Source organism: Nocardia sp. NPDC049935, from assembly GCF_055586645.1.
This window is the reverse complement of record NZ_JBVJHV010000007.1, coordinates 1-114003: the sequence shown is the minus strand read 5'-3', so window position 1 is coordinate 114003 and position 114003 is coordinate 1. Positions and strand designations below refer to the sequence as shown.

Below are 114003 nucleotides of genomic sequence, written 5' to 3'. Positions count from 1 at the left end.
CCAGCCCGATCCGGTGGGCACGGCGATCACCAGATGCGATCGCCCGAACCCACCGGCCCGGTCCAGTTCGCGCACCGCGAGCGCGGCGCGGGCGGCCGGATCCGGCGCCGAATCCAGTCCCACATACACCTGGACCGCACCCGGTGGGCCGGAGGTGACGAACCGCTGCCCCTCCCGTCCCAGCGAGGCCCAGTTCACCAGCGAGCCGGCGCTACCCGAACGGGTCGTCGCGGCGGGCCGGACCAGGCCCGATTCGCCGGTACCGCCCGGACCGGCCACGGCGGGGATACCGAGCAGCGTCGCGGGCAGCGCCGCGACCACCGCCGTCACCAGAACCCGCGACCAGCCCACCCGGTGCAGCACCCAGCGGGTCCCGGTGACCGCCGTCGCCGGACCGGCGAGGAGTACGAACGCGCCGACCGCCCAGACCGGCCAGTACCACGGTGGTACCGGGGTGCCGTCCATGGCGGTACGCAGCGAGTTCTGCCAGGTGTTCGCGTACACGAGCGCCGCGAGCACGGCGGATACGGTGACGATCGTGGTCAGCGGCCGGGAGAGGCCCGGCCGCGGCGGGCCCGGCGAGAGGCGGCGCGTCACCCGTCGCAGCCCGTACGCGAGACCGAGCGCGAGGGCGACCAGCAGGGCCGTGAGCACCGCCTGGACCGCCGCGGGCCGGGGGAGCAGTCCGGGGGCGAGGGACACCACGGTGCCCGCGCCCACCGCGAGGGTCGCCCGGGCCGGTGGCCATGCGCGCGGCATCCGTGGCCGGGTCGCGCGGGCCGGGGAGTCGATCCGGTGCGGCCCGGGGGCCCGGTCGACGGTGAGCACACTCATCGGATATCGCCTCTCGTCGCCGTGGGTTCCGCGACGGCCGGTCCCACGGTGGTCGCCGCGGCGGGTCGGAGCGGGAGCGGTCCGGTCCGGCGGGTCAGCAGGGCGGCGGCCAGTGCCGCGACGAGCAGCCCGGCCGGCTGCGGTGCCCGGTCCCGGGCGTCGGTGAACGAGAACCGCTCCACCACCGGGACTCCGTAGCTCTGCCGCATCGAGTTGAGCCCCACCGCCGCCGTCGCGACTTCGGCCATGCCCTCGCACCGCATCCGGGCCATCGCCTCCACCCGGCCGGCGCACGCCGCGCGCATCCGGGCGGCCAGGGTGCGATCGAGGTCGCGGCGGGCCCACGGACCCAGCGGGTCGCCGGTGCGGTCGGCGTAGCGCAGCAGGTCGTAGCCGAGATCGTGGGCCTTGCAGGCCGTCTCGAATTCCCTCGGCAGCGGTACCGGCGATGAACACGAACCATGCGGCGCGACGAGCAGCCCGTCCAGCGTTTCGGGCCGGTAGCCGGCGACGGCCGGGAAATCGGCGGGCAGCACCGGCGAGTCATCCGACGAGGTCAGCCCCTGCACCGCCGCCGCGGCGGGGGATACGGCGGGCGACGGCCCGGCGGCGGTGGCCGCCGGCATCGGCGACAGCGCGACCGCCGCGGCGATCCCGGCACCGGCGATCCCGGCGCGCCGGAGGAGCCGGGAGCGGGGCACGGGGCGCCGGGCGGCGTTGTTCGAGACAGGCATGGTCGAGGACGTTATGAACGGCGGGCGGTCCCCGGCGTCCCGCTCGGGAGTGGTTCGCGGCGCGGTCCCGCAGGCCAGAGCGGCCCCGCGCTCACTCCGATGTACGGGCCCGAATTCACCCCACGGTATGAGGCGCGGCGGGGCCGGGGTTCCTAGTGTCGGGGGAATGAACGAGACGAGCGTCGTGAAACCGGCCCCGGGCCGCAGTGGTCTGTGGGGTTTCGTCACCCGGGTCGGGTGGCGCGGCTGGCTGGACGCCGGTGCCGTGTTCACGACGATCGTCCTGTACGCGGTGGCCTGGCCCACCCTGTTCCTGACCCATGACGTGCCGCCGGCCCTGGCGCCGCTGATCTCGGCGTTCGCGGCCTTGCCGGTTCTGCTGATCCGGCGCAACGCGCTGCTGGGCTGGGCCGTCTCCGCCGGTTCGGCACTGCTCATCGCACTGGCGGTGCCGAACCTCACGGGGGAGGAGATGCCGTTCCAGGTGGTCCATATCGTGGCCCTGTACTTCCTGGTCTTCGCGGTGGCGACGCAGTCGACGATCCAGCTGACCGCGGTGGTGTGGGGCGCGACCTCGCTGCTGCTGGGCGCCGGCCTGTCGGCGGAGGGCCTGGACGCGGACCCGTGGGCGTGGCCGGTATCGCTGGGCGGGCTGGTGTTCGTGGCGCTGCTGGTGCGGTCGCTGGTCCGCTCCCGCTCCGAACTCAACCGGCAGACCGAGCTCAGTGATCTGGAACGGGCGCGGCGCACGATCCTCGAGGAGAAGGCCCGGATCGCCCGCGATCTGCACGATGTGGTGGCGCACCATATGTCGCTGGTGGTGGTGCAGGCGCAGACCGCCCCCTACCGGGTGGAGGGCGTGAACGACGCGGCGCGCGCGGAGTTCGAATCCATCGGCGCCACCGCGCGGGAGGCGCTCAACGAGATCCGCAGCCTGCTCGGGGTGTTGCGCAGCGACGGTCAGCTGGCCGAGAACGTGCCACAGCCCACCGCCCTGGATCTGGAAGCCCTCTTCTTCGGCGCCACCCGGGCCGGCGTGGATCTCACCTGGTCGGTGGAGGGAACCCTGGCCGCGATACCGGACACGGTGGGGTCGGCGCTGTACCGGATCGTGCAGGAATCGCTGGCCAACGCGGGCCGGCACGCGCCGGGCGCGCCGGTGCGGATCACCCTGGACTGCGTGGGGGCCGTCGATCTGACGGTGCTGAACGGCCCGGCGCCGGGACCCGTCACGGTGGGGGCGAGCGGGCACGGCATACAGGGAATGCAGGCGCGGGCGGTCGCGGTCGGTGGGCAGTTGAGCGCCGAGCCTACGGCGGACGGCGGGTTCCGGGTCACGGCGCGGATCCCGCTGCCCGGGGCCGTGGATTTCGCCACCGCGGTGCTGCCCCGCACCGGGACAGCGGTCTGAGCGCGCCGCGGGGCGCCGCGTCGGCCCCGCGACCCGCGACAGCGCCGCCCCCGGGAATCGGCGGCGCACACCGGACCGGTTCGGGAATTAAGCTGAGCCCGTGGCAATAACCGTGTTGATCGCCGACGACCAGGCCATGGTGCGGCAGGGTTTCGGGGCGTTGCTCGCGGCGCAGCCGGATATCAGCGTCGTCGGCGACGCCCCCGACGGGAAGGTGGCGGTCGCCGAAACGGCGCGGTTGCGGCCCGATGTGGTGCTGATGGATGTGCGGATGCCGGAGATGAACGGGCTCGACGCGGCCCGTTCCATTCTGGCCTCGGGGTTCGATCCGCCGGTGCGGGTTCTGATGCTCACCACCTTCGATATCGACGACTACGTCTACGAGGCGCTGGGCCTGGGCGCCAGTGGGTTCCTGCTCAAGGACGCGCCGGCCGAGGAACTGGTGCGTGCGGTGCGCGTGGTGGCCGCGGGGGAGGCGCTGCTCGCCCCGACCGTGACCCGCCGGTTGATCGCCGAGGTGACCACCCGCCGGGCGGCGCGGCGCACCCCCTCTCCGGCGCTCGGCGCGCTGACCCCGCGCGAACGCGAGATCCTGGAACTGGTGGCGCGGGGTATGTCGAACACCGAGATCGCCGAGGCCCTGTTCATCGCCGAGCAGACGGTGAAAACGCATGTGTCGAAGGTCTTCACGAAACTCGACCTGCGGGATCGCGCGCAGGCGGTGGTGCTGGCCTACGAATCGGGTCTGGTCACCCCGGGCTGACCGGAATGTCAGGATTCTCATGAAGTGCCCCGATTCCCGTCGTCGAAGCGTTTCCGGCGCGCTCGCCCCGGTAGGCTCACGAGTCTGTCGGTCACCCGAAGGGGGTCGTGTTGCTCAACAGCGGTGACGTGTTCGCCGGGTTCACCGTCGAGCGGCTGCTCGGAGAAGGGGGAATGGGCGCGGTCTATCTGGCCCGCCATCCACGGCTGGGGAAACAGACTGCGCTGAAACTGCTCAAACCGGAACTGTTCGCCGACGCCGCGATCCGCACCAGGTTCGAGCGGGAGGCCGATCTCGCCGCCCAGCTCGACCATCCGAGTATCGTCACGGTCTACGACCGCGGGGTCGAGGGCGAGCACCTGTGGATGTGCATGCAGTACATCGACGGCGCCGACGCGGGCACCGTCAACCCGCTCACCCTGCCGCCGGACAAGGCGGTACAGATCATCGACGGGGTCGCCGACGCCCTGGACTACGCCCACGGTATGGGCGTGCTGCACCGCGATGTGAAACCCTCCAACATCCTGCTCGCGCGTGCCAATACCGGGCAGGGCGAACGGGTTTTCCTCACCGATTTCGGGCTGGCCCGACTACGGGCGGAAACGGTACGGCTCACCCAGACCGGAATGTTCACCGCGACCCTGGCCTTCGCCTCGCCCGAACAGATGACCGGCGGCGAGATGGACGGCCGCTCGGATCAGTACTCGCTGGCCTGCGCCCTGTATTGGCTGCTCACGGGTATGGCGCCCTTCGACTCCCCCAATCCCGCCGATATCATCCACGGCAATCTCCAGCTCGCCCCGCCGCCGCTGGCGGTCAAACGCCGCGGACTGCCGCCCGCACTGGATGCCGTCCTGGCCAAGGCCATGGCCAAACATCCGGGGCACCGGTACCGCACCTGCGTGGAATTCTCGGCCGCCGCCAAACAGGCGCTGACGGCCCCGGCCGCCACCCAGACCTATTCGGCCACAACCGAACTCAGCGGCCCGGGCGGCGTGTATCCGGGCACCGCGACCGGCTATCCCGCCGCACCACCCGCCGGTTACCCCGGGACCGACGGCCGGTACCCGCCCGCCGCGCCGGGAGCGTCTCCCCGGCCCGGGCACCCGGCGCCTCCCTCGGTGGAACAGACCGGCGGTATGCCCGCCGTACCCGCACCTCCGGCGCTCGGAGGGGGGACCGCGTCGCCGGTCCCCGGGGCGGTGCCCGCACAACCGGCGGCGACTCCGGCTCCGGGCCATCCCGGCGCCGCGCCCGCACATCCCGGTCCGGTGGGCTCCGGCGACGTCGAGCGCACGGGTGCGCAACCGGCCGTCGCGATGGCACCGCCGGTCGCGGGCCGCGCCCCGGGAGTGGAGCAGACCGGGGGCTCGTCCGCACCTCCGCCGGGGCAGTATCCCGGCTACCGCCCGGGACATCCGTCGCGCGGCGGCAATCGCGCGGCCCTGATCGCCCTGGCCGTCCTGATTCCGCTCATCATCGTGGCATTGATCGTGGCGGCGCTGCTGGTGGTCGTGGGCGGCGACGATTCAGAAGGGGCAGCGGTCGCGCCCGCGCCCTCCACCATGGAGCGTGAACCCACCGGCACCAGCGGGCCGGGCACCACCGGCGAGGACCGTTCACCGGGTGCGGCGCCCGGCGACCGCACCCGCCGGCTGTTCCCGGCGCTGCTCCCGCAGGGGGCGGGTTTCGAGGGCATCGGTTACCAGGACACGGTCTGCGGCCGGTACGAGCCCGACGACCAGATCCCGATCCTCGGGGATGTGGCGGTTTTCCGAGAAATGCTGGAATCGCAACCCTGGGAGGCGATCTGGGACTGCCGCCAGCCCACGCTGAGCGAAACCCGGATGGACTACACGGTCCTCACCTACCCGGACGCCGAATCCGCCCGCGATGTGGTCGACTCGCTGCCGCCCAACGACGCGATACCGGCCACCAAACAGGGCGAACCGTATACCGCGCATTTCTGGGACGATCCCGCCGACCGCGGCCGGTTCGCCACGAATATGGTGGTCGAGTTCGGGACCGGCGTCGATTCGCCGCGCGGCAATTCGCTGCTCTTCGTGCGGTATTGGGGATCGGCGCCACGTTCGGACGTCGAGACGTGGTGGGCCCGCGCGCCGCTGTGAGCGCGCGGGGCGGGGCTAGGCCCTGACCGCGCCGGCCCGGGTCCGTTCGTCCGAGCCGATCCGGCCGTCACCGAGGGTGACCACCCGGTCGCAGTAGTCCACCGCGCCCCGGTCGTGGGTCACCATCACCACCGAATTCCCCGAACCCGCCACCGCCGCCAGTAATTCCAGGATGGCGGCGCCGGTCTTGGAGTCCAGATTCCCGGTGGGTTCGTCGGCGAGGATGAGCGGCGGGTCCATGATCAGCGCGCGGGCCACCGCCACCCGCTGCATCTGCCCGCCGGACAATTCGGCGGGCCGGTGTTCGGCACGGGCGCCGAGCCCGACCTGTTCGAGCAGTTCCAGCGCCCGCGGTTTGGCCTTGCGCAGCCCCGTACCGTCCAGCAGTTTCGGCACCGCCACGTTCTCCCAGGCCGACAGAGTGGGCAGCAGGTTGAAGAACTGGAAAACGAACCCCACCCGGTGCCGCCGGAACTCCGACTGGCGTTCCTCGCTCAGATCGCCGATCTCGGTGCCCCGGAACCGGATCGACCCCGAATCGGGGCGGTCCAGCGCGCCGAGCATATGCAGCAGGGTGCTCTTACCGGAGCCGGACGGCCCGATCACCGAGGTGAACTCCCCGGCCTCGAGGCGCAGGTCGATCCCGTCGAGCGCGCGGACCGGTTCCTCTCCGACGCGGTACTCCTTCACGACCTCGGTCAGTTCCAGCATCGCCGGCTGCGTCATCGCCACCCCGTCTTCCAGGTTGTTCGTCCGGCCCGCGCGGGTGCCTCACCCGACCGGAACGGGCGACACCGTGCGCGCGTCGAGTACCGCGCGCAGCACAGGCTGCTCCGACGCCAGCTCGAGATAGGCCTCCCGCAGCGTCCGGCCGTGGGCCGCCCCGGCCTCCAGCTTGGCGTCGAGATGAATCTTCCACCGATACCGCAGCGCCGCAAGTACTCCCTGCGGGCCACCGAACAACCGTTCGAGCTGCGGAATGGCGTCGAAGAGATCTTCGCGTCCGGGATCGGCGGCGGCCCGGTCCAGGACGGTGTGCAGGATCTCGGTGCGTAGATGCTGATCTTCCCAGGACATGGCTCTGGTCCTTTCGGTCGGGACCTTCCTCGCCCACCCGTCCGGTGCGGCGATCTCGTGTTCCACGCTACGAATCCGGGCCCGGGAAATCGTCGTGCCCCGGACGTGAATCGGTCTCCTACCGTGGGTGGAGCGCGGACCCCGCCGCGGGATGATGCCCCGGCGTTGTGCCGGTGATTACCCTGGACATGTGCCCGAGAGCCACCTCACACTCCCCGGGGCCGAAGCCGAGCCGCTGCGGTCGCGGCCGGAGTCCGCCGCGGATGATCCGGCCGTGCGCCGGGCGCCGGGCGGCGGCCGGGTGCGGCGGGCGCTGCGTACGGCCGGGGCGAAGGTGACCCACGGCGGTCCGCGGATCGGCTGGCATCCGCTGCGGGATCTGCCGTTCGACTATCCGCCGAAGGTCGTACTGTTCGCCGACCTGGCGTTCCTCGTCGTGGGCCTGGTCGCGTGCCTGCAGCGCCACGAATACTTCCCGACCGCGCTTCCGCTCATCGCGCTGTTCCTGCTGTTCGTCTCCGTCCCGATGTACATCTTCTTCGGGATCGTGCCCCGCCCGGTGGTCCTCGCCGCGGCGACGATGATCGCCGCGGCCCTGTTCTTCGCGCAGCCGGTGGAGGCCGATTTCGCACCGTTCGTCCTGATGGTCGCGATCGGAGAGATCGCCGCGATCGCGCCGAAACGGGTGAGCATCCCGATGGCGCTGGCCGCCTCCGCCGAACTGGTCGGGTTCGCGGTGCTGGGGGAGTCGCTGTGGAACGACGAATCATTGCGGACCGGGGTGCCGATGTATGTCCTCGGGATCATGTTCGGCTGGCTGGTCGGAGTGATGCTGCAGTATCAGCGGCTCTACCTGTACCAGGAACGCGAGAACCAGGCCGCGCGGGCGGCGCAGGCCGCCGTTGCCGAACGCAACCGGATCGCCCGCGAAGTGCACGATGTGATCGCCCATTCGCTCACCGTCACGCTGCTGCACGTGACCGCGGCCCGGCATGCCCTCACCACCGACCGCGATGTCGACGAGGCCGTCGACGCGCTGGCCGACGCCGAACGGCTCGGCCGTCAGGCCATGGCCGATATCCGGCGCACGGTGGGTCTGCTCGATTCGGGTCCGTCGGCGACCGGGGCGGAACCGGGCGCCGAGGACATCCCCGCCCTCATCGACGACTTCGCCAACGCCGGCCTGCCGGTCACGCGCCGTCTCACCGGTGATCTCCGTGCGCTGTCGCCGGCAGTGGGGCTGGCGCTGTATCGCATCTGCCAGGAATCCCTCGCCAACAGTGCCAAACACGCACCGGGCGCGGCGGTCGAACTGGATGTGGAGGTCGGTGTGCGCTCGGTGGCGGTCCGGGTGCACAACGCGGTGCCACCGAACTCGCAGTCCGGGCCCGCGGGCCGGTCCCGTACGGGTAACGGTGTGGCCGGTATGCGCCAACGCGCCGAGGGCCTGGGCGGTCGCATCCAGGCCGGTCCGGGCCCGGACGGGTGGACCGTGCGCGCGGAGTTCCCGCTCGACCGCCACGCCGCGCCCGAGACCGCCGAAGCGTCCGCGACCGGCGGTCGCTGTGTGCTGTCGAATCTGATGGTCACCACGGATCCGCAGCCCGCCACTCCGCCCCCGGTGTACCGCCCGTCGCCGCGTCCGGCGTCGTGACCGGCCGGCCGGACCCGCGCCGGATCGGCGATCGGGGCGGACGGGCAGGTGTGTTCACGAGCAGCAGGAGGTGCGATGACCAGGGGCGATTCCGATCCCGAGGCGCTGGAGGTACTGATCGTCGACGATCAGGAACTCGTGCGGGGTGGGCTGCGGCGGATACTGCGGCGCCGCGACGGCTTCCACATCAGCGAATGCGCCGACGGTGACGAGGCCCTCGCGGCCGTTGCGGCGCGTACCCCCGATGTGGTGCTCATGGATCTGCGGATGAAGCGGGTCGGCGGGATCGAGGCCACCCGGATGTTGCGGGCCCGCGGCGCCGAACCGCCGGTTCTCGTCCTGACCACCTTCGACGACGACCAACTGCTGTCCGGCGCCCTGCGGGCCGGCGCGGCGGGCTTCCTGCTCAAGGATTCCCCGGCCGAGGATCTGATCCGCGCGGTCCGCACGGTCGCCGCCGGCGGCTCCTGGCTCGACCCGGCGGTCACCGGGCGCGTTCTCACCACCTACCGCACCACCGCGCCGGCCGTGGCCGCGCCGGTCGCCGCCGGTGAACTGACCGGCCGGGAATACGAAGTACTGGCCCTGATCGGCCGCGGCCGCGCCAACAGTGAGATAGCCCACGCGCTCGGGATTTCGGAGGTCACCGTGAAATCCCATGTGGGCCATATCTTCGGGAAGCTCGGCCTGCGGGACCGGGCGGCGGCGATCGTCTACGCGTTTGACCACGGTGTGGTTTCCCCGGGACAATCCACAGTTTGACGGGCAGCCCGGGCGCGACAGGTGCCCGGGGCAGACGGCGCCCGCGAATGGAGAGGATGGACGGGTGCAGGCGCCTGGCTCCGAGGTCGGTAGACGGTTCGGTCCCTACGAGCTGCGCTCACTGCTGGGCAAAGGCGGTATGGGCGAGGTCTACGAGGCCTACGACACCGTCAAGGACCGGGTGGTCGCCCTGAAACTGCTGGCCGACGAACTCGCCGGGGACCCCGAGTACCAGATCCGGTTCCGCCGCGAATCGCAGGCCGCGGCCCGGCTGGCCGAACCGCACATCATTCCCATCCACGACTGGGGCGTGATCGGTGGCCGGCTGTTCATCGATATGCGGCTGGTCGCCGGAACCGATCTGCGCGCGATCCTGCAGGCGGAGGGGCCGCTGAGCCCGCAGCGCGCGGTCGCGGTGCTCGAGCAGATCGCGGCCGCGCTGGACGCCGCCCATGAGAACGGCCTGGTCCACCGCGATGTGAAACCCGCGAACATCCTGGTCACCCCCGCCGATTTCGCCTATCTCGCCGATTTCGGCATCGCCCATCACGAGGGTGACACCGCGGTGACCCAGGCCGGTGTGGCGATCGGCTCCTACACCTATATGGCGCCGGAGCGTTTCGACCACGGCGCGATCACGCCCCGCGCCGATATCTACGCGCTGACCTGCGTACTCCACGAATGCCTGACCGGCGCCACCCCGTTCCCGGCCACGAGCATGGGCGTGCTGATCCGCTCGCATCTGGCCGACCCCCCGCCGCGGGCGAGTGTCCAGCGAACCGGACTGCCGGCCGGGCTCGACGATGTGATCGCCTGCGGTATGGCCAAGGATCCCCACGAGCGATTCGCCACGGCGGGTGATCTCGCGGTCGCGGCCCGGTCCGCGCTGAACACCCCGGCCCGGCCGCCGCAGTACGGTCACGGCGGTCCCGTCGGCGAACCCGCCGCGACCCCCGAGGTCCCGGAGCCGTCGTCACCGCCCACCGGCGGGATCCCGACCCTGGTGGTCCGGATGCCGCGCCGCGACGACGACGGCGCACCGGACCCGACCACCACCCTGCCCGCGATCATCCCGGGCGACCCCACGTCGATCCGTCCGGCGGACTCCGAGTTCACCCCACTCACCCAGGACGAACCGCCCGCCGAAGCCGCGCAGTCCCCGGGTATCCGCCCGTTCCCCGACGCCCATCTGTTCCAGAACGAACAGCTGCATCCGGCCGCGGATCCGGACCAGCACACCGACCGGGCTCCCGCCACCGGCGGTATGCCGGTCGCCGACTTCTACCCGCCCGACCAGGCGACCCGCATCTACGGCGAGGCCGCGCACCACCCGCCCGCGGCCGAGGAGACCACCCGGATGCTGCCGTCCGCGGGTACGCCCGCGGCCCCGGACCCCTACGCCCCCGCGGCCCCGGATCCCTACGCCGAGGACACCACCCGCGCCTACCGGGCGGCCGAACCCTACCGGGACCCGCAGGCCTGGTCCGGTTACGACGCCCCGGCCGATCCCGGCGCCACCGAGGTGTTCGGGTACCGCGGCGACGACCCCGGCCACCATTCCCCGCTCGGCCCGGCGGACCCCGGCCCCGGCGGCCTGTTCGGCTACCGCGCCGACGACCCCGCACCCGCCCCGCAGCCCGATCCCTACGCCGCGGCCTACGAGGCCGGATACCGGGACAGCTACGCCGCGAATGCCGCCCGGCCGCCCGAGTCCTCCCGCGAGCCCACCCGTTCGCCGGTCGTGCCGATCCTGACCGGCATCATCGTGTTCGCGGCCGTGGTGATCGTGGCCGTACTCGGTATCCGCTTCCTCGGCTCCGGCGACTCCGAACCGAGCGCCGCGGACGGCGCGGGCGCCGCCGCCACCACCTCCGCCGCTGCCCGCAGCACGACCGCGAGCGAGACCACCACTCGCGGCCGCACCACCACCTCGGCCCCGGCGACCAGCACCACCACGCCGGCCGATCTGCCCGCCGGGGCGCAACCCTGTTCGGGATCCGCTTCCGGCGGTGGCTCCCGCTACGGTTCGGCCGCCACCGGTAGCTCGGTCACCAGCTGCGAATTCGCCGAGGCGGTGCGTCAGGCGTACCTGGATCCCACGGTGGTCTCGGCCGAAGGTGAATCGGTCCCGGTGGAGGCCACCAGCCCCGTGACCGGACAGTCCTACACGCTGGAGTGTGTGGCACAGGACGGGCTGGTCACCTGCCGGGGCGGCAACAACGCGGTCATCTACCTGTACTGAGTGGTACCCGGATCCGGATCCGGTCGCGGCGGTCCATCTTTCGCGGGCCGATCCGGACGAGGCTAGGGTCGCCGATGGAGTACGGTTTGCCGACCGGGTACGAATCATCGGGACTGTGGGAGAGCACAACAGCCATGCGGAGCGACGTGTCGACCGAGAAGAAACGGGAACTCTCACAGGTTCGGCGCCTACTCGCCCTCGTCTGCGCCCTCACCGCGACCGTCCTGCTCGCCGGGTGCGGGTCCGACACCGAACCGCGCCGCCCGGTCTCCACCTCGGTGACCCAGGCGGCGGCGGCCGATACGCCCGAAGTGCTGGTCACCATTCCCGGCACCCTGGCCGCCGATTTCGTCGAGATGGAGAAGTCCGCGAAGGGCGTCCTGGGGCTGGCGATCATGCCGGTCGGCGGTGAGAACCTGGTCGGGCTGGGGGAGTGGACCACCGGCCCGGCGTGGTCGACGATGAAGGTGCCGCTGGTCGTGGCCTCGGAGCGCAAGAACCCCGGTGAGCAGAACTACGCGACCTCGGCGGCCATCACCTCCTCGGACAACTCCTCGGCCGACGCCCTGTGGTCGGCCCTGGGCACGCCACGGGAGGCCGCCCAGGCCGTGCAGGAGGTGCTGCGCGAGGGCGGTGACGACACCACGGTCGTCCAGGAGAAGCGCAACCGGTCGGAATACTCGTCCTTCGGTCAGTCCGAGTGGTCGCTGGCCGATCAGGTGCGCTTCGGTTCCCGGCTGCCCTGCCTGCCCGGTTCGGAGCGGGCCGTGGAGCTGATGGGATCGGTGACGGCCGATCAGCAGTGGGGTCTGGGTTCGGTGTTCGGTACCGCCGAATTCAAGGGCGGCTGGGGTCCGGATACCGACGGCTCCTATCTGGTGCGCCAGTTCGGGCTGGTTCCGGCCGGCGGCGGTGTGCTGGCCATCGCCCTTGCCGCGCAACCGGATTCGGGCACCTTCGCCGACGGTATGACGCTGCTCGACGAGATGTCCGAACTGATCCAGCAGCATCTCGGTGAATTCACCGGCGGTTCCTGCCCGCTCTGACACGGTCCGGCCACGGAGTTTCCCGGCGTTACCGGACATTCACGGGCCCGAAGCGGCGAGAAGCGCCCGCAACGGGCAAGATGGGCGCCATGCGCATCGGAATCCTGACCGGAGGTGGGGACTGCCCGGGACTGAACGCGGTGATCCGCGCCGTCGTTCGCACCGCGAACGGCCGGTACGGTGACGCGATCGTGGGTTTCGAGGACGGCTGGCGCGGGTTACTCGAGGATCGCAAGATCAGGATCCACAACGACGACCGCACCGACCGGCTGCTCGCCAAGGGCGGCACCATGCTGGGTACGGCCCGTACCAACCCCGATGTCCTGCGCGCCGGGCTCGGGCAGATCCGCCGGACCCTCGACGACAACGGGATCGAAGCGCTCATCCCGATCGGCGGCGAGGGGACGCTGACCGCCGCCAGCTGGCTGTCCGAGGAGGGCGTGCCCGTGGTCGGGGTGCCCAAGACCATCGACAACGATATCGACTGCACCGACGTCACCTTCGGTCACGACACCGCCCTGTCCATCGCGACCGAGGCCATCGACCGGCTGCACACCACCGCGGAATCCCATCAGCGCGTCATGCTCATCGAGGTCATGGGCCGGCATGCCGGCTGGATCGCGGTCCACGCCGGGATGGCCGCGGGCGCGCATCTCACGCTGGTCCCGGAACAGCCCTTCGATGTCACCGAGGTGTGCGCGCTGATCAAACGCCGCTTCCAGCGCGGCGATAAACATTTCATCTGCGTGGTCGCCGAAGGCGCCCATCCCGCGCCCGATTCCGGTTTCGCGCTGCGCGAGGGCGGGGTGGACGAATTCGGCCACGAACGGTTCACCGGTGTCGCCCAGCAGCTGGGGTCGGAGATCGAGCGCCGGATAGGTAAAGAGGTCCGCACCACCGTGCTCGGCCACGTCCAGCGCGGCGGCAGCCCGTCGCCCTACGACCGGGTCCTGGCGACCCGATTCGGCCTGCACGCCGCCGAGGCGGTGCACGCCGGGCATTTCGGGCAGATGGTGGCGCTGCGCGGCACCGAGATCGGGCTGGTGCCGTTGCACGAGGCCACCAAACAGCTCAAACGGGTTCCGGTGGACCGCTACGAGGAGGCCGAGGCCTTCTTCGGCTGAGCCGCGCACGCCGCCGGGCCCGGTGCGCCGCATCCGGATCCGGCCACCGGATCCGGATTCCGCCGTTGTACTGCGGCGCTGCGCCGCGGTCACGGGCGGGCCGGGGGCTACAGTCGCAGCATGCGCCATCGCAGGGGAGCGTTGCTGGTTGCGGTCGTATCGGTTCTCGTACCTCTGCTCGTCGGCGTCGTCGCGGTGGCCGCCTGCACCGGTGACGCGGACGAGCGGGTGCGCGGACAGTGGCACGGCGCCGTCGCGGTACCCGGCGCGCCGGTGGTGGTCGCGGTCGATTTCACCGGACCTCGCAGCGGCGTGATCGATATCCCCGCGCAGCGCACCGGCCGCCATCCGCTGCGTGATGTGGTGGCCGAACCGGGGGAGGTGCGCTTCGACGTTCCCGATGTGCCCGGCGATGCCAGGTTCGACGGCAGGCTCGACGAATCCGCCGGCGCGATCGTGGGCGATTTCAGTCAGGCCGGACGGACCTTCGGGCTCACCCTGAATCGGGAACCGGTTCCGCCGCCGACCCGCCCGCAGCAACCGGTTCCTCCGTATCCCTATGTAGCCGAGGATATTTCGTATCCGAGCGGCCCGGTCACCGTGGCGGGCACCGTCACCCGCCCGGCCGGGGAGGGGCCGTTCCCCGCGGTCGTACTCATCTCCGGGAGCGGCCCGCAGGACCGTGACGAGGAGATCGCCGGGCACCGGCCGTTCCTGGTGCTCGCCGATGCGCTGACCCGGGCCGGGTACGCCGTCCTGCGCACCGACGATCGCGGTGTGGGCGCGACCGGCGGCAACCTGAACCAGTCCGGCTACGCCGACCTGGCCGGCGATGTCGTGGCCGGGATGGACTACCTGCGGAGCCGGCCCGATATCGACCCGGACCGCATCGGCCTGCTCGGGCACAGCGAGGGCGGGTATCTGGCGCCGGTGGTCGCCGCGCGCCCCGAGGCCGGGGTCGCGTTCGTGATCCTCATGGCCGCCCCGGCCGTCCCCGGTACCGATATCGTCCTCGAGCAAGGGCGTCGCGCGTTCACCGAGGCCGGCGCCACCCCGGATCAGGTGGACGCGCACCGGGCGTTCCTGCTCGACTGGACGGCGGCGCTGCGCGCCGGTGCGCTCACCCGGGCGGCCCGGCTCTCGGAAACCTACAACCGGACCCTGCCGTCGGATCTGCGCGCGATCGCCGAACCGTTGAACAGCGAGAACACCCCGTATATGGCGGCGCTGGTCGCCCACGATCCGACGCCCGCGCTCACCGCGCTGCGAGTGCCGGTCCTCGCCTTCTTCGGTTCCCGCGATGTCCAGGTCACCCCCGCGCAGAACGAGGCGCCGATGCGGCAGGCGCTGACCGCGCACCCGGACGCCACCGTCTCGGTCTTCGAGGGGCTCAACCATCTGATGCAGCCCGCCTACACCGGCCTGCCCACCGAGTACGAATCCATCGAGACCACCGTCGACCCGCTGGTCCTCGATACCGTCACCGGCTGGCTGGGCGAGCGGGTTCCGGCGGGCTGACCGCCCACCGACCGGCGGTACGCGCGCGCATAGACTGTGGGCCATGAGCGCACCCACCGTCGAACTCATGGATTACGCCGATGTCGTGACCCGGTACGAGCCGGTGCTGGGCATGGAGGTCCATGTCGAGCTGAACACCGCGACCAAGATGTTCTGCGGTTGCCCCACCACCTTCGGCGCCGAGCCCAATACCCAGGTCTGCCCGGTGTGCCTCGGCCTGCCCGGATCGCTGCCGGTGGTGAACCGGAAGGCGGTGGAGTCGGCGGTGCGGATCGGGCTGGCGCTCAACTGTTCCATCACCCCGTGGGGCCGGTTCGCGCGGAAGAACTACTTCTACCCGGATCAGCCGAAGAACTATCAGATCAGCCAGTACGACGAGCCGATCGCTACCGAGGGCTACCTCGACGTCCCGCTCGACGACGGCACCACCTTCCGGGTGCAGATCGAACGCGCCCATATGGAGGAGGACACCGGTAAGTCCGTGCACGTCGGTGGCGCCACCGGCCGTATCCACGGCGCCAGCCACTCCCTGCTCGACTACAACCGCGCCGGGGTGCCGCTCATCGAGATCGTCACCAAACCCATCACCGGCGCGGGCGACCGGGCGCCCGAGGTGGCGCGCGCCTATGTCACCGCCCTGCGTGATCTGCTGAAATCCCTGGATGTCTCCGATGTCCGGATGGAGCACGGTTCGCTGCGCTGCGATGCCAACGTCTCGCTGATGCCGGTCGGCGCCGAGGTGTTCGGCACCCGCACCGAGACCAAGAATGTCAACTCGCTCAAGAGCGTCGAGGTCGCGGTCCGGTACGAGATGCGCCGGCAGGCCGCGATTCTCGCGACCGGCGGCGAGATCATCCAGGAGACCCGGCATTTCCACGAGGCCGACGGTTCCACCTCCCCGGGCCGCCGCAAGGAGACCGCCGAGGACTACCGCTACTTCCCCGAACCCGATCTGGAGCCGGTCGCGCCGGATACGGAGTGGGTCGACAGCCTGCGCGGCACCATTCCGGAGTACCCGTGGCTGCGCCGCGGGCGCATCCAGGCGGAGTGGGGGGTGTCCGACGAGGTCATGCGCGATCTGGTGAACGCGGGCGCGCTGGATCTCATCATCGCGACCGTCGACGCCGGGGCGCCCGCCAAGGAAGCGCGCTCGTGGTGGGTGGCCTATCTGACGGAGAAGGCCAACGAACGCGGCGTCACCCTCGAGGAACTGCCCATCACCCCGGCCCAGGTCGCCGAGGTGATCGGCCTGGTCGAGGCCAAAACGGTGAACAACAAGGTCGCCAAACAGGTCGTGGATCTGGTGCTGGACGGGGCGGGCGACCCGGCCGCCGTCGTCGAGAGCAAGGGCCTGGGCATGGTCAGCGACGACAGCGCGCTGCAGTCCGAGGTCGACAAGGCGCTGGCCGCCAACCCCGATATCGCCGACAAGATCCGGTCGGGCAAGGTGCAGGCCGCCGGCAAGATCGTGGGCGATGTCATGAAGGCCACCCGCGGCCAGGCCGATGCCGCCCGCGTCCGCGAACTCGTCCTCGCCGCCTGCGGAGCGTGACCGGCGACGCCGCGCCCGGCAAGGCCGATTTCAAGAAGGAGATCGCGGCCTACCGGGCGCGCTCGGGCCGGTTCGAGGTCCTCGACGTGCCCGACCTGCGCTACCTCATGATCGACGGACACGGCGACCCCAATACCGATCCGGCCTTCGCCGAGGCGACCGCGGCGCTCTACCCCTTGGCCTACCGGCTCAAATTCGCCAGTAAGCGCGAACTCGGACGCGACTACGTGGTCATGCCCCTCGAGGGGCTGTGGTGGGCCGACGATATGGACGCCTTCACCGCCGCCCGCGACAAATCCCGCTGGGACTGGACGCTGATGATCATGGTCCCGGACTGGACCGACGGAGAGATGTTCGCCGCCGCGGTGGCCGGGGTCACGGGCAAAGGCGCCCCGGCCCGCCTGCACGACGTTCGCCTGGAGACCCTGTCCGAGGGCCGCTGCGCCCAGACCCTGCATATCGGTTCCTACGACGACGAGGCCGCGGTGCTGGACCGGATGCACCGGGAGTTCATCCCCGGCAGCGGATTACGAATGACCGGCCGCCACCACGAGATCTACCTCAGCGACGCCCGCAGGGTCGCCCCGGACAAGCTCCGGACCATCCTCCGTCAACCGGTGGTCGCGGCGCACTCCTGATACAGGTCCCGGGTATCCCACCGGGGTGGTCGTCCAGTCCGGGCCGACCACCCCGATTCGGCCACCGGGGCCCGGCACGGACTCGGCCGAGAACGGATCCGGCCGCCCGCGGCGTCTGTTCGACATCGGCGGGCGGCCGGTGCGGAGTCCTCCGCGGTTAACTCGTCCTACAGCACGGCGAACGCGATACCCGTGGACGTCACGGCGGCCAGACCGGCCGCGCCCAGTGCCAGGGGCAACTGGGTTTTCACGTGGTCCATGACATCGCCGCCGCAGGCGAGAGCGGACATGATCGTCGTATCGGAGATCGGGGAGCACTGATCGCCGAACACCGCGCCGCCGACCACGGCCCCGAAGCACAGGTGCATGAAGGTCGGGCTGGGGTCGATGGCGTAGGCCAGCGGCATCGCGATCGGGAAGACGACCGCGAAGGTGCCCCACGACGATCCGATCGAGAACGCCACCGCCATGCAGATGGCCATGAGGATCGCGGGCAGCAGCGGGTCCACCACGAGGTCCGAGGTGGTCTCGACGATGTAGTTCGCGGTGCCCAGTTCCTTGGACACGAATCCCAGTGTCACCGCCAGGGCCAGGACCAGCGCACCGACGGTCACGCCCTTGCAGCCGTCGACGAAACCGTCGATGGCCTCGTTGAGCGAGAGTCCCTTGACGAGCGCCAGCACGATCGCGACGATCACGGCCAGTCCGAAGCCCTGCGCGATCAGCACGTCACCGGTCAGGATGTAGGAGCCGATCACCACCGCCAGCAGGACGCCCATGGGCAGGGCGAAATCGATCACGCCGGGCTTGTAGTCCTGCGGCAGCTTCAGGGTGACCAGCTCGTCGGAGGTGATCGGCTTCGCGGTCGGCGCGTTCAGCTGTCCCGTGGTGCGCGCCCGGTGCATCGCCTTGCGCATCGCACTGCCGACCCAGGGCAGTTTTCCCCAGGCGAACAGCAGTGTCGCCAGCAGCGCGAAGATGGCGTAGAAGTTGAACGGGATCGAGCTGATGAAGAACGCGACCCCGTCGTCCTCGTTGACGAACAGCGGCGTGGTGCCCACGACCAGCCCGGCGACGTACAGCGGCCAGGCATTGAACGGCAGCACCGTCGCGACCGGGGACGCGGTGGAGTCGACGATGTAGGTCAGTTCTTCCTTCGACACCTTGTGCTTATCGGTGAGCGGCCGCACGGTGGTGCCGGCGAGAATCGTCGAGATCGTGCCGCCCTGATGGAACAGCACGCCCACCAGCCATCCGAAGACCCGGGCGCTGACCGGTCCGCGTACCAGCGTGCGACCGGCGAGTTCGGCGAATGCCTGGGCGCCGCCGGTGCGGGTCCACAGGCCGATCAACCCGCCCAGCGCCCACAGGTAGACGATCAGGATCGTCGCGAATGAGACGGTGCCCAGTGCCGGGAGCATGAAACCGTCGACGACGTTGTACTCGGCGCTGACGACACCACCGGTGATGACGCCCAGGAACAGTGCGGCCACCACGTTCTTGGTGGCGAAAACCACGACCAGGGTGACCAGTGCCGGCAGCAGGCTGAAGAAGCCGATATGGCCGCCTTCTCCGGGAAGCTCACCGGGAGAAAGGAATCCGAGCGCGATCAGGACGATCGCCAGCGCCACCACTCCGAGGATGGTGCCGGTATTGCCCAGACGGGAGGTGTCGATCAGCCGCTTCAGGCCGGTGGGGGCGGCCGCGGTGCCGGTCTCGGTTGTGGGTGGACCGGAATCTTGTCCGGGGCTTTCGGTTTCGGGTGTTGGGCTTGTACTGATGGTGGACATTGGCGACCTTCCGATGCGACACCGCCCCTGCGGCGTGACGGAGTCCTGATGGTGTGACGCGTTGGTTCCGTTCGATAATGCGCCGTTGGATAGCGGTACATTAAAACGGCCGTCAAGAAGTCGTCAAAATCTGTGTTCCCGAGCGTGGGAATCATTGGCGCACAGCAGGTTAAGCCCTCTTGCGCAGGGAGAAGCATGTCGGGTGCGCCGCGCCGAAATGCTTCGCCTCGATAATGAGCCGCTAGATGACGGCACATTGAAGCTGAAAGCGGTTGGTGGCGGCGTTCCGGGATGCTGTCGGCGAATGACAAAAAGGGCGAGCCCGGCTCCGGCCGGGCTCGCCCACCGGGATAGGACCCCGGGCGGGAGTGTCGCTAGTCCGGCCCGCCACCGCCGGCCGAAGGCGGCGGGATCCGCACCACTCGATCGTCGTTGGGAGTGGGCTGACCGCCCTCCGACTTGTTCGCCGTCGATACCCAGATCGTGCCGTCCATGGCCGGCGCGGCGCCCAGCAGGCGGCCGTATTTGTTGGCGACGAAAACGCTCGGCGGCGCGGTGACCGCGAAGGTGGCCGGGTCCGGGGTCGCCATCGCCAGCGCCTTCGCGTCGGTCAACGAGATCGCGATACCTTCCGGCGTGACCGCGCACCCGGCGACCCCCGGGCGATCCGGCCAGGTCCAGGCGGTGGTGACGGCGCCGTCGGGGCCGATCCGCTGCAGCCGGTCCAGGGCGGGGGTGCGGTCGGTGATCCAGATCTGGTCGCCGCCCAGGCAGATATCCCCGGCCGAGCCGATACCGGAGACGGCGACCTCGGTGGGGGCGTTGCCGTTGGTCGTCGGGTTCTTCACGCGCAGGAGTTTGCCGGAGAGGCTGCCCGGGTCGGTCGCGCTCGCCGGGTCGCCGGCATCGCCGGTGAGGACCAGCATCTGATCCGCCGAGGTCCATTCGATGGCGCCGCGATTACCGTTGGCGCCCTTGGGGATTCCGGTCAGGACCGGTTTCGGAGGACCGCCTTCGGCGATACGCACCACCCGGTTGTCGCTACCGGTGGTGACGTAGGCGTAGATCAGGCCGTCCTCGGGGTAGGTGGGGGAGATCGCGATATCGCTGAGGCCGCCGTCCCCGGCCGGATCCACATCGACCCGGGCGATCTCGACCGGCTGCTGCTCCGGCGCCACCTGCAGAATGCGTCCGGTCCGGCGCTCCGCGACCAGCGCGTATCCACCCATCTCCACCAGCCCGCCGGTGGTGTCCAGGCAGCTCACCACCACGGCCGGGTCAGGATCGATACACGGGCCGCTGGGCCGGGTGGTGGAACTCTCGTTCTGCTGGGGTTTCTTGGGCTCGAGTTGCGCGCCGTCCAGCGTCGGTTCCGGCGTGAACGGACTGGACGCCGAATCGTCGAATCGGGCGCAGCCGCCCAGTAACAACGCCCCGAGTACCAGCCCCACCGTCACGCGCCGCGCGCCAACCGACCTCATAGCCTCCCAACGTAGTGGAAATCTCCCCGGCCGCGCCTCGACGCCCCTACCCGGGCCGGGGGCGCCGCCACGACCGGCGGGTTTTCTGTGCGGCGGCCACCGCCCGCCGCCGGGGCGCGCGGCGACCGGCCGGGAGGGATGCGACAGCGCCGGGCAGCGGGTATGGCGCGGACACGCCGCCGTTTCAGCGGGGTGGACGGCACCCGGTCGGCTTAGGGTTGAGGGGTGAGTGCCAAGGCGAGAAACGGGTCCGCGTCCTCCGAGGCCGCGGGGCCCGGGAATCTGTCTACCGGAGAGCAGCGCGCGGTATCGACCACCGCGGGCGGGGTCGGGAGTCCCTATGACTCCCCGACCGGCCAGTTCCCGAAAGTGGCCATGACCAAGGAGTTGCCCGTGAATGCCTCGACCGCCACCGGAGACACCCCGGGTGAGGTCCCCGGAACCGATAACCCCGGCAGTCACGACAGCACCTACACCTACGCCAGCATCCCGCCCGCCGGAACCCAGCCCACCGGTGGCCTGCGCCGCCGCAACGGCGACGCCCGCCGCGGCACCCTCGATTTCGGGCTGTTCATCCTCCGGCTGGTCGTCGGCGCCACCTTCCTCTACCACGGTCTGCAGAAGCTGACCGGCTGGTTCCACGGACCCGGCCTGGACGGCACCAAGGCCATGATGGAGAGCGGCGGCTGGAAACATCCGTCGGTGGCCGCGGCACTGGTCACCGCGGGCGAGGTGGGCGGCGGCGCGCTGCTGATCCTCGGTCTGGCCACACCGCTGGCCGCCGGTGCGGTGCTCGCGGTGATCCTGGACGCCTGGATGTGGAAACAGGGTATGTACCCGGGTTTCCAGTACAAGGAGGGCCCGGGCGCGGTCGAGATGGACAGTATCCTCGTCGGCGCCGCGACCGCCCTCATCTTCACCGGACCGGGCCGCTGGTCACTCGACCGCGGCCGCAGCTGGGCGACCCGGCCGGGTGCCGGGTCCTGGGTGGTCTTCGTACTCGCGGTAGCCGCCGCGATCTTCACCTACTGGTACCTGCAGGACGGCAACCCATTGACCGGAATCGGCCCGTTCGACTAGAAGAACGCAGTCGGATTCTGCGGCCGACTCTGCCGTGCGGTCTCATACGACGGCGTCCCACTCGAATCGAGTGGGACGCCGTCGTCTGTGCGGGGAGCCGCGGTGGATCAGGGCACGTGCCGGACGGCGCCCTTGTCGGCCGAGGTCGCCATGGCGGCGTAGGCGCGCAACGCGGTGGTGACCGTCCGTTCCCGGTTCACCGGCTGCCACGGCCGTTCCCGGGCCTCCATCTTGGCCCGCCGCTCGGCCAGCACCGCATCGTCGACCAGCACCTCGAGGGTGCGGGTGGCGACATCGATGCGGACCTGGTCGCCGTTCTCCACCAGGCCGATCACACCGCCGCTGGCGGCTTCGGGCGAGATGTGCCCGATGGACAGACCGGAGGTGCCGCCGGAGAACCGGCCGTCGGTGATGAGAGCGCACTGTTTGCCCAGGCCCGCGCCCTTGAGGAACGCGGTCGGATGCAGCATCTCCTGCATACCGGGACCACCCGCGGGTCCCTCGTAGCGCACCACGAGCACATCACCGGGCTTGATCTGCTTGCCCAGGATCACCGAGACGGCCTCCTCCTGGGATTCCACGACCACGGCCGGGCCCTGGAAGGAGAACAGTTCCTCGTCGATACCGGCGGTTTTGAGGACCGCGCCGTCGAGGGCGAGGTTGCCGCGCAGCACCACCAGGCCGCCTTCGACGGTGTAGGCGTGTTCGAGATCGCGGATGCAGCCGCCGGCGGCGTCGGTGTCCAGCGACGACCAGCGGTTCTCGGTGGAGAACGCCTCGGTGGTGCGCACCCCGCCCGGCGCGGCGTGGAACAGTTCGAGGGCTTCCTCCGACGCCTTGCCGGAGCGGATGTCCCAGGTGTCCAGCCACTCGTCGAAGTCGCGCGTGTGGACCGTGCTCACCTCGGTTTCCAGCAGTCCGGCGCGGCGCAGCTCACCGAGGATGGCGGGGATTCCGCCGGCCCGATGCACGTCCTCCATGTGATAGTCGGAGTTCGGCGACACCTTCGAGAGGGTGGGCACCTTGCGGCTGATCTCCTCGATGGTGTGCAGGTCGAAATCGACCTCGCCCTCCTGCGCGGCGGCCAGCGTATGCAGCACGGTGTTGGTGGAACCACCCATCGCCACGTCCAGGGCCATCGCGTTGCGGAACGCCTTCTCGTTCGCCACGTTCCGCGGCAGCACCGAAGCGTCGTCGTCGCGGTACCAGCGGGTCGCGATATCGACGATCACCCGGCCCGCCCGCTCGAACAGCGCCCGGCGGGCCGCATGGGTGGCCAGCGTCGAGCCGTTACCGGGCAGGGCCAGGCCCAGCGCCTCGGTGAGGCAGTTCATCGAATTGGCGGTGAACATGCCCGAGCAGGAACCGCAGGTCGGGCACGCGCTGCGTTCGACCTCGGAGAGCCCGTCGTCGGTGACCGCGGCATTCGCGCTCGCGGAGATGGCGGTGATCAGGTCGGTGGGCGCCTGGGCGACGCCGCCCACGACCACCGCCTTACCGGCCTCCATCGGACCGCCGGAGACGAACACCGCGGGGATGTTCAGCCGCATGGCCGCGTTCAGCATGCCCGGGGTGATCTTGTCGCAGTTGGAGATGCACACCAGCGCGTCGGCGGTGTGCGCGTTGGCCATGTACTCCACCGAATCGGCGATGATCTCGCGGCTGGGCAGCGAGTAGAGCATGCCGCCGTGTCCCATGGCGATTCCGTCGTCGACGGCGATGGTGTGGAATTCGCGCGGTACGCCGCCCGCCTCCCGGACCGCCTCGGCCACGATCTCCCCGACATCCTTGAGATGGACGTGCCCGGGCACGAACTGGGTGTAGGAGTTGGCGATCGCGACGATCGGCTTACCGAAATCGGAGTCGGTCATACCGGTGGCCCGCCACAGGGCGCGGGCGCCGGCGGCATTGCGGCCGATGGTGGTCGTGCGGGAACGAAGCGGTGGCATGGATGTCCTCGGTCTGGTCGCGGGGGCTGAAAGTTGCGACGGCGCCGTACCACCCGGCGGCAGGTGACCGCGGTTCCGGGCGATCGGCGATTCTCCAGGCTACTCCCGTTCGGAAGTCGACTCGGGGTCGGTATCGGCCGTGGTGCGGCCGGTGTCCGCGGCGGCGGAGTCGCCTTTCGCGGGGGCCGCGCCGGACTCGTCGCCGGGCGCGGTGTCGTCGGCCGCGGCGGAATCGGAGGTCGTCTCCGGGTCGGGGATCGCGAAGGGGTCGGGGATTCGCCCGCCCGACGCGTCGACCAGATCGCGCAGCCGGTCGTAGCTTACCGCCGGCAGCGGTACCTCGCTGTCGTCGTCGAGATGGGCCCGCACATACCCGCGCTTGGGGATGCTGACGCCCTTCAAGCGCTCCCAGTCGATATGCCGCGAGGAGAACGTCGACCGCAGATCCAGGCCGCCCGGCGACACCGTGGTCTGGGTCCGCAGGATGTAGACGAGGACGGCGAGGGGGATGAGTGCCAGCCAGAACAGGCCGGCGGGCCAGCCGACGATCGGGAAGAACACGCACATCGCCAGGATGAACACGCCCAGGAACGACAGCCGTGTCATGCGGATCACACGGGTCGGTCCCGGCGGCGCCGTATCGCCACCCGTTACCTCCGCGGCCGCGGGGTTGTGGGACGATTCAGGTGGTGGCACGGACTGATGCGGTGATGACACACCACCATCCTCGCATCATGGTGGACGGGCGTGAGCACCCGCTACCTTCTCACATAATGGGAAGTCAGCGGTCAGCTGTTTGACTCTGCACCACACGCACACATACCGTCATGCGCGTGAATCGAAACGAGTTGCTCGTAATCGGCCGGCGCGTCCAGCGCTGAGCCCGACGATCCGGAGACGAATACGTCAGCTCGCACTGCGACGCGCCACCCTCGAACAGCCGCCGGCTGTCGGGGGCTTTTTTATGTCGGGACCAGTGAACGACAAGCAGTAAGGAACCAAGACGGTGAGCGCACCAACTACTCGGCCCGGGCCCTCGGCCCGCAGGCCCGCGCCTTCGAACCCGCCGGCCCCGGCCGGCGCACCGACCACCCAGGCGAACCGCCGCCAGCTCCCGCCCGAGCGGGTCACCGGCGCGCAGTCCGTCGTCCGCTCCCTCGAGGAGCTCGGCGTCGACACCGTATTCGGCATTCCCGGCGGCGCCGTCCTTCCTGTTTACGACCCGCTCTTCGACTCCACCAAGGTCCGCCACGTCCTCGTCCGTCACGAGCAGGGCGCGGGTCACGCGGCCACCGGATACGCCCAGGCCACCGGCAAGGTGGGCGTCTGTATGGCCACCTCCGGCCCCGGCGCCACCAACCTGGTGACCCCCATCGCGGACGCCCAGATGGACTCGGTGCCGATGGTCGCGATCACCGGTCAGGTCGGCCGCAGCCTCATCGGCACCGACGCCTTCCAGGAAGCCGATATCTCCGGCATCACCATGCCCATCACCAAGCACAACTTCCTCATCAAAGAGGGCCTGGACATCCCGCGGATCCTCGCCGAGGCCTTCTACCTGGCCTCCAGCGGCCGCCCCGGGGTGGTGCTGGTGGATATCCCCAAGGACGTGCTGCAGGAGCAGACCACCTTCAGCTGGCCGCCGGAAATGCGGCTGCCCGGCTACCGTCCGGTCACCAAACCGCACGGTAAGCAGGTCCGCGAGGCCGCGCGGTTGATCGCCGAATCCAGGCAGCCCGTGCTCTACGTGGGTGGCGGCGTGATCAAGTCCGAGGCGTCGGCCGAACTGCTGGAGCTCGCCGAACTCACCGGTATCCCGGTGGTCACCACCCTGATGGCGCGCGGCGCGTTCCCCGACAGCCACGAACTCAATATGGGGATGCCGGGAATGCACGGCACCGTGGCCGCGGTGGCCGCGCTGCAGAAATCCGATCTGCTGGTCACCCTCGGCGCCCGCTTCGACGACCGGGTCACCGGGCAGCTGGACTCCTTCGCGCCCGCCGCCAAGGTCATCCACGCCGATATCGACCCCGCCGAGATCGGGAAGAACCGGCACGCCGATGTGCCCATCGTCGGCGATTGCCGTGAGGTGCTCACCGAGCTGATCGAAACCCTGCGCGCCGACCCGGCCGGTTTCGAACTCGACCTGACCGCCTGGCGCGCCTACCTCGACGGGATCCGCGAGTCCTACCCGCTGGGCTGGACCGCGCCCTCCGACGGCGCGCTCTCGCCGGAGTACGTCATCGAGACGCTGGGCCGCCTGGCCGGACCCGATGCGATCTATTGCGCGGGCGTCGGCCAGCATCAGATGTGGGCCGCCCAGTTCATCAAATACGAGAAGCCCCGGACCTGGCTGAACTCCGGTGGCGCCGGGACCATGGGGTACGCGGTGCCCGCCGCCATGGGCGCCAAGATGGGCGCCCCCGACCGCGAGGTGTGGGCGGTCGACGGTGACGGCTGCTTCCAGATGACCAATCAGGAACTCGCCACCTGCGCGGTGGAGGGTGTGCCGATCAAGGTCGCGCTGATCAACAACGGCAACCTGGGCATGGTCCGCCAGTGGCAGACCCTGTTCTACGACCAGCGCTACTCCAATACCGACCTCAAGACCCACGGCCTGCGCATCCCGGATTTCGTGAAGCTCGCCGAGGCGCTGGGCTGCCACGGTATCCGGGTGGAGAAGGAAGAGGATGTCGAGGCCGCGATCCGCGAGGCGCAGTCGATCGACGACCGCCCCGTGGTGATCGATTTCATCGTCGGCAAGGACGCCCAGGTGTGGCCGATGGTCGCCGCCGGCACCAGTAACGACGAGATCATGGCCGCGCGCGGGATCCGCCCGCTGTTCGACGAGGACGAGCAGGCCGCCGAGCCGGCCGTCATCCACGAGGCCATGAACCGCGAGCAGGCCGAGACCGAGACCGAGGGGAACCCGTCATGAGCACCACCCACACCCTCAGTGTTCTGGTCGAGGACAAACCCGGCGTGCTCGCCCGGGTGGCCAGCCTGTTCTCGCGGCGCGGATTCAATATCGAATCCCTGGCCGTCGGCGCCACCGAGGTCAAGGAGATCTCCCGGATGACCATCGTGGTCACCGTGGACGATCTGCCGCTGGAACAGGTCACCAAACAGCTCAACAAGCTGGTGAACGTGATCAAGATCGTGGAGCAGGATCCGGAGACCTCGGTCGCCCGCGAACTGATCCTGGTGAAGGTCCGGGCCGATGCCAGTGTGCGCACCCAGGTCATCGAATCGGTGAACCTGTTCCGCGCCAAGGTCATCGATGTGTCGCCCGACGCCCTCACCGTCGAGGCGACCGGCACCCGTTCCAAGCTCGACGCGCTGCTGCGCATGCTCGAGCCGTACGGGATCCGGGAGATCGTGCAGTCCGGGGTGGTGGCCGTCGGCCGTGGACCCAAGTCCATCACCGCCACCCGCTAACCCGTGGCCGGGCGCACCCCGCGCCCGGCCGCCTCATATGCCTCGTTTACCGTTTCCCGCGTTTCGCGGGTTCGAATAAGTCAGAAGGGATACCACCAAGTGGCAGTCGAGATGTTCTACGACGACGATGCCGACCTGTCGATCATCCAGGGCCGCAAGGTCGCGGTGATCGGCTACGGCAGCCAGGGTCACGCGCATTCGCTGAGCCTGCGCGATTCGGGCGTCGAGGTCCGCATCGGCCTCAAGGAAGGCTCCAAGTCGCGGGCCAAGGCCGAAGAAGCCGGTCTGACCGTCGGCACCCCCGCCGAGGTTTCGGAGTGGGCCGACGTCATCATGCTGCTGGCCCCCGACACCGCGCAGGCGTCGATCTTCACCAATGACATCGAGCCCAACCTGAAGGACGGCGACGCGCTGTTCTTCGGCCACGGCCTCAACATCCACTTCGGCCTGATCAAGCCGGCCGCCGAGATCACCATCGGCATGGTCGCCCCCAAGGGCCCCGGCCACCTGGTGCGCCGCCAGTTCGTCGACGGCAAGGGCGTGCCCGCCCTGATTGCCATCGAGCAGGACCCCAAGGGCGAGGGCCAGGCCCTGGCGCTGTCCTACGCCAAGGGCATCGGCGGCACCCGCGCCGGCGTCATCAAGACCACCTTCAAGGAAGAGACCGAAACCGACCTCTTCGGTGAGCAGGCCGTGCTGTGCGGCGGCACCGAGGAACTGGTCAAGACCGGTTTCGAGGTCATGGTCGAGGCCGGCTACGCCCCCGAGATGGCCTACTTCGAGGTGCTGCACGAGCTGAAGCTCATCGTCGACCTGATGTACGAGGGCGGGATCGCCCGCATGAACTACTCGGTCTCCGATACCGCCGAATTCGGCGGCTACCTGTCGGGCCCGCGGGTTATCGACGCCGACACCAAGAAGCGGATGCAGGACATCCTCAAGGACATCCAGGACGGCACCTTCGTCAAGCGCCTGGTCGCCAATGTCGAGGGTGGCAACAAGGAGCTCGAGGGCCTGCGCAAGCAGAACGCCGAGCACCCGATCGAGGTCACCGGTAAGAAGCTGCGCGACCTGATGAGCTGGGTGGACCGGCCGATCACCGAAACCGCCTGAGTTCCGGCTCGACAGCGATAAGGGACTCTCCGCAGCCGCGGAGGGTCCCTTCGTCGATCGTGTCACCGGTCGCACGGCGGGGCCGGCGGGCTCAGGGCGCGAAGCCGAAGACTCCCGCGGCATTGCCGACGGCCCGGCGGTGCAGGCTCACGGAATCAGGTCCTCCGCTTCCGAGCCGAGCGCGTCGGCCTCCGTGTTCCGTTCCAGATGTCGTAGCCGGTCGGCCTGTTTCATGAGGGCTTCCGCGAGTTCCCACGTCGCTTCCCGGAACCGTCCCGGATCGTCGGCGCCTCCGGCCAGGGCCGCGACATAGCGGCGGCGCTTCGCCACTTCCTCATCGCCGACGACCGCCGCCTCGTCGAAACGCCGGGACCAGGTCGAGCAGTCGGCCTCGTAGGCCAGGGCCTGAGCCAGGTAGCGGATATGGTGTGCGAATCCCGACTGCTCGGTGATGCGACGGCGTAATGCGGACGCTTCGCGGCAATGGCGGAGTGCTTCCTCCACGATCTGTTCGATCGATACGCCCGGACCATCGGATTCCATGTACTCGGCGGCGATCTGGAGATGGAATTCGGCGATATCGTGGTAGACCGCGTTGAAGATCGACCTGCTCCGCGGCGCCCGGACGGGCGGTAATGGCAGGCCGAAGAGTTGCCGGGCGCGATCCCGGCCCGGTTTCGGGGAGAACATCGTCCGACCGCCAGGACTGCCGAACGGCAGCCAGTTGACGCTGTGTGGTGGGTGCAGGGGCCGGTAGTCGTGGAGATACCTGTGGACCCAGGCTATGGCGCATACCCGGCACACCGCCAGATAGGTGATGGCCCCGCCGAGGAGACCGGCGAACTCCGCGAGGGCCCACAGCCACGGTAGCTCGCCCTCCACATGAATCAGAACCAGCGCGGTACCCACCGACGCACCCAGCACGGTGAAGATCCCCGCGAACAGAATCACCACTCGAGGTGGCGGACGCACCAGAGTCGCCCACGCCAGATCCCGGGTGAGCGGCCGCCATCCCACCAGCGGAAGAATCACCGCGATCAGAGGCCAGTGCGTGCCGGTCCAGAATACGATCGGCAGGCAGACCGCGAGCACCACCGCGATGCCGATGATCCGTCCGCCGAAAACCCCCGAATTCGCCCGCACAGAACAAGATTCCCACAGCGCCACGGATCGGGTGCCGATTCTCGGCGGGTTGCCGGCGGGCCGGGCCCGGGTATCCGCGCAGCGCGTGGCGGTAGATCCGTACCGCGATCACCACCACCGGTCGGTGCGGCAGACGGCAGCTCGGCGCCCTGCGCCGCGTTGCGGTGCCGGTGTACGCACTGCTGACACACCTCGGATTCGGCTCTAGGATTCAGGTTTCATGAGTCGGACTTTGCCGCATCCGGAGTCGGTGACCGTGAGTGTCGAGGTCAGCGAATCGCGATCCGGTAACTGATCGTCGGGCGGGCGCGTCAGGTATGTCCACTTCATCCCCGCGTACGCGGACCCTCCGTGAGCAGCAGCGGTTGCCAACACCACCATGCCTGAGGTCCTCATGCGCTCTCCGGATGTGCCCGAAATATGGTCTGGAGAGCGAAGCGCCCTGATGTGGGTTCTATGTGAGCAAACTCCGCCGGTTCGGCCGCGCATGGGTGCTCGCTGGAGGTCGCAAGGTGGTGAAATACACTGCCGGGCAGTTCAATTCGTTACTGTTCTGGAACAGTAAGTGTACGATGCTGGTTGCGCAGCACCGCTATTCGCGTAGGGCTGGGGTGGCAAGATCATTGGAGCTGCGGCAGGGCGGCTCCTTCCATCAACGAGGGGATCGATATGACCGATCGGAGTAGTACTCAACTCTCTGTCAGAAGTGAGAGTATTCAGAGCCTATATGCCAAGTATCTTTCGAATCGTTTTGGTGTTAACAGGCGGTATCAACGAAAACTCGTCTGGAGTGTCGAAGAAAAAGAAAAACTCGCGGATTCAGTTCTAAAAAATCTTCCACTTCCGCTATTTCTTGTTGCTGAAACTAATTCTGGACGAGATGAGATATTCGAGATAATCGACGGAATGCAACGCCTCAACGCCATATTTGCGTTCCTGGAAAATGAGTTCCCGGTGGATGGTCGATTCTTCGACCTGGATGCCTTGGCCGACACTAAGTCGAGAAAAGATTCGGGAAAACTGGTTCAGCGGGAACCGCGTGTCCCGAGAGATATGGCCGTCCAGATGGCTAACTATTGTATTGCGCTCTCGGTTTTCAAAGCTACTAACGACTCGGCCATCGATGAGGTATTCAGAAGAATAAATTCCGGTGGCAGGCGTCTGTCTTCTCAGGAACTCCGCCAAGCGGGAACGGTTTCTGAGCTCGCAGATCTGGTTAGAAAAATTTCTTCGCGTGTCCGTGGTGATACCAGCCCTTCCGATTTAGTGCCATTGAGCAAGATGCCGATGCTGAGCATTACGAATCGCGACTTGACATATGGTGTCCCGGTTGATGATATTTTCTGGGTTAGACACGGTATTCTTCGGAGAGAAGATGTCAGGACTTCGATTGATGAGCAGCTGGTCCTGGATCTAATTATTGACAGCGTTTCGGACCCCATTCCTACGATTGGGAAAGAGACGCGAGACGAATTCTATGGATTCAACCCCGATTCTGACGGAATTCGGGAGTCTCATCTACTATCCATGATATCCAGCTACGGACGCGATAGTCTCGAGCGGGATCTCCTGCGGGTATTTGATGTCATAAAAGAATGGCTGGATAGTCGGAAGCTAAGATTTGCCACCTTGATCGGTGTGCCACGAGGAGGTAATTCAACACGATATTACACAATCCTCTTCGATGCCGTATTCGAGATGATGTTTCGTGATCGAATGGTTCCTGAAAAGGATGAGCTAATAGTAGAGCGTCTGAAGGGTACTGCCGCTACTGCCCTTCGAATTCAGGGGGGAGCCAATTGGACGGGCGATGCGAAGCGAGCTTCGGTGGATTCGATCAAGGGGCTACTCAGGGACTGTTTTATCGAGTCGGGTGATAACGAAGACTATTCTAAGTTTGGTTGGGCTTCTGAGCTTGAGAAGCTCCTGGGAAATGCGGTCGTTGAGCAGCAGCTTCTGGACGCTAAGCAGGGGCTTTGCAATCTCTGGGGAGATCGCAATTTTTCGGCTTCCGGGCTCGACAAAATTTGCCGAACTCTGAGTGCCATGGCGAACATTGGTCCAAACTCGATTGGGCACGTAGTGCTCGGCATAGCCGATAATCAGAAGGACTGTCAACGTATCCAATCTGTCGATTCGATTGAACCCTCTTTGTATCGCGGATTCTTTGTGGTGGGGATAGAGCGGGAATGCTCTCGGGTGAATATGACGTTGTCCGATTATTGGAAATGGATTCTGCAAAAAATTCGATCGAACAAGGATCTGGACCCTCGTCTTGCATCTCGAGTTGCTTCCGATTCTCGGCTGGTGCAGTACCGCGGAAAATCAATTGTACTGTTGCGAGTGAGCCCCTTGGCGGAGCCTAACTTTTACGGCAGCGAATTGTTGACACGCCATGGCTCGGAGACAGTGAAAGTCTCCCAAGGGGACTACGCCCGCCTTTTTGGATCCTTTAGTCGATGATGATTTGACCACCGTGCATAGAGGCTGTCTGATTGTGATAATTTAAGTGTAGTCGCTACTTATAAATCCGCGTAAGCGGTTTGCTGAACGGCGCCAGGTTAGGTTTCCTCCTGGAATTTGCGGTCGGACACCTTGGAGCCCTGAAGTCCCGACATCAGCTACGCTTCCTTTCTGATCCGGGTATGTTCAGGGTGCGAAGCCGAAGATTCCCGGGGCGTTGTCCGGTGCACGCGGACGGGTGACCAGTACCGCTCCGGGAACGGCAGAACGGCCGGGGCACCGCAGTTCCCGGCAGCAGTGAACGGCTGCATCGTGATCGGTGTGGTGGCGCTGCGCGGCAGGATGCGGAGCGTGAGAGTTTCGCCCATCCTGTGGAGTTCGGCCAGTTCGGCCGTCAGCAAAACCGCCGTTGCTTCGGATTGCCGACCGGCGGAATACACATCGGCGGGTCAATCCACTCGGGGATAGGTCGACCCCCCGATGCCGCGTCGAGCAGTATCTCCCCGTCGTACACCTCGGCGCTGTGCGGATCCGCCGCGATCGGGCCCAGGTCGATTCTGGTGAGTTCGGAGGCGGCGGCGAGGTCGGCGGTAGTACCCGCGATCAGCCTGCCCGGCTGATCGCCCAACCACTCCACGACCACATCGAGGTGCATGGTGGTCTATCGCAACGCACCCGATTCGATACCTTGCGCGATATCCCGGGTCCCCGCCACCTGTCCGCGAATCCAGTGCGACCACCCGGACGGTATTCGTCTCTCCAGGGCAACCGGCCACCACGAAACGGCACTGCTGGTCGCGGCCACCGGAGTGAGGCCACGGACGCATCCGGGTAGAATCGGTTCGGTCGATCACAGCAGTTCATCGGTCCGGGCGTCGTAGCGCGCCACGGCGCCATCTCTTTCGAACAGAACCAGGTTGGCTCGATATTCGCTACCCGAGGACACTCGGTTCCTCCGGTTGTGGTCGGGTCCGTCGAATTCGGCGTCGTCCCGCAGCAGTTCGCCGGTGACAGCGTTGAATGCCTTCCACCCCCACAGCCCCCACGCGGCGGCCACGACCGTTCCGCCGTCCAACGATCGCAGCGAGTCCGATGCCCAGCGGACGGCCGACGTCGACATTCTTGCGCCGGTAGTGCCTGCGTTGTTCCCCGGTGGCACCGTCGTACACGGTCAGACCACTGCCGGAAGCGAGGACGAAACCGATACCGGCGATCACCAAATCGGCGGGCCGGCCGTCGGCGGTGAGGTCGGCGGTGGTCAGTGCGTACCGTTGTGTGCCCAGTGGCGCGGGTGTCGCCGGGCTATCGGCCGGTGCGGCGGTGTGATGCTCGATATTCGGTGCGTCGTCACCGACATGGGCTGATGTGGTCGCGGCGAGGCGGTCGTCAGTAATCCGGCCGTGAGCGCGAGGACGAGGCTTCGTCGCGAGAGCAACCGCAGCGAGCCCGGTGCCGCGGCGAGAGCCGTGACCAGCAGAATTCCGGTGGTAACCAAGCCCGTGCGCTGCCAGGATGAGAAGCCACTGCGAGTAGTGCCGGTAGGCGTGCCGGAGGTAGGTGTGGATGCCCGGCAGGTGATGCCTCATCGGACCGGCCACCAGCTTACCGAACGGTGCGAATACCAGCACCACGACCAACTCGGCAATGCCGTGATAGGAATCCCGCTGCCGACGGCCGACGAACCACGCCGCGATCAGGGCAGCCAGAGCCACGAATCCCGCGATCATTGCGGTATCCGCAAAATACGCGGATTCGTCCCCGACCCGGACGCCCGAGAATCTGCTGAAAAGGTCCTCGCCCCTTGTCGGTGGGCTAACGCCGAGTCGGAGAGTCTCCGGGCAGCCGCGGCCCCATCGCCCGCGCGATTCTTGCAACCACCAAACCACCCACGATCAGGACGATCCCGGTCACTCCCGTCGCCGCGATTCCACGTGCAAATCTGACCTCGCCGCTGCCGACGTTCACGGCATCCCCCTCCGGATTCCCTCACGGCCCGGCAGGACGAGAACTGCCACTGACCCGAACCGCAGCCGAAGGAACGATACCGCAGTCCTGTCACTGTGCCTGCCGATAGTGATACCACTCGACTCGACGTCAGGTATGGCCGCTTCCCGGCCTCGGTACCCGCTCTACTGACAGGCACCCGGATTCGGCTCTAGGATTCAGGTTTCATGAGTCGGACTTTGCCGCATCCGGAGTCGGTGACCGTGAGTGTCGAGGTCAGCGAATCGCGCGCCGCCGCCCTTCCCGGGGGTTTGCCGATGCTGGTCGAGTTCGCGCCCGAACACCGCTTCGTGCTGAAGACGGGCCGCAACGACCTCGCGCTCCCACCCGGCCGGTACCGGGCCCGGTTGTGGTCGCAGTACGCGTTCTGGCGGGTGGGGAAGGCGTTCCTCGATATCGACACCACCGCCGGGCCGGTCGTCGTCCACTACGCCGTCCCCTACACCCTCTACCACCGGGGTGCGGCCGGTTTCGAGCCGCAGGAGCGGCTCGGGAAAACCGCCGATACGGTGGTGCGGGTCGTGGGAGTCGTGGGTGGCACGCTGACGGTCGTCATGGTTCTGCTGGCGATAGTTCTGACGGTCCTGCAATGAATACCGGTGCACGGTCCGACGACGAATCGCAGATACGTGCCCTGATCTACGAGTTCTGGGTGGCGTTGGAGCGGGAGATGCCCCACGAGATGGCGGCCCTCATGTGCGCCGAGGAAGCCGAACAGTTCCTGGACAACCTCTCCGAATCCGCCTACGACAGTCCACCTGTCGAACCGGTCGGGGAGCCGTCGTACGAGATCTCGGGTGTCCGGGTGTTCGGGGACGTGGCGCTGGCCCGGATCACCCATGCCCCGGACAATATCGCCACTCTGTTCTTCCGGTACGAGGCCGGTAGATGGACACTGTGCGCGGACGCCGACGACGAGCTGTCGCTGGATCAGCTCGAGAACGCCGACCTCGCGCCGCTGTCACGAGGCGCGACCCGGCTGATGCGGACCGTGCACCGCCTGCGGAGCACACCGGTCGGCGAGTTGACGGTCGAGGATTATCGATGCTTGATCTCACAGGGCCAGGGCGTCGACGTCCTGCTGCCGAGGGTGGTCGTCCTGCTGCAGTGGGATCCACTCGCGGCGGGCGATTTCTATCGGGGCGACCTGCTCGTGGCGACGCTGCGCCTGGCCGACCGGCACTGGGTGCGCGATCCGGTGGCCCTGGTCCGTATCCGGGCCGCCATCGACACCGTGTTCGATCTGGGTGACCTGACCGAACACGGTGCACCACACGAGGAGATCCGCAAACATATCGCCGAATTCCTGGCCCGCTCACCCGACGAGTAGGACGCGACCGGCGATCGCCGGTATCGGCCGGCCGAACGCTGTGCCCGGGCCTGTCGGACAACCGCCCCGGCCCGAAGGCGGGGGCGGCTGTCGACCGGAGTTATTCGCAGGCCACGCCGTCGCCGTCGCGATCCAGTTTGCGGCTGTACCCGGGTTCGCCCGCGTACAGCGGCGCGGCACCGGCAGCGCGCGCTTCCGAGCAGTTCCCGTAGGTGACGCCGGACGGCGCGGGTGCGGGCCGGGGTGCCACCACGGTGGGCTCCGGGGTCCACTCGGGCACCGCCACCGGCGGGGGTGCGGGTGCGGGAATCGGTGCCGGCGGGGGAGCCGGCACCGGTGACGGCGAGGGTTCCGGTTCGACGAACGCGGGTGCCTGTGGCACCTCGGGCTCCGGCTCCCGCGCGACACTGGTCGCCGATGGTACGGCCGAGGTGGTCCGTGACGCCGAGGTCACCGGCGCGGGCCGGGTGGTGGTGGCGGTGGGGGTGACCCGGCTGGTCGTCGTCGGCGCCGGTTTCTCGGTGTCGTCATCGGCCCCGAATGCCGAGCCGACACCCCCGCACAAGCACAGGAGGCCGAGCACCACCCCGACCACGATGAGGGTGTTCCGATTCGTTCGTCTGCGGCGGGCGAGGTTCTCTTCCTGCCGATTCATATATGCCACTGAGGGTCCTTTGCCTGAAGTAACTACGAATGCCGGAAACCGGGGGCCCGCTGGTTCCGACATCAGATCGGCGAAGACACGGGATGTGTTTCAGCCGAATTTCAGGCTTCTGAACTGCGATGATCTTGTTACACAGAAGGATACGAATCGGTCTCGATTTCGCCGGACCGTGCGTCCGGGTCAGGTCTGCTTCGAGCCGCGGTTGCGGGCCTCGACGGCGTCGACCGTCTTCCGGAACGCGTTCTTCAACACCCCCTGGCCGACCGTTCCGACAACCGCTCCCAGTGCCTTGCCCTTGAGGTTCTTGCCTTCCCGGACCACGACGACGTCGATCTCGGTCATGCCGTCGGGACGGGACGTGAACTCGTAGGTATGGCCCGAGTGCCCACCCCACAGGTTGGAATCGGTGGTCGTCATGACGACCCGGTGCGGGTCCGACCAGTCGTAGTGCAGACGTTCCCAGATCCCGCGTGACCCTTCCGTGACATCCGCGTCGGTGCTGCCGCGATGGTGCACCTCGAGGTAGTCGTCGGTGCTGTTTCCGAACAGCTCCTCACGGTGGGGGCCGAAATCGGTGAGCGCGGCGACGAACTCTTCGGGCGTCGCGGTCGTGGTCTCGGTGAAATGGAGGGTGGCCATGGTGCTCCTTCGTCCGGCAACGGCTACACAGGAACTACGCGCTGATCGCGCTATACCCCCGCGATCCCGGTCGAATCACGAGGGGAAGTATGTTCGAGAACGTCCGGCACCACAGGAGGATTCTCGATGACGGCAGTCCGCGGTAGCTCGGTCGATATCCGGACCCCCGACGGTGTCGCCGACTCCTACCTCGCCCACCCCGGCGACGGCGCCGCCCACCCCGGGGTGCTGCTGGTCCAGGACGGTTTCGGAGTGCGGCCGAGTCTGCGGGCGATGGCCGACCGGATCGCCGCCCACGGCTACACCGTGCTGCTGCCGAACGCCTTCTACCGGCACGGGCCCGCACCGGTGCTCGACCTGCCCGACCTCATCGACCCGGTGGCCCGGCCGGAGATCTTCCAGCAGGTCGTCCCGATGATCCGCGCCCTGACCCCCGATCTGCTGCGCGCCGACGCCCGCGCCTACCTGGAGTGGCTGGCCGCGGCGCCGGAGGTGGCGGGCGGGAAGGTGGGTGTCACCGGCTACTGTATGGGCGCGCGGCTGGCGGTGCTGATCGCCGCGGGCTTCCCCGACCGGGTGGGCGCGGTGGCCGGGTTCCACGGCGGACCGCTCGTCACCGACGACCTGGACAGCCCGCATCTCCTCGTCGAAAAGCTCACGGCGGAACTGTATTTCGCGCACGCCGAAGAGGATGTGCGCAAGGCGCCGGAGCAGTTCGCCCAATTCGACGAGGCGCTCGAAGCGGCCGGTATCCGCCACCGCACCGAGACCTACGAAGGCGCGCAGCACGGTTACACCCAGGCCGATACCGCCGCCTACGACGCCGATTCCGCCGAGCGGCACTACCGCGAACTGCTGGCTCTGTTCGATCGCGCCCTGCGCGGCTGACCGGAATCGGCGGCGCGGCCGGCTTTCGCTCCACGTTCCGGCGGCGGCGGTGTCGGCGATTCCGCCGGACCGCACAGCGCCTAACCGGTGACCGGGCGTAGACAGCTGGCGGGCGGGTCGACGAGGACGCAGAGCGCCGGGCCACGGGTGGGCAGGTAGCCGCCGGGGACACCGCCCTCCGCGATGGTCCGGGTGTAGGTGGCGACAGCGTCGGTGGGCCGGCGGGTCAGGCTCTGATCGGTGGTGGTGTCCACCGTGTAGAGGCCGAACCTGGGACGGAAGCTGCCCCATTCGTAGTTGTCGGTGAGACTCCAGTAGTTGTAGCCGATCACGTTGATCCCGTCGGCTTTCGCGCGCTGGATCCAGTACACGGTGTCCTGGAGGTGGGCGCTGCGGGTGTAGCCGTCCGCGCGCGGATGCCCGTTGTCGGTGGCCATACCGTTCTCGACGACGAAGAGGGGTTTGCCCGGGAAACGGTCGGCATAGTGGCGCAGGGCGAAGTACATACCCTCGGCGCGGATCGGCAGCTCCCAGATCGGCGCGCCGGGCGGGACGGCGGATCCGGCGGCGCGGCCGAGGGTGTCGATGACGGTTCGGGCCGGGTCGTAGGCCCAGTAGTAGTCGATTCCGACGTAGTCGAGGCGGGCGGCGATCCGGTCGACGAGGGCGCCGTTGATCTGCGCCTCCGCACCGGCTACATAACCGACATTGCTGGTCACCTGAGCGTTCGGCCGCACGTGATGGATATGGTCGTAGATGCTGTTGTGCGCCTGCGCGATCCGGTCCAGCATCTGGGCGGGGTCGGCATTGCCGCGGCCGGTTTCGTGCGAGATGTAGGCGACGGGTTCGTTCACGGTCACCCACATCGGGTCGAGGGCGGCGTAGCGGTCGGCGACGGCCCGCATATTCGCCAGCCAGTCCTCGACGATCGTCGGGCTGCGCCAGCCGCCCCGGTCGGCGATCCAGCCCGGATACACCCAGTGGTCGAGGGTGATCATGGGGCGCATACCCGCTCGGGTGATGCTCGCGAGCACCGCGTCGTAGAAGCGGAAGGCCTGTTCGTCCCAGACGCCCGGTGCCGGCTGTAGGCGGGCCCATTCGATCCCGATGCGGAACACCCGGACACCGAGGTCCGCGGCGAGGCGGATATCGGATTCGTAGCGGCTGTAGAAATCCACCGAATCACCGGGACGGTCGTACCCGGGGGTCGCCGCGATATACCGGGTCCAATTGCTGTCGGGTGAACGGCCTTCGGACTGGAACCCGGACGACGCCACACCCCAGAGGAATCCGGAGTCCAAGGGTGGTAGTCCGGCCCGGTGCGGTGCGGCGGCGGCATGGGACACCGACAACGCGGCCGAGGCGAGAACGATGAACGAGATCATGCAGAACCGACGCAGTCGTGGGCGCATCGCCACAGGTTAGCGTGGCGAACTCGGATGCGGTCCCGGAAACACACAACTCCCGAATTGTCGCTCACCGCACAATTTTCCCATGGTGCGCAGGTCGGAGCCGTGGAAATGTGATGGCCGCGCACCCGAAAGGAGCTGTGGCCCATCCGGTTCCCTTGACTGTGCCGTAACGGCACAGTGTCTGCTGGATCAGGACAGCGAACGACAGGAAGTGCGTGCGGGCACCGGCCCGTGACGCCCTGGGAGGACGCACGATGATGACCGACACAAGCCGACCCGCTCCCGACCACGCGGATACCGCGGAGTCGGCGGATACCGTGGAACAACAACCGAAACCGACCCTGCTCGACCAGATGGGCGGGCTGTCCGGGGTGATCTACTCCGGCCTGCCCGTGATCGTCTTCGTGGTGGCCAACGCCATCGGGGGACTGTCGGCGGGGATCTGGAGCGCCGTCGCCTTCGCCGTCGCGCTGGCGGTGTTCCGGCTGCTTCGCAAGGAACCGGTCCAGCCGGCCGTGTCCGGCCTGTTCGGCGTGGCGGTCGCCGCGGGCGTCGCCTACTGGACCGGATCGGCCAAGGATTTCTTCCTGCTGAACATCTGGCAGAGCCTCATCTGCGCGGTGCTGGTGCTACTGACCGTGGTGGTCCGCCGCCCACTGGTGGGGCTGGTCTGGAACGCGCTCAACAGCGCCGGTAACGCTTGGCGCCGGGACCGGGTCTCGCTGCGCGCCTACGATATCGCCACCCTGGTGCTGGTGGCCGTGTTCGCCGCCCGGTTCGTGGTGCAGCAGTGGCTCTACGACGGCGATCACACCGGCTGGCTGGCATTCGCCCGCATCGCCATGGGCTATCCGCTGACGGCGCTGGCCGTCCTGGTGATGGTGTGGGCGGTCCGGCGTTCGAAGAGGAGCCTGGCGGCGCAGCACGCGTGACCGCCACCGACCCGCCGTGGCCCCGTCCGCCGATCCGGTGCCGGGGCGCGGCGGGTGGAATCCCGCCGGAGCGCCGGAAGTCGGCCGGGGTCTTCACCCGAAATGTGTGAGGTGCGCCGGCCACGTCCCTGGGAGCCTTGCGCCGACGGCCGGCGAGCGGGACTCCGCCGGTAGATCCGATCCCGGTGGAAGGAGCAGAGCGGTGAGCACCCTGTCCGATGATCTCCGGACGCTGAGCTACGAGGCGACGCTGTATTTCTACCCGCTCGTGACCATGGACATCAGCCGACGCCAGCAGACCGGCACCCCGGCGGGTGCCCGTCCCGGGTTCGGGCCGCCCAACGAGTTCCACCATATGCGTGAATTCCCGGCCGCCGATTTCCGCGCGGTGGTGCGGCCCAACTTCGACACCCTGTACTCCACGGCCTGGCTGGATCTGACCGCGGGCCCGGTCGTCGTGCACGCGCCCGATACCGGCGACCGCTACTACATGCTGCCGATGCTCGATATGTGGACCGATGTCTTCGCCAACCCGGGCAAACGCACCACCGGAACCGGCGCCGCGGATTTCGTGGTCACCGCCCCCGGCCACCGGGGCCCGCTGCCCGAGGGCGCCACCGAGATCCCGGCGCCCACCCCGTATGTGTGGATCATCGGCCGCACCCAGACCAACGGACCCGCCGACTACGCCGCCGTGCACGCGATCCAGGACGGCTTCACCCTCACCCCGCTGGGCGAATCCGCCGGGCAGGCGCCCGGCCCGGCCTTCGATCTCGCTGCCGAGCCGCTGACCCTCGTCCACGAGATGAGCGCCCCGGACTACTTCGCCTACGCCGCCGGCCTGCTCGCCACCATCCCGCCACATCTCACCGACCAGGCGATACTGGCCCGCCTCACGCGGCTCGGCATCGTCGCGGGCACACCCTTCGACGCCGGCCGTTTCACCGGCGACCCACTCGCCGAGATCGAAGCCGGCCGCGCCGACGCCTTCGAGGCCATGCGCACGGCGACCACCGCACTGGGCAGCAAGGCCAACGGCTGGACCACCAATACCGAGACCATGGGCGTGTACGGGAACTTCTACCTCAAACGCGCCATGGTCACGATGGCCGGACTCGGGGCCAATCCCGCCGAAGACGCCGTGTACCCGCTGCTGTTCGCCGACGCCGACGGCGATCCGGTCACCGGCGAACACGATTACGTCCTGCATTTCGACAAGAACGAGCTACCGCCGGTGGCGGCGTTCTGGTCGGTGACCATGTACGACGAGCAGGGTTTCCAGGTGGCCAACGAACTCGACCGCTTCGCTCTCGGCGACCGCGACCCGCTGTCCTACAACGCCGACGGGTCACTGGACCTGTACCTCCAGCACACCCACCCCGGCCCCGGTCGCGAACCGAACTGGCTGCCCGCGCCCCGGGGCCCGCTCGGGGTGACGATGCGGCTCTACGCACCACACCGCGACGTGCTGGACGGACGCTGGCAGCCCCCTCCGCTGCGAAAGGCGTAACCCGCGCCGATCACCGGTCGCCGTTTCATCCGGTGGCCGAGTTCGCGCACGACACCGGCACGCGACCGACCGCCCCGTCACCTTCCTCGGGCGAGCCGGCCACCGAACCGGAATCCGCCCGCACCACCCGGTTCCGCTCTGCCCGCACAGTGGCGATCTCGACGCCCACGAGAACCAGCGCGACCGCCGCCAGCCCGGCGCCGATCCACGGCACCGCGACATAGCCGAGTCCGGCGGTCAGCGCCGTACCCGCGAGCCACGGCCCGGCGCTGATCCCCACATTGAACGCCGAGGTGTTGCCCGCCACGGCCAGCGTCGGCGCCGTCGGCGCGATCGCGACGACGCGTGAGTTGAGCGCCGGGTTCGTGCCGAACCCCATCAGGCCCAGCAGGAAGACCCCGGCCACCAGTGGGACGGGATGGGTGGTCGTCGCCCCGATCAGCGCGGAGGTGACCAGTAGTCCGGTGAACCCGAATACCAGTACGCCGAGCGGATACCGGTCGGCCAGTGTTCCGCCGAACGCGACGCCCAGTAGTGATCCGGCCCCGTAGGTGAGCAGCACCAGCGGCACCCAGCGCGGCGCCAGCCCGGTGGTCTCGGTCAGCATGGCGGCGAGATAGGAGAAAGTGCCCAGCAGCGCCGCGGTGGAGACCGCCGTCAGCGCGTAGGAGAGCCAGAGCCTGCGATCGGCCATCCCCCGCAACTCCGTGCGGACCCGTGGCGGGTTGTCCGGTGACAGATCCGGCACCCGCGCCGCGACCACCAGCCCGGCGACCGTGGTGAGCGCGACGATGACCCAGAAGGTGCCGCGCCACCCGAGGTGCTGCCCGATCCAGGTCCCGGCCGGCAACCCGAGAATCGTGGCGACCGTGAGACCGCCCGCGACGATGCTCATCGCCCGCGCCCGCCGCCGCGGCGGGACCAGCGAGAGCGCCGTGGCACCGCCCACCGCCCAGAACCCCGCGTAGACGAACGCCGCGACGAAACGGGTGGCGAACAGGACCGCGTAGTCGTCGGTCAGCGCACCCATCACATGCGCCGCCACGAACACCCCGAGGAAGATCAGCATCGTGCGCCGCCGCGGCGCCCGCAGGGTCGCCGCGGCCAGGATCGGAGCGCCGACCAGCATCCCCAGCGCGAAACCCGAGATGAGCAGACCGGCCTGCGGAATGGTGACCGAGAGGTCGGCGGCGATCTCCGGCAGGATCCCGGCGAGTACGAGCTCGCTGGTGCCCTGGGCGAAGATGGCGAACCCGATGATCCAGACCGCCGCGGGCATCAGAGGATCGCCCCGCCGGTCGAATCGATCCACTGCCCGGTGACCCAGCGCGCGTCGCCGGAGGCGAGGAACGCCACGATATCGGCGATATCGTCGGGTCGGGCCACCCGGCCCAACGGTGACTGCCCCGCCATCCGGGCCCGGCCCTCGGCCGTCGCGAGCCGCGCCGCGTTCATATCCGTGTCGACCCCACCCGGCCCCACCGCGTTCACCGTGATCCCGCGCGGCGCGAGGTCCTTGGCCAGGGTGGCGGTGAAGGCGTCGATCGCGGCCTTCGACATCGTGTACGCCAGCAACTCGGGCACCCGCATCCCGTGCGTGAACTTGGTGGACACGTTGACGATCCGCCCCCCGTCGCGCAGTCGTGTGAGCGCCCGCTGCACCAGGAACACCGGTGCCGTGGTGTTCACGGCGAACACCTCGTCGTAGGCCTCGCGGGTGAGTTCGGCGAACGGAACCGGCTCCCCGAGGATGCCCGCATTGTTGACCAGGATGTCCAGCCCGTCGGCGTGGGAGTCGAAGGCCGTCCAGAACGCTTCGGCGTCCCCGGACGCGCCGAGCGGCGCCGCGAACGCGAACGCCGCCCCGCCCGCCTCCCGAATCCGCGCGACCACCGCCTCCGCCGCCTCGGCGCTGCGCCCGTAGTGCACCCCGACCCGGGCGCCGTCGGCCGCGAGCCGGAGCGCGATCGCCGCCCCGATCCCGCGCCCCGCGCCGGTCACCAATGCCGTCTTACCTGCCAGAGCTGCCATGACCCGTCTTTCTTTATCGACCGTTACAGAAAGAAAGGTAACACATTCTTGAGCGACCGCTATAAAATGTGTTCATGGCAGCGACAACACGCGGTCGTCCGCGCTCCTTCGACCGCGACGCCGCCCTGGACAGCGCGATCCGCCTGTTCTGGACCCGCGGCTACGAGGCCACCTCGGTACGCGATCTGACCGAGGCCCTCGGCATCGCCGCACCCAGCCTCTACAACGCCTTCGGCGATAAACAGCGCCTGTTCGCCGAGGCCGCGAACGTCTACGACCACGCCTACGGCGGATTCATCGAAGCCGCCCTCACCGAGGAGCCGGACGCGCGCCGGGCGGTCACGCGGCTGTTCACCGAGGCGCCCGAGCGCTACACCCGGCAGGGACTCCCCACCGGCTGCCTGATCGTGAGCGGCGACGCCGGCACCGACGACCCCCGGGTGCGCCGGGTCCTCCACGACATCCGCGAGCAGAAAACCGCCCTCCTCGCCGCCAAGATCCGCGCCGACGACCCACCCGTTCCGGCCCCCGACCCCGACGCCCTGGCCCGCTACGTGATGGCCGTACTCAACGGCATCGCCCAGCAGGCCCGCGACGGCGTCTCCCGCGACCGATTGGACGCGCTCGCCGCCGTCGCCATCGGCATGTGGACCGAAGGCACCCCCTGATCCAGGTTGAACATGCAGCTCAGGATGGACACGAATCAGTATCGGCACCCACGCCCGCACCCCCGCCTGTGGAATCCTTGAAGATCGACATGCCGTGCAGCACCTGATAGGCACCCGAAGCCACACAGCGTTCGCTAGGAGGCGTGATGACCGCAGGTGGATTCGACCCCACATACAGTCAGGCGACAAGTATCAAACCCGGTGGCCTGGGAAAACGCGCAGTAGCCAGGTTCGTCGACTGGATCATCGCCGGCATCATCGGCGCCATCTTCTTCTGGCTCCTGGGCGTGGTCTGGGACGCCCCCGACTGGGTGTCGGTACTGCCCGGCGCGGGCTTCGGCTGGCTGTACTTCGTGCTCTTCGAAGTCTCCTCCGGCTCGACACCCGGCAAGAAACTCCTCGGCCTGCACGTCAACGGGTCGGGCGGTGCACCCAAACCGAGCTTCAAGGACTCCGCGGTCCGCAACGCCTACATGCTGCTGAACCTGATCCCGTGGGTGGGCGGGCTGCTGTGGTTCGTGGCGGCGATCGCGATCGCGGTGACGATCAACGGGAGTCCGACGAAGCAGGGGTGGCATGACAACGCGGCGGGAGGGACGCAGGTCATCGACACCTGACCCGTAGGGATCACGACGAAGGGGCCGACGGTGCGGACGCGCCAGCGGCCCCTTCTGTCGGTCGAAAGAACGAGCTCGAGGAAATCGCTGCCGACCTTCCTGTGGTGTCCCGCTGTCACCCACCACCGCAGGTCGTCAAGAGAAAGTAGACGTCGAGAGATCCGTCCTTCATTCCCGCTACTTGCTGATCGGAAAGGCTCCAATCCGGGTCGGGAAACTCGAATACCTGCCGAACCGAGACGAAACACCGCCCCGGGGCGCTTCCCGCAGCGACTGTTTCGTACACCGTGCTTCTGTCCTCGGGTCCACGATCAGGGTTGTCCCGAGTGCTGATGGGCTTCTCGGGTACCTCGAGCCCGAGACCGGGTCCCTCGATTCTCGACTTCACGTCGTCGACAGCAGGCCCTGCGAAAACCGCCTCCGCCACGGGCCCGGGATCCTCGGTGTATCCGCGATCCCATACCTTCGTGAAGCCCTCGATCCGGACGCTGTCGAGGTACTTCTCCGCGTCGTTCTGCCTGGTCATCCACCAGATCGCCGCCGCCGCGATTCCCGCGACGAGAAGGATTGCCAGCAGGACCACCCGGACTCGCCCTCGGCTTGTGGGGTTCATTTGCACGTGTACGCCCCGCCCATCAGGTCCTTGGTCGCAGTCAGGATTGCCAGGTCGTCGTTCGTCTTTCGGCCGGAAGTAATCTCGCCGTCGGTGTCGAGTCGGATTTGTCCATCGCGCCGGCAACGGTTCCTACCCGAGCCCACTCCGAGCTCGATTACGCCGAGGGTGGATCGGTAACCGTCAGTCCTCGACGCTGAGCGCCTGCCGGTAGGTCAGGCGCCCTTGCGTCTGCATCAGTGAGCGGCGGTAGATCCGTTCCGCGACCACCACGATCCCGTAGGCCGCTGCCGCCATGATGGCGAGCGAGACGAACGGTTCCCACGCCGCGGCCGTACCCGCGGCCAGGCGGGCCGGCATGGTGACGATGGAGACGATCGGGATGTAGGACGTCACGGTCTGCGCCGTACCGGTGGCGAATATGCCGAGGAACAGGACGAGCATGATCACCATGCTCAGCGGGGTGGACGTGGACTGCAGGTCTTCGTTGCGGGTCGCCAGGGAACCGGCGACGGCCCACAGGCTGGCCAGGGCCAGGAACCCGACGACGAAGAACACGATGAACCATCCCGCCGCACCGGCGATCCCGGCGATGCGATCGGTGTTACCCAGCACCGCCAACCCGGCCAGACCCGCACCCGCGAACAGCACCAGCTGCCCGAACGCCATCAGGGTGTTCCCGGCGATCTTGCCGATCAGCAGCTGCCGCAGGGGAATCGCGCTGGCCAGGATCTCGACGATCCGGTTCTGCTTCTCCTCGATCACACTCTGCGCGATGGACATGCCGAACAGCAGCGAGGCGACATAGAACAGGAACGCGAAGACCACCGTCATGATGCGGGCGAAGCCGGGGTCGACCGCGGATTCGTCGAGCACGTCGTAGTGCACCCTACCGCCACGACCGAGCTCGTCGAGTGAGGTGCCCGCGGCCTCGGCATTGCGCTGCAGCGCGAGCTGCTGCGCGGCGGTGGTCACATAGGTGGCGACGTCGTCGTTCTCGGAATCCTTACCGAGGAGCCGCCAGCCGCCGGGTTCCGCGACCAGGCCCGCGTCGACCTCCCCGTCACGCACCTGCTGTTCGACGGCGGCGAGGTCGGCCACCGGGCGGCCGGTGAAGGTGACATCACCGCCGGCCGTATCGGCGAGGGCGTCGGCCGCCTGCACCACCCTGCCCGCGTCCGGTCCGGTCACGGCGATCTCGATCGTTTCGGTGCGCCCGCTGAGGAAACCGCTGATGGCCAGCGATGCGACGATGGCCACGATGGTGACGACCGTCGAGATCAGGAAGTTGCGGTCGCGCAGCTTGACCATGACCTCCCGTTCCGTGACGATCCGCCACACGCCCCGCTGGGCGGCGTCCGCCCGGCCCGGCCGTGCCCGGCCCGCAATCGTCCCGGTCATGCCGTCACCTCCCGGAAGATCTCGGCGACCGACGGCCGCACCTCGGCGAATTCCCGCACCGACCCGCGCGCCAGCGCTTCGGTGAGCACCTGGTCGGTGGTCGCGCCGGTCAGCTCGAGCAGCACCCCCGACTCGTCCCGCTCGATCACACTCACCCCCGTGAACTCGTTCAACCAGCCGGTGTCGGCGTTCGCCCGCAGCCGATACCGCAGCGCGCCGGTCTCCCGCAGTTGCGCCGCCGAACCCTGGGCGACCACCCGGCCGTGCGCGAGGATCACCAGCCGATCACACAGCCGCTCCACCAGATCCAGCTGGTGTGAGGAGAACAGCACCGGCACCCCTCGCGCGGCGTATTCGGCCAGCAGTTCCGCCATCGAATCGACCGCCGCCGGATCCAGCCCGGAGAAAGGCTCGTCCAGTATCAGTGCCCCCGGTTGTGCCACCACCGCCGCCGCGATCTGCACCCGCTGCTGATTGCCGAGCGACAGCGATTCCAGCTTGTCCTTCGCCCGGTCTCCGAGCCCGAACCGTTCGAGTAGCTCCGCGGTCCGCCGCCGCCCCTCGGCGGCCGAAAGTCCGCGCAGCCGGCCCAGATACACCAGCTGATCCTGCACCGGCTGCTTCGGATACAACCCGCGCTCCTCGGGCATGTACCCGAAGCCGCGCCGATCGGCCACGGTCACCGGCCGCCCATTCCAGCGCACTTCGCCGCCGTGCGTGGCCAGCACACCCATGATCATCCGCATGGTCGTGGTCTTACCCGCGCCGTTGCCCCCCACGAACCCGGTGAGCACCCCCGGCTCGACACCGAAAGTCACATCGTCGACCGCTGTCTTCTCACCGAACCGGCGCACCAGATGCGCAACCTCGAGCATCGAACCTCCCCGTCTGTGAACCGAGCCGAACTCTACCGGCTGCCCGGCCGCCGCCCGCCCGATCTCGATCACCGATGCATCGGCCGACCACATCGCCCCCAGCCGGCCGCTGCCGGCACTGATAACCTCCGCGGAGACCGCCACGGGGGGACCCGCCGCAGTCCGATGGGCCGCCGGGTCGGGACAGCCGCCGACTGTGCCCGTCGAGCACAGTGTTGATCCGGCTGCCCAGAGTTCAGGGGGAAACATGTCGTCGCTCTCACTACCCCGCCGGACCCGGCGGGGCATGCGGTGGTCCGCACTGGCCGTCGCCCTGATGGCAGCCGCCGGGTGCAGCTCCGAACCGCAATCGCCGACAGCCGGAACGGACGCATTGTGGCTGACCGTCCCGCAGGACGATGTCCAGTCGCAGCAGGTCCGGACCCGGTCCCGCGCTCTCGACGTTTGCGCCCTGCTGCCGGCCGAGGACCTGGCGCAGGTGGGTGAGTTCTCGGTGCGCACATCGGGGCCGGGTGCCTGCGAGGCGACGACGGCCGCGACACCGTCCGAGGAGACCACGGTGAAGTGGAGTGTGGCCGTGGAACCCGCTCCCGAATCCGAAATGCCCTATGGCACCACGAAAAAAGTCGGCGACGCCACGGTGTGGACGGTATCCGATGCCGATACCCGGCCCGGAGTCGATCCGGCGCAACTCACCAGCCGCAGCTGCTCGGCCACGGTCCGATACCCATCGACCGCGCACTTCTTCCTACAGGCCGATACGCAGCCCGGCACCGATCCGTGCCCGATCATCGAACAGCTGTTACCCACCGCGCTGCGCCAGTGGGCCGCCGAACCCGCGACCGGCACCTCGCCCGACACGGTGGTCACCGCGCTCACCGGCCAGGACCCGTGCGCTGTGCCCAGGGCAACGGACGGCGCCGTACTCGACGCAAACCAAACCCTGTGGACCTGCGGTTTCACGTTCCGCGGTGACGAGATCCTGGTGGAATACAAGTATCAGCCGGTCCTCGGCTTCGTATCCAGGCAGGCCGTGTTCACCGTTGCCGGAGACCCCGTCTACCTCTACGACGGCGGGGACGGCCATCGGACATACAACGCGGTAGTCGGGCCGGAGCTGAACTCCGACTCCGACTCGTCCTCGGGCGGCTTGGAACCGATGGTCTCCGTCCACGGCACCGATGCCGCCGCGCTCGAAGAGGTCACGCGACGGATCGTAGAAAACCTCCCGAACCCATGACCATTTCCTGCAGATCGGTCTGGCCTCGGTCTTCGGGGTCAACTAGCGGCCGAGACTGCTCGGAGGAACGCCTCCCACGTGCTCGGCGAGAAAACAAGCACGGAACCGTTCAGGTTCTTCGAATCTCGAACACCGACCGCGTCGGAGGTGTGTGCGACCTCCACACACTCGCCGCCGTGCTGGCTGTAGCTGCTCTTGAACCAGCTCGCATCCGATAGGTCAGTGCGCACCTTCACCGCTCCCTTGCCAACTCTCTGAGCGCTTGTCGGCTATCCGGCCCGGCAATCGCCCTACCTCTGATGAGATCGTACGTCCGGAGAAACTTCGCTACATCGTCTCGATCCTCGATGTACATGTTGCCGACGACCCCCTCCAGAAAAACGACCGGCGGCTCCACTGGTTCACCGGGAGCCGACTCACCGAAGAGGAGGACTACGAACGGAGGCATGGAAAGCCCTCCGGGGAAGCCCGCAGTGAAGGGGAGAATGGCCAGATCGACGTTGTCTCGGGTGGACATATCGGCCAGATGCCGAAGTTGCATAGCCATTACACCAGGACTTCCTGCTGTCCTCCGAAGTGCAGCCTCTCCGACCACCACGTCCAGTGCGACCGGCTGCGTACGGCGGGTGATGATCCTCTGGCGCTGCATCTTGAGCTGGACACGGCCGTCCTGTTGTAGGGAATCGTCATCTGGACGCTGCTCCTGAGCCAAAGCGCGATCGTAGTCAGCGGTCTGAAGCAGCCCGGGCACCAGGTCTGGTTGATAAGAGAGGATTTTCGTGGCAGCCGCTTCCAGGCCCACGTAGACATCGAAGCCCTTCGGGATCAGATCTCCGTACTGGTGCCACCAGTTCTTCACGTTCGCCTGTTTCGCGAGCCCCACCAGGGCTGACGTCAGATCTTCCGGGACCCCGTAAAGGTCGCAGGCGGCCTGGATATCTCGGGTCTTGATGCGTGAGTTCTCTCCCTTCTCGAGTCGACCGAGGCTGGTTGCCCCCATTTCCAAGAGCTGGGCGGCCTTGGCTTGCGTGTAACCGGCACGGGTCCGCCACTCCAGCAAGTGCCTTCCGAGTTGGCGCCGGGGCAGCGTCGATCCGGTACCGCCGGGGTCTTCGGGCATTTCATCCTCCGTTTCGGGGATACAGGATTCACCGATGCGACGAAAGCCTCCCACCTCGCACGGTTGGCTTCCTGGTTCTATGCAGAACCTTGTTCGGGGGCACCGATTCGGTGGGACATCGGGCCGTTCGAAGTGTGTCATGAACACTGCTCCGCCACGCCGGAGTCGAACAGACAGTGCCCGAACGTATTCCACATATCCGACCGAACCGAGGCGCCGCAGATATGACTCATTCGACGGGAAGCATGCATCCCGACCGACCCCGCGCGATCGGCTACCTCCGAACGGAGCTCTCGTCGAATCAGGTTCACCACACTGAAGCGATGCGGCTACTGGCTCGGCGCCAGGGCCACACGCTGATCTATATCGTGCGAATCGGCCCCGACTCCATTCCGGATCCGATCGGCCATGTCCTCGACATCATCCGCGCTACGAACACGGCGACCTTGATCGTCCCCGACCTCTCTCATCTCGAAAATCACCCCGGTCGCGTCTGCGACAGCTGCGACCTCATGACGGTGTGCCCGGGACAGCTTTGGATGAAGGCTGGTTCAGGCGCCAGGAGTACGTCACAAGCTCCCCACTGGTTGCCGGAGATCTGGCATGGCGAACCCTGCACCCGCCTGCGAATCAGCGACGCGCACAGCACCATGCAGGCACATCGGACGTGCAACCCATTGGACTGTCCCCGCAAGGCGGCCGCCTTCGCACGCTTGGTCGAAGCAGGCAAGGTCATCCCCGCCACCCGTAGTCCTCGCGAACGAGCCGCCGCACGTGGCCTTGCGTTCCCACCCGCCGAACGGGGCAAGTCGGGAACGAGGCCATCTCTTGCGGTCCTCGAACGGTTGCTTACCGGCCTCGGCCAAGTGCGCTGATGACCGGCAGTCGAGATGATCGGAATCGCGTCGATGTCTGTCTCACAGTTTTTCTGCACGGTCTACGCTTCGAATATCGAGCTCACCCCAGCGCCGCGCGACTGTTTCTAGACGAGTGGACGGCGCGCCACGGCAGCCACACAGCTGCCATCCTCTCCGAGAGCCCGGCCGATCTCCAGCGTCTCCCGTGTGAACGGCTTTATCTGAACCTCTGACCGGCGTCGACCGGCACTTCTACTGTCCGGACCGCCGCATGCATTCAGTTATGCACGTAGTTTCAACCGACCCACTCGCTCGCGCCACTCAGCAGCCTGCCTGCGGTGTCGGCGCTCGACGCGATGCCGAGCCTCGAGATTCCCGAGACCGGTATATGCGGGGGAACAACCAAACGGCAGGACTCCCAACGCCCGTAGGGACCTCGGTCGGCGGGAACCTGATCGGATATCCAGTCGTTCGGCACGGTCGCGACCGCTGTCGGCTCATGGTTCGAATTCATTCGCACAGCGACCAGTTCCCAATCGGGGTCACGGTTCAGGGCGTGGTACTCATTTCGGCTGAGATAGAGGGTGAGGCCGGTTTGTCGAGTGGTCGACTTGACCTCGAGGTGTCCTTGGGCTCTGCCGGAAACCGCAATGTCATACCCGAGGCCGTCGCAGGTAGCGGCGACATGGTCCACGGATAGCTCAGGTGCAGCAGTTGCCAGAAGATCCACGAGGGCCAGTTCGCCGGCAAGACCGATTTCCGACCACCGCGAACTGTCGACCTTTCCTCCCCACGGAAGGTTCGGTGTCGGGAATGCGGTATCCAGACGCGGTTTCGGCGCGCCATGGGGCGCCGAAATCTTCTCGGCCGGGGCATACCTTTCCCAGATCTCGACTGCCAGCCAATGCATCTCGTCCGGAGAATCGATAAAACGTCGCCATATCTCGACGTCCAGCCTGCCTCCGCGAGTCTTTGCGCCGGTGTGGTCGTCACGTCCGGTCCGGATATCCGCCGACTTCCGGGAAATGCTCCCGACGCTCCGAAACTGCGGGCCGACGTCGTTGTGTATTCGGTTTGCCCGATGACGGAGCAACTTGGACAGCTCGGCCGCCAGGGGATTGTGCGATCGAATCTGTTTCCAGCCCAACGACATCATCGCATCGCAGACGAGGATGAGCTCTTCCTCTGACCATGTCGGATATTGCATCGTCACCTATCGTTGCAGAATTCTCGCTGTATCAGCCGGTCAACCAGCGGCCCTGAATTCGGCGAACCTTTCATCCAACCGTTCGGGTGAAGGGCGTTGGCGAGGCGACTTCGGCACGTCCAAGGACTGACGGTCGAAATGCAGGAATCCATGCTGGACGACCGGGCTCTCATCGTTGCTCTCGAAGAGCTTTTGACTGACGACTACCTGATAGTCAGGCGAGATGCCGATCAGGTTGGCGTCGAAAGCGGCATGGTGGAGCTTGCAGAGGCACAGGCCGTTGTCGACGGCGGGCACTCCGTGCTCCGCGCCATCGGGCGTGATATGCGCGGCGTCCAACAGTTGGCGGTGACCCAACCTGCAGACGCTGCACTTGTTGCCATAGGCCGTCATAATTCGGCCCCGGAATTCGGGCTGATGTAGTCGCTTTCGGTTGACCGTTTGCGCATAGCTGCGTTCGATCGGCTTGAGATGAACGGGGTCCTCGGCATCGAAGAGTCGCTCATCCAGCGCGAGGAGGAACCGTCGACGCTCGGGGTCGTCATGGATCACGTATACCGGGAACACGGGGACATAGACGCCGTCCTTGATCCACCGGAGCAATATCAACGGCAGCTGGAGGTTGTAAGCGTTCCGGAGTTTGCGATTGTCACCGTCGGTGCTGCCCGCGCGGTACGAGTACACGAATGTCGAATCGTTCAGCTCTGTATCGTCGTAGGGACTGTCCGGTTTGGACATGATCGAGAGCGTCGCGGCAAGATCACGGGGGTTCCAGATGCCTCGGTTCTGGTCGATCAGCCGCTGTGGCCGACCTCCAACGGAGAAGGTGGCGAGTTCGGTCCGAGTCAAAGTGCCCTTGTCGGCAACTTGCTTCGTCAGATGATCGAAGATCATGTTGCGTAGCTCGAGCTCTACCCCGCGTTCCACGGATGCAGTCTGACAGTTCAGATGTCATGTGTCACGGGCACAAGATCATCTGCCTCCGAAGAGTTATGAGTCCCCTCGGTCCACAGGCGCTCGACCAAAGCGCCGCGGAACGGCAATGATTCTCGCGTGGATACATGGTCGATGGTGGATCGGGCGACCCGGCGGTATTGGAGGACGTTCGGTCGGGAGGTCGATGTGGAGGGGGAGCATCGGTGGTTGCGGGCGCCCGTGCTCACCGACCTGTCCCGGCCCGTCGCGGACAACTGGTTGCGGGCCGAGGCCGAGCGGGTGGGTGGCCGGATCGACGACAACCCCACCGCCGGTTTGCTTCCCGATATCGGCGCGCTCGCGGGGGTGGGGTTCGATCCGGCCCGCCTGCACGCCGACGTTCGGGATTTCTACGAGCACACCGCCGCGTGGCGGATGGAGGCGTGGGTGCAGTGGTCGCCGGTGTTCGCGCTCGGGGGCCGATTCATCACGCGGTTCTTCGGGCGCCGGGTAGGGCAGTTGGCACTGCCGATCCGGTCGTTGGATACGGCTCGTGGGATCGACAGCCGGGTCGAGACGTTGTTCGACGATCGGGGCGAGTATCGCGGGGCGGCGTGGTTGCGGACGTCGCGGGCCACGGGGGAGTACATCTACAGCGGGTTCTATCGGGTGACGCGGCTGCCGGGGTCCGGGCAGCCGAGTGTGCACGTGTCGTTTCCGCTGCCGCTGGGGAATGTGCAGGTGTTCCTGCGGCCCGAGGTGGGGGAGAGCGGGGCGTTGCGGCTGGTCTCCCCGCCGGGTGCTTTCGGCGCCGATGGCGCGTATGTCACGGTCGTGGAGGGGGCGCGGACCTGGGCGGCGCGGGTGCCGATTCACGAACGGTTCGATGTTTTCCCGGACGGTGCGGGGCTGGTGCGTACCGATCACAGTCTGGCGATCGGCCGGGCCACCGCGCTTCGGCTGCACTATCTGCTCGTACGCGATCGGCGCTGACCGGGGTTCGGTGCGAAGGATGTGCGACCGCGCCGAGTGCGGGGGCGGTGCGGTTGGTACCGCACCGCCGTGTCCACCCGGTCAGTTCGGTTGGCAGACGAACATCCATTCGGTCCCGTAGTGCTCGGCGGCGCTCTTCTCGAGGTGCACCCACTCGTAGTGCCCCGGCACGCCGCCACCGGCGGTGCACGGGTCACCGACCTTCTTGCCGTCCGGCGGCGGGGGCGGGCCCGGCTGCTGTGCGCCGGGCAGCCCGGGCAGATCGGCGCTACCGGAAGGGAGGGCGGCGGCGGTCGCTCCCGAGAACCCCAGGACGGTCAAGGACATCGCCGCGATCATGCAGGCCTTTTTCATATACGCGTCTCCACTCGACGTTCGTGCACGGTCGGCCCCGTGACCGGGTCGGTCGCCGCATGGCACGCCACCTGCGTCCGAAACGGCCGGTCGTAGGAGCCGGTGCCAGGCTAGTGGCATCGTTCGGTTCGCGCAGTGCCGAGCGCGGTGGGTTCTGGATCGAGAACGGCGCACCGGGAGACTCTCGGCCGCGAGTTCCACCGAGCCTCGGCGGTGGAACCGTACGCTATCGCGCATGACCAGGACGTGGGTTCGATCCACACCGGTGAACAAACGTGTTGTCGCACTATTCGGTCTGGCCGCTGCTGTCGCCGGAACCGCACTCGCACCGGGGGCCGGTGCCGATACGGGATCCGCGCTGCTCGATTTCGGCTCGGCCTCTTTCGGCTCTTCGGCTACGGGCTCCGCTGCTACGGGGTCGGCGCTGTTCGCTCCCGGCAGCGCCGAGGGAATCGCCGTGGGGCCGGGATCGTCGATCGGGCTGTGTTCGATAACCGCGACAGGTTATGCGGACGGACAGCCGGTCGCGCTCACCGCGGGACACTGCACACTCTGGCTGTTCGGGGAGGCCCGGCTTCCCGACGTGGACTGGGCCATGATCCCTCTGATGCCCGGCACACGGACACACAACACGCTGCCCGATGGCAACCGGCTGGTCGCGACCGATTCGGAAGGTGACCCGGTCTGCCGGTACGGCCTGACCAGCGGGACCCGATGCGACGGATACACCGGCATCTCCCTCGGTGACTCGGGCGGGCCCGTGTACCGGCCGGTCGGTGACGGCACCGCGGTACTGGTCGGCATCACCAGCTCGAATATCCAGTACTCCAGCCTGCCGGCCAACTTCGTGCTGGGGTGAGCGTCGGCCGATCGGGGCGTAACCCTCGGCGGATCAGTCCTTGCGGGCGACCGCGCCGAAGGCTCCGGACTGTTCCGGGTGCTCGCCGATATCGCCGGGACTCTCCGGGCGCCACAGGGGGAGGTGGACCAGGCCGGGCTTGAGCATGGTCCAGCCGGTGAAATAGGCCTCGATCTCGTCGCGGGTGCGGAGCACGATCTCGGTGTTGGTGCGGCCGGACAGTTTCTGGGCTTCCAGGACCTCGGCCGGCTGGCCGTCGGCGGTGGCGTGGGTGATCGCCAGATAGCTGCCCGCGGGGACGGCGGCGGCGAGGCGGGCGACACAGGCGGCGGGGTCGGCGTCGTCGGTGACGAAATGCAGGACCCCCAGCAGCAGCACCGCGACCGGTTTACCGAAGTCGATGAGGCTCTCGACCTTCGGGTCGGCGAGGATCGTCTCGGGGTGGGCGGCGTCGGCCTGGATTACCGCGGCATTCGGGTTACCGGCCAGGATGGCTTCGCTGTGGGCGACCGCGACGGGGTCGATATCGACGTAGACGACGCGGGCCGACGGGTTGATGGCCTGGGCGACCTCGTGCACATTGCCGACAGTCGGGATACCGGAGCCGATATCGAGGAACTGGTCGATGCCCTCGTCGGTGAGGAAACGGACGCAGCGGCGCAGCAGATCCCGGTTCGAGCGCATGGTTTCGGCGACATTCGGAGTGAAGGTCTCGATCTGCTGGGCGAGCTGCCGGTCGATCTCGAAATTGTGCATACCGCCGACGAAATAGTCGTAGACGCGGGATGCGCTGGGGCGATCCAGGTCGATACCCTCGGGGGCCCAACTCGGTCTGCTCATCGGCCGGGTAAATCCTTTCGCACCAACGATTTCGGCGTCCACCGCGGGCGGCGAGCCGAATGGCTGCGATGGTATCCGAAATCGGTCGGAAGTGTGTACGTTCCACATCGGAGCGGCTAGAGTCGGCCCTCATGGGTTGGGATGCCGGGCCCGGTGCGTTACCCCAGGGCTCTCATGCCGACCTGGCCGGCCGATGGATGGCAGCGCTGCGGGAGGGAGCGCGTGATCACGTCGTGCCCATGAGCGCCGCCGAAACGGCCGGATTGCTGACGCTGCTGGCAGCCGAAATCTGTGCCGCCGCCGCGCCCGAGCCGGAACCGGAGCGGGCCGTCGGCGTCGGCGCCGAACTGGCCCGCGCGCACTTCGTGGGCGATGAGGTCCTGGGGCGCAGTATCGATGTTCTCGGCGCGCATCTCGCTGCCACCGGTATTCCGGCGTCGCGGGTGGTCGCGACGCTGGGCGCCTTCGCCAACGGATACCTGCGCGAATTCCGTAGCTGGCTGCTCGCCGAACAGGAGAGTGTGCGCACCGCCGATATCGTCGCCCGGCGCGCCGCCGAGGAGCAGTTGCGGGCCAGTGAAGCGCGGATGCGCGGGGTTTTCGCGCAGGCCGGAGTCGGCACGGGGCTTTCCGATATGACGGGGCGGATCACCGAGGTCAATACGGCGTTCGCGCAGATGCTCGGGTACCGGCCCGAGGAGATGTGCGGGATGCTGGTGACCGACCTCGCGCACCGGGACGACGAGAACGGGATGTGGGAGCTGTACGGGGCGCTGATGGCCGGCGAATGCGACAGCGTCCGGCTGGAGAAGGCCTACCCGCACCGGGACGGCCACGCGGTGTGGACCAATCTGAATGTCTCCCTGATCCGGGACTCCCGAGGCGCCCCGCAATACACGCTGGTATTGGTCGAGGACATCTCCGAACAGCGGGCACTACAGGCGAGCCTGCGCTACCGGGCCCACCACGATCAACTGACCGGGCTGGCGAACCGGTCCCGCTTCTTCGACGCGCTCGCCGACGCGTTCGCCGCGCCGGATGCCGGTGTCGGACTGTGCTATGTGGACCTGGACCACTTCAAAACCATCAACGACACCTACGGTCACGCGGTCGGCGACGAGCTGCTGGTGGCCGCCGGTGCCCGGCTCGGTGACTGCCTCACCGAGCCCGGGCAGCTGGTCGCGCGGATGGGTGGCGACGAATTCGTGATCCTGGTGCCCGACCCGGCCTGCCCCGGTTCGGTGGCGACGCTCGCCGAGACCGTGCTGGCGGCGTTCGCCGAACCCTTCGAGATCAACGGTCAGCTGCTGCGGGTGGGGGCCAGCGTCGGAGTGATGGAGCAACGCTGGGACCGGGCCGATGTGGACGAATTCCTGCAGGCCGCCGATACGTCCATGTACTGGGCGAAATCGGCCGGGCGCGGCTGCTACGCGGTGTTCGATCCCGACCGCGGCCGGCGCGAGCACGCGCGCGCCGAACTGTCGGCGGCGATCCCCGAGGCGTTGGCGGCCGGGGAGTTCTTCCTCGACTATCAGCCGATCGTGCCCCTGGCCGGGGACCGGATCGACGCGGTGGAGGCGCTGGTGCGCTGGCGTCACCCCGACCTGGGCGTGCTCTCACCCGGCGAATTCATCGACCTGGCCGAGGACAACGGCCACATCTCCGCCCTCGGCGCCTACGTCCTCGACGAGGCCTGCCGTGCCGCCCGCCGCTGGTACGACCTCGACCCCGAAGGCGCGCCGGTGATCAGCGTGAACGTCTCCGCGGTGGAAGTGGCCGACCCGGGATGGCTGGCGCGGGTGGAGAAAACACTCGCCGACACCGGGATTCCACCGCAGCGCCTGCAACTGGAGCTGACCGAGCGGGTATTCATGGCCGACGACGCCGGACCACTGGCCGCGCTGCGCGCCCTGGCGGCGGCGGGCGTGCGGATCGCGCTGGACGATTTCGGCACCGGCTACTCCAACCTGGCCTATCTCGGCCAGCTGCCGTTACAGGTGGTGAAGCTGGCGGGCCCGTTCATCCAGCGGATCCGCGACAGCGGCAGTGCCAGTGCCACCGATGTGGTCGTGCTGGAGACGATTGTCGGGTTGACCCACGCTCTCGGGTTCACGGTCACCGCGGAATGCGTCGAAACCCGGTTCCAGGCCGAACAGTTGCGGGCGTTGCGCTGCGATACGGCGCAGGGCTGGTTCTTCCACCGGCCGCTGCCGGAGGAGCGGGTGACCGATCTGCTGGAGCGGCAGCGGTGGGATCGTTAGGATCCACGGGCCTCGACCGGGGGTTCGGTGGCGGGCCAGGCCGGATCGCGGCCGATGAAGGCCATCAGCCGGTCCTGTGGGGAGGCATTCGCGGCGACCGGCCGTGGCCGGGTGAACTGCGGGCCGGACATCGGCACCACCGCGTGGAGCTGCTATCGGTGCCAGGTGCCTCGGACGAAGCGCGCGGCTATTGCCGATGTGATCGTATCGGGTGCGTGTTCCTGGATGAAGTGTCGTGCGTGGGGTAGTTCGACGACGGTGGGGTTCGCGAACGCGGCGCGGATGCGAGGGATGCAATCGTTGGGCCGGAAAACCGGATCTCGCATACCCCACACCAGCAGAGTCGGCTTATCGCCGAGCGAGGCGGGGACGTCTCGGGCGAGCTGCTCGAGCAGCGGACGCGCGGCGCGGATTTCGCGGGGCATAACGGCGAGTGCGCGCCGGGCATCCGGGGTGGGCTGGACCGCGCGGTAGTGGTCGGCCTCGGTGGTGGTGAGGGTGGGGCCGAGTTCCGCGAGCAGGACACGGTCGACGAGGAAGTTCTTCTCGAGTATTCGCCGCTGCAGGGGGCGGCTGCTCATGATCGCGCTGAACGCGCGGTTGGCGATCGCATCGATCGGCCAGAAGGCGGTATTGCCGAGCACGATGCCGCGCACCCGATCCGCGCGCGGGACCGCCGCGCCCAGGCCGATCGGGCCACCCCAATCGTGTCCCATCACCACGAAACCGTCGAGACCGAGATGGTCGATGAGTTCGCCGAGGACCGCGGTCTGTTCGGCGATCGTGTAGCCGAAGCCGGCGGGGCGTTCGGACAGCCCGAAACCCGGGTAGTCGACGGCGATACACCGGTACCGGTCACGGAGGCCCGTCACGATATGGCGGTAGAGGAAACTCCACGCCGGGGAGCCGTGACAGAACAGGATCGGTGGTCCGGCGCCCTCGTCGATGTAGTGCACCCGGCCGGCCGACGAGTCGAACCAGCGCGATTCGAATGGATACAACTCCCTGTCGGGCACGAAATCGATCAACATGGGCCCCTCCCCTCGGTGCCCACCCTACGCGCGGGGCGCGATACCCCTGCCCCGCATTCGATTTCGCCCGGCGATATCGGGCCGGGGCGAGTGCGCGTTCCGCTTGCGGCCAGAGCCGGACGGGGCCCTCAGGGCGGGAAGTACGCCCACACGGCCGCCGATTCGGGTGATGTCCGCAGGGTGCCGGCGGATCCCGCGGGTAGGTAGGCGAAATCTCCCTCTGCCATGGTGATGCCGTCGGTGCCGGCCGGCGCCGGAGCGCCCGCGCCCCGATCGACGTGGATTTCGAACCGCCCCCTGGTCGCGACCACTACGGTGTCGCGGGAGAGTTCGAACGTCGTGGCGGTATCGGCGCCGATGCGGCCGAAATGGGCGCCCTCATCCGACTCATCCCGTCCCTCGTGCGCGGACAGTTCCAGGCGACGCCGCGCGGCGAGCGCCCGGTCGGTGACCACGGAGGCGGGCGGCTTGCCGATCGAGCGGGCCCGGACCGTCTCCCACGCCGCGCGGTCCACCCGCCACGCCGGAGGGTGGGCCAGGGCGATCATTCGCAGATCTTCGGCGACCCGGAGTGCACCGGGGGTCGCTTCGCGTAGATGGATCAGCTGCCCGGCGTGCGCGGATACGGGGCCCTCCGCCCCCTCCAGGACCATCACACCGGCCGTGAGGATCCACACTTCTTCGTAGGGGGCGGGCAGCGCGGCCCGCGCCCCGACGTCCATCTCCACGAAGGCCGCACTCATCCGGCCGTACCCGGCCTCGACAACCGCACCCAGCCGGATGCCGTCCTCGATCGACGCCCACTCGCGCACATCGCCGGATGTGAAACCGCGTACAGGCCGGTGGGATTCGCTCATCTGGGCCGCCTCCTCGAGATTCTCGACTCGATCGGAGCCTAGAAACTCGAGTGCACTTCAGGTCAACTCTGTGCGACCCCGTTTTCCGGTGCCGCCTGGGCAGAGCGCACTCGGGATCAGTAGCCCTTGGTGTCGGTGGCGGACAGGCGCAGGGTGCCGATGACGAAGATCGCCAGGCAGATCGCGGCGAAATACGCGAGCGACCCGTTCTGGCCGAACAGGCTCTCGATGGTCGCCAGCTGCCCCACCCCGAGCTCCCCGTTCTTGAAGGGCGACAGCTGTTGCAGGGTGACGCCGAGGTCGCCGGGGACGAAGGTGACGAACACTTCCACCCCGAACTTCCACAGCAGCACGATCATCACGACGAAACCGGGCTTCGGGATCAGGGCGGAGAGGCCGAGGCCGAGGGCAGCGATCAGCAGGGTGTACAGCGGCACGCCGAGCAGGAGCTGGATGCCCTCGGAGGAGAAGACGTCCACCCGGCCCCAGATCTCGGGGAACAGCTTCGGGAAACCCCAGAGGACCACGAAGGTGGTGATCAGCGCGGTGACGGCGGCGATCACCCCGAAGACGATCAGTTTCGCGACCGGCAGCAGCCAGCGTCGGGACTGGATACCGAACGCGGTTTCGACGGTCTGGTCCTTGAATTCGGCGCACAGCGAGGTCACGCCGCCGGCCATCAGGATGAACGACGAGAAGACGAGGATCCAGTAGGCGGCGTTGTTGGTGTCCATACCGCCGGCGCCGTTGAGGGCGTTGGATTCGGTCGCCTTGGCGATACCGAAATTGATGCCCAGCGGGATCACGACAGCGAGGGGGACGACGGCGTACCAGAGGGAGCTGCGCCAGGAGAGTTTGGCGAGTTCGCTGCGGACGGCGCGAACGAGGTAGGTGGCGATCATTCGCGGGCACCCCCGGTGGCGGCGTATTCGACGCTGCCCTTGGTGAGTTCGACGTACGCCGCTTCCAGCGGACGCGGTCCGGACCCTGCCGCCACCAGTTCGTCCTTACTCGTATCGGACAGCACGCTGCCCTTGCCCATGACGACTATCCGGTCGCCGGTGATCTCGACCTCGGTGAGGTTGTGGGAGGCCACCAGCAGGCATTTGCCCTCGGCGGCCAGACCGACCAGGAGTTCGCGCAGCCAGATGATGCCCTCGATATCCAGGCCGTTGGCCGGTTCGTCGAGCACCATGGTCTTCGGATCGCCGAGCAGGGCCGAGGCGATACCGAGGCGCTGCAGCATGCCGTAGGAGAATTTGCCGACGGGCCGTTTCGCGACTCCGGCGAGACCGACCCGTTCGAGCAACGGGGCGACCTCGGATTTCGCGACGCCGCCCAGCCGCGCCTGCCACAGCAGATGCTGTTCGGCGGTATGGGCGGGGTTACGGGAGAAGGCGCCGAGGCTGAAACCGATCTCGCGGATGGTGTCGCGGAAATCGCGCAGATTCTTGCCGTTCACGGAGACCGAGCCGGAACTGGGACGGGCCAGGCCGGCGATCATGCGCATCGCGGTGGTCTTTCCCGCGCCGTTCGGGCCGAGGAGATAGGTTATCGAGCCTTCGCCGGCCTCGAAGGTGACGTCGTCGACGGCGACTTTCTCGCCGAAGCGTTTGGACACGCCACGAACGCTGATCATAGGAAGTCCTGGGTAATCGGGTGCGGTGCCGCGGTGTCGCGGCAGCGGATTCGGTGTTCCGGGCGGCACCGGCCGATAGAGCGGCTCCCCGCGGCAGGCGCCGGCGGGGAGCTACCCGGATATCGGTGGTGCGGGGAATCAGTAGCCGAAGCTGGGGTTACCCGAGCACTGCATGGCGGCGCAGGTCTGCTTCCAGTCGAACTTCCACAGGCCACCGTCGCGGATGTAGAAGTACTTGTTGTTCTGCGCGGGGAAACCGGCCATCAGGCCGTGCATGGTGACCGACATGGAGTTACCGCTGACCTGCACCGGGCCGATAGCGCGGCCCTGGATGGAGAAGAAGTCCATGGTGGAGCTGTTGGCCATCACCCGTTCGAGGGCCGGGCGGGCGGAGGGGCCGTTGTAGCTGACCTCGACCTTGGGGTCCATGGCGATATTGGGGTTCCAGAACGCCGCGAACTGCTTCTCGAGCTGCAGCAGGCTCGGGGTCGCGGCGCTGACGTAGAGATCCGAGGCGGAGGAGTCCCGGATGGAGACGTCGGCCGAAGCGGGTTGTGCCATACCCAGTCCCACGAGCGCGGCGAGGATACAGACGGTGGCGAATCTGATGAATCTGGACATGACGGCAGGCCCCTTCCGACCAACGTGCTGAACGCTGCGGCGGGGGACGCGGGCGGTGTCGGGTACCGCTCGGCTGGTCCGCCGACGCAGCCCGGCCGGCAATCGCACAGCGAAGGCCGCCCGGGTACGCAAAACGCTAGCGGGAGCGGATTAGGTTAGTCAATCCTAACCATGAATATGGGGTGTGAAGTGTGCGGTATTCGGACCTCGCCGAGTATGGCCGGGTGGGCGGTATGGGTCAGGGGACCACGTATTCGGCGCTGCAATCCCCGTAGGTGTAGTTCTGGTCGGAACCGTGGTTGGACGCGCTCAGGACGAGCGCGATCCGGCCGGGCTCGGTGGTGACGCCGGGAATCGTGAGGACGGTTTCCGGGCCCTGGACGCGGGCGTTCTCCTCGGCGACGCCGCTGCGCCCGGTGTCGAGATTCGCCCAGGTGACGCCGAATCGCTGGTCGTACCCGGCCTCCGACGCGGCGTCGGTGTACATCCTGAGATCGACGGATCCGGATACGCCGGGGGTCGCGGTCACCTTGCTGCCGGCGGTGACGGAGAAGTCGTCCGGGGTCGGATAGGTGAAGCCGCACAGGGTGTCTTCGGGGGCGGCGTGGGCGGCCGGTGGTCCGGCGATAAGACCCAGGGACGTAATACACGCTATGGCAAAGGGTTTCGCTGCCCGTGACGCATATCTGCTCATGGGACGAGGGTATTGCGAAACCGGTCGCGCTGTAGAGCATTCGGACAAACGGACCATTTAGCGTGTTTCCCGCTACCGGTCCCCACAGCGCGACCGGGCCCGGGTCACAGGAATACCGGCAGGGAACGATGTCCGTTGGTGACCAGGCTCGGGACGTTGCCCAGCGGGTCGCCGGGGGCGAGACGCATATCGGGAAAGCGTGCGAAGAGCGCGGGGAGCGCGACCGCGGCCTCGAGACGGGCCAGTGGAGCCCCGAGGCAGTGGTGGACGCCGTGGCCGAACGCGATATGGTCCTTCGCCGGGCGCGCCGGGTCGAAGAGATCCGGGTGCGCCGGATGGACTTTCGGATCCCGGCCCGCGCCGGCCAGGCCGGCGAGGACGGCCTCGCCCGCGGCGATGCGGTGCCCGCCGGGCAGGTCGATATCCTCGAGCGCGAACCGCATCGGCATATGCGCGATCGGAGGTTCCCAGCGCAGGGTCTCTTCGATGATGTCGGTCCACTCGAGCTGTCCGGCGGTGACCGCGGCCCGCGATTCCGGATGGGTGAGCAGGGCGTGGACGGCGTGGTCGAGCAGGTTCGCGGTGGTCTCGTGACCGGCGACGATGATGAGCAGCAGGGTGTCGCCGAGTTCCTGTTCGCTGAGTTTCGAACCGTCCTCGTCGTGGGTGGACATCAGGACCGTGGTGAGGTCGTCGCCGGGGTTGCGGCGCTTGTGGTCCAGGAGTTCGTGCAGCACGGCATAGAGGCCGGCGAAGTTCGCCTGGGCCTCGAGAGGGGTGAGCGTGGTGTCGAGAGTGCCGCCGGCGTAGGTGCGCAGGGCCGCGGACAGTTCGGCGGGTACGCCCATCAGCTCACCTATCACCCGGATGGGCAGCGCGCAGGCGAACCGGTCGCGCAGGTCGGCGGGCTCGTCGGCGGGTGTCGCGGCGAGCTCGGTGAGCAGGTCGGCGGTGATCGCCTCGATACGCGGGCGCAGGGATTCGGTGCGGCGGTGGGTGAACGCGGGGGCGACGAGTTTGCGCAGGCGGCGGTGGTTCTCGCCGTGAGCGGTGAGCAGGTTGGCGACCGCGACCCACGGCCACATCACCCAGTCCTGCGGGATCTCGCCGGTATGCATGGCCGGCCAGTGCCGGTGGGCGTCCTTGGACACCCGGGCATCGGTGAAGAGCAGTTTCAGCAACTCCGCGTCGATCACCGACCAGGCGGGCACCCCGCCGGGCAGCGCGATCCGGGTCACCGGCCCGCGCTCACGGATACGCCGGATCTCGGCGTGGAAATCGGCGCCGGCGGGATCGAGAACCAGTGGGTCGGTGGACTGTCCCTGGGTCATCGGGTTGCTCCTGTCATCGGGGTCAGGGGAGCGGACGGGGGAAAGGCGACGGGTAGCGCGCCGAGAGCCCGGTGGAACAGGCCCGGTCGCCAGGCCAGCTGTTCGGCGGGGACGGCCAGCCGCATCTCCGGTAGCGCGTCCAGTAGCTGGTCGACGGCCTCACCGGCGATGATCCGGGCGATGTTCTCGGCCATACAGGCGTGGACGCCCTGGCCCCACGCGAGATGGGAACGGTTACCGGTGCGATCGCCGCCCGCGATCTGCGGGTCGGCGTTGCAGGCGGCGATGCTGATCACCACCGGCCGGTCGGCGGGCAGCCAGGTGTGGCCGACCAGGATCGGCTGGCGCGGATAGGAGGTGCAGAAATTCGGGAGCGGTGGATCGGTGAACAGCACCTCGTCGATGGCGTCGCGGGTGGACAGCGAACCGCCGAGCATATGGCTGCCGAACCGGTCGTCGATGAGCATGAGCCGCAGTGTCGTGGTGATCAGCGAGGTGGTGGGCTCGGTGCCGGCGGCGTACACGAGCGCGGCCTGCTGCACCATCTCCATATCGTCGAGCCCGGACTCGTGCTGCATCATCCAGGACGTCACATCGGCGGCGGGGCAGGCGCGTTTCTGGCCGACCACCTCCATCAGCGCTCCGGCGAACCGCATATTGCCCTCGGCGGCGGTCTCCGCGGAGGTGGCGTCCAGGATGGCGGCCATACCCTCGAACGCCGTCCGCCCGGTCTCGGGCGAGAGGCCCATCAACTCCGTCAGGACGGCGAACGTCAGCGGAAACGCGTACTGGGCGCGCAGGTCCGCGGCGCCGTTCTCGCAGAAATCGTTGATCAGCGGGATCGCCATCCGTTCGATGGTGGCGCGCAGGGTGTGCTGGTCGACGGCCTCGAGGCCGGCCACGATGGGTTGCCGTAGTCGCGTGTGCTCGGGACCCGAGGACCGTAGCGCGTTGGGGCGGTACTCCATCATCGGCAGCAGGGGGCAGTCCTCGGCGACGGTCTCCTGCCAGCGGCGCGGGTCGGCGGGGAAATGGTCGGGGTCGTGCAGGATCCGGAGGGCTTCGCGATAGCCGACCACTAGGGTCGCGGGGACGCCCGGGGCGAGGTCGACGGGGACCAGTGACCCGAAACGGCGTCGCATATCCCGGAAGGCGGCGTCGGGGTCGGCGGCGAATTCGGGGGTGTAGAGAGGAATCCTGGTTTCGTCGGGGGCCAGCGGCGAACCCTGCATCGACGGCGGCGTGGGTGGGGCGGTGGGTGACGACGGCATGGCTACCTGGTTCCGGACGCGAACGGGCGGGTGGTCGTGGAGTGGGTCCACGTCGGTAATCGTTCGGTCCGGGGCGCGGGCACCCTGCTCGCGTGGCGTCCGGGAAATCGCGGGTGCCGCGGGACGGCGGCGGTGGTCACTGCGCCGGCCACGGCCCGCGGACACGGCGTTATCGGCAACGGGCGCAACGGAATCCCCTCGGCACGGCGGTATTGCCCGTGAAGTGTATTCCGATGCTTAGACTTACGAAGGATTGGGGTGGCGCCGATTCGCGCGGACAGCGCAGCGGCCGGTGGAGCGAGTCCGGCAACTCGCTCCACCGGCCGCTGTGATTCGCAGGACGGCGTATGAGGACGTGACCCTCGGCGGCCGGCTCATCGCGCCCCTCATCGGTACGGTGGGCCGGTACTTCGCCTTCGCTGCGAAGCGGTGATCGGGACTCCCGGACGGGCCGGTGTCACCGATCGGCGTTCAGATAGTTCCGCCACCCCCCGTACTCGGTGATATCGGTGGCGTCACGTGATGATTCGTAGTCGCAGGCGAAGCCCGTCACCCACTCCCCGGAATCCAGTTCGACCTTGCCCAGTGTCATGGGCGCGGGCAGGTTGCTCAGAAAGGCGCCGAGCGCGGCGGGGGAGAGGCGATACAGTTCGCCCGGTAGCGAGGCGCCCGCGTCGGCCCCGACCCGGAGCATCCCCGGTTTCGGCGGTGTGGCGGGCAGGGCGACCATTCGATACGCCGCCGCGGTGGCCACCTCGCCGAGAAAGCGCGCCTTCGCGCTTTCCAGCTGGTGGTGCAGGGGCAGACCGCGCAGATGCGCGCCGACGACGAGCAGTTCGGTGCCCGTCTCGGTGAGCAGCGGTGCGGGTTCGTCCAGCAGCCGGGCGGCCAGATCGATACCGACCTGATCGGCGAAGGCGGGGGTGATCAGCATGACGCCGAACGGGTCGCCGTCGGTGGTCTCCTCGCCCGGTACCGCGACCCCGGCCAGGTCGAGAAGGTTGCAGAAGTTGGTGAAGGTGCCCATCCGGCTGTTGATCGCCACCGGTTCCGCGGCCACCTCGTCGAGCGTGGGGTGTTCGGTGGTGGTGGGGAGCAACAGGGCGGGATAGTCGGCGAACAGGTCGCGGGCGGCGGCCGCCGCGTGGGCGAGGCGGCCGAGATCGGTGACGTAGGAGTGGGCGGCGGGGATCTCGCCGCCGCCGATGATCGCCGCGACGACCGGATCGGCGCCTTCGGGTGACGCGCTGAGGAATTCGCCCACCGCGGCATAGCGCTGGGCGACGATGGCGCCGTCGTAGAGGAGCCGGGCGGCGTCGAGGAGTTCGGTGATATCGACGGTCGCCACCGCGCCGCCGCTCGCCCGCCAGCGCTCGACGGTGGCGTCGAACGCGGCACGGTAGGCGGGGGTGAGGGAAGTCAGGTTGTGGTCGGCGGGGATCGCGAGGGTCGTCCGGGCGGGGGCGCCGAGCGGGGTGTCCGCGGGCCAGGCGCGGGAGCGGGAATCACCGGTATCGGGGCCGATCATGGCCCGGGTGACGGCGGTGGCGAGGGGGAGGTCGCGAGCGAATACGGTGACCGCGTCGTAGTCCGGGCAGGCGGGGACCACGCCGGTGGTCGGCACCAGGCCGAGGGTCGGTTTGATGCCCACGATGCCGTTGAGCGCGGCGGGCACCCGGCCGGATCCGGCGGTATCGGTGCCGAGCGCGGCGTCGGCGATACCGAGGGCCACTGCGACCGCGGAACCGGAGCTGCTGCCGCCGGAGACCCGGTCGGGGAACAGGGCGTTGCGGACCGGACCGTAGGGGCTGCGGGTACCGACGAGGCCGGTGGCGAACTGGTCGAGATTGGTTTTGCCGAGGACCAGCGCGCCCTGTTCGGTCAGCCGTGCCACAGCGGGGGCAGTGCGCTCTGGCGTGGTGGCGAAACCGGGGCAGGCGCAGGTGGTGGGGATACCGGCGATATCGATATTGTCCTTGACCGCGAGCAGTACCCCGGCCAGCGGCAACCGCTCACCCTGGGCGAGCCGGGCCTCCAGGGCGGCGGCCTCGGCCAGCAGGTCGGCCTCGGCGCGCAGGGTGATCCAGATTTCGGGCCGGTCGGTCTCCCGGATGCGGCGGTAGGCCCGGGTGACCTTCTCGGTCGGGCCGACCGGCGCATCCGCCGCCGGTTCCGCTAGCGGAAGTTGCTCCATGGTCATGCCGCTCCTTCGGTTTCGATGGCCACCAGGGGTGCGCCGGTTGTGACTTGATCGCCTGCCGCGACGGTGATCGCGCGGACCGTACCCGAGACCTCCGCGACCACCGGCAGCTCCATTTTCATCGCCTCGAGGACGAGCAGGGTGGCGCCGGCCTCGACCCGGTCGCCCTCGGCGACCTCCACCCGCCAGACATTGGCCATCATGGGGGCGGCGGCGAGGTGGGCGCCCTCGGGCAGGTTCGGCTCGTCGGCCTCGGGTTCGACGACGTGATCGTCCTGGGCGTCGAATTCGCCGTCGGCCTCCCAGCGCTGCCGTTCGGCGGTGAAGGCGGTCCGGCGGTGTTCGTCGGTGGCGGCGATATCGGTCGCGTTCCGGGCCAGGAAATCGAGATGTTCGGCGAAGGCGAACTCGGTGGTGGTGCTCCGCATCTCGAAACGTCCCGCCGACATATCGGCGCGCAGGTCGAGCAGTTCCTCGGCCGAGACCGGGTACCAGCTGATCTGGTCGAAGAACCGGAACAGCCACGGTTTGCCGGATTCGAACGGGGCGCGCTGACGGTAGCCGGACCAGATCGGGACGGTACGGCCCACCAGCTGGTAGCCGCCGGGGGATTCCATGCCGTACACGCACAGGTATTTGCCACCGATACCGACCGCGTCGGAGGGGGTCCAGGTGCGGGCGGGGTTGTATTTGGTGGTCGCCAGGCGGTGGCGGGGGTCGAGCGGTACGGCCAGCGGCGCGCCGAGGTAGACATCGCCCAGGCCGAGCACCATATACGTGGCGTCGAAGACGATCCGGCGCACGTCCTCGATACTGTCGAGACCGTTGATCCGCCGGATGAACTCGATATTCGACGGTAGCCAGGGCGCCTTCGAGCGGACACCGTGACCGTATCGTTCGATGGCCGCCACGATGGTGGGGTCGTCGAAGGAGAGCGGGAGTTCGATCCGGCGGCTGGGCACCCGCAGGTCGGCGGTATCGGGGATATCGTCCTCGAGTTCGCCGAGCAGGCCGACCACCGAACGCTGGTCGATGATGCCGGGATCGAAATGCAGGTGCAGCGACCGCACGCCGGGGGTGATATCGATCAGGCCGGGAATGGAGGCCTGTTCGAGGCGTTCGCTCAGCGCGTGCACCCGCATCCGCAGGCCCAGGTCCAGTTCCATCGGACCGTATTCGATGAGCACGTTGTCGTCGGCGCCGCGCAGGTATTTGACCTCGGGGGTGCCGGTTCCGGCCTCGCGCCGGCCTAGGACACCGTCGTCTTCTTCCCGTGCGCCGAGCAGTTCCGGGCTGCCGGCGTTGCGGCCGCGGGCGGCGGGGGAGGACCGCAGCGGGCCGGTGCGGTCGTCGGCGACCGGTACGAAGCGGACCTGGTCGCCGGGCCGCATCTGGCCCAGTTTCCAGCGGTGCGCGGAGACCACGGTGAGCGGGCAGGCGAAACCGCCCAGGCTGGGGCCGTCGGGGCCGAGCAGGATGGGGGTGTCACCGGAGAGGTTGAGCGCGCCGACGCTGTAGGGGCAGTCGTGCAGGTTGGACGGGTGCAGTCCGGCGTCGCCGCCGTCGGTGCGCGACCAGGTCGGTTTCGGGCCTGCCAGCCGCAGGCCGGTGCGGTTGGCGTGGGCCTGCACCTGCCAGGTGGATTCGTAGAACTGCCCGATATCGGCGGGGGTGAAATAGTCGGGTGCGGGCTGCGGGCCCTCACCGACGCCCACGTACCAGGTGTGGCCGAATTCGGGGCGCTCTTCGGCGGGAATCGGGGCCGGGTCGAGCAGACCGCCGGCGTCGGGTTTGATACCGAGGATGTCACCGGTGGCCACGGCCCGGCCGGTGATACCGCCGAACCCGCCGAGGGTGAACGTCGAAGCGCTGCCGTGGTAGTCGGGGGCGAGGATGCCGCCGCGGACGGCGAGGTAGGTGCGCAGACCGGTATCGGTGGGGGCGCCGATATCCACGACCGATCCGGCGGGCACCGTCACCGGCTCCCACATCGGGACCGGCTCGTCGTCCACGGTGACCGTGGCCTCGGCGCCGGTCACGCAGATGACCGTGGTGTCGGTGCAGCGCAGCCGCGGACCCAGCAGGGTCGCCTCGAGGCCGTTCTCACCGAGCGAGTTCCCCACCGCGTGATTGGCGAGCTGGAAGGACAGATCGTCGAACGCGCCCGACGGCGGGATGCCGACGCTCCACAGGCCGAGCCGGCCCGGGAAATCCTGGATGGTCGTGGACACTCCCGCGCGCAGCACCTCCAGCCGGGGCCGGATGGTGGCCAGGCTGCCGAGGGTCGCGGTGGTGTGGCGGGCGTCGAGCATGGGGGAGCTGGTCGCGGCGGCCCGCAGCTGGGGCAGGTTCGTGGTGATACCGAACATGCGGGTCTCGTCGAGTGCGGCGCGCAGCCGGTGCAGCGCCTCGGGGCGGCTCTCGCCGGAGGTGATGATCTTCGCGATCAGCGGGTCGTAGTAGGGGCTGATCTCGGTGCCGGTCTCGACCCAGGTCTCCACGCGGGCGGTGGTTTCGGGGATCTCGACCCCGGTGAGCGTGCCGGCGCCGGGGCGGTAGTCGTTGCCGGGATCTTCGGCGTAGACGCGGGCCTCCACGGCGAAACCGCTGATCGGCGGGCCGGCGTCGGGAACCGCGTCGAGGAACGCCGTTTCCCCACCGGCTAGCCGCAGCATCCACTCCACCAGATCGACGCCCGTGACGGCCTCGGTGACCGGATGTTCCACCTGCAGGCGGGTGTTCACCTCCAGGAACGACGCCTCGCCACGGTCCACGTCGTAGATGAACTCGACCGTTCCCGCCGACCGGTAACCGACCTCGCCGAGCAGTTTCCGGCTCGATTCGAGCAGCCGTTCGCTCACCGCGTAGGGCAGGCCGGGCGCGGGCGCCTCCTCGATGACCTTCTGGTTGCGGCGCTGCAGACTGCAGTCGCGGGTGCCCAGCGAGACCGCGCGACCCCGGCCGTCGCCGAAGATCTGCACCTCCACATGGCGGGCGCGGGCCACGAAACGCTCCAGATACACCGCCGAGGAGCCGAAGTTGTTCTGCGCCAGCCGGATCACGCGCTGATAGGCCTCGGTGAGTTCGGCGGGGCCGTCGCAGGCCGCCATCCCGATCCCGCCGCCGCCCCCGGCCGCCTTGAGCATCACCGGATAGCCGATGCGCCCGGCCTCCGCCAGCGCTTCGTCGAGCCCGGAGAGGATGCCGCTGCCGGCGACCAGCGGTACCCCGGCCTCGGATGCCGCCTTGCGGGCACTGTGCTTATCGCCGAAGAGCCGCAGATGGTCGGCGGCCGGGCCGACGAACGCGATCCCGGCGGCCTCCACCTCCGCCGCGAAATCGGCGTTCTCGGACAGGAACCCGTAACCGGGATGGATGGCGGTGGCACCGGTGGCCAGCGCCGCCTCGATCACCGCCTCGGCGCGCAGATAGGACTCGGCGGCGGGCGCCGGTCCCAGCCGGACCGAGCGATCGGCCATCCGCACATGCCGCGATCCCTCGTCGGCGTCGGAGAACACCGCGACCGTGTCGATCCCCAGCCGCCGGGCGGTGCGCAGGATGCGGCAGGCGATCTCACCGCGGTTGGCGATCAGCAGGCATTCGGGCAGGGGCGTATGCAGTGGCGTATACAGCTGCGGGGCGGTCTCGGTCACGGTCGGTCCTCTCGGCGTGGACAGTGCGGCTACCGGGGTAGCCGGGAGTTTCAGGTCTTGGTCGCGCGGGCCATCCGGGTCAGCTGGAGTACCTGACCGGCGCGGTCGGCCACCACGCGGCGGGATTGGTCGATATGGGCGAGGAGCTGCTCACGGGCGCCGGTGAGGTCGCGGTCGAGGACGGCCTCGCCGATGGCGATGTGTTCCTCGATGGTCGCGAGCATGCGGTCGGGCGTGAGGTAGTCGAACATCCGGACCGGGCGGATCCGGGCGTTCACGGTTTTCAGGGCGTCGGTGAGGGCGTGATTGCCCGAGGCGTCCAGCAGGACGGTGTGGAACTGTTCGTCGGCGATGACGAAACCGGCGTCCGGGTCGGGGGGTGCGGTGCGGAAGGCCCGCCAGCGGTCGATCTCGGGTCCGAGGACCGCGCGATCGTGACCCAGTTCGGGGTCGTCGAGGACGCGGGCGATGCCCTGGACCTCCAGCGTGATCCGCAGCTCGTAGTAGTCGCCCAGGGTGTCCAGGCGCGGGCGGTAGGGGAACAGGCCGGTGTCGTGGCGGTCGACCAGGCCGTCGGCCTGCAGCCGGGCCAGCGCCTCGCGCACCGGGGTGCGCGAGACACCGTAGCGTTCGGCCAGCCGTTCCTCGCCGAGCCGCTCGTCCGGCGCCAGCGCCCCGGCCATGAGTTCGTCCCGCAGCGCTTTGTACACAGTGTCGCTGCGTGATTCGCGTTTGCTCCGTGGTTCGGTCACGACGCGCAGCCTAAAGAGTCATGGCGGCGCGGACGGTGTCGACGGCCTCGGCACCACCCTCCCCGCTCGAGGTCACCCGGCCGCTTTCCAGTACGTAATATCGTTCGGCGGCACGCAGCGCGAAACCGATGTGCTGTTCCACCAGCAGCACCCCGAGACCGCCCCGTTTCACCAGTTCGGTGATGGTGTTCTCGATCTCGGCCACCACCGACGGCTGGATGCCCTCGGTGGGTTCGTCGAGGATGAGCATGCGCGGTTCGGTGATGAGGGCCCGGGCGATGGCCAATTGCTGGCGCTGGCCGCCGGACAGCAGTCCCGCGCGGCGGTTCAGCAGTTCTTTCAACGCCGGGAACAGATCCAGCTGCTCGTCGATGAGCGCCGCGCCGCGTTTGCGGCCGTCCGCCACCACCCGCAGATTCTCGGCGGTGGTGAGGTGCCCGAAGCACTGCTGCCCCTGCGGGACATAGGCCAATCCGCGTTTCACCCGGGCACTGGGCCGCAGCCCCGTGATATCCGCGCCGTCGAACCGGATCCGGCCGCGGCCGGTTTTCACCAGCCCGACCGCCGCCCGCAGCAGAGTGGTCTTCCCGGCCCCGTTATGGCCCATGATCGCGGCGACCCCGTCGGCCGGGACCTCGATCCCGACCCCGTGCACGACCTCGGTGCGCCCGTAGCCGGCGTGGACGTCGATGAGTTCCAGCATCGCCTACCCTCCCTGTCCGTTGGTCTTCGCGCGCTGTGCCGCCGCGTCCGGCCCCGGCTCGTCCGAGGGGCCGGGTTCTGCGGCGGTGCCCAGATACGCCTCCTGGACGGCCGGATCGGCCTGGACCTCGGCCACCGACCCGTCGGCCAGGACCGCGCCGCGCGCCAGCACCGTCACCGACGTGGCGAAATTGCGCATGAAGTCCATATCGTGTTCGACGACCACCACGGTGCGTTCACCGCCGATACGCCGCAGCAGGTTCCCGGTCTCCTCGCGCTCCTCCTGGCTCATCCCGGCGACCGGTTCGTCCAGCAGCAGCACCGAGGCGTTCTGCACGAGCAGCATGCCGATCTCGAGCCACTGCTTCTGACCGTGCGCCAGCGTGCCGGCGAGGTTGTCGCGCAGTTTCGTGAGCCCGATGGTCTCCAGCGCCTGCTCGATGGATTCGGAGACCTCGGCCGGGCGGCGGCGCAGCATGGTCCATACCGACCGGCCCGCGCCCGCCGCGATATCGAGGTTCTGCAGTACCGAGAGTTCCTCGAAAACGCTCGCGGTCTGGAAGGTGCGGCCCACGCCCAGACGGGCGATCTGATGCACCTTCTTACCGAGCAGTTCCACCCCCGATTTGGTGACCGACCCGGTGGCCGGCACCAGCCCGGTGATCGCGTCGATCATGGTGGTCTTCCCGGCACCGTTGGGGCCGATGAGGAATCGCAGATCGCCCTGGAACAGGGTCAGATCCACATTCGACACCGCCTTGAACCCGTCGAATTCGACGGTCAGCCCGCGGACCTCGAGATAATCGCTGTGCATACCGGCGTTGCCGCCGGCGACCGGTCCGGCCACGGTCGTCGTCTGCTCGGTCATGACACTCCTACCGGGGTAGCGGGTGCGGGTTCTTTCGCCGGACCGGCCGGTGGCGCCGGGTCCTCCTCGTCGGTCCGCCGTTTCCGGCGAATCAGCGCGAACAGACCGGCCAGACCCGCCGGGAAGAAACCGACCACGACGATGAAGAGCACGCCTTGGGCGTAGACCCAGCCGGACGGGAAATTCTCCGAGAGACTCGTCTGCGCCCACGCGACCGCGATCGCGCCCAGGACGGGGCCCAGCAGTGTGGTGCGGCCGCCGATGGCGACACCGGTCAGGAAGGCGATCGAGGGCACGATCCCGATATCGGCCGGGGAGATGATCCCGACGATCGGCACGAACAGGGCGCCGGCGATACCGGCGAACAGCGCGGCCACCGCATAGGCGACCACTTTCACATTGGCCGGGTCGTAGCCGAGGAACCGCACCCGCTCCTCCTGATCGCGTACCGCGACCAGCAGTTCGCCGTAGCGGCTGTACATCAGCTGCCGGGTCACCGCGACGATCACCAGCAGGGTGGCGGCCGCGATGAAGAACAGCAGCCGCCGGTTGACCGGGTCGTTGAGGGCCAGGCCGAAGAAACTGCGGAACCGGTTGAGGCCGTTACTGCCGCCGGTGGACTGCTGACCCACCAGCAGGATCGCGAACGCCGCGGCCAGCGCCTGCGACAGGATCGCGAAATACGCGCCCTTGACCTTGCGTTTGAACACGCCCAGGCCCAGCAGCACCGCCACCAGCGGCGGGATGATCAGGATGCCCAGGATCGTGACCAGCGGCGAGGCGAAGGGCGCCCAGTATCCGGGCAGTTCGCGGATACCGGCGATCTGCATGAAATCCGGGACGTCGTCGCCGCGCAATTCGGCGTCGGCGATCTTCAGATGCATGGCCATGATGTAGGCGCCCAGCCCGAAGAACACGCCCTGGCCCAGGGTGAGCATGCCGCCCCGGCCCCAGGCCAGCCCGATACCGACGGCGACGATACCGAAGCACAGGAACTTGCCGAGCAGATTGAGCCGGAAATCCGAGAGCACCGCGGGCGCCACCGCGAACAGTACGACGGCGGCGATCGCGAACCCCGAATAGGCTTTCCAACGAGTAGTGAGGAACTCTTTCACACCAGACTCCTCGACCGGATCATGAACAGTCCCTGCGGGCGGACCTGCAGGAAGATCACGATGATGACGAATACGATCACCTTCGCCACCGAGGCGGTGGTGCTGTATTCGATGAACGAGTTCAACAGGCCCAGTGCCACCGCGGCGATCACCGCGCCGCGGATCTGGCCCAGCCCGCCGATGACCACCACCAGGAAGGCGTCCACCAGATAGGCGGCGCCGGTATTGGAACTGGTGGAGCCGATCAGTGTCAGTGCCACCCCGGCCACCCCGGCCAGGCCGGACCCGATGAAGAAGGTGGTGATATCCGTGCCGCGGCTGGAGATCCCGCTGGTCTCCGCCAGATCGCGGTGCTGGACCACGGCCCGGATACGCCGGCCCATCGCGGTGTACTTCATGGTCACCGCGATGGCCGTCACGCACAGCACCGCGAGCAGCATGATGAAGATCCGGGTCTTGGGGACCACGGCCCCCAGGATCTCCACCCCGCCACCGAGCCATTCCGGAGTCACCACGCGGACCGCGGGTGCGCCGAAGATGTCCCGGGCCGCCTGCTGCAGGATCAAGCCGACGCCGAAGGTCACCAGCAGGGTGTCCAGCGGTCTGTCGTACATCCGTTTGATCAGCGTGACCTCGAGGGCCACGCCCATGAGACCGCCGACCAGGAAACCGATGAACAACGAGACGATCAGTGAGACCTCGGCGTTGGCGACCAGGTATTCCTGCACCGTGTAGGCGGTGTAGGAGCCGGCCATGATGAACGCGCCGTGGGCCATGTTGATCACGCCCATCTGACCGAAGGTCAGCGACAGCCCCAGGGCCGCCAGCAGCAGGATGGAGCCCAGGCTCAGGCCGGTGAACAACTGCCCGATCAGTGCTTCCATGGAATCAGCCCCCGAGTCCCTCGGCCCACGAGTAGCCCGCCAGGTACGGATCGGGTTCGATGGCCTCGCCGGAATCCCACACGCTGTAGATCAGGCCGTCGGGCCGGATCTCGCCGATACGGGCGGTTTTGGTGATGTGGTTGTTCTCGCCGTTGATGGCCACGGTGCCCTCGGGACCGTCGAAGGTGACCCCGCCCGCGGCCTTCTGCACATCCGGCACCGCGAACGACTGCGCCTTCTCCACGGTGTTCTTCCACAGGTAGACCGAGACGTAGGCGGCCTCCATCGGATCCGAGGTCGGCTTGTTCGCGCCGTACTTCGCCTTGTACGCCTTCACGAAGGCGTCGTTCTCCGGGTTCTTCACGGTCTGGTAGTAGTTCCAGGCGGTGAGCTGGCCGGCGATGTTCTGCACACCGATACCGCCGACCTCTTCCTCGGCGATCGATACCGAGACCACCGGCATGTCCTGCGGGGTCAGGCCGACATTCTTGTACTCGCGGAAGAACGCGACATTGGAATCGCCGTTGAGGGTGTTGAACACCGCGTCGGCGTCGGCCGAGCGCACCTTGTTCACGATGGTGGAGAAATCGGTGGAACCGAGCGGGGTGTAGTCCTCGCCCTTGATCTCCATCCCGTTCGCCTCGGCGTAGGCCTTGATGATGCGGTTGGCGGTCTGCGGGAAGACGTAGTCGCTGCCGACCAGGTACAGCGATTTCACGCCGCGGCCCTTGAGATAGTCGAGGGCGGGCACGATCTGCTGGTTGGTGGTGGCGCCGGTGTAGAAGATGTTCTTCGACGATTCCAGGCCCTCGTACTGGACCGGGTAGTAGAGCAGCGCGTTGCGGTCCTCGAACACCGGCAGCATGGCCTTACGGCTCGAGGAGGTCCAGCCGCCGAATACCGCGGCGACGCAATCGCTGCTGATCAGCTTCTCCGCCTTCTCCGCGAAGACCGTGGGCTCGGAGGCGCCGTCCTCGCCGACCAGCTGGATCTGCTTACCCAGCACGCCGCCCGCGGCATTGATCTCGTCGACCGCGAGTTTGATGGAATCGCGCACGGTGACCTCGGAGATCGCCATGGTGCCCGACAGGGAGTTCAGGGAGCCGACCTTGATGGCGGGGCCCGCGGTGTCGACGCAGGAGGTGGCGTTCGAGCCGGCCTGGTCGGAGGCGGAACTACCGCACGCGCTGACCGCCAGCGCGGTCGCGCACAGGGCGGCCGGCAGGGCGAGCAGGGTGCGTGCGCGCCGGCGCGGCCGGCGGTTCGCCGCAGCTGTTGTAGGTGCTTCGGATCTGGCTGCATTCATGACCGTACGGCCTCCACTCAGGAAAGGTCAGCCCGCTGACTTCACTGCATTCGTCGTTGTATACAGCGGCGTATACGAGGAATTACGGTAAGGACGCCGTGTTTCGGTGACGTATCGCAGCGTGAATCTCGAGTATCGAACCGCCGAGCGGTCGCGGGGTCGCGACCGTGAGCGGTTCCGGGGTCGCTACCGCCGAGCGGTTCCGGTATCGCTGCTGAGAGCAGATCCGCTGACAGCAGCGCGCACTCCCGTTCGCCGGTCCGGTCCGGCAGCGTGAAAGGCATGGCTCACGACGACAAATCTCCGCTGTTCGGCTGGCGCGCCCGCGAACAACTGCTCGCCCGCCGCGTCCTGGTACTCGACGGACCACTCGACGACGACAACGGCACCCTGCTGGCCACCCAGCTGCTCACGCTGGCCGCCGAAGACGGCGACGCCGCCGTCTCGCTCTGGATCCATTCCCCCGGCGGTTCGGTTCCGGCGATGCTCGCCATCCGCGATGTGATGCGGCTGGTGCCCTGCCCGGTCTCCACGCTGGCGCTCGGGTTGGCCTGCAGCGCCGGGCAGTTCCTGCTCTCCTCGGGCACCCCCGGCCGGCGTTTCGCGCTACCGCACGCCCGGATCCTCATGCATCAGGGCTCGGCGGGTATCGGCGGCTCCACCGTCGATGTCGAGGTGCAGGCCGACGATCTGCGCTACACGGTGGAAACCGTGCTCGGGCTGATCGCCGCGGATACCGGACAGCCCTACGACCGGGTCTACGAGGATTCCCTGCACGACCGCTGGTTCAGCGCCACCCAGGCGAAGGAGTACGGCTTCATCGACCATATCGTCGGCGAATTCGGCCAGGTCGTCCCGCAGCGGCAGCGGGTGGGGATCTCATGAGCACCTACACGATTCCCAATGTGATCGCCCGGCATCCGCAGGGGGAGCGGATCACCGATATCTACTCGCATCTGCTCGCCGAGCGGATCGTCTACCTGGGCACCCCCATCGACTCCGGGGTGGCCAACGCGCTCATCGCCCAGCTCCTGCATCTGGAATCGGAGAGCCCGGGCCAGGAGATCGATTTCTACATCAACTGCGAGGGCGGTGACCTGTCGTCCATGCTCGCGGTCTACGACACCATCCAGCACATCGGCGCCCCCGTGCACACCACCTGTGTGGGGCAGGCGATCGCGGTGGGGGCGGTGCTGCTGGCCGGTGGCGCTCCCGGTCACCGCGCGATGCTCCCGCACGCGCGGGTGGTGCTGCACCAGCCCGCGGCCCGCGGACAGGGCGCGATTCCGGATCTGATCCTGCAGGCCGATGAGCTGGTGCGGATGCGGGCGGAAATCGAGAACATCCTGTCCCGGCATACCGGCCGCACTCCGGAACAGCTACGCCACGACACCGACCGCGACCGGGTGTTCACCGCCGCCGCGGCGGTCGACTACGGGCTCGCGGACAGGGTGCTGACGCCGCGCGCCTGAGCGCACTCGGCCGGGAGTGCCCGGTCGGTACCCGGGCCGGAAGGACGGGCCGACCGGGTTCAGGCCGCGCGCAGCATCGGCGAGCGGACTCCGGTGGGTAGCGGCGCGGGGGCCATCGCGGACCGCCTGCGGAAATGGAGTTCGTCGGCGACCTGCCGGGCGAGTTCGCCCAGCGAGGTACCGAGCGCCCCGGCCAGGGCGGCGATCATCTCGCTGGACGGCTCCTTGCGCCCGCGTTCGACCTCCGACAGATACTGCGGCGAGATACCGGCCCGCTCGGCGGTCTCGGCGAGGGTTTCGCGTTGCTCGCCTCGCAGGGCACGCAGCCGCTCGCCCAGCATTTCCCGCCACAGTGGTTCGGGCGGCATCGCGGGTTGCCGGTGCGGACCGTCGGTCTTGCCGCCCGGAATCGCCTGGAGTCTGCGGGGCTCGGTCATGGACAGAGCCTAGATTCCGTGCCACCCCCGGGATACGAATTACGCTACAGGCGTACAACCGTCCCGGCCCGTGAAAGCTGAATCCGCTCGACCTGCAAACGCTCGTCACAGTTTCCGGGCGTCGGCGATGGGTCGGCTGTCGGTCGGGTCGAGTCGGGGTCGGTGCGCGCAGCCGGTGGACGCCGGGCCCGCGCCCCTCGGGAAATCCGGACGGACGCGGGCCCCGGCCGTCAGCTGCTGCCGAAGAGGCCGCGCAGCATATGGCGGTACCACCGGGCCGGGTCGTCCCAGCCGTGGTCGCGGTGGCGATCGTGGTTCCAGTGGTCGTCCCGGTCCCAGTGCCGGTCGCGATCATGATCACGGTCGCGGTGCCGGTCCCTGTCGTTGTCCCGGTGCCGGTCCCGGTCGGTCTGGGTGTAACCGGGGGCCGGGGCCTCGGGGCCGGCCGCCGCCGGGGCGGCGAGCGCTGCCAGCGGCAGCAGGGTGATCGCACCCGCCACGGCCGTGCGGGCGGTGGCCCGGCGGATGGCGGGTACTGATGTCGTGCGGAACACGTCGAATCCTCTCGTACAACTCCCGGCGCGGCCTGAAATCCGCGCCGTTCGGCGATAGGAATTCACCCTCGCGCATTCGAGTGTGAAATGTCACCGTCCCGGAAAAATCTCGTCCGGAATCATCCCCCGGTACTACGGGATAACCCCGGGATCCCCCGCACGGGTGGGCAACCGGCGGCCCGCACGGCGGCGCGCGCACCCGTCCGGGGTCATATCCGGTGGTAGGCGGGGGCGTCGTGACTCACATTCACGACTTCCCGATGTGGAGGAACTTTGCGGAACGTGGCATCGTTGTCATAGAGATCAGGCAGATCGAACCGAGATCCGCCTGGCTCGCAACAGAAAGTATGAAGTAAGTATCATGGCTCAAGGCAGCGTGAAGTGGTTCAACAGCGAGAAGGGCTTCGGCTTCATCGCGCAAGACGGGGGCGGACCTGACGTCTTCGTGCATTACTCGGCAGTCGCCGGCAGCGGTTTCCGCACCCTCGAAGAGGGTCAGCGGGTGGAGTTCGAGATCGGGCAGGGCCAGAAGGGTCCTCAGGCTCAGGACGTCCGCGCCATCTGAGTGGTGTGACGAAGTAGCGGGGCCCCGTACCGGAAGGTACGGGGCCCCGCCTCGTTTCCGGGGTGTGCCCGCGAAACCCGGGGAGTTCATCTACCCGCGCGGATCCGGCCGCGCTCTCTTCCATCGATCGAATCCGCCGTGTGCCGTCGAGCGCCGCGGCGGGAATGGGTACGAGATTTCCGAAGCGGAAGGCCGAGTCGATTTCGGATGATCGACTACCGGCCGGGCCGGGGTTTTGCGGTCTTGATTTACGGTGTACGCGCAGGTAGTGGCCGTGAAATCGGTCGAATTCGGCATATCTCGAACTTATTACATGTGATCAGTGGCACTGATTCCATGATTTTGCTAATGCCTTTTCGGTGACGGTCGATGTACCGCGTGGCAGTCGATTTCGGCTGGCACCGTATTGGAAAGGACGAATCATGATCCCCGTAATCATCGATACCGGTTCCGCCGCTGTCAGCGGTCTGTTCGAGACCCTGCGGACCCTGCTCTTCGGCTGAGCCGACCCCCGGACGCCCCGGTCTCCCACTGCGTTGGAGGCCGGGGCGTCCGACGTCCGGTGGGCGGTCGCGGCCGGGCGCATCCGTTCCGCGTGACGTGGCATACATCGCGGGGGGTGCGTGATTCCGGCCACCCGACGGGCCGTTCCGCGCAGGTGGCGGGACGTGTGACGGCAGCCGACCACGAGGGGGAGGGTCAACGCCGGGATCGGGCCGAACTAAGCTTGGCCGCGTCAACCGGCTGTCCCCCGTCACCCAGGAGTAACCCACTGTGAGCCAAGCAGGCCGTCCTGTAGTTCTGATCGCCGACAAGCTCGCCCAGTCGACCGTCGATGCGCTCGGTGACGGTGTCGAGGTCCGCTGGGTCGACGGACCGGATCGGCCCGCCCTGCTGGCCGCGGTGCCGGAGGCCGACGCGATCCTGGTGCGCTCGGCGACCACCGTCGACGCCGAGGTCCTCGAGGCCGGGAAGAACCTGAAGATCGTGGCCCGGGCCGGTGTCGGCCTGGACAACGTCGATGTTCCGGCGGCCACCGAGCGCGGCGTCATGGTCGTGAACGCGCCCACCTCCAATATCCACACCGCCGCCGAGCACGCCGTCAGCCTCATGCTCAGCGCGGCCCGCCAGATTCCCGCCGCCGACGCGACCCTGCGCGAGCACACCTGGAAGCGCAGCAGCTTCAACGGCGTGGAGATCTTCGGCAAAACCGTCGGCGTGATCGGTCTCGGCCGGATCGGGCAGCTGTTCGCGGCGCGCCTGGCGGCCTTCGAGACCCACGTCGTCGCCTACGACCCCTACGTCTCCCCGGCGCGCGCCGCCCAGCTCGGCATCGAACTGCTGAGCCTGGACGAGGTGCTCGAGCGCGCCGACCTGATCTCCATCCACCTGCCGAAGACCCCGGAGACCAAGGGCATCCTCGGCAAGGACGCGCTCGCCAAGACCAAACCGGGCGTCATCATCGTCAACGCCGCCCGTGGTGGTCTGGTGGACGAGGCCGCGCTGGCCGACGCCATCCGGTCCGGGCATGTACGCGCCGCCGGTATCGACGTCTACGAGACCGAGCCGTGCACCGACAGCCCGCTGTTCGAACTGCCGCAGGTCGTGGTGACCCCGCATCTGGGCGCCTCCACCAGCGAAGCGCAGGACCGGGCCGGTACCGATGTCGCCAAATCGGTGCTGCTGGCGCTGGCCGGCGAGTTCGTCCCCGGCGCCGTGAACGTCACCGGCGGCGTGGTCGGCGAGGAAGTGGCGCCCTGGCTGGATCTGGTCCGCAAACAGGGTGCGCTGCTCGGCGCCCTCGCCGACGAACTGCCGGTGAGCCTGGAGGTCCAGGTGCGCGGCGAACTGGCCGCCTCCCAGGTCGAGGTGCTGCAGCTGGCCGCGCTGCGCGGGGTGTTCTCCGCCCACGTCGACGACCAGGTCACCTTCGTCAACGCGCCGGCCCTGGCGCAGGATCGCGGGATCACCGCCGAGGTCACCACGGTCACCGAGAGCCCGAGTCACCGCAGCCTGGTGGATCTGCGCGCGGTGTTCGGCGACGGCCGGACCCTCAATGTGGCCGGTGCGCTCACCGAACCGCAGCAGGTGGAGAAGATCGTCAACATCAACGGCCGCAACTACGATATGCGCGCCGAGGGCATCAACCTGGCCGTTCTCAACTACGAGGACCGGCCGGGCGCGCTGGGCAAGGTCGGCACCGCGCTGGGCGCCGCCGAGATCGACATCCTGGCCGCGCAGCTCACCCAGGACGCCAACAAGGAAGGCGCCACCGTGGTGCTGCGGGTCAACAAGGAGGTGCCCGCCGCGGTGCGCTCCGAGATCGCCGAGACGGTGGGTGCCGCCAAGGTCGCGCTGGTCGACCTGTTCTGATGTAGCCGAGCGCGGTGCCCGCCCAGGGCCGGGGCACCGTGGAGGCGGATACGGGTGAGCCCGGGCGGACGGCCCGGGCCCACCCGATATCGCGCCGTCCGCGCGCGATACGGCCGGCCCGAGGCCGCGTCCGCCCGGTTCGCGGCCCGTCGTACGTAGAAAGCGTGGTTGTCATGAAGCTCGCCGTGATCCCCGGTGACGGTATCGGCCCCGAGGTCATCGCCGAGGCCCTCAAGGTGCTCGATGTGGTGCTACCGGGCGTCGAGCGGACCGAGTACGACCTCGGCGCCAAGCGCTACCACGCCACGGGCGAGGTGCTTCCGGACTCGGTGCTGCCCGAGCTGAAGCAGCACGACGCCATCCTGCTCGGTGCGATCGGTGACCCGTCGGTACCCAGCGGTCTGCTCGAACGCGGACTGCTGCTGCGCACCCGGTTCGCCCTGGACCACCATGTGAACCTGCGGCCGTCCAAGCTGTACCCGGGCGTCGGCAGCCCGCTGGCCGGTACACCGGATATCGACTTCGTCGTGGTGCGCGAGGGCACCGAGGGCCCGTACACCGGCACCGGCGGGGCGATCCGGGTGGATACGCCGCACGAGGTCGCCACCGAGGTCAGCACCAACACCCGGTTCGGCGTGGAGCGCGTGGTCCGCTACGCCTTCGCCAAGGCGCGGACCCGCCGCAAGCACCTCACCCTGGTGCACAAGACCAATGTGCTGGCCTTCGCCGGTTCGCTGTGGCAGCGCACCGTGGACGCGGTCGGCGCCGAGTTCCCCGATGTCGAGGTCGCCTACCAGCACATCGACGCCGCCACCATCCATATGGTCAACGATCCCGGCCGCTTCGACGTGATCGTCACCGATAACCTGTTCGGCGATATCATCACCGACCTCGCCGCCGCCGTCAGCGGCGGTATCGGGCTCGCGGCCTCCGGCAATATCGACGCCACCGGTACCAACCCCAGCATGTTCGAGCCGGTACACGGCAGCGCCCCGGATATCGCCGGGCAGTCGAAGGCCGACCCGACCGCCGCCATCCTGTCGGTGTCGCTGCTGCTCGAGCACAAGGGCGAAACCGAGGCCGCCACCCGCATCCAGGAAGCGGTCGCCAAGGATCTGTCCGCCCGCACCGGCTCCGCCTCGACCACCGAGGTCGGCGACCGGATCGCCGCCGCGGTCTGAGCCTGCGGAAACCCGGGTCCGAACGCACCGACCGGGTGCGGAAGGTGCGCGAATACGCCGCGCTGGGCATCCCGCAGTACTGGATCGTCGAGCACCGGCCGAGGATCCAGGTGCACCGGGGGATTCTGACCGACTCGGCATATGAGTGGGAGCGGCCGGTCGCAGGTGGCGGTGCGTTCATCGCCGAGATCGAGGCCGATTCGACGATCTCGGTGGCGTTCGACCCGGCTGTGCTCACCGACATCTGAAGTCGGCTCCGCGCGAACACTCACGCCGCCGCCTGCCCGATGGCGCGGACCGGATGCCGGGTGCGGCGGCCGCTCCCGGCATCCCGCTCATGCGCTTCATTCCAGAGGCTTCTCCGAATCCACCGGAACCAACGGGATCGCCGCTGCCGCCAGGGCCGCCGCGGCGAGGTAGGCGGCAGGGAAGCCGGTCGCCGTGATCAGCGCGCCGAACACCGGGGGTACCGCGGCGACCGCCAGGTTCTGGCCGGTGTTCTGGATGCCCAGACCGCGTCCGCTCCAGAAGGGCCCGGCCCGTTCGGCGATGGCGGTGAAGGCCAGGCCGTTGTCGGAGACCGTGACCACCGAGGCGATCACCAGCAGCGGGACCGCCGCCCACCACCATTCGGTCCAGGCTGTCAGCGCCAGCAGGAACATGGTGGTGACCGCGGCGACCGCGACCTGGCGCAGTGGGCCCATCCGGCTGCCCACGCGGTCGGACCAGGCGCCCGCGCCGATCCGGCCCAGCGCGCCCAGGATCTGGGTGCCGGTGACCAGCGCGCCCGATGCCGCCAGTGACCAGCCCAGGTCGCGGTGCAGCCAGAGCAGCGCGAAGGTCCAGACGGTGCCCTGCGGAACCACCAGCAGGATGGATACGCCGTGGATCCGCCACAGGGTCCCGCTGCCCTTATAGGGGTTGGCGCCGACCGCCTCGGCGCGCGGCGGCCGGGGCGGATCGATGATGCCGATCAGGCAGCCGACGGCGGCGACGCCGGCCAGGACAGCGGGTACGGCCAGCGCCGGCGCTACGCCGAATCCGTCGGCCACCAGGGGAATGGTCATCGCGCCGATACCGACACCGAGCGGCTGGCCGGTCTGGCGGATACCCATGGCCAGACCGCGGCGATCGGGCGGGAACCAGCCGACGATCACGCGACCGCTGGCGCCGTTGGTACTGGCCGCACCCATCCCGCCCAGGAACAGCAGTACTCCGAGCAGGGGATAGCTGGAGGTGAAGGCGGCCGCGCCGCCGGCGACGAACATGATCGCCGGCCCCGCGACCAGCGCCAGCCGTTCACCGAGCCGGTCGACCAGATAACCCCAGGCGATCAGGGTGCAGCACAGTCCGACGGTGGGCATGGCCACCAGCAGTCCGGCGGTGGAGAGCGGCATACCGCCGGCGGTGAGCGCGGGCAACAGGAACGGGACGCCGTGCACGAAGATCGCGCTCGAGGTCTGCGCGAATACGCCGAGGGCCAGCATGAGCCAGCGATGAATCGGGGACACCGTGGGTTTTCCGGGCGCGGTCGCCGGTGAGCTGTACGCCATCGTTCCTCATCTCGCGCTGGTATCTCAATATATGAGAATCTAGTCTCATTCTATGAACTAACGGTCTCACCGTACACCTCCGCAACCACGGCGCTCCATACGGTGTAGCGGTTCTCACCACCCGGCCACGCCCACCCGTCGGGCGCATTCGGGCTGGTGGAACCGGCTGGATAGACTCCGACCATGCGTCTAGGTCGAGTTGCCAGCCCCGACGGGGTCGCGTTCGTCGCCATCGAGGGCGAGGCCGCCAAGGAAATAGCCGAACATCCGTTCGGTACGCCGACGTTCACCGGCCGCAGCTGGCCGGTGGCCGATATCCGCCTGCTCGCGCCGATTCTGGCGAGCAAGGTGATCTGCGTGGGCAAGAACTACGCCGCCCATGCCGCGGAAATGGGCGGCGAGGCGCCGGAGGATCCGGTGATCTTCATGAAACCGAGTACCTCCATCGTCGGCCCGAACGTCCCTATCGTCATGCCGCCCAGTTCCACCCGGGTCGACTACGAGGGTGAACTGGCGGTCGTGATCGGCCGGCCGTGCAAGGATGTGCCCGCCGCGCGTGCCAAGGACGTCATCCTCGGCTACACGGTCGCCAACGATGTCACCGCCCGCGACCAGCAGGCCCAGGACGGCCAGTGGACCCGGGCCAAGGGCTACGACACCTTCTGCCCCCTGGGCCCCTGGATCGAAACCGATTTCGACCCGGCCGACCGTGAGATCACCACCGAACTGGACGGCGAGATCCGGCAGCGCAGCACCACATCACTACTGCTGCACGATATTCCGGAAATCATCGAATGGGTCACCCGCGTGATGACGCTGCTGCCCGGTGACGTGATCCTCACCGGAACGCCCGAAGGTGTCGGGCCGATGAAAGACGGACAGTCGGTATCGGTAACCGTCGCCGGAATCGGAACCCTCACCAATCCTGTTGCCGCAAAACGCTGAACGAAAGAGAGACATGACAAACGTACGGGTCCGTTTCTGCCCGTCCCCGACCGGAACACCGCATGTCGGACTCATCCGCACGGCGCTGTTCAACTGGGCTCATGCCCGGCATCACGGCGGCACCTTCGTCTTCCGAATCGAAGACACCGACGCCGCACGGGATTCCGAAGAATCCTATGCGGCGCTACTGGACGCATTGCGCTGGCTCGGTCTCGATTGGGACGAAGGTCCGGAAATCGGCGGGCCCTACGCACCGTATCGGCAGTCGCAGCGGCGTGAAATCCACAGCGACGTCGTACGAAAACTCCTCGACGCCGGAGAGGCCTACGAATCCTTTTCCACGCCAGCCGAAGTCGAAGAGCGTCATCGGGCCGCCGGACGCGATCCGAAACTCGGTTACGACAATTTCGATCGTGATCTGACGCCCGAGCGGATCGCCGAATACAAGGCCGAAGGCCGCGGTCCCGTCGTGCGTCTCCGGATGCCCGATACCGATATCACCTGGTATGACCTGGTGCGTGGCGAAACCACGTTCAAGGCCGGTACGGTCCCGGACTACGCGCTCACCCGCGGCACCGGTGACCCGCTGTACACGCTGGTGAACCCGGTCGACGACGCCACCATGCGGATCACCCACGTGCTGCGCGGCGAGGATCTGCTGTCCTCCACGCCGCGGCAGATCGCGCTGTATCAGGCCTTGCAGCGGATCGGCGTCACGGATTTCACTCCCGAATTCGGTCACCTGCCGTTCGTGATGGGTCAGGGAAACAAGAAGCTCTCCAAGCGCGACCCCGAGGCGGACCTGTTCCTGCACCGGGAGCGCGGATTCATCCCCGAGGGTTTGCTGAACTACCTCGCGCTGCTCGGCTGGAGTATCGCCGACGACCACGATGTGTTCTCCATGACGGAGATGGTCGAGGCGTTCGATGTATCGAAAGTGAATTCGAATCCGGCCCGATTCGACCAGAAGAAGGCCGATGCGATCAATGCCGAGCATATCCGGATGCTGGATCCGGCCGATTTCGCTGGACGGTTGCGCGAATTCTTCGTACATCGCGGATATATAGGTGCCGAAGGCGGCGAAAAAGTCGACGACAAAGTATTCGCGGCCGCCGCGGATCTCGTGCAGACACGTATTGTCGTACTCGACGACGCATGGGGACTTCTGCGATTCCTGTTCGCACCGGCCGATGAGTTCGCCATAGACCCCGCGGCCGGGAAGAAGAATTTGGGTCCGGATGCCGTCCCCGTTCTGGACGCCGCCGTTTCCGCGCTCGAATCGCTGACCGCGTGGTCCACCGCCGAGATCGAGGACGCGCTCAAAACGGCCCTCATCGACCGGATGGAATTGAAGCCGAGAAAAGCGTTCGCACCGGTGCGGGTCGCGGTCACCGGATCGCATATCAGCCCGCCGCTCTACGAATCCCTGGAACTGCTCGGCCGCGAGGAGACCATGCGGCGGCTGCGTGCCGGCCGCGACTGGGTCGCGCCGGCCGGATGACGACCCGCCGGGCGGCCGCACCGGCCGCCCGGCCCGGGCCGCCGGTGCGGCGCCGACCGGCCGCCGATGGTCGCGACAGCGCCGATCCGCACCGCGCTTCGCCCATCTGACCTGGCGATTTGTAGTTTCCCCCGAGCAGTTTGGTACTCTCTTTCTCGGCCGGAACGACGGTGCCACCGCAGCCAGCGGTGAAGCCGAAAGCCCTGGTCATTGGGGTATGGTGTAATTGGCAACACAGCTGATTCTGGTTCAGCCATTCTAGGTTCGAGTCCTGGTACCCCAGCGGAAATCGCTCTCAGCTTCATCGTCCAGATGCGGTGTGTATCGATTACCAGGCGATTTGGTCGCCGCCGCCCGGTCGGTTACGCTGATCGAGCTTCGGATCGAGAGATCCACCCGATCCACTCCAGCCAGGAGTTGATCACAAGTCCTGGCCCCGTCGTCTAGCGGCCTAGGACGCCGCCCTCTCAAGGCGGTAGCGCGGGTTCAAATCCCGTCGGGGCTACTCACCGCGAGGCCCATGCTCACCGAGCATGGGCCTTTGCTGTTTCTTCGCGTGGTGGCGGGGGTTCGACCCCGCCACATGTCGGCCGAGGAGCGGGGGCTCCGGGTCAGTCCTCGAGTGCGTTCGCGGTGGAACCGCCCAGCGGCATACTGGGCAGGCCCAGTTTGCGGTGATCCCAGCTGCGGATGCGATCGGGAACCACGCGGACCGCGACGCGTTTGTTCAACATGCCCTCGACGTATTCGCGCATATCCTCGGTGTAGGGGCCGGTGTAGCGCTCCCAGACGCTGACGCCCACGGCGAACAGTTTCTCGGGGTCCTCGATCACCTCGGCGCGGCCCTCGATGGCGACTCCGCGCAGGGTGTCGTAGGTTTCGCCGGCCTCGACCATGCAGGTGATGGTGGGGTCGCGGCGCAGGTTCACGGCCTTCTGGGATTTGCCCTTCGTCTCGAACCACAGTTCGGGGACGGCGTCGGGGTCGTCCGGATCGGCGATGAGCGCGTACCACATGGCTGTCAGGTGCGGTTTGCCGTTCGCGTCGAGCGACGCGAGCGTGGCCACGCGGCTGCGGTTGAGGAAATCGGCGATCTCGGCGTCGGTCATCACGATCTGCGACCGTTGGTTCACTCCCATCAGGTCACCATAAGTGACGGCGCCCGCCCGCCGCCCGCAGCCGTGGACACCGGGCTCGTTCAGAGCCGGCGGTGCAGGGCGTCGGCCGCCGCGACCAGGTCGGCGGCCCAGCGGGCGCCGGGCCGGCGGCCCATACGGTCGATGGGACCCGAGACCGAGATCGCGGCGACCACGGCGCCCTGCTGATCGCGGACCGGGGCGGACACACTGGCGACTCCCGCCGCGCGTTCGCCCGCACTCTGCGCCCAGCCGCGTTTGCGCACCTCGGCGAGGGTGCGCTCGGTGAACGCCGCATCGGCGAGGATCGCGCGCTGCAGATCGGAATCCCCCCACGCCACCAATACCTTGGCGGCCGAACCGGCGGTCAGCGGTAGCCGGGAACCGATGGGAACGGTATCGCGTAACCCGGCGGGCGGTTCCAGGGCGGCGACGCAGACGCGTTCCTTACCCTCGCGGCAGTACAGCTGCACACTCTCTCCGGTGATCTCGCGCAGCCGCGGCAGAATGGTGGTGGCGGCCTCGAGCAGGGGATCGGCGGCGCCGGCCGCGAGTTCGGCGAGTGCGGGACCCGGGCGCCAGGCGCCGGTTCCGTCCCGGGCCAGTAGCCGGTGCGTTTCCAATCCCACGGCCAGCCGGTGCGCGGTGGCGCGCGGCAGACCGGTGCGCTCGCAGAGCTCGTTGAGACCGCAGGGCCGTTCGGCGACCGCGTACAACACTGCCACCGCTTTGTCCAGGACGCCGATACCGCTATGCTGTCTCATACAACGATATTAGCGTTCCGCATTCTGAGATGCTATTCCGAACAGCCCAGGTGACGTCCTGGAGTGCGGGCGCCCGATTCCAGCTATTGCGTATCCGTGTGGGGCTCCCCCGGAGCGGATGCCGGCCCGAAAGGTGATCGCACAATGCCACGTACGCTGGCCGAGAAAGTATGGGAACAGCATGTCGTCGCCCGCGGCGAAGGTGAGGGCGAGGCGCGCGAACCCGATCTGATCTACATCGATCTGCATCTGGTGCACGAGGTCACCAGCCCGCAGGCGTTCGACGGCCTGCGCGCGGCCGGGCGGCCCGTGCGCCGTCCCGATCTCACCATCGCCACCGAGGATCACAACGTCCCGACGGTCGATATCGACAAACCGATCGCGGACCCGGTGTCGCGGACCCAGGTGGAGACGCTGCGGCACAATTGCGCGGAATTCGGAATCCGGCTGCATCCGATGGGCGATCTCGAACAGGGCATCGTGCACGTGGTCGGGCCGCAGCTGGGGCTGACCCAGCCGGGCACCACCGTGGTGTGTGGTGACAGCCATACCTCCACCCACGGCGCGTTCGGCGCGCTGGCCATGGGAATCGGCACCAGCGAGGTCGAACATGTGCTGGCCACCCAGACCCTGTCGCTGCGGCCGTTCAAGACGATGGCGATCACCGTGGACGGTGTGCTGCCGCCCGGGGTGACGAGCAAGGATCTGATTCTGGCCGTGATCGCCGAAATCGGCACCGGCGGCGGCCAGGGATATGTCCTCGAGTATCGCGGTGAGGCCATTCGGAATATGTCGATGGAAGCGCGGATGACGGTCTGCAATATGTCCATCGAGGCGGGCGCCCGGGCCGGAATGATCGCACCGGACGAAACCACCTACGAGTTCCTGAAAGGCCGCCCGCACGCGCCGCAGGGCGCCGACTGGGATGCCGCGGTGGCGGCGTGGGACGCGCTGAAGACCGACGAGGGTGCCGTTTTCGACCGGGAAGTGCATATCGATGCGAGCGCGCTGACGCCGTTCGTCACCTGGGGGACCAACCCGGGCCAGGGGCTGCCGCTCGGTGACAATATCCCGGATCCGGCGCAGATCGCCGACGAAACCGCCCGTGACGCCGCGGAGAAGGCCCTGCGGTACATGGATCTGACCCCGGGGATGCCGCTGCGCGACGTCGTGGTGGACACGGTGTTCGTCGGATCCTGCACCAACGGCCGGATCGAGGATCTGCGGGCCGTGGCCGGGGTCCTGAAGGGCCGCAAGGTCGCCGACGGGGTGCGGATGCTGGTGGTGCCGGGGTCCATGCGGGTGCGCGCGCAGGCCGAGGAAGAGGGGCTCGGCGAGATCTTCACCGCCGCCGGGGCCGAATGGCGGCAGGCCGGCTGCTCGATGTGCCTGGGGATGAACCCGGATCAGCTCGAGCCGGGGCAGCGGTGCGCCTCCACCTCCAATCGCAATTTCGAGGGCCGGCAGGGCAAAGGTGGCCGTACCCACCTGGTATCGCCGCTCGTGGCCGCCGCGACCGCCGTCCGGGGTACGCTCTCGGCCCCCGCCGATCTGAACTGAGCCCCCCGGCCGCATTCCGAAACGTACTTATAGCCGATATAGGAGAAATACGATGGAAGCCTTCAGTGTGCACAAGGGGATCGGCGTCCCGTTGCGCCGGTCCAATGTCGACACCGACCAGATCATCCCGGCCGTCTATCTGAAGCGCGTCACTCGAACGGGATTCGAAGACGGCCTGTTCGCCGCCTGGCGCGGGGACGACGACTTCATTCTGAACACCGAGCCCTACAAGCACGGTTCGGTGCTGGTGGCCGGACCGGATTTCGGTACCGGATCATCGCGTGAGCACGCTGTCTGGGCGCTCATGGACTATGGCTTTCGGGTAGTTATCTCTTCACGTTTCGCCGACATCTTCCGCGGTAATGCGGGCAAGGGCGGTCTGGTGGCCGCGCGAATGTCACAGAATGATGTCGAATTGCTCTGGAAGTTGCTCGAGGAACAACCCGGACTGGAATTGGTTGTGGACCTCGCGGCACGCACGGTGACGGCAGGAACCATCGTGTTGCCGTTCGATATTGACGACTACACCAGGTGGCGCCTCCTGGAGGGTTTGGACGACATCGGCCTGACCCTGCGACGTAGTGATGTGATCGACGAGTTCGAAAAGGCAAGGCCAGGTTGGAAACCAAAGACCCTGCCCGAACCTATTTCGCAGGCGTAATGTTCTCGGCCTCTTAGAGGCCGCTCAGATGTCGTGGTAGCTGGGCGTGTGCTAGACCACATGAATTTTGGCGTGGCACATAGACTCTTGCCCAATGTGGGTTTACCGTGGTACCTAGTCGGTCCGACGACGGGCCATTAGTCTGCGGAGGATTCAATGAACAAGGCGGAACTGATCGACGTTCTGACCGAAAAGTTGGGTACTGACAGGCGCACGGCCACCGCGGCAGTCGAGCATGTGGTCGATACGATCGTGCGCGCGGTACACAAAGGGCAGAGCGTCACCATCACCGGATTCGGTGTGTTCGAACAGCGTAAGAGGGCTGCCCGGGTGGCGCGGAATCCGCGTACCGGGGAAACCGTCAAGGTGAAGCCCACTTCGGTGCCGGCGTTCCGGCCCGGCGCTCAGTTCAAGGCGGTAATCGCGGGTAAACAGAAGCTCGCGGCAACCGGCCCCGCGGTGAAACGCGGTGTCAATGCTCCTGTGGCGGCCAAGAAATCCACGGCGAAGAAGACAACGGCAAAGAAAACCACTGCCAAGAAGACCGCCACCAAGGCCCCCGCCAAATCGACGGCCCGTAAGACGGCCACGAAGGCACCGGCCAAGAGCACCGCCGCGAAGAAGGCGGCGACCAAGAAGGCCACGGCCAAGAAGACCACGGCCAAGAAGGTCACCGCCAAGGCCACGGCGAAGAAAACCGCCGCCAAGGCCACGGCCAAGAAGACCACGGCGGCCAAGAAGGCCACTACCGCGAAGCGGACCCCGGCCAAGAAGACCGCGAAAAGGGCTCGCTGACCCGCGAGCCGGAGCCATCGAAGGCTTTCCGACCAGCGCACGGTGCTGGTCGCCGAGTGGGTCGGGCCTCATCTGGGCCCGGCGGCACACGACAACCGACAACCGAAACGCCGGACGGACAAGCCCCCGGGAGATCCCCGGGGGCGTGACCGTGTCTTCAGTACCGCACACCTCGCCGCCCCGGGACCGGGGCGCCCCGCTACGGAGTCACCGCGGGCGCTGTATCGACCGCCAGCGATCGGTCGAGATGATCGGCGGCCACCAGGCGTCCACCCGCGAACGAGAGCACCCAGACCGAACCCTTCCGGGTTCGCGCGGGTGACAGGCGCATCCCGTCGCGCTCGGCCCACCAGCGGACCAGATCCGGAATGGCTTCGCCCTGGCTGCAGAATACGGGCACATCCCGCGCCGAGAGCGCCAGCGAACGGATCCGCTCCCGCGCCTTCCCGGTTTCGGCGGCGTAGCCGATATCGCCCAGCAGCGGTTCCACCGCCACCTCCACCCCGATCTCCTCGGCCAGGGGCGTCACCGTCTGCACACAGCGCAGCGGGTCGGCGGAGTAGACCTCCCCGACACCGAAGGCCTGCAGATTCGGGACCAGCGCCAGCGCCTGCTGATAGCCGGCCAGTTCGAGTGGGCGTTGCTCGTCCGGTCCTTTGAAACGGTCCCGGCGGCCCGCTTTCGCGTGCCGGACCAGCAGAACGGTCCGGGTATCGTGCGGTAGCCGGGTGAAAGCCCGCACTATCTGGCGGTCCATCGGATACGACAGCGCCGCCATCACCGTATCCAGCGGACACCAGGTGAGTGCGTCGACTTCGTGATTGGCGACGAATTCCCCGCCGAGGACCTCCGCGGCCCAGTAGTCGACCCGTTTCATCTTGCGGTGGCCGGTGATCGGATAGGTCACCTTGCCCAGATAGCGGCCCAGTCGCGGCCGCAACCCGGTTTCCTCCTCGGTTTCGCGGGCGGCGGCCAGCACCGGAGTCTCACCGGGATCGAGTTTTCCCTTCGGCAGCGACCAATCCTGGTATTTGGGCCGCCGGATCACCGCGATATCGATACCGCCGGCGGAAACCGGCGAACGGCGCCACAGCACGGTGCCGGCCGCGTAGATATTGGGCGCGGTGCGGGGATCGGGGTAGGACGGGGGTGTATGAACCTTGTTCACTGCTGATCCGGGCGGCGTAGGCGCATCAGCGCGACCTGGTGGTCGCGGACCTCGATACCGTTGCCGTCGGGCCCGGTACCCGCCTGATCGGGGCTGGATCTCCAATTGCCGTCGGGGTCCAGGATCCAGCAGCGGGTCATCGGATGCAGTGCGGATTCGAAGATCCCGTCCAGCTGCTCGCACAGCTTCGGATCTTTCACCTGGGCCATCACCTCGACGCGGCGATCCAGGTTGCGGTGCATCATATCGGCGCTGCCGATCCAGAACTCGCCCTGCGCCCGGAAGTTCAGGACGCGGGAATGCTCCAGAACGCGGCCGAGGATGGAGCGCACCTCGATGTTCTCGCTCATCCCCTGCACACCCGCACGCAGCCCGCAGATACTGCGCACCACGATCCGGACCGGTACGCCGGCCTGCGACGCGCGGTAGAGGGCGTCGATCACCTGCTCGTCGACGAGCGCGTTGGCCTTCAACCGGATCCCGGCCTCCGCGCCCGAGCGCGCCAGCTCGATCTCCCTGTCGATCCGGGAGATGATCCCGGCCCGGATACCGTGCGGGGCGACGAGGATATTGCGGTAGTCGGCCTTGCGGGAATAGCCGGTGAGCGAATTGAACAGATCGGTGAGATCCGCGCCGATCTCCGGGGCGGCGGTGAGCAGGCCGACGTCCTCGTAGAGCCGAGCGGTTTTCGGGTTGTAGTTGCCGGTGCCGATATGGCAGTACCGGCGGATGGTCGACCCCTCGCGGCGCACCACCAGGCAGGTTTTGCAATGCGTTTTGAGCCCGACGAGACCGTAGACCACATGGACGCCCGCCTGTTCCAGCGTGCGGGCCCATTTGATGTTGGCCTGCTCGTCGAACCGGGCCTTGATCTCGACCAGGGCCACCACCTGTTTACCGGCCTCGGCCGCATCGATGAGCGCGTTCACGATCGGTGAATCACCCGAGGTCCGGTACAGGGTCTGCTTGATGGCCAGCACCTGGGGATCGGCCGCGGCTTGTTCGATGAACCGCTGCACGCTGGTGGAGAACGAATCATAGGGGTGATGCACCAGGACATCGCCCTCGCGCAGCGCCTGGAAGACATTGCGCGGTGTCTCGCGCTCGCCGAATGCGGGCGGTGTGGCCGGAACGTAGGGAGCGTCCTTGAGGTTCGGGCGGTCGACGCCGTAGACCTGCCACAGGCACGACAGATCCAGCAGACCGGGGACCTGGATGACATCGGCCGGATCGACCTCGAGCTCACGCAGCAGCAGATCGAGCATGTGCTCGGTCATATCGTCGGAGACCTCGAGCCGGACCGGTGAGCCGAAGCGGCGGCGCGCCAGTTCGCGTTCCAGGGCCTGCAGCAGATCCTCGTCGCGATCCTCGTCGACCTCGAAATCGGCATTGCGGGTGATCCGGAACGAATGGTGCTCCACCACGGTCATCCCGGGGAACAGCTGATCCAGATGCGCGGCGATCAGGGCTTCCATGGGCAGGAACGCCGCGATCGAGCCGCCGGTGCCGGAGTTCGGGCGGCGTACCCGGACGAAACGGTCCACATTGTCGGGGACCTTCACCCGGGCGAAATGCTCGCCACCGGTGGTCTCGTCCTGGACGGTGACGGCGAGATTCAGGCTCAGGCCGCTGATATAGGGAAACGGATGCGCGGGATCCACGGCCAGGGGTGTGAGCACGGGGAACACCTGGTCCTGGAAATGCGCGGACAGTCGTTGCCGTTCGGCGTCGTGCAAGTCGGCCCAGTCGATGATCTCGATGCCCTCGTCGGTGAGGGCGGGCAGCACCTCACCGAGGAAGACCTCGGCGTGCCGGACGGCGAGATCCTGGGTGCGGGCCGCGATCATCGCGAGTTGCTCGTTGGGCGAGAGACCGTCGGCCGAGCGCACCGAAAGGCCGGTTTCGGCGCGGCGTTTGAGACCGGCCACGCGGACCATATAGAACTCGTCGAGATTCGAGGCGAAGATGGCGAGGAATTTCGCGCGTTCCAGCAACGGCAGCGAACTGTCCTCGGCGAGGGCGAGAACCCGGGCGTTGAAATCGAGCCAGCTCAATTCCCGGTTGAGGTAGCGATCGGCCGGCAAACGCGGTGCGTCGCCGCCGAGGGGGATCTGGGTGGCGGCCGGAGGCGGGGTGGGTAGCACCTGTTGCTGCTTGAAGATTTCCGTATCGCTCACGCCTACGATCATTCCCTACGAACCGGTGGGTGTGCATATACGCGAGGTGACTGTTATCTCGAGTTCACGCGGTGGCGACTGCCTAGCACACCTGGGTGACCGCTTCCCGAACGTGATGTGGCCAGCCCGGTTCGCCCAGCAGAGCGGCGGTATCCCGGCCGGGCCCGAGGGCCAGGACGGCCGCCAGATCCTCGGGAGTGTCGATATCGCGGCGCAGACCCGGCCACTGGCCGCGGAGTTCCTGCGCGCCGTCGGCGCGGTGCCGGTGAGCGGAATCACGGCCGAACCGCGGTCGCAGCGCGATCCCGGCCGGTGCCAGCAGTGCCGCGGTCCCGGTGCCTGCGTGATCGGCGACCAGTGCCCGGGTCCGCGCGGGAGCCGCGGCCAGGACGGCCGCCAGCTCGGCCGGGCGCAGGGCGGGAAGGTCGGCCTGTAGCGCCAGCAATCCGATCGCGCCGTGGCGGGCCCGCAGCGCCGCCGCCGCGTCGGCCAGCGCCGTGTTGAGGCCGTCGTCGCCCCCGGCGGCGGGTTCGGGGTGGATCTGCGCGCCGAGCGCGCGGGCCGTTTCGGCGACCGCGGCATCGGGGGTGACCACGGTGATCGAGGCGATCGCCGGTACCGCGCCCGCCGCCCGCACGGTATCGGCCAGCATGGCCAGCACCAGCCGCGACCGCTGCTCGCGGGCCAGCACCCCGGCCAGCCTGCTCTTGGCGCTCTCCAGGGTTTTCACCGCGATGACGGCGTGCACGGTGTGCGGGCACATGGCCCCATCCTGTCATGGCATATTGGGCTGATGACGAGGGCGGCGGTACTGGGCGCGGGATCGTGGGGCACGGCGTTCGCGAAGGTGTTGGCGGACGCGGGAACCGATGTCACCATCTGGGCCCGCCGGCCCGAGGTCGCCGAGGCACTCGCGACCGACCACCGCAACCCCTACTACCTGCCGGGTGTGCAGCTGCCGCCGGTCTCGGCCACCGACGATCACGCCCGCGCCCTGGACGGCGCCGAGATCGTGGTGCTCGCCGTCCCCTCGCAATCGCTGCGCGCGAACCTGAAACTGTGGTCGCCGGCCATCGGCTCCGACGCGACCCTGCTGAGTCTGGCCAAAGGGATCGAAAGCGGCACCCTGCTGCGGATGAGCCAGGTGATCGCCGAGGTCAGCGGTGCGGATCCGAGCCGGATCGCGGTGCTGTCGGGCCCCAACCTGGCCAAGGAGATCGCGGCCGGGCAACCCGCGGCCACCGTCGTGGGCTGCCCCGACGCCGCGCGGGCCGTGGCGGTGCAGCAGGCCTGCGTCACCGGCTACTTCCGGCCCTACACCAATACCGATGTGATCGGCTGCGAAATCGGCGGGGCCTGCAAGAACGTCATCGCCCTGGCCTGCGGGATCGCCTCGGGCATGGGGTACGGCGACAACTCGCTCGCCGGTCTGATGACCCGGGGGCTGGCCGAGATCATCCGGCTCGGCGTCGCGCTCGGCGCGGAACCGGTGACCCTGGCCGGGCTGGCCGGTATCGGCGATCTGATCGCCACCTGCACCTCGCCGCTGTCGCGCAACCGGTCCTTCGGGCAGGTGCTGGGCAGCGGGGGGTCCATGCAGGCGGCGCAGGAGGCCACGCACGGGCAGGTCGCCGAGGGCGTCAAATCCTGCTCCTCGGTGCGGGCGCTGGCCGCCGCGCACGGGGTGGAGATGCCGCTCACCGAAGCGGTGCACGGGGTGTGCCACGAGGGGTTGGCGGTGCAGTCCGCGGTGGAGATGCTGCTGGGGCGCCGGATCAAATCCGAATAGCGCTTCCCCGGCGGTGCGCGAGGGTTGCCGGAGGTCGCGGCAGGGTACCGTTCGGACATGGATCGGATCAGGGTTGCCGTGGTTTTCGGCGGGCGCAGTAACGAACACCGGGTGTCGTGCGTATCGGCCGGAGCGGTGCTGCGCAATCTCGATCCGCAGCGGTACGAGGCGGTGCCGATCGGCATCACGCCCGAAGGCACCTGGGTACTGGCCGGCGGCGATACCGCGGCGCTGGACCGCCACGACCGGACCCTGCCGTCGGTTACCGGCGGCGGACCCGAACTGGTGCTCGCCGCCGATCCCAGCCGCCCCGGAACACTGGTACCGCTCGATGATCCGCGATCGGCCCTCGACACCGTGGACCTGGTCTTTCCGGTGCTGCACGGTGCGTTCGGCGAGGACGGCACGGTCCAGGGCATGCTCGAACTGGCCGGAATCCCGTACGTCGGTCCCGGGGTGCTGGCGAGCGCGGCCGGGATGGACAAGGAATTCACCAAGAAACTGCTCGCCGCCGACGGTCTGCCGGTAGGCGTGCAGGTGGTGCTGCGGCCCGGTACCGCGACCCTGGCGCCGGCCGACCGGCAGCGGCTGGGGCTGCCGGTATTCGTCAAACCGGCGCGCGGCGGATCCTCCATCGGGATCACCAAGGTCACCGACTGGGCCGATCTGGACGCCGCGGTGGCCACCGCCCGCGAACACGATCCGAAGGTGATCGTGGAGGCGGCGATCATCGGCCGCGAGGTCGAATGCGGAGTGCTGGAGTTCCCGGACGGCCGGGTGGAGGCCAGCGTCCTCGCCGAGATCAAGATGCCCGAGGAACCGGCCGGCGCCACGGCGGAGCAGGGGCCCGCCTTCTACGATTTCGACACCAAGTACCTCGACGATGTCTGCGAATTCGACGTACCCGCCAAATTGGACGACGATGTCGCCGACGAGGTGCGGGCCATGGCGGTACGTGCCTTCCGCGCCCTGGACTGCCAGGGCCTGGCCCGGGTGGACTTCTTCGTCACCGCGGACGGCCCGGTGATCAACGAGATCAACACGATGCCCGGTTTCACGCCGATCTCCATGTACCCGCGGATGTGGGAGCACACGGGAATCGCCTACAGCGAACTGCTCACCACGCTGATCGATACGGCGCTGGCGCGGGGCGTCGGGCTGCGCTGACCTCCTCGGTCAGTTCGGGAGTTCGCCCGGATCGATCGGGCGGGCCGGCAGATGCGCGGTGATGGTGTCCGATACCGCCTGTAGCGGCGTCGGACCGGATCCGTCGGGAACGGTGAGCGCGATATAGGTTTCGCGATCCACGGCGAACCAGGTGGCGGTGGCCGCGGCGTCGTCACGGATCTCGAACCACTGCACCCCGTTGACGATCTGCAGCGCGGAAGCCCGGTTGAACTCCAGCGGCCGGTCGAGTCCGCAACGCAGCACGATGGGCTCGCCGCCCTCGGGGCGCTGCCAGGCCACGGTCGCCGGAGGCGCCGGATCGACCAGGGTCGCGCGGGTGAAATCGCCCATATCGGCGGGTAGTGCCGGGACCAGCGCCGTACAGGCGGGACCGTCGGCCGCGGGCGCGGGGACCGGGCCCAGCGCCACGGGGTCGGGCTCGGACGGACTGCGCAGGACCAGCACCGCGGCGACGACCACACCCACGACCAGGGCCACCGGCAGTGCGACCGCGGTGGCGATCAGTGCGGGCGGGTACGGGGTACGGCCGGCGGGCTCGGTCGAGTTCTCCGGCTCGGACGGCTCGGTCCGCCCCGATGAGTCGGCGTCCGGGGAATCGGCGTCCCGGTCCGGCGATGTCCCCGGCATCCTCGGCGGTCCTTTCGTCGAACGGCCGGCGCGGCATCCGGCCGCCGCGCCTGGTCACCGGGCACAGGGTACCGTCGGTCCGGAGCGGGGCGGGGAGCGGCGGGCGACCGCGGCGGCGGCGAGCGAGGAAGGGTCGCACGATCAGTACAGGACCGACGGTCGCGGAGATGGGCGAATTCGCCCTCATCGCCCGGATCAACGCAGGCCGGGCCCACGGACCGGCGGTCCGGCTCGGCCCGGGCGACGATGCCGCGGTCGTGACGGCCGCCCGCGGCCACTACGCGGTGAGCACCGATATGTTGATCCAGGACCGGCATTTCCGGCTGGACTGGTCGAGTCCCGAGGACATCGGCCGCAAGGCGATCGCGCAGAACGCCGCCGATATCTACGCCATGGGCGCGGAACCCACCGGCTACGTCATCGGGCTGGGGATCCCCGCCGACTGCCCGGCCGAGGCGGTGCTGCGGCTGGCGGACGGATTCTGGGACGAGGCCGCGCGGGCCGGTGGTTCGGTGGCCGGCGGGGATATCGTGCGCAGCCCGCACTGGGTGATCTCGGTGACCGCTTTCGGCGATCCGCTGGCAGACGCGTATCTCACCCGGTCCGGCGCGCGGGCGGGCGGCACGGTCGCGATCGCCGGCAGCCCGGGCTGGTCGGCGGCGGGATATGCCGTGCTCACGGCACCGGAGGTCGCGGAGACCGCGGAGACGGAACGGGCGCTGGCCGCGCATCGCGCGCCGCGGCCACCGTACGATCTGGTGCGCGCCGCGATCCGCGACGGCCACGCGCCCGTCGCGCTCACCGATATCTCCGACGGACTGCTCGCCGATCTGGGGCATCTCGCCGCCGCGTCGGGAGTCGCGGTCGATATCGGATTCGGCGCACTGGCCGACCCCGCGCTGCGGCGCTGCGCCGACGCGCTGGAAGCCGATGCGCGGCAATGGATTCTGACCGGCGGCGAGGACCATGTGTTCGCCGGCGTCTGGCCGCCCGGAGCGGAGCCGCCACCCGGTTGGACCCCGATAGGGCGTATCGAGGCCGGTCAGGGCGTTACGGTCGACGGTGTCCGATACGAGGGTCCCACGGGCTGGGAAGCCTTCGCGGGGACGGACTCGGCGAAATCGGACCGGTCACGATAGGTTGTGCGGTCATGGGCACGAAACCACTCGCGGACATCATCGATCCGGGCTGGGCGAAAGCGCTGGAGCCGGTGGCCGATCGCATCGCGGCGATGGGCGAATTCCTGCGTGCCGAGAACGCCGCGGGTCGCGGGTATCTACCCTCGGGGGAGAACGTGCTGCGCGCCTTCGGGCATCCGTTCGAGCAGGTCCGGGTGCTGATCGTCGGCCAGGATCCGTACCCGACCCCGGGCCACCCGATGGGGCTGAGCTTCTCGGTGGCGCCGGATGTTTCGCCGGTACCGCGCAGCCTGGCCAATATCTTCGCCGAATACAGCAAGGATCTCGGCCATCCCACGCCCGCGTGCGGTGATCTGAGCCCCTGGTCGGAACAGGGTGTCCTGATGCTGAACCGGGTGCTGACGGTCTCGCCCGGAAAACCCGCCTCGCATCGCGGTAAAGGCTGGGAGCAGGTCACCGAACAGGCGATCCGGGCCCTGGTGGCCCGGGACGAGCCGTTGGTGGCGGTGCTGTGGGGCCGGGACGCGGCCTCGCTGAAACCGGCGCTGACCCAGGCCGAGGTGCCCTGTATCGAATCCGCGCATCCGTCACCGCTGTCGGCGTCGCGGGGATTCTTCGGTTCGCGTCCGTTCTCCCGGGTCAACGAACTCCTGGACGAACTCGGCGCCGAGCCGGTGGACTGGCGCCTGCCCTGACCGGGCGTCGAAAGAGAAACAAGTGAGGAGCACACCATGAAACTGCGCGGCATCACCGCCTCGCTCGCACTGGGCGCCGCCCTGTCGGGCGGGGCCGCGGCGACTGCCGGAGCCGCCCCGCTGCGGCTGGAGCCGGCCCCGGTCACCGCCCCGGTCGCCGAGGACTTCACCTCGAACGGATCGTCCACGATCTCGGCCTCGGTGAACGCCAAAGGCGCCTGCCTGTTCCAGCGGACCCTCAGCGCCATGGATCTGGACTGCTGATTTGTCCGTTCATACGGCGTAACGTCCGCATATTTGCGATGCTGAAAATCGTGAGTAATGCGAACAATCTGCTCGATCCCGTCCGGCTGCGATTGCGCGGCGTGGGCGGGATCGAGCTCGTTGCGGACCAATACGGCCCCTCCGACGGCGCTCCCGTGCTGTTCCTGCACGGCGGCGGCCAGACCCGGCACTCCTGGAAACAGACCGGTGCCCAGCTCGGCGCGGCCGGGATCCGGGCGGTCACACTCGACGCCCGCGGTCACGGCGACAGCCAGTGGGCGCCGGATCGCGATTACCGCTACGAGGCCATGGTCGGCGATGTGATCGCGATCCTCGAACAACTCGGCGGCGGACCCGCGGTGGTGGTCGGCGCCAGTATGGGCGGTATCACCGGCCTGCTGGCAACCGCGGCACCGGGCGGGCAGGCCATCTCCGCGCTGGTGCTCGTCGATATCGTGACCCGCCCCGAACCCGAAGGCGTGAACCGGGTCCTCACCTTCCTCAGCAAGAACCCCGACGGTTTCGCGACCCTGGACGAAGCCGCCGACGCGGTGGCCGAATATCTCCCGCACCGGCCGCGCCCCAAATCCAATACCGGCCTGCTGCGCAATCTGCGCGAACGCGACGGTCGCTGGTACTGGCATTGGGATCCGGGCATCCTCGGCGACAAATCCGCCGATCCGGACCAGATGGCGCGCACCCTCGACGGCACCGCGCGGGCGCTGACCATCCCGGTGCTGCTGGTCCGCGGACTGCAGTCCGATGTGGTCAGCGCCGAGGGCGCGGCCGAATTCCAGGCCCTGGTCCCGCACGCCGAGATCGTCGAAATCGGCAATGCCGCGCATACCGCCGCCGGTGACGACAACGACGCCTTCACCGAGGCGGTGGCGAAATTCGTGCTGACCTCGCGCTGAGGTGCCGTCAGGCCAGGCCGGAGTAATCCGGGGCGCGTTTGGCGAGGAACGCGTCCACGCCTTCCCGGCCGGTCGGGCTACCCGCCGCGGCGCCGATGGCGTCGCGTTCGGCGTCGAGCTGCTCGCTCAGCGTCGCGTTCGGTGAATCGCTCAGCAGGGTCCGGATGGAGGCGTAACTGGCGCGCGGGCCGCGGGCCAGGGTGCGCGCCAGCTCGCGGGCCGCGCCGAGCACCGCGTCGTCGTCGGCGGCGATCCGGGCCAGGATGCCGAGACGCTGGGCCTCGGCGGCGTCGAGTACCGCGTCGGTGAGCAGGATCTCCCGGGCCTTGGCCGCACCCACCAGGCGCGGCAGGGTCCAGGACATCCCGCCGTCCGGGCTCAGCCCGACACCGGGGTAGGCGGGCCGCATCCTGGTGCCCGGACCGCCGATCGCGATATCGGCCGCGCAGACCAGGCTCATTCCGGCGCCCGCGGCCCAGCCGTGTACCGCCGCGACCACCGGAACCGGCGCGGAGTCCAGAGCGCGAACCAGCACGTGCAGGGTGTCGGCCAGGTTGTAGAGGTGGGCGGAACGATCCTCGGCGGCCGCGAAATCCCGGACATCGCCGCCGGCGCAGAAGTTCGGGCCCGCACCGGTCAGCAGTACGGCACCCACCTCCGGTTTCAGCGCCTCCAGCGCGGCGGTACCCGCCGCCACTCCCGCGAAATCCAGCGAGGTGCCTTTGGCGGCGGTGGACAGGGTGATCTCCAGGACCCCGTCATCGATCCGGACGTATTCTGCTTCGGTGCTCATGGCCCAGACATTACTGCCGGGCGCACCATCCTGATCTCGGTTGCGGCGCCGAAGCGTTCGGACCGCTCGGTGCCGTCGGGGGCGAAACCGTATTTCGCGTAGAACGCGCGGGCCCGCGGGTTGCGGTCGAAAACCCAGAGTGAACAGGACCGGCCGGGTTCCAGGACCGCGCCGAGCAAGGCATGCGCGAGCCCGGTTCCGTACCAGCGGGCCCGGACGTACATGGCCGCCAGTTCGCGGTCGGCGACCGCCGGGTGCTCCTGCGGCGGGCCGTATCGGGTGAATCCGACCACCTCCGCGCCGATCCGCGCGATCAGGATCGAACCGTCGTGGCGGCGCGCGGCGCGGGCCCAGCTCGCGGCGCTGCGGTCCACATCGAACGCGTCGAGCAGGTGATCGGGTACGAGGCCGTGATAGGCCTCACGCCAGCAGGCGATATTGCATGCCGCCAGGGCCCGGGCATGGACCGGGCCGGCGGGGAGGATGGTCCAGGGTTGCGGCCCGGAGCTCATCCGCGGACCCGCCGCGGCCGGAACCGGCCCGAACGCGGACACGACTTCGCCCCGGCTCCCGTGGGGGAGCCGGGGCGAAGCGTATTCGAAGGTCTACGGGGTCCGCCGCGACGGCGGACGGTCCGGCAGCGCTCAGCCGCGGACGACTTTGCCCGCCTTCAGGCACGAGGTGCACACATTCATCCGGCGGGTGTTACCCGGGGCGACCTGCGCGCGCACGGTCTGGATATTCGGGTTCCAGCGACGGTTGGTGCGCCGGTGCGAATGCGAGACCGACTTACCGAAGCCGGGGCCCTTGGCGCAGACGTCGCAGACGGCAGCCATAGTCGCGAACTCCTTCATGTCATGGTGGGGATCTGCCACCGGTACAGCGGTCGATCCGAGAACAAGGTCGTCATGCCTGCCGAACACCGGGCTCGGAGAGCGCAGACCGTGTCACGGTCGCGCCAGGCAACCCTGCAAGGGTAGCCCGACCCGCATTCATACTCCAAACCGGGGCCGATGCGCCCGGCGCCGCGCCCGGAGTCCGGGCCCCGGTAGTGCCGAGGGAGCGGGCCGGTCCCGCTAACCTGGCGACCGGGAGATTCCGTTGGTGAGGAACGAGGTGGCGGTGGCCGAGGCCCGGCAGGTGAACGACGGTACGGACGGCGTATCCGACGGTACCGCGCCCGGCGTCACGGGGCTCGACGGCGCCGGTCTGCTGCGGTGGGGCCGGGCCTGTGTCTCGGGTCTCGAGGCGCGGCGCGGGGAGATCGACGCGCTCAATGTCTTCCCGGTGCCCGATTCCGATACCGGAACCAATCTCCTGTCGACCCTGCGCGCCGCCGTCGCGGAGGCGGACCGGGCGGCCGGCGGGCCCGGTGCGCCGATAGCGGCGGGCCGGGCGGCCGCGGCGCTGGCGCGGGGTGCGGTATCGGGCGCGCGGGGCAATTCCGGGATCATCATCGCGCAGGTACTACGCGGTCTCGCCGAGACGACGAGCGGTCCGGAGCTGACCGCCGCCGCCTACCGGGCGGGCCTGCTGCGGGCCGCCGTGCTGGTGCGCGAGAGTCTCAGCCGCCCGGTGGAGGGCACGATTCTCACCGTTCTGGATCGAGCCGGGGCCGCGGCGGCCGGATCCCGCGGGGCCGATCTCGCCGCCGCGGCGCGGGCCGGAGCCGAGGGCGCCGGGCGGGCGCTGGAGGAGACGCGCGACCAGCTCGACGTGTTACGTGACGCGGGTGTGGTGGACGCCGGCGCCCGGGGTCTGCTGGTGCTGCTGGACGAGATGGTCGCGGTGCTCACCGGCGCGGCCCCGGCACGCGGCGAATACGGGGGCCCCGTGGCGCCGCGCGCCGGGGCGCGGGCGGTACCGGAGGAAGCGCGCTACGAGGTGATGTACCGGATCACCGGGGCCGCCTCGCCCGCGGATCTGCGCGCACGGCTGGACGATCTGGGTGATTCGGTGGTCGTCGCGGCCGACGGTGACGGCGGCTGGTCGGTGCATGTGCACTGTGCGGACGCCGGGGCGGCGGTGGAGGCGGGGTCGGCCGCCGGCCGGGTGGCGGATATCCGCATCGAGTACCTCACGGAAACCGCACCGCCCGCGCGACCCGGTGTGGCGCACGAGGCGCCGGCCGCTCGCGGCCGTGCCGGGGTCCCGTGCGGTGGGGACCCCCGGTCCACCGTCCGCGCCACCGGGGACCGGTCCCGGCCGAGCTCCGGGCGGTCCGCCGAACCGGCCGACCGCTGTGTGCTCGCGGTCGCCGCCGGAACCGGCGCCACCGCGCTGTTCGAGGCGGCGGGCGCGGTGGTGCTCGGCGCCGAACCCGCCCTGCGCGCGGCCGCGCTGCTCGCGGCGATCCGCCGGCTGCCGCACCGCGAGGTGCTCGTTCTGCCCAACGGCGCCCTGCCCGCGCAGGAACTGGTCGCCGTCGGCGCGGCCGCCCGGGACGCGCACCGCGATGTGCTGCTGCTGCCCAGCGCCAGCATGGTGCAGGGACTGGCCGCGCTCGCGGTGCACGACCGGTCCCGGATCGCCGTCGACGACGCCTTCGCGATGTCGGAGGCCGCCGCCGCCACCCGCTGGGGAGCGCTGCGCCGGGCGCGCGAGCGCGCCCTCACCATGGTCGGAACCTGCGGGCCGGGCGACGGTCTCGGCCTGGTCGGCCATGATGTGGTCGTGATCGACGCGGATACCCGGACCGCGGGCCGGATCCTGCTGGACCGGATGCTCGGGCTCGGCGGTGAACTGGTGACCCTGCTGGTCGGCGCGCAGGCCCCGGACGGTCTCGCCGACGGTCTCGCGCACCATATCGGGGCGGAGTTCCCCGGTGTGGAGGTCACGGTGTATTCCGGCGGGCAGCACGGTGACCTGATACAGATCGGGGTGGAATGAGCATCCGGCAGACGCGGGTGCCCACGGTGACGGGAGTATCGCGATGGCGACACTGAGCGATCGGCTCGATCATGTCCTGGGCGCGAAAGCGGCCGGGTCGCTGGCCGACGCCTTCGATATGCGGACCGTGGAGGATCTGCTGCGCCACTACCCGTTGCGGTACGCCACCCAGGGACAGCCGCTCACCGAGGAGGCGCCGGAGGACGGGGCGCATATCACCGTGATCGGCCGGATCACCAAAGCCGAACTGCGGCCGATGCGGCAGCGCCGCGGTTCGCTGCTGAAGGTGGTGCTCGACACCGGCGCCGGCCGCGGTGTGGATGTCACGTTCTTCAACGGGGACAAGGTCAAATACGCCGTCCGCCAGGGCGCCCGGGCGATGATGTCGGGAACGGTGACCTACTGGCGGCCCGGACAGTGGAATCTCAGCCATCCCGGCTATCTGATCCTGCCCGAGGCCGGCGACGACGAACCGGCGCTGACCACCGTGCGCGGCGGCGGCGACCTGCGCGGGATCGCGCAGAGCGCCAAGGGCTCCGACGGCGTGGACATGTCGTTCTTCGAACGGGAATACCTGCCCGTCTATCCGGCCACCGCGAAAGTGCAGAGCTGGGAGATCCTGGCCTGCGTACGCCAGGTGCTCGATCAGCTGGACCCGCTCACCGACCCGCTGCCGGACGAGTTGCGGGCCGAACGGGCGCTGATGCCGGTCGGGGAGGCGCTGCGGCTCATCCATCTGCCCGAGCACAAGACCGATATCGAACGTGCGCGCGAGCGGCTGCGTTTCGACGAGGCGCTGGCCCTGCAACTGGTGCTGGCCGAACGCCGGCACGAGGTGTCGGCGCGGATCGCCCCGCCCTGCCCGCCGCGCGCCGACGGCATCGCCGCCGCGTTCGAGCAGCGGCTGCCGTTCGACCTCACCGCCGGACAGCAGCAGGTCATCGATGAGATCTCCGCGGATCTGTCCCGTGAGCAGCCCATGCACCGGCTGCTGCAGGGCGAGGTGGGATCGGGTAAGACGATCGTCGCGTTGCACGCCATGCTGCAGGTCGTCGATACCGGACGGCAGTGCGCGCTACTGGCGCCCACCGAGGTACTGGCCGCCCAGCACTACCGGTCGCTGCGCACGATGCTGGGTGATCTGGGGCAGGGCGGGGAGCTGGGCGCGGCGGAGCACGCCACCCGGATCACGCTGGTCACCGGGTCCATGCCGGTCGCCGCCAAACGCGAGGCGCTGCTCGCCGCGGTGACCGGCGACGCCGGGATCGTGATCGGCACGCACGCCCTCATCCAGGACGCGGTCGAATTCTTCGATCTCGGCATGGTCGTGGTCGACGAACAGCACCGCTTCGGCGTCGAGCAGCGGGACGCCCTGCGCGCCAAGGCGAAAGCGGGCAACTCCCCGCATCTGCTGGTGATGACCGCCACTCCCATCCCGCGCACCATCGCTATGACCACACTCGGCGATCTGGAGACCTCCACCCTCACCGAACTGCCCCGCGGCCGGTCGCCGATCGCGTCGAAGGTGGTCCCGCGCCGGGTACATCCCAACTGGGTGGACCGGGCGTGGGAGCGGATCACCGAGGAAGTCGGCCAGGGCCGCCAGGCCTACGTGGTCTGTTCGCGGATCGGTGACGACGAGGAGGGCGGCGGCGCCCGGGGCGGGAAATCGAAGGGCAAGGGCGCCGACAAGGAACCGCCCAGCACTCAGGCCGTCCTCGACGTGTTCGACCGGCTGCGTGCCGGACCGCTGGCGGCTCTGCGGATCGGGCTGCTGCACGGACGGTTGCCCTCCGATGAGAAAGACCAGGTGATGCGCGATTTCAACGCCGGCGATATCGATGTACTGGTCTGTACGACCGTGGTCGAGGTCGGCGTGGACGTGCCGAACGCGACGGTGATGGTCATCGTGGACGCGGACCGTTTCGGGGTGAGCCAGCTGCATCAGCTGCGCGGCCGGATCGGGCGTGGGAAACATCCCGGGTTGTGCCTGCTGATCACCGACGCGGCTCCCGGCGGGCCGGCGATGACGAGACTGGAAGCGGTGGCCGGCACCACCGACGGTTTCGAGCTGTCGGTGCTCGATCTGCGCCAGCGGCGCGAGGGTGATGTGCTGGGTTCGGCGCAGTCGGGGACGGCGCGTTCGCTGCGGCTGCTCTCTCTGCTCGACGATCTGGAGGTCATCTCCACGGCGCAGGAACTCGCCCGCGCGGTGGTCGCCGAGGATCCGGGTCTCACCCGCCATCCCGGGCTCGCGGCGATGATGCACGCGGCGGTGGATTCCGAGCGCCTGGAATACCTGGCCAAATCCTGACCGCCTCCGGGTCGCGTACGCCGGAAAAGGCAGCGGCACAGGGGAACCGGGGTGTGGTGACCGGCGTCAAACCTGGCACAGGTAACGCCGAGGGGAAGGGGTCGGGTAGATGGAATCGGAGCAGGGGTGCCGAGCGGTACGGCGGTTGTCGACGACCTCGCAGCCGCGGGTCCGGCCGGTGCTGCGGATGACGCGGCGCTGCCCGGAATGCGCGGCGGAGCGTGCCAGACGCCGGGAACCCGACGCTGGGGAGGGCTGACCGGTCCGGGCCGTCACGGCCCGGACCGGTTGTCATTTCGTCAGCGCACGGCCCGCGCCGCGGCGACCATATTGCGCAGCGAGGCCTCCACCTCGGCCGGGCCGCGGGTCTTCAGACCGCAGTCGGGGTTCACCCAGAGCCGGTCCGCGGGTACGGCCTTCAGCGCGGCGCGCAGCGAGGCGGTGATCTCCTCGGTGCCGGGCACCCGCGGTGAGTGGATGTCGTAGACACCGGGTCCCACGCCCGCGTCGAATCCGGCCGCGTTGAGGTCGTCGAGCACCTCCATATGCGACCGGGCCGCCTCGATCGAGGTCACATCGGCATCCAGTCCGGCGATCGCGTCGATCACCTCACCGAATTCCGAGTAGCACAGGTGCGTGTGGATCTGGATCGAATCGGCCACGCCGGAGGTGGAGAGCCGGAACGCGTTCACCGACCAGTCCAGGTACGCGGGCTGGTCGGCCTTGCGCAGTGGGAGCAGTTCGCGCAGCGCCGGTTCGTCCACCTGGATGATCCGGATACCGGCGTTCTGGAGGTCGACGGTCTCGTCCCGGATCGCCAGGGCGACCTGTTTCGCCGAATCCGCCAGCGGCTGGTCGTCACGGACGAACGACCAGGCCAGGATGGTCACCGGACCGGTGAGCATCCCCTTGACCGGCTTATCGGTGAGCGACTGCGCGAAGGTGATCCAGTCGACGGTCATCGGCGTCGGCCGGGTGACATCGCCGAACAGGATCGGCGGGCGCACGCAGCGGGTGCCGTAGGACTGCACCCAGCCCAGTTCGGTGGCCGCGAAACCGTCGAGCTGCTCGGCGAAGTACTGGACCATATCGTTGCGTTCCGGTTCGCCGTGCACCAGCACGTCGATCTCCAGCTTCTCCTGCAGGGCGATCACCTCGGTGATCTCCGCCTGCATCCGCCGGTTGTACTCGGCCTGGTCGATCTCGCCTTTGCGCAGTGCGGCGCGAGCCAGCCGGATCGCCGAGGTCTGCGGGTAGGAGCCGATCGTGGTGGTCGGCAGCGGAGGCAGCTGGAGCCGGTTCTGCTGCAGGGTCCGCCGCTCCTCGGCGGGTGCGCGCCGGATGGAGTCCGGACCCAGTGCGGCCAGCCGCGCCCGCACCTGGCCGTTGCTGATCCGGGGATCGGAGCGACGGCTCGCGGCGGCGGCCCGGGCCTGCTCGAGTTCCGCGGTGACCGCCTCGGTGCCCGAAATCAGGCCGGTGGCCAGTACCCGCACCTCGGCGACCTTCTCGGCACCGAACGCCAGCCAGGACCGCAGCGCGTCGTCCAGCTGCGTCTCCACCGCCAGCGAATACGGCACATGCAGCAGCGAGCAGGACGTCGAGACCGCCAGCGATTTCGCCGACCCCAGCAGAGTGGCCAGTGTCGACAGCGCCTTGTCCAGATCGGCGCGCCAGACATTGCGGCCGTCGACGACACCCGCGACCAGCAGTTTTTCGGCCAGCGCCGGAACAGCGGCCACTTCGGACACGTCGGTGCCGGCGACCAGGTCGACCGCGATCCCCTCGACCTCGGTGGCGGCCAAGGCGGCCAGTGCCGGGCCCGGATGCCCGAAGTAGGTGGCGACCAGGATCGCCGGCCGGTCGGCCGGTGCGGTCAGCTCGGTGTAGACGCGGCGGACGGTCGCGAGCTCGTCGTCGGTGAGATCGGTGACCAGTGACGGTTCGTCGAGCTGCACCCAGCCCGCGCCCGCCTCGGCCAGCAGCCGCAGGAGTTCCTGGTACAGCGGGACGAGTTCGTCCACCCGATCCAGCCCGGCGCCGCCGGAGGTCTTGGCGAGCTTCAGGAAGGTGACCGGCCCGATAACGACGGGTCGCGCCGCAACACCGAGTTCGATCGCCTCACGCAGTTGGGCGAGGACCTCGTCCGGGTTCAGCGTGAAGGTGGTGTCGGGACCGATCTCGGGGACCAGGTAGTGGTAGTTGGTATCGAACCATTTGGTCATCTCCAGCGGTTCGACCGAATCGTTCCCACGCGCCGCGGCGAAATAGCGGTCCAGCGGATCGGCGATACCGGCGACTCGCGGCGGCAACGCACCGAGCAGTACCGCCGCGTCGAGCATCTGGTCGTAGTAGGAGAAGGTGCCGACCGGGATGGAGTCCAGACCGGCAGCCTGCAGTTCGGCGTATTGATCGCGGCGCAGCGTACGGCCGGTCTCGTGCAGCTGATCGGCATCGATACGCCCCGCCCAGTACGATTCGGTGGCGCGTTTGAGTTCCCGGCGGGGCCCCACCCGGGGAAGGCCGAGGACCGTCGCGGTGAACGGACTTTGCGAAATAGCAGTCACGGTGTTCTCCAGTACTGAAGTTCGGTTTGCCAACGCCTTCCGCGGACGCGCGGCACCGATGAGACCCCGAATCTCCCGTATGAACGGGACGTGTCAGCACTGGTGGACCGCAACGCCCAATCCACGAGGCGGTGGTCACCGGGTACGGCGTACCCGGTACAACCGGCAGGTCTTCGGACTCACGGGCACCGGCCGATAGGCCGACCTACTGGCCGTCGCTTCCCAGGCCGTGCGCCCAGTGCTCATGACGGCGGTCGTTCCCGCTCACCGCTGCGGGACAGTTCCGGATTTCCACCGGATTCCCTCTCACCCGCTCGGTGGCGGGCTTCGACGCCGACCCGGACGTTCGGGGCTCCTCATCGTCCGGCCGGCGGACCAGCTGCGTCTCCTACCATAGCCCGGGCGCACGCCATCCCGGCATCGTGGTCCGCCGTGATGTTTGTGACGGCCCGATGACCAAGTCTTCGCAGGCTTGCCATACGCCCTTGTGAAGATTCCGTGAAGTGGACTTCGCTGTCGAAGCTGGATGTGGCGCCGGGTACGTTGGGTCAATGTTCTCGAAAGTCTTGGTTGCCAATCGTGGCGAGATCGCCATTCGAGCCTTCCGCGCGGCGTACGAGCTCGGCATCGGAACGGTCGCCGTCTTCCCACACGAAGATCGCAATTCGGTCCACCGCCTGAAGGCCGACGAGGCATACGAGATCGGCGAGCAGGGCCATCCGGTCCGCGCCTACCTCTCGGTGGAGGCCATCATCGAGGCCGCGAAGACCGCGGGCGCGGATGCGATCTACCCGGGGTACGGGTTCCTGTCGGAGAACCCGGATCTGGCGGCCGCCTGCGCGCGTGCGGGGATCACCTTCATCGGACCCTCCTCGGAGGTTCTGGAGCTGGCCGGTAACAAGGCGCGGGCGATCGCGGCGGCCCGCGAGGCCGGGCTGCCGGTGCTGGATTCGAGTGCGCCGTCCGCGGATGTCGAGGAATTGCTGGCGGCGTCGGAGTCGATGCGGTTCCCGGTCTTCGTGAAGGCGGTGGCCGGTGGTGGTGGGCGCGGTATGCGGCGGGTGGCGGAGCCGGCCGGGTTGCGTGAGGCGATCGAGGCGGCGTCGCGGGAGGCCGAGTCGGCGTTCGGTGATCCGACGGTGTTCCTGGAACAGGCGGTGATCAATCCCCGGCATATCGAGGTGCAGATTCTGGCCGACCAGCACGGCGATGTTATGCATCTGTTCGAGCGCGACTGTTCGCTGCAGCGGCGGCATCAGAAGGTGATCGAGCTGGCGCCGGCGCCGAATCTGGACCCGGAACTTCGGGAGAAAATCTGCGCGGACGCGGTGGCCTTCGCCCGGCAGATCGGCTATTCCTGTGCAGGGACGGTGGAGTTCCTGCTGGATGAGCGCGGTAATCATGTGTTCATCGAGATGAATCCGCGGATCCAGGTGGAACATACGGTGACCGAGGAGATCACCGATGTGGACCTGGTGCAGTCGCAGCTGCGGATCGCGGCGGGGGAGAGCCTGGCGGATCTGGGGCTCGGCCAGGACAAGGTGACGATCCGCGGTGCGGCGATGCAGTGCCGGATCACCACCGAAGACCCGTCCAACGGATTCCGCCCGGATACCGGCCGCATCACCGCCTACCGCACGCCCGGCGGCGCCGGTATCCGCCTCGACGGCGGCGCGAACCTGGGCGCCGAGATCGGCGCCTACTTCGATTCCATGCTGGTCAAGCTCACCTGCCGCGGCCGGGATTTCCCGACCGCGGTGGCCCGGGCGCGGCGCGCGCTGATGGAGTTCCGGATCCGCGGCGTCACCACCAATATCCCGTTCCTGCTGGCGGTGCTCGACGACGACGATTTCACCGCCGGCCGGATCACCACCTCCTTCATCGACGAGCGACCGGAACTGCTCGCCACCCGTGAGCCCGCCGACCGCGGCACCAAGATCTTGAATTATCTGGCGGATGTGACGGTGAACAAGCCGCATGGTGCGCGGCCGACGGCGGTGTATCCGCATGACAAGCTGCCGGGGATCGATCTGTCGGTGCCGCCGCCGGATGGTTCGCGGCAGCGGTTGCTGAGGTTGGGGCCGGAGGGGTTCGCGGCCGCGTTGCGGGAGCAGAAGGCGGTCGGGGTCACCGATACGACCTTCCGTGATGCGCATCAGTCGCTGCTGGCGACCCGCGTGCGGACCAATGGTCTGCTGGATGTGGCCGGGCACGTAGCCCGGCTGACCCCGGAACTGTTGTCGATCGAGTGCTGGGGTGGGGCGACCTACGATGTGGCGTTGCGGTTCTTGTATGAGGATCCGTGGGAGCGGTTGGCGGCGTTGCGTGAGGCGGTGCCGAATATCTGTCTGCAGATGCTGCTGCGGGGTCGTAACACCGTCGGCTACACGCCGTACCCGGAGCGGGTCACCCGGGCGTTCGTAGCCGAGGCGACCGGGACCGGGATCGATATCTTCCGGATCTTCGACGCGTTGAACAATGTGGATCAGATGCGGCCGGCGATCGATGCGGTCCGTGAGACCGGTACCGCGGTCGCGGAGGTGGCGCTGTCGTATACCGGGGATCTGGCGGATCCGGGTGAGAAGCTCTACACCCTGGATTATTACCTGAAGCTGGCCGAGCAGATCGTGGATGCGGGCGCGCATGTTTTGGCGATCAAGGATATGGCCGGGTTGTTGCGGGCTCCGGCGGCGGTTAAGCTGGTGACCGCGCTGCGCAGCAATTTCGCTCTGCCCGTCCATGTCCACACTCACGACACCCCGGGCGGGCAGCTGGCCACCTATCTCGCGGCGTGGCAGGCCGGTGCGGACGCCGTCGACGGGGCGAGCGCGGCGATGGCGGGGACCACGAGTCAGCCGGCGTTGTCGGCGATCGTGGCGGCGGCCGC

Annotated in this window: 103 protein-coding genes, 2 tRNA genes and 1 riboswitch (1 of these 106 only partly in view); of the genes, 50 read left to right on the top strand and 55 right to left on the bottom strand. The window is 68.3% G+C overall.

Annotation, left to right across the window (positions count from 1 at the left end; genetic code table 11):
• Positions 1–834 carry the 5' portion of an alpha/beta-hydrolase family protein gene (locus ACZ6SF_RS25390; protein WP_466065103.1) on the bottom strand. The gene continues 567 nt to the left of window position 1, outside the view, so the window shows 834 of its 1401 coding nt (coding positions 1–834); it begins with the start codon at positions 832–834; the stop codon falls past the left edge of the window.
• The gene (locus ACZ6SF_RS25385) at positions 831–1568 is read right to left on the bottom strand and encodes a hypothetical protein (RefSeq protein WP_466065102.1); all 738 of its coding nucleotides are present in this window, start codon (positions 1566–1568) and stop codon (positions 831–833) included. Before ACZ6SF_RS25385 ends, ACZ6SF_RS25390 begins: the two co-directional genes overlap by 4 nt.
• Before the next feature lie 166 nt (positions 1569–1734).
• Between ACZ6SF_RS25385 and ACZ6SF_RS25380 the strand changes: the two genes are divergently transcribed.
• The 3 genes from ACZ6SF_RS25380 (at position 1735) to ACZ6SF_RS25370 (ending at position 5871) form a co-directional block, all read left to right on the top strand.
• Entirely contained in the window at positions 1735–2979 is a 1245-nt protein-coding gene (locus ACZ6SF_RS25380; RefSeq protein WP_466065100.1) for a sensor histidine kinase, read from the top strand.
• A 100-nt stretch (positions 2980–3079) separates the two neighbouring features.
• Positions 3080–3742 carry a response regulator gene (locus tag ACZ6SF_RS25375; protein ID WP_466065098.1) on the top strand — a complete coding sequence of 221 codons (663 nt, stop codon included), beginning with the start codon at positions 3080–3082 and terminating at the stop codon, positions 3740–3742.
• A 107-nt stretch (positions 3743–3849) separates the two neighbouring features.
• Positions 3850–5871, top strand: coding sequence for a serine/threonine-protein kinase (locus ACZ6SF_RS25370; protein ID WP_466065097.1), 2022 nt, complete (start codon positions 3850–3852; stop codon positions 5869–5871).
• A gap of 15 nt (positions 5872–5886) precedes the next feature.
• On the opposite strand, the gene ACZ6SF_RS25365 is transcribed toward ACZ6SF_RS25370, so the two are convergent.
• Positions 5887–6597, bottom strand: coding sequence for an ABC transporter ATP-binding protein (locus ACZ6SF_RS25365; protein ID WP_466065095.1), 711 nt, complete (start codon positions 6595–6597; stop codon positions 5887–5889).
• A gap of 45 nt (positions 6598–6642) precedes the next feature.
• Positions 6643–6948 (bottom strand): hypothetical protein, encoded by a 306-nt coding sequence (locus ACZ6SF_RS25360; protein ID WP_466065094.1) that lies wholly within the window; start codon positions 6946–6948, stop codon positions 6643–6645.
• A gap of 190 nt (positions 6949–7138) precedes the next feature.
• Here ACZ6SF_RS25360 and ACZ6SF_RS25355 point away from each other — a divergent pair, with 190 nt between their 5' ends.
• The 8 genes from ACZ6SF_RS25355 (at position 7139) to ACZ6SF_RS25320 (ending at position 17484) form a co-directional block, all read left to right on the top strand.
• Complete coding sequence (locus ACZ6SF_RS25355; protein ID WP_466065092.1) at positions 7139–8602, top strand: sensor histidine kinase; 1464 nt, start codon at positions 7139–7141, stop codon at positions 8600–8602.
• A 75-nt stretch (positions 8603–8677) separates the two neighbouring features.
• Positions 8678–9364: a response regulator transcription factor gene (locus ACZ6SF_RS25350; RefSeq protein WP_466065090.1), complete on the top strand. Its 687-nt coding sequence runs from the start codon at positions 8678–8680 to the stop codon at positions 9362–9364.
• 64 nt (positions 9365–9428) lie between these two features.
• The gene (locus ACZ6SF_RS25345) at positions 9429–11606 is read left to right on the top strand and encodes a serine/threonine-protein kinase (protein WP_466065089.1); all 2178 of its coding nucleotides are present in this window, start codon (positions 9429–9431) and stop codon (positions 11604–11606) included.
• Positions 11607–11752: 146 nt separating this feature from the next.
• On the top strand, positions 11753–12652 hold the full coding sequence (locus ACZ6SF_RS25340; RefSeq protein WP_466065087.1) for a serine hydrolase: 900 nt from the start codon (positions 11753–11755) through the stop codon (positions 12650–12652).
• An 89-nt stretch (positions 12653–12741) separates the two neighbouring features.
• Entirely contained in the window at positions 12742–13776 is a 1035-nt protein-coding gene (locus tag ACZ6SF_RS25335) for an ATP-dependent 6-phosphofructokinase (RefSeq protein WP_466065086.1), read from the top strand.
• Between the two features lie 120 nt (positions 13777–13896).
• Positions 13897–15294 carry an alpha/beta hydrolase family protein gene (locus ACZ6SF_RS25330; protein WP_466065084.1) on the top strand — a complete coding sequence of 466 codons (1398 nt, stop codon included), beginning with the start codon at positions 13897–13899 and terminating at the stop codon, positions 15292–15294.
• A 43-nt stretch (positions 15295–15337) separates the two neighbouring features.
• Positions 15338–16846: an Asp-tRNA(Asn)/Glu-tRNA(Gln) amidotransferase subunit GatB gene (gatB, locus tag ACZ6SF_RS25325; RefSeq protein ID WP_466065082.1), complete on the top strand. Its 1509-nt coding sequence runs from the start codon at positions 15338–15340 to the stop codon at positions 16844–16846.
• Positions 16843–17484 carry a GyrI-like domain-containing protein gene (locus tag ACZ6SF_RS25320; RefSeq protein WP_466065080.1) on the top strand — a complete coding sequence of 214 codons (642 nt, stop codon included), beginning with the start codon at positions 16843–16845 and terminating at the stop codon, positions 17482–17484. The genes gatB and ACZ6SF_RS25320 overlap by 4 nt, the downstream gene beginning before the upstream one ends.
• Before the next feature lie 167 nt (positions 17485–17651).
• Here ACZ6SF_RS25320 and ACZ6SF_RS25315 read toward each other — a convergent pair whose 3' ends face one another.
• Complete coding sequence (locus ACZ6SF_RS25315) at positions 17652–19274, bottom strand: Na+/H+ antiporter NhaC family protein (protein ID WP_466065079.1); 1623 nt, start codon at positions 19272–19274, stop codon at positions 17652–17654.
• A gap of 374 nt (positions 19275–19648) precedes the next feature.
• Positions 19649–20755 carry a PQQ-dependent sugar dehydrogenase gene (locus tag ACZ6SF_RS25310; protein WP_466065078.1) on the bottom strand — a complete coding sequence of 369 codons (1107 nt, stop codon included), beginning with the start codon at positions 20753–20755 and terminating at the stop codon, positions 19649–19651.
• A gap of 393 nt (positions 20756–21148) precedes the next feature.
• On the opposite strand from ACZ6SF_RS25310, the gene ACZ6SF_RS25305 reads away from it, so the two are divergent.
• Positions 21149–21835 (top strand): DoxX family protein, encoded by a 687-nt coding sequence (locus ACZ6SF_RS25305; protein WP_466065076.1) that lies wholly within the window; start codon positions 21149–21151, stop codon positions 21833–21835.
• A gap of 107 nt (positions 21836–21942) precedes the next feature.
• Here the strand turns inward: ACZ6SF_RS25305 and ilvD are convergent, their stop codons facing one another.
• Both ilvD and ACZ6SF_RS25295 read right to left on the bottom strand, forming a co-directional pair.
• Positions 21943–23784, bottom strand: coding sequence for a dihydroxy-acid dehydratase (ilvD, locus tag ACZ6SF_RS25300; RefSeq protein ID WP_466065074.1), 1842 nt, complete (start codon positions 23782–23784; stop codon positions 21943–21945).
• 99 nt (positions 23785–23883) lie between these two features.
• Complete coding sequence (locus ACZ6SF_RS25295; protein WP_466065073.1) at positions 23884–24390, bottom strand: PH domain-containing protein; 507 nt, start codon at positions 24388–24390, stop codon at positions 23884–23886.
• Positions 24391–24790: 400 nt separating this feature from the next.
• On the opposite strand from ACZ6SF_RS25295, the gene ACZ6SF_RS25290 reads away from it, so the two are divergent.
• The 3 genes from ACZ6SF_RS25290 (at position 24791) to ilvC (ending at position 28335) form a co-directional block, all read left to right on the top strand.
• Entirely contained in the window at positions 24791–26722 is a 1932-nt protein-coding gene (locus ACZ6SF_RS25290; protein WP_466065072.1) for an acetolactate synthase large subunit, read from the top strand.
• Positions 26719–27222: an acetolactate synthase small subunit gene (ilvN, locus tag ACZ6SF_RS25285; protein ID WP_030521893.1), complete on the top strand. Its 504-nt coding sequence runs from the start codon at positions 26719–26721 to the stop codon at positions 27220–27222. The genes ACZ6SF_RS25290 and ilvN overlap by 4 nt, the downstream gene beginning before the upstream one ends.
• A 111-nt stretch (positions 27223–27333) precedes the next feature.
• Positions 27334–28335 (top strand): ketol-acid reductoisomerase, encoded by a 1002-nt coding sequence (ilvC, locus tag ACZ6SF_RS25280; protein WP_195055121.1) that lies wholly within the window; start codon positions 27334–27336, stop codon positions 28333–28335.
• A 147-nt stretch (positions 28336–28482) separates the two neighbouring features.
• On the opposite strand, the gene ACZ6SF_RS25275 is transcribed toward ilvC, so the two are convergent.
• Complete coding sequence (locus ACZ6SF_RS25275; RefSeq protein WP_466065070.1) at positions 28483–29502, bottom strand: hypothetical protein; 1020 nt, start codon at positions 29500–29502, stop codon at positions 28483–28485.
• A gap of 645 nt (positions 29503–30147) precedes the next feature.
• Here ACZ6SF_RS25275 and ACZ6SF_RS25270 point away from each other — a divergent pair.
• Positions 30148–31941 (top strand): GmrSD restriction endonuclease domain-containing protein, encoded by a 1794-nt coding sequence (locus ACZ6SF_RS25270; protein ID WP_466065068.1) that lies wholly within the window; start codon positions 30148–30150, stop codon positions 31939–31941.
• A gap of 394 nt (positions 31942–32335) precedes the next feature.
• Here the strand turns inward: ACZ6SF_RS25270 and ACZ6SF_RS25265 are convergent, their stop codons facing one another.
• Complete coding sequence (locus ACZ6SF_RS25265) at positions 32336–32596, bottom strand: hypothetical protein (protein WP_466065066.1); 261 nt, start codon at positions 32594–32596, stop codon at positions 32336–32338.
• 277 nt (positions 32597–32873) lie between these two features.
• Positions 32874–33668, bottom strand: coding sequence for a hypothetical protein (locus ACZ6SF_RS25260; protein ID WP_466065065.1), 795 nt, complete (start codon positions 33666–33668; stop codon positions 32874–32876).
• Positions 33669–34112: 444 nt separating this feature from the next.
• Here ACZ6SF_RS25260 and ACZ6SF_RS25255 point away from each other — a divergent pair, with 444 nt between their 5' ends.
• Together ACZ6SF_RS25255 and ACZ6SF_RS25250 are read left to right on the top strand one after the other, a co-directional pair.
• Positions 34113–34538 carry a hypothetical protein gene (locus ACZ6SF_RS25255; RefSeq protein ID WP_466065063.1) on the top strand — a complete coding sequence of 142 codons (426 nt, stop codon included), beginning with the start codon at positions 34113–34115 and terminating at the stop codon, positions 34536–34538.
• The gene (locus tag ACZ6SF_RS25250) at positions 34535–35275 is read left to right on the top strand and encodes a contact-dependent growth inhibition system immunity protein (RefSeq protein ID WP_466065062.1); all 741 of its coding nucleotides are present in this window, start codon (positions 34535–34537) and stop codon (positions 35273–35275) included. Before ACZ6SF_RS25255 ends, ACZ6SF_RS25250 begins: the two co-directional genes overlap by 4 nt.
• A 100-nt stretch (positions 35276–35375) precedes the next feature.
• Here the strand turns inward: ACZ6SF_RS25250 and ACZ6SF_RS25245 are convergent, their stop codons facing one another.
• Positions 35376–35930, bottom strand: a complete 555-nt coding sequence (locus ACZ6SF_RS25245) for an excalibur calcium-binding domain-containing protein (protein WP_466065556.1) — start codon at positions 35928–35930, stop codon at positions 35376–35378.
• Between the two features lie 189 nt (positions 35931–36119).
• On the bottom strand, positions 36120–36578 hold the full coding sequence (locus tag ACZ6SF_RS25240; protein ID WP_466065061.1) for a hypothetical protein: 459 nt from the start codon (positions 36576–36578) through the stop codon (positions 36120–36122).
• A 126-nt stretch (positions 36579–36704) separates the two neighbouring features.
• On the opposite strand from ACZ6SF_RS25240, the gene ACZ6SF_RS25235 reads away from it, so the two are divergent.
• Positions 36705–37466 (top strand): dienelactone hydrolase family protein, encoded by a 762-nt coding sequence (locus tag ACZ6SF_RS25235; RefSeq protein ID WP_466065059.1) that lies wholly within the window; start codon positions 36705–36707, stop codon positions 37464–37466.
• Between the two features lie 80 nt (positions 37467–37546).
• Here ACZ6SF_RS25235 and ACZ6SF_RS25230 read toward each other — a convergent pair whose 3' ends face one another.
• Positions 37547–38878 (bottom strand): family 1 glycosylhydrolase, encoded by a 1332-nt coding sequence (locus tag ACZ6SF_RS25230; protein ID WP_466065058.1) that lies wholly within the window; start codon positions 38876–38878, stop codon positions 37547–37549.
• A gap of 254 nt (positions 38879–39132) precedes the next feature.
• On the opposite strand from ACZ6SF_RS25230, the gene ACZ6SF_RS25225 reads away from it, so the two are divergent.
• Positions 39133–39810 carry a DUF3159 domain-containing protein gene (locus ACZ6SF_RS25225; RefSeq protein ID WP_466065056.1) on the top strand — a complete coding sequence of 226 codons (678 nt, stop codon included), beginning with the start codon at positions 39133–39135 and terminating at the stop codon, positions 39808–39810.
• A gap of 202 nt (positions 39811–40012) precedes the next feature.
• Complete coding sequence (locus ACZ6SF_RS25220; RefSeq protein WP_466065055.1) at positions 40013–41320, top strand: DUF1254 domain-containing protein; 1308 nt, start codon at positions 40013–40015, stop codon at positions 41318–41320.
• A 25-nt stretch (positions 41321–41345) separates the two neighbouring features.
• Here ACZ6SF_RS25220 and ACZ6SF_RS25215 read toward each other — a convergent pair whose 3' ends face one another.
• Positions 41346–42599: a Cmx/CmrA family chloramphenicol efflux MFS transporter gene (locus tag ACZ6SF_RS25215; RefSeq protein ID WP_466065053.1), complete on the bottom strand. Its 1254-nt coding sequence runs from the start codon at positions 42597–42599 to the stop codon at positions 41346–41348.
• Positions 42599–43351: an SDR family oxidoreductase gene (locus ACZ6SF_RS25210; protein ID WP_466065052.1), complete on the bottom strand. Its 753-nt coding sequence runs from the start codon at positions 43349–43351 to the stop codon at positions 42599–42601. Before ACZ6SF_RS25210 ends, ACZ6SF_RS25215 begins: the two co-directional genes overlap by 1 nt.
• Positions 43352–43425: 74 nt before the next feature.
• On the opposite strand from ACZ6SF_RS25210, the gene ACZ6SF_RS25205 reads away from it, so the two are divergent.
• A complete protein-coding gene (locus tag ACZ6SF_RS25205) occupies positions 43426–44019 on the top strand; it encodes a TetR/AcrR family transcriptional regulator (RefSeq protein WP_466065050.1) in 594 nt (197 codons plus the stop codon).
• A 146-nt stretch (positions 44020–44165) separates the two neighbouring features.
• Positions 44166–44636, top strand: coding sequence for an RDD family protein (locus tag ACZ6SF_RS25200; protein WP_466065048.1), 471 nt, complete (start codon positions 44166–44168; stop codon positions 44634–44636).
• 115 nt (positions 44637–44751) lie between these two features.
• On the opposite strand, the gene ACZ6SF_RS25195 is transcribed toward ACZ6SF_RS25200, so the two are convergent.
• The 3 genes from ACZ6SF_RS25195 to ACZ6SF_RS25185 form a co-directional block, all read right to left on the bottom strand.
• On the bottom strand, positions 44752–45219 hold the full coding sequence (locus ACZ6SF_RS25195) for a hypothetical protein (RefSeq protein WP_466065047.1): 468 nt from the start codon (positions 45217–45219) through the stop codon (positions 44752–44754).
• Between the two features lie 213 nt (positions 45220–45432).
• Entirely contained in the window at positions 45433–46650 is a 1218-nt protein-coding gene (locus ACZ6SF_RS25190) for an ABC transporter permease (RefSeq protein ID WP_466065046.1), read from the bottom strand.
• Entirely contained in the window at positions 46647–47525 is an 879-nt protein-coding gene (locus ACZ6SF_RS25185) for an ABC transporter ATP-binding protein (RefSeq protein WP_466065044.1), read from the bottom strand. The genes ACZ6SF_RS25190 and ACZ6SF_RS25185 overlap by 4 nt, the downstream gene beginning before the upstream one ends.
• Before the next feature lie 286 nt (positions 47526–47811).
• Between ACZ6SF_RS25185 and ACZ6SF_RS25180 the strand changes: the two genes are divergently transcribed.
• On the top strand, positions 47812–48765 hold the full coding sequence (locus ACZ6SF_RS25180; protein WP_466065043.1) for a hypothetical protein: 954 nt from the start codon (positions 47812–47814) through the stop codon (positions 48763–48765).
• Between the two features lie 38 nt (positions 48766–48803).
• Here ACZ6SF_RS25180 and ACZ6SF_RS25175 read toward each other — a convergent pair whose 3' ends face one another.
• Positions 48804–48995, bottom strand: coding sequence for a DUF397 domain-containing protein (locus ACZ6SF_RS25175; RefSeq protein ID WP_466065555.1), 192 nt, complete (start codon positions 48993–48995; stop codon positions 48804–48806).
• Between the two features lie 2 nt (positions 48996–48997).
• Positions 48998–49885, bottom strand: a complete 888-nt coding sequence (locus tag ACZ6SF_RS25170; protein WP_466065041.1) for a helix-turn-helix domain-containing protein — start codon at positions 49883–49885, stop codon at positions 48998–49000.
• Between the two features lie 323 nt (positions 49886–50208).
• Between ACZ6SF_RS25170 and ACZ6SF_RS25165 the strand changes: the two genes are divergently transcribed.
• Positions 50209–50760 carry a hypothetical protein gene (locus ACZ6SF_RS25165; protein ID WP_466065040.1) on the top strand — a complete coding sequence of 184 codons (552 nt, stop codon included), beginning with the start codon at positions 50209–50211 and terminating at the stop codon, positions 50758–50760.
• Positions 50761–51037: 277 nt separating this feature from the next.
• Here ACZ6SF_RS25165 and ACZ6SF_RS25160 read toward each other — a convergent pair whose 3' ends face one another.
• On the bottom strand, positions 51038–51949 hold the full coding sequence (locus tag ACZ6SF_RS25160) for a protein NO VEIN domain-containing protein (RefSeq protein WP_466065553.1): 912 nt from the start codon (positions 51947–51949) through the stop codon (positions 51038–51040).
• A gap of 39 nt (positions 51950–51988) precedes the next feature.
• Positions 51989–52876, bottom strand: coding sequence for an HNH endonuclease (locus ACZ6SF_RS25155; protein WP_466065039.1), 888 nt, complete (start codon positions 52874–52876; stop codon positions 51989–51991).
• A 195-nt stretch (positions 52877–53071) separates the two neighbouring features.
• Between ACZ6SF_RS25155 and ACZ6SF_RS25150 the strand changes: the two genes are divergently transcribed.
• Positions 53072–53857, top strand: a complete 786-nt coding sequence (locus tag ACZ6SF_RS25150; RefSeq protein WP_466065037.1) for a hypothetical protein — start codon at positions 53072–53074, stop codon at positions 53855–53857.
• Positions 53858–53938: 81 nt separating this feature from the next.
• Here ACZ6SF_RS25150 and ACZ6SF_RS25145 read toward each other — a convergent pair whose 3' ends face one another.
• Positions 53939–54184 carry a hypothetical protein gene (locus ACZ6SF_RS25145; protein ID WP_449994932.1) on the bottom strand — a complete coding sequence of 82 codons (246 nt, stop codon included), beginning with the start codon at positions 54182–54184 and terminating at the stop codon, positions 53939–53941.
• A 262-nt stretch (positions 54185–54446) separates the two neighbouring features.
• Here ACZ6SF_RS25145 and ACZ6SF_RS25140 point away from each other — a divergent pair, with 262 nt between their 5' ends.
• Complete coding sequence (locus ACZ6SF_RS25140; protein WP_466065035.1) at positions 54447–55070, top strand: chymotrypsin family serine protease; 624 nt, start codon at positions 54447–54449, stop codon at positions 55068–55070.
• A gap of 33 nt (positions 55071–55103) precedes the next feature.
• On the opposite strand, the gene ACZ6SF_RS25135 is transcribed toward ACZ6SF_RS25140, so the two are convergent.
• Positions 55104–55910 (bottom strand): SAM-dependent methyltransferase, encoded by an 807-nt coding sequence (locus ACZ6SF_RS25135; protein ID WP_466065033.1) that lies wholly within the window; start codon positions 55908–55910, stop codon positions 55104–55106.
• Positions 55911–56041: 131 nt separating this feature from the next.
• On the opposite strand from ACZ6SF_RS25135, the gene ACZ6SF_RS25130 reads away from it, so the two are divergent.
• Positions 56042–58171 carry a putative bifunctional diguanylate cyclase/phosphodiesterase gene (locus ACZ6SF_RS25130; protein WP_466065031.1) on the top strand — a complete coding sequence of 710 codons (2130 nt, stop codon included), beginning with the start codon at positions 56042–56044 and terminating at the stop codon, positions 58169–58171.
• Here ACZ6SF_RS25130 and ACZ6SF_RS25125 read toward each other — a convergent pair.
• The 17 genes from ACZ6SF_RS25125 to urtA all read right to left on the bottom strand — a co-directional run bounded on the left by ACZ6SF_RS25125 (position 58168) and on the right by urtA (position 77095).
• Positions 58168–58302, bottom strand: a complete 135-nt coding sequence (locus ACZ6SF_RS25125; protein ID WP_466065029.1) for a hypothetical protein — start codon at positions 58300–58302, stop codon at positions 58168–58170. The two genes, ACZ6SF_RS25130 and ACZ6SF_RS25125, sit on opposite strands and share 4 nt — an antisense overlap.
• A gap of 21 nt (positions 58303–58323) precedes the next feature.
• Positions 58324–59202 (bottom strand): haloalkane dehalogenase, encoded by an 879-nt coding sequence (locus ACZ6SF_RS25120; RefSeq protein ID WP_466065028.1) that lies wholly within the window; start codon positions 59200–59202, stop codon positions 58324–58326.
• Between the two features lie 128 nt (positions 59203–59330).
• Entirely contained in the window at positions 59331–60059 is a 729-nt protein-coding gene (locus ACZ6SF_RS25115) for a hypothetical protein (RefSeq protein WP_466065026.1), read from the bottom strand.
• A gap of 116 nt (positions 60060–60175) precedes the next feature.
• Positions 60176–60961 carry an ABC transporter permease gene (locus ACZ6SF_RS25110; RefSeq protein ID WP_466065024.1) on the bottom strand — a complete coding sequence of 262 codons (786 nt, stop codon included), beginning with the start codon at positions 60959–60961 and terminating at the stop codon, positions 60176–60178.
• Positions 60958–61698, bottom strand: a complete 741-nt coding sequence (locus ACZ6SF_RS25105; RefSeq protein ID WP_466065023.1) for an ABC transporter ATP-binding protein — start codon at positions 61696–61698, stop codon at positions 60958–60960. The genes ACZ6SF_RS25110 and ACZ6SF_RS25105 overlap by 4 nt, the downstream gene beginning before the upstream one ends.
• Positions 61699–61836: 138 nt before the next feature.
• Entirely contained in the window at positions 61837–62319 is a 483-nt protein-coding gene (locus ACZ6SF_RS25100; protein WP_466065022.1) for an MTB12 C-terminal domain-containing protein, read from the bottom strand.
• A gap of 238 nt (positions 62320–62557) precedes the next feature.
• Entirely contained in the window at positions 62558–63013 is a 456-nt protein-coding gene (locus tag ACZ6SF_RS25095; protein ID WP_466065020.1) for a hypothetical protein, read from the bottom strand.
• A gap of 104 nt (positions 63014–63117) precedes the next feature.
• Positions 63118–64344 carry a cytochrome P450 family protein gene (locus ACZ6SF_RS25090; protein ID WP_466065019.1) on the bottom strand — a complete coding sequence of 409 codons (1227 nt, stop codon included), beginning with the start codon at positions 64342–64344 and terminating at the stop codon, positions 63118–63120.
• Positions 64341–65615: a cytochrome P450 family protein gene (locus ACZ6SF_RS25085; protein WP_466065017.1), complete on the bottom strand. Its 1275-nt coding sequence runs from the start codon at positions 65613–65615 to the stop codon at positions 64341–64343. The genes ACZ6SF_RS25090 and ACZ6SF_RS25085 overlap by 4 nt, the downstream gene beginning before the upstream one ends.
• Before the next feature lie 457 nt (positions 65616–66072).
• Positions 66073–67815: an allophanate hydrolase gene (gene atzF / locus ACZ6SF_RS25080; RefSeq protein WP_466065016.1), complete on the bottom strand. Its 1743-nt coding sequence runs from the start codon at positions 67813–67815 to the stop codon at positions 66073–66075.
• Positions 67812–71468 (bottom strand): urea carboxylase, encoded by a 3657-nt coding sequence (gene uca, locus ACZ6SF_RS25075; RefSeq protein ID WP_466065014.1) that lies wholly within the window; start codon positions 71466–71468, stop codon positions 67812–67814. Before uca ends, atzF begins: the two co-directional genes overlap by 4 nt.
• Positions 71469–71518: 50 nt before the next feature.
• Complete coding sequence (locus tag ACZ6SF_RS25070; protein WP_466065012.1) at positions 71519–72220, bottom strand: GntR family transcriptional regulator; 702 nt, start codon at positions 72218–72220, stop codon at positions 71519–71521.
• Positions 72221–72230: 10 nt separating this feature from the next.
• Positions 72231–72923 (bottom strand): urea ABC transporter ATP-binding subunit UrtE, encoded by a 693-nt coding sequence (gene urtE, locus ACZ6SF_RS25065; protein WP_466065010.1) that lies wholly within the window; start codon positions 72921–72923, stop codon positions 72231–72233.
• A gap of 3 nt (positions 72924–72926) precedes the next feature.
• Positions 72927–73790: an urea ABC transporter ATP-binding protein UrtD gene (gene urtD / locus ACZ6SF_RS25060; RefSeq protein WP_466065008.1), complete on the bottom strand. Its 864-nt coding sequence runs from the start codon at positions 73788–73790 to the stop codon at positions 72927–72929.
• Positions 73787–74905 carry an urea ABC transporter permease subunit UrtC gene (urtC, locus tag ACZ6SF_RS25055; RefSeq protein ID WP_466065006.1) on the bottom strand — a complete coding sequence of 373 codons (1119 nt, stop codon included), beginning with the start codon at positions 74903–74905 and terminating at the stop codon, positions 73787–73789. Before urtC ends, urtD begins: the two co-directional genes overlap by 4 nt.
• Positions 74902–75789 (bottom strand): urea ABC transporter permease subunit UrtB, encoded by an 888-nt coding sequence (urtB, locus tag ACZ6SF_RS25050; RefSeq protein WP_466065004.1) that lies wholly within the window; start codon positions 75787–75789, stop codon positions 74902–74904. Before urtB ends, urtC begins: the two co-directional genes overlap by 4 nt.
• Positions 75790–75793: 4 nt before the next feature.
• Positions 75794–77095 carry an urea ABC transporter substrate-binding protein gene (urtA, locus tag ACZ6SF_RS25045; protein ID WP_466065003.1) on the bottom strand — a complete coding sequence of 434 codons (1302 nt, stop codon included), beginning with the start codon at positions 77093–77095 and terminating at the stop codon, positions 75794–75796.
• Between the two features lie 282 nt (positions 77096–77377).
• On the opposite strand from urtA, the gene ACZ6SF_RS25040 reads away from it, so the two are divergent.
• Positions 77378–77980 carry a ClpP family protease gene (locus ACZ6SF_RS25040; RefSeq protein ID WP_466065001.1) on the top strand — a complete coding sequence of 201 codons (603 nt, stop codon included), beginning with the start codon at positions 77378–77380 and terminating at the stop codon, positions 77978–77980.
• On the top strand, positions 77977–78567 hold the full coding sequence (locus tag ACZ6SF_RS25035) for a ClpP family protease (RefSeq protein WP_449994976.1): 591 nt from the start codon (positions 77977–77979) through the stop codon (positions 78565–78567). The genes ACZ6SF_RS25040 and ACZ6SF_RS25035 overlap by 4 nt, the downstream gene beginning before the upstream one ends.
• A 59-nt stretch (positions 78568–78626) precedes the next feature.
• On the opposite strand, the gene ACZ6SF_RS25030 is transcribed toward ACZ6SF_RS25035, so the two are convergent.
• Both ACZ6SF_RS25030 and ACZ6SF_RS25025 read right to left on the bottom strand, forming a co-directional pair.
• The gene (locus ACZ6SF_RS25030; protein WP_466064999.1) at positions 78627–79004 is read right to left on the bottom strand and encodes a helix-turn-helix domain-containing protein; all 378 of its coding nucleotides are present in this window, start codon (positions 79002–79004) and stop codon (positions 78627–78629) included.
• A 230-nt stretch (positions 79005–79234) separates the two neighbouring features.
• The gene (locus ACZ6SF_RS25025; protein WP_466064997.1) at positions 79235–79558 is read right to left on the bottom strand and encodes a hypothetical protein; all 324 of its coding nucleotides are present in this window, start codon (positions 79556–79558) and stop codon (positions 79235–79237) included.
• 361 nt (positions 79559–79919) lie between these two features.
• Between ACZ6SF_RS25025 and ACZ6SF_RS25020 the strand changes: the two genes are divergently transcribed.
• The 4 genes from ACZ6SF_RS25020 to ACZ6SF_RS25005 all read left to right on the top strand — a co-directional run bounded on the left by ACZ6SF_RS25020 (position 79920) and on the right by ACZ6SF_RS25005 (position 83925).
• Positions 79920–80123 (top strand): cold-shock protein, encoded by a 204-nt coding sequence (locus ACZ6SF_RS25020; protein ID WP_063059615.1) that lies wholly within the window; start codon positions 79920–79922, stop codon positions 80121–80123.
• Between the two features lie 774 nt (positions 80124–80897).
• Positions 80898–82496, top strand: a complete 1599-nt coding sequence (gene serA / locus ACZ6SF_RS25015) for a phosphoglycerate dehydrogenase (protein WP_466064995.1) — start codon at positions 80898–80900, stop codon at positions 82494–82496.
• A gap of 173 nt (positions 82497–82669) precedes the next feature.
• Positions 82670–83677, top strand: a complete 1008-nt coding sequence (locus ACZ6SF_RS25010; RefSeq protein ID WP_466064993.1) for a 3-isopropylmalate dehydrogenase — start codon at positions 82670–82672, stop codon at positions 83675–83677.
• Between the two features lie 44 nt (positions 83678–83721).
• Positions 83722–83925 carry a hypothetical protein gene (locus tag ACZ6SF_RS25005; protein ID WP_466064991.1) on the top strand — a complete coding sequence of 68 codons (204 nt, stop codon included), beginning with the start codon at positions 83722–83724 and terminating at the stop codon, positions 83923–83925.
• Between the two features lie 96 nt (positions 83926–84021).
• Here the strand turns inward: ACZ6SF_RS25005 and ACZ6SF_RS25000 are convergent, their stop codons facing one another.
• Entirely contained in the window at positions 84022–85230 is a 1209-nt protein-coding gene (locus ACZ6SF_RS25000; protein ID WP_466064990.1) for an MFS transporter, read from the bottom strand.
• Positions 85231–85413: 183 nt separating this feature from the next.
• On the opposite strand from ACZ6SF_RS25000, the gene ACZ6SF_RS24995 reads away from it, so the two are divergent.
• From ACZ6SF_RS24995 to ACZ6SF_RS24980, 4 genes are all read left to right on the top strand, one after another.
• Positions 85414–86175, top strand: coding sequence for a fumarylacetoacetate hydrolase family protein (locus ACZ6SF_RS24995; RefSeq protein ID WP_466064988.1), 762 nt, complete (start codon positions 85414–85416; stop codon positions 86173–86175).
• Between the two features lie 13 nt (positions 86176–86188).
• Positions 86189–87676, top strand: a complete 1488-nt coding sequence (gltX, locus tag ACZ6SF_RS24990; RefSeq protein WP_466064986.1) for a glutamate--tRNA ligase — start codon at positions 86189–86191, stop codon at positions 87674–87676.
• 211 nt (positions 87677–87887) lie between these two features.
• Positions 87888–87959 (top strand) — tRNA-Gln (locus ACZ6SF_RS24985).
• A gap of 149 nt (positions 87960–88108) precedes the next feature.
• Positions 88109–88181: transfer RNA gene (locus ACZ6SF_RS24980), tRNA-Glu, on the top strand.
• A gap of 106 nt (positions 88182–88287) precedes the next feature.
• Here ACZ6SF_RS24980 and ACZ6SF_RS24975 read toward each other — a convergent pair.
• Together ACZ6SF_RS24975 and ACZ6SF_RS24970 are read right to left on the bottom strand one after the other, a co-directional pair.
• The gene (locus ACZ6SF_RS24975; protein ID WP_466064985.1) at positions 88288–88815 is read right to left on the bottom strand and encodes a pyridoxamine 5'-phosphate oxidase family protein; all 528 of its coding nucleotides are present in this window, start codon (positions 88813–88815) and stop codon (positions 88288–88290) included.
• Between the two features lie 59 nt (positions 88816–88874).
• The gene (locus ACZ6SF_RS24970) at positions 88875–89576 is read right to left on the bottom strand and encodes an IclR family transcriptional regulator (RefSeq protein WP_466064984.1); all 702 of its coding nucleotides are present in this window, start codon (positions 89574–89576) and stop codon (positions 88875–88877) included.
• 144 nt (positions 89577–89720) lie between these two features.
• Between ACZ6SF_RS24970 and leuC the strand changes: the two genes are divergently transcribed.
• From leuC to ACZ6SF_RS24955, 3 genes are all read left to right on the top strand, one after another.
• The gene (gene leuC, locus ACZ6SF_RS24965; RefSeq protein WP_466064982.1) at positions 89721–91136 is read left to right on the top strand and encodes a 3-isopropylmalate dehydratase large subunit; all 1416 of its coding nucleotides are present in this window, start codon (positions 89721–89723) and stop codon (positions 91134–91136) included.
• Between the two features lie 52 nt (positions 91137–91188).
• Entirely contained in the window at positions 91189–91797 is a 609-nt protein-coding gene (gene leuD, locus ACZ6SF_RS24960) for a 3-isopropylmalate dehydratase small subunit (protein ID WP_466064981.1), read from the top strand.
• A gap of 156 nt (positions 91798–91953) precedes the next feature.
• Positions 91954–92592 (top strand): HU family DNA-binding protein, encoded by a 639-nt coding sequence (locus tag ACZ6SF_RS24955; RefSeq protein ID WP_357423399.1) that lies wholly within the window; start codon positions 91954–91956, stop codon positions 92590–92592.
• Positions 92593–92791: 199 nt separating this feature from the next.
• On the opposite strand, the gene ACZ6SF_RS24950 is transcribed toward ACZ6SF_RS24955, so the two are convergent.
• The 3 genes from ACZ6SF_RS24950 to cofC form a co-directional block, all read right to left on the bottom strand.
• Positions 92792–93760 (bottom strand): NUDIX hydrolase, encoded by a 969-nt coding sequence (locus tag ACZ6SF_RS24950; RefSeq protein ID WP_466064980.1) that lies wholly within the window; start codon positions 93758–93760, stop codon positions 92792–92794.
• Positions 93757–95949: an RNA degradosome polyphosphate kinase gene (locus ACZ6SF_RS24945; protein ID WP_466064978.1), complete on the bottom strand. Its 2193-nt coding sequence runs from the start codon at positions 95947–95949 to the stop codon at positions 93757–93759. Before ACZ6SF_RS24945 ends, ACZ6SF_RS24950 begins: the two co-directional genes overlap by 4 nt.
• A 70-nt stretch (positions 95950–96019) precedes the next feature.
• A complete protein-coding gene (cofC, locus tag ACZ6SF_RS24940; protein WP_466064976.1) occupies positions 96020–96700 on the bottom strand; it encodes a 2-phospho-L-lactate guanylyltransferase in 681 nt (226 codons plus the stop codon).
• Between the two features lie 30 nt (positions 96701–96730).
• Between cofC and ACZ6SF_RS24935 the strand changes: the two genes are divergently transcribed.
• Entirely contained in the window at positions 96731–97726 is a 996-nt protein-coding gene (locus ACZ6SF_RS24935; protein ID WP_466064974.1) for an NAD(P)H-dependent glycerol-3-phosphate dehydrogenase, read from the top strand.
• A 57-nt stretch (positions 97727–97783) separates the two neighbouring features.
• Complete coding sequence (locus ACZ6SF_RS24930; RefSeq protein WP_466064972.1) at positions 97784–98893, top strand: D-alanine--D-alanine ligase family protein; 1110 nt, start codon at positions 97784–97786, stop codon at positions 98891–98893.
• Positions 98894–98902: 9 nt separating this feature from the next.
• Here the strand turns inward: ACZ6SF_RS24930 and ACZ6SF_RS24925 are convergent, their stop codons facing one another.
• On the bottom strand, positions 98903–99541 hold the full coding sequence (locus ACZ6SF_RS24925) for a DUF3515 domain-containing protein (protein WP_466064970.1): 639 nt from the start codon (positions 99539–99541) through the stop codon (positions 98903–98905).
• Positions 99542–99591: 50 nt separating this feature from the next.
• On the opposite strand from ACZ6SF_RS24925, the gene ACZ6SF_RS24920 reads away from it, so the two are divergent.
• The 4 genes from ACZ6SF_RS24920 to ACZ6SF_RS24905 are packed head-to-tail and all read left to right on the top strand — an operon-like array spanning position 99592 to position 102553.
• Positions 99592–100680: a thiamine-phosphate kinase gene (locus ACZ6SF_RS24920; RefSeq protein WP_466065551.1), complete on the top strand. Its 1089-nt coding sequence runs from the start codon at positions 99592–99594 to the stop codon at positions 100678–100680.
• Positions 100681–100691: 11 nt separating this feature from the next.
• Positions 100692–101375 carry a uracil-DNA glycosylase gene (locus ACZ6SF_RS24915; protein WP_466064968.1) on the top strand — a complete coding sequence of 228 codons (684 nt, stop codon included), beginning with the start codon at positions 100692–100694 and terminating at the stop codon, positions 101373–101375.
• Between the two features lie 36 nt (positions 101376–101411).
• Complete coding sequence (locus ACZ6SF_RS24910; protein ID WP_450001128.1) at positions 101412–101639, top strand: hypothetical protein; 228 nt, start codon at positions 101412–101414, stop codon at positions 101637–101639.
• Positions 101640–101689: 50 nt separating this feature from the next.
• Positions 101690–102553, top strand: a complete 864-nt coding sequence (locus ACZ6SF_RS24905; RefSeq protein ID WP_466064966.1) for an alpha/beta fold hydrolase — start codon at positions 101690–101692, stop codon at positions 102551–102553.
• A gap of 7 nt (positions 102554–102560) precedes the next feature.
• Here the strand turns inward: ACZ6SF_RS24905 and ACZ6SF_RS24900 are convergent, their stop codons facing one another.
• The 3 genes from ACZ6SF_RS24900 to rpmB all read right to left on the bottom strand — a co-directional run bounded on the left by ACZ6SF_RS24900 (position 102561) and on the right by rpmB (position 104182).
• Positions 102561–103346: an enoyl-CoA hydratase/isomerase family protein gene (locus ACZ6SF_RS24900; RefSeq protein WP_466064964.1), complete on the bottom strand. Its 786-nt coding sequence runs from the start codon at positions 103344–103346 to the stop codon at positions 102561–102563.
• Entirely contained in the window at positions 103343–103900 is a 558-nt protein-coding gene (locus ACZ6SF_RS24895) for a GNAT family N-acetyltransferase (protein WP_466064962.1), read from the bottom strand. The genes ACZ6SF_RS24900 and ACZ6SF_RS24895 overlap by 4 nt, the downstream gene beginning before the upstream one ends.
• Positions 103901–103990: 90 nt before the next feature.
• Positions 103991–104182, bottom strand: a complete 192-nt coding sequence (gene rpmB, locus ACZ6SF_RS24890) for a 50S ribosomal protein L28 (protein ID WP_011210730.1) — start codon at positions 104180–104182, stop codon at positions 103991–103993.
• Between the two features lie 304 nt (positions 104183–104486).
• Here rpmB and ACZ6SF_RS24885 point away from each other — a divergent pair, with 304 nt between their 5' ends.
• Entirely contained in the window at positions 104487–106235 is a 1749-nt protein-coding gene (locus ACZ6SF_RS24885) for a DAK2 domain-containing protein (protein ID WP_466065550.1), read from the top strand.
• Between the two features lie 43 nt (positions 106236–106278).
• Positions 106279–108549, top strand: a complete 2271-nt coding sequence (gene recG, locus ACZ6SF_RS24880) for an ATP-dependent DNA helicase RecG (protein WP_466064960.1) — start codon at positions 106279–106281, stop codon at positions 108547–108549.
• A gap of 299 nt (positions 108550–108848) precedes the next feature.
• Here the strand turns inward: recG and metE are convergent, their stop codons facing one another.
• Positions 108849–111116, bottom strand: coding sequence for a 5-methyltetrahydropteroyltriglutamate--homocysteine S-methyltransferase (metE, locus tag ACZ6SF_RS24875; RefSeq protein WP_466064959.1), 2268 nt, complete (start codon positions 111114–111116; stop codon positions 108849–108851).
• A 167-nt stretch (positions 111117–111283) separates the two neighbouring features.
• Positions 111284–111421: riboswitch (cobalamin riboswitch) on the bottom strand.
• A 246-nt stretch (positions 111422–111667) separates the two neighbouring features.
• Between metE and ACZ6SF_RS24870 the strand changes: the two genes are divergently transcribed.
• Positions 111668–114003: pyruvate carboxylase (locus tag ACZ6SF_RS24870; RefSeq protein ID WP_466064958.1), on the top strand; the 2336-nt coding region annotated here is incomplete at its 3' end.

What these genes read in the sequence shown, in the direction of transcription:
- leuD (WP_466064981.1), top strand. Translation starts at nt 91,189, where the DNA reads ATGGAAGCCTTCAGTGTGCACAAGGGGATCGGCGTCCCGTTGCGCCGG.
- ACZ6SF_RS24925 (WP_466064970.1), bottom strand. Translation starts at nt 99,541, where the DNA reads ATGCCGGGGACATCGCCGGACCGGGACGCCGATTCCCCGGACGCCGAC.
- ACZ6SF_RS25255 (WP_466065063.1), top strand. Translation starts at nt 34,113, where the DNA reads ATGAGTCGGACTTTGCCGCATCCGGAGTCGGTGACCGTGAGTGTCGAG.
- ACZ6SF_RS25385 (WP_466065102.1), bottom strand. Translation starts at nt 1,568, where the DNA reads ATGCCTGTCTCGAACAACGCCGCCCGGCGCCCCGTGCCCCGCTCCCGG.
- ACZ6SF_RS25380 (WP_466065100.1), top strand. Translation starts at nt 1,735, where the DNA reads ATGAACGAGACGAGCGTCGTGAAACCGGCCCCGGGCCGCAGTGGTCTG.
- ACZ6SF_RS25095 (WP_466065020.1), bottom strand. Translation starts at nt 63,013, where the DNA reads ATGAGCAGATATGCGTCACGGGCAGCGAAACCCTTTGCCATAGCGTGT.
- ACZ6SF_RS25250 (WP_466065062.1), top strand. Translation starts at nt 34,535, where the DNA reads ATGAATACCGGTGCACGGTCCGACGACGAATCGCAGATACGTGCCCTG.
- ACZ6SF_RS25165 (WP_466065040.1), top strand. Translation starts at nt 50,209, where the DNA reads ATGCGGCTACTGGCTCGGCGCCAGGGCCACACGCTGATCTATATCGTG.
- ACZ6SF_RS24970 (WP_466064984.1), bottom strand. Translation starts at nt 89,576, where the DNA reads ATGAGACAGCATAGCGGTATCGGCGTCCTGGACAAAGCGGTGGCAGTG.
- atzF (WP_466065016.1), bottom strand. Translation starts at nt 67,815, where the DNA reads ATGACCATGGAGCAACTTCCGCTAGCGGAACCGGCGGCGGATGCGCCG.
- ACZ6SF_RS25310 (WP_466065078.1), bottom strand. Translation starts at nt 20,755, where the DNA reads ATGAGGTCGGTTGGCGCGCGGCGCGTGACGGTGGGGCTGGTACTCGGG.
- ACZ6SF_RS25100 (WP_466065022.1), bottom strand. Translation starts at nt 62,319, where the DNA reads ATGTCCAGATTCATCAGATTCGCCACCGTCTGTATCCTCGCCGCGCTC.
- ilvD (WP_466065074.1), bottom strand. Translation starts at nt 23,784, where the DNA reads ATGCCACCGCTTCGTTCCCGCACGACCACCATCGGCCGCAATGCCGCC.
- ACZ6SF_RS24900 (WP_466064964.1), bottom strand. Translation starts at nt 103,346, where the DNA reads ATGAGCACCGAAGCAGAATACGTCCGGATCGATGACGGGGTCCTGGAG.
- ACZ6SF_RS25360 (WP_466065094.1), bottom strand. Translation starts at nt 6,948, where the DNA reads ATGTCCTGGGAAGATCAGCATCTACGCACCGAGATCCTGCACACCGTC.
- ACZ6SF_RS25170 (WP_466065041.1), bottom strand. Translation starts at nt 49,885, where the DNA reads ATGCCCGAAGACCCCGGCGGTACCGGATCGACGCTGCCCCGGCGCCAA.
- ACZ6SF_RS25245 (WP_466065556.1), bottom strand. Translation starts at nt 35,930, where the DNA reads ATGAATCGGCAGGAAGAGAACCTCGCCCGCCGCAGACGAACGAATCGG.
- ACZ6SF_RS25200 (WP_466065048.1), top strand. Translation starts at nt 44,166, where the DNA reads ATGACCGCAGGTGGATTCGACCCCACATACAGTCAGGCGACAAGTATC.
- ACZ6SF_RS25010 (WP_466064993.1), top strand. Translation starts at nt 82,670, where the DNA reads ATGAAGCTCGCCGTGATCCCCGGTGACGGTATCGGCCCCGAGGTCATC.
- ACZ6SF_RS25125 (WP_466065029.1), bottom strand. Translation starts at nt 58,302, where the DNA reads ATGTCCGGCCCGCAGTTCACCCGGCCACGGCCGGTCGCCGCGAATGCC.
- ACZ6SF_RS25020 (WP_063059615.1), top strand. Translation starts at nt 79,920, where the DNA reads ATGGCTCAAGGCAGCGTGAAGTGGTTCAACAGCGAGAAGGGCTTCGGC.
- ACZ6SF_RS25315 (WP_466065079.1), bottom strand. Translation starts at nt 19,274, where the DNA reads ATGTCCACCATCAGTACAAGCCCAACACCCGAAACCGAAAGCCCCGGA.
- ACZ6SF_RS24935 (WP_466064974.1), top strand. Translation starts at nt 96,731, where the DNA reads ATGACGAGGGCGGCGGTACTGGGCGCGGGATCGTGGGGCACGGCGTTC.
- recG (WP_466064960.1), top strand. Translation starts at nt 106,279, where the DNA reads ATGGCGACACTGAGCGATCGGCTCGATCATGTCCTGGGCGCGAAAGCG.
- ACZ6SF_RS25110 (WP_466065024.1), bottom strand. Translation starts at nt 60,961, where the DNA reads ATGATCGCCACCTACCTCGTTCGCGCCGTCCGCAGCGAACTCGCCAAA.
- ACZ6SF_RS24910 (WP_450001128.1), top strand. Translation starts at nt 101,412, where the DNA reads ATGAAACTGCGCGGCATCACCGCCTCGCTCGCACTGGGCGCCGCCCTG.
- ACZ6SF_RS25210 (WP_466065052.1), bottom strand. Translation starts at nt 43,351, where the DNA reads ATGGCAGCTCTGGCAGGTAAGACGGCATTGGTGACCGGCGCGGGGCGC.
- urtB (WP_466065004.1), bottom strand. Translation starts at nt 75,789, where the DNA reads ATGGAAGCACTGATCGGGCAGTTGTTCACCGGCCTGAGCCTGGGCTCC.
- ACZ6SF_RS24945 (WP_466064978.1), bottom strand. Translation starts at nt 95,949, where the DNA reads ATGATCGTAGGCGTGAGCGATACGGAAATCTTCAAGCAGCAACAGGTG.
- ACZ6SF_RS25130 (WP_466065031.1), top strand. Translation starts at nt 56,042, where the DNA reads ATGGGTTGGGATGCCGGGCCCGGTGCGTTACCCCAGGGCTCTCATGCC.
- ilvC (WP_195055121.1), top strand. Translation starts at nt 27,334, where the DNA reads ATGTTCTACGACGACGATGCCGACCTGTCGATCATCCAGGGCCGCAAG.
- ACZ6SF_RS24975 (WP_466064985.1), bottom strand. Translation starts at nt 88,815, where the DNA reads ATGGGAGTGAACCAACGGTCGCAGATCGTGATGACCGACGCCGAGATC.
- ACZ6SF_RS25270 (WP_466065068.1), top strand. Translation starts at nt 30,148, where the DNA reads ATGACCGATCGGAGTAGTACTCAACTCTCTGTCAGAAGTGAGAGTATT.
- ACZ6SF_RS25265 (WP_466065066.1), bottom strand. Translation starts at nt 32,596, where the DNA reads ATGCACCTCGATGTGGTCGTGGAGTGGTTGGGCGATCAGCCGGGCAGG.
- ACZ6SF_RS25040 (WP_466065001.1), top strand. Translation starts at nt 77,378, where the DNA reads ATGGCTCACGACGACAAATCTCCGCTGTTCGGCTGGCGCGCCCGCGAA.
- ilvN (WP_030521893.1), top strand. Translation starts at nt 26,719, where the DNA reads ATGAGCACCACCCACACCCTCAGTGTTCTGGTCGAGGACAAACCCGGC.
- ACZ6SF_RS25115 (WP_466065026.1), bottom strand. Translation starts at nt 60,059, where the DNA reads ATGAGCGAATCCCACCGGCCTGTACGCGGTTTCACATCCGGCGATGTG.
- ACZ6SF_RS25090 (WP_466065019.1), bottom strand. Translation starts at nt 64,344, where the DNA reads ATGACCCAGGGACAGTCCACCGACCCACTGGTTCTCGATCCCGCCGGC.
- ACZ6SF_RS24915 (WP_466064968.1), top strand. Translation starts at nt 100,692, where the DNA reads ATGGGCACGAAACCACTCGCGGACATCATCGATCCGGGCTGGGCGAAA.
- ACZ6SF_RS25235 (WP_466065059.1), top strand. Translation starts at nt 36,705, where the DNA reads ATGACGGCAGTCCGCGGTAGCTCGGTCGATATCCGGACCCCCGACGGT.
- ACZ6SF_RS25330 (WP_466065084.1), top strand. Translation starts at nt 13,897, where the DNA reads ATGCGCCATCGCAGGGGAGCGTTGCTGGTTGCGGTCGTATCGGTTCTC.
- ACZ6SF_RS25260 (WP_466065065.1), bottom strand. Translation starts at nt 33,668, where the DNA reads ATGATCGCGGGATTCGTGGCTCTGGCTGCCCTGATCGCGGCGTGGTTC.
- urtE (WP_466065010.1), bottom strand. Translation starts at nt 72,923, where the DNA reads ATGCTGGAACTCATCGACGTCCACGCCGGCTACGGGCGCACCGAGGTC.
- urtA (WP_466065003.1), bottom strand. Translation starts at nt 77,095, where the DNA reads ATGAATGCAGCCAGATCCGAAGCACCTACAACAGCTGCGGCGAACCGC.
- ACZ6SF_RS25225 (WP_466065056.1), top strand. Translation starts at nt 39,133, where the DNA reads ATGATGACCGACACAAGCCGACCCGCTCCCGACCACGCGGATACCGCG.
- ACZ6SF_RS24930 (WP_466064972.1), top strand. Translation starts at nt 97,784, where the DNA reads ATGGATCGGATCAGGGTTGCCGTGGTTTTCGGCGGGCGCAGTAACGAA.
- ACZ6SF_RS25120 (WP_466065028.1), bottom strand. Translation starts at nt 59,202, where the DNA reads ATGTTGATCGATTTCGTGCCCGACAGGGAGTTGTATCCATTCGAATCG.
- ACZ6SF_RS25030 (WP_466064999.1), bottom strand. Translation starts at nt 79,004, where the DNA reads ATGACCGAGCCCCGCAGACTCCAGGCGATTCCGGGCGGCAAGACCGAC.
- ACZ6SF_RS25085 (WP_466065017.1), bottom strand. Translation starts at nt 65,615, where the DNA reads ATGCCGTCGTCACCCACCGCCCCACCCACGCCGCCGTCGATGCAGGGT.
- ACZ6SF_RS25035 (WP_449994976.1), top strand. Translation starts at nt 77,977, where the DNA reads ATGAGCACCTACACGATTCCCAATGTGATCGCCCGGCATCCGCAGGGG.
- ACZ6SF_RS25000 (WP_466064990.1), bottom strand. Translation starts at nt 85,230, where the DNA reads ATGGCGTACAGCTCACCGGCGACCGCGCCCGGAAAACCCACGGTGTCC.
- ACZ6SF_RS25160 (WP_466065553.1), bottom strand. Translation starts at nt 51,949, where the DNA reads ATGCAATATCCGACATGGTCAGAGGAAGAGCTCATCCTCGTCTGCGAT.
- ACZ6SF_RS24955 (WP_357423399.1), top strand. Translation starts at nt 91,954, where the DNA reads ATGAACAAGGCGGAACTGATCGACGTTCTGACCGAAAAGTTGGGTACT.
- ACZ6SF_RS25240 (WP_466065061.1), bottom strand. Translation starts at nt 36,578, where the DNA reads ATGGCCACCCTCCATTTCACCGAGACCACGACCGCGACGCCCGAAGAG.
- ACZ6SF_RS24995 (WP_466064988.1), top strand. Translation starts at nt 85,414, where the DNA reads ATGCGTCTAGGTCGAGTTGCCAGCCCCGACGGGGTCGCGTTCGTCGCC.
- ACZ6SF_RS25215 (WP_466065053.1), bottom strand. Translation starts at nt 42,599, where the DNA reads ATGCCCGCGGCGGTCTGGATCATCGGGTTCGCCATCTTCGCCCAGGGC.
- ACZ6SF_RS25135 (WP_466065033.1), bottom strand. Translation starts at nt 55,910, where the DNA reads ATGAGCAGACCGAGTTGGGCCCCCGAGGGTATCGACCTGGATCGCCCC.
- urtD (WP_466065008.1), bottom strand. Translation starts at nt 73,790, where the DNA reads ATGACCGAGCAGACGACGACCGTGGCCGGACCGGTCGCCGGCGGCAAC.
- rpmB (WP_011210730.1), bottom strand. Translation starts at nt 104,182, where the DNA reads ATGGCTGCCGTCTGCGACGTCTGCGCCAAGGGCCCCGGCTTCGGTAAG.
- ACZ6SF_RS25365 (WP_466065095.1), bottom strand. Translation starts at nt 6,597, where the DNA reads ATGACGCAGCCGGCGATGCTGGAACTGACCGAGGTCGTGAAGGAGTAC.
- ACZ6SF_RS25350 (WP_466065090.1), top strand. Translation starts at nt 8,678, where the DNA reads ATGACCAGGGGCGATTCCGATCCCGAGGCGCTGGAGGTACTGATCGTC.
- gltX (WP_466064986.1), top strand. Translation starts at nt 86,189, where the DNA reads ATGACAAACGTACGGGTCCGTTTCTGCCCGTCCCCGACCGGAACACCG.
- cofC (WP_466064976.1), bottom strand. Translation starts at nt 96,700, where the DNA reads ATGTGCCCGCACACCGTGCACGCCGTCATCGCGGTGAAAACCCTGGAG.
- leuC (WP_466064982.1), top strand. Translation starts at nt 89,721, where the DNA reads ATGCCACGTACGCTGGCCGAGAAAGTATGGGAACAGCATGTCGTCGCC.
- ACZ6SF_RS25140 (WP_466065035.1), top strand. Translation starts at nt 54,447, where the DNA reads ATGACCAGGACGTGGGTTCGATCCACACCGGTGAACAAACGTGTTGTC.
- ACZ6SF_RS25205 (WP_466065050.1), top strand. Translation starts at nt 43,426, where the DNA reads ATGGCAGCGACAACACGCGGTCGTCCGCGCTCCTTCGACCGCGACGCC.
- ACZ6SF_RS25180 (WP_466065043.1), top strand. Translation starts at nt 47,812, where the DNA reads ATGCGGTGGTCCGCACTGGCCGTCGCCCTGATGGCAGCCGCCGGGTGC.
- ACZ6SF_RS25295 (WP_466065073.1), bottom strand. Translation starts at nt 24,390, where the DNA reads ATGACACGGCTGTCGTTCCTGGGCGTGTTCATCCTGGCGATGTGCGTG.
- ACZ6SF_RS25145 (WP_449994932.1), bottom strand. Translation starts at nt 54,184, where the DNA reads ATGTCCTTGACCGTCCTGGGGTTCTCGGGAGCGACCGCCGCCGCCCTC.
- gatB (WP_466065082.1), top strand. Translation starts at nt 15,338, where the DNA reads ATGAGCGCACCCACCGTCGAACTCATGGATTACGCCGATGTCGTGACC.
- ACZ6SF_RS25190 (WP_466065046.1), bottom strand. Translation starts at nt 46,650, where the DNA reads ATGACCGGGACGATTGCGGGCCGGGCACGGCCGGGCCGGGCGGACGCC.
- ACZ6SF_RS25105 (WP_466065023.1), bottom strand. Translation starts at nt 61,698, where the DNA reads ATGATCAGCGTTCGTGGCGTGTCCAAACGCTTCGGCGAGAAAGTCGCC.
- ACZ6SF_RS25335 (WP_466065086.1), top strand. Translation starts at nt 12,742, where the DNA reads ATGCGCATCGGAATCCTGACCGGAGGTGGGGACTGCCCGGGACTGAAC.
- ACZ6SF_RS25230 (WP_466065058.1), bottom strand. Translation starts at nt 38,878, where the DNA reads ATGCGCCCACGACTGCGTCGGTTCTGCATGATCTCGTTCATCGTTCTC.
- ACZ6SF_RS25185 (WP_466065044.1), bottom strand. Translation starts at nt 47,525, where the DNA reads ATGCTCGAGGTTGCGCATCTGGTGCGCCGGTTCGGTGAGAAGACAGCG.